The sequence below is a fragment of the Lewinella sp. 4G2 genome, assembly GCF_001625015.1.
Lineage (GTDB): Bacteria > Bacteroidota > Bacteroidia > Chitinophagales > Saprospiraceae > Neolewinella.
The window spans coordinates 230,687-346,029 of record NZ_LVWJ02000014.1; the positions used below are offsets into that span (position 1 = coordinate 230,687).

Sequence of the window (115,343 nt, forward strand, 5' to 3'; positions counted from 1 at the left end):
TGGTGGTCATCCTTTCCCGCGTCCAGGCTTTGCCAGGTTTCCAGGTAGCGATCGTCGCCCAGGCCCCAGGCGGCAAAAACCAGGAAATCATTTTGGTGGGGGTGGATCTCCGTTTCCAATTCCGTAAGGTAGGGCCAGGCCGCCGGGTCGTTCAAATAAGGAAGGGCGTAGGCCATTGCGTCGGCTAGGCTGACGGTCTTACCGGTAGTGGAGCCTTCCTTATCTGCGCCCGTCTCCTTTGAGAAAGCCGGCAGGGTGGTTTCCGTTTCGTAGGTCCAGAAGTTTTCCTTCTCGTCACTCAGCAATTCGGCGTAGGTCGCCCAGGCACGGAGGTTATAGTTGATGTAGTGGAAGGGTTTTGTCCGTCCCAACTCATCGGGCTGGCTGCCATCCACCGCAATCTGGATGGGTAGTTGCTCGCGAAATTGGGCCTCAGCAATCTCCGTCAAATCCGCTCGCTTAGCGACTCTGGCGAAAGCGGCAACCTGTGCACCCCACCAGGTGCTGTGGTTGTTGTTATTGGTCTTTTCGTCTTCTCCGTAGGGGTGGGTGGTGAGCCAGGTACCGAACTGAGAGAACCATTCCTCGGTAGCCGTCAGATCAGTGCCCTTGAGGAGCCCTTTTGCGCGTAGTAGCTCAACACTGAGCGCTACGTTGATCAGCCGCAGGGTATCGATAATGCCAATCCCCCGGCCCGTGGTGATGCCCCGAATGGCCTGCCCGTAAAGCAGATTGGGGTTCATCAGGGTTTCGGGAGTTACGAACCACGCCCTCACGTGGGCAATGGCCCGGTCGGCGTACTTCTCGTCACCGGTGATTGCGTAAGCTGCGGAAAGTGTAGTCACCAGTTCAGAAAACCGGGCCAGCGCGTTCTTATGCCCCCTAAAGTTTTCAGGGTTGGGCCGGCCATCTCTGCGGATGTAGGGGCCACCCGGGTTGTCTACGTCCGGCCACCAGTAAAGCCCTTCGGAGTAATAATCGTGGAGGCCACCCGCACTGCGCTCCGCTACAAAATCGGTAATGGTAACGATCTCCTCCTCCAACATCGCATCCGCCTCGGCGAGAATGGCCTGATGGTCCAGATTTAGGGAGTTGACCATCTCCGGACTGCTGTCATCCTGGCCGTCCGGGCTCGAACAGGTCTGAATGATCATCAGTAAAAAAACAAGCGGCAGTATCCGCATATCGATGTGATTATTTAGTTGGCAGCGATTCGGACCTGATTTAAAAACCCAGCCTCATCCTTAGTGCCACTCTGGTCGCGCTCCCACACGGCAATCAGGCGGTAGCTGACGCGTTGCGGTGCATTTTCGAAAACCATCAGGTGGCTAAGCGGGTCCGTTACCTGTTTAGGAGCGTAATCCGTATCAGCCACTATGGCCATGCCAAGTTGTTCCTTGTGGTAGCTCTGCTTACCCCAGTTCATCAGGTAACTGTAGTCACCGGCCTGCCCAAACGTAGCTTCGGGGAGATGGCTGACGATACCCGTCGCAAACTGCATCCCTTCGGGAAGTTCCTCTCCGCTGGGCAGGTACAATTCGATGGTGGAGTAATAATCGCCGGGCGCAATGCTCCAGTCCTGGACCAGGTCAAATTGTTCTCCTTCTACTTTTAGGCCTTTGAAGGTGGTCCGGATAAGGGAAAGATCTCCCCCACTCTCCACCACCTCGATCGTCTTCACTTCGCAATCAGACAGGGCGTACACCTCACCCCCGGTGTAGATGGCCGGGCTACCGAGGCCAAGGCTGTTGCCCACCTTGAGGATATCGGAACCCCAATCCATAATGTCGTGGTAATTCCAGCTGACCGTATCCATGACGAGGTCGCTTACGGATTTACCGTAGATATCAAAGCGGTGGCGGCTGTCCGCGTAATATCGAAAGGCGACCCGATCGTTCTCCAGCACCGGGCCCTCGAACATGATCCACTTGTTCTGGGGGCTGAGGTCGGATGGTACGGTCAGTTTCTCTTGCGAGACGTAGGCGCCCTCAACCCGGTTTGCGTCCGAAGCGTCAAAGGCAACCGGCTGCGTGAGCAACAGCGCCTGCGTGGTCGGTGATGAACGCACTTCCGAAACTGATTCATCCGCAGACTGCCCATCCGTCGGCGACGTAGGTTGGCAGGCCATGGCTACGCCGCAGAGAAATACGAAGAATATAGATTGGAGTCGAATGGTCATTAGAGCGGTAGTTACTTACGGGCGGTACTAAAATCAATGACAAGGTAGCTGCCTTTGAAGTCTTGGTTACGCGCTTCAATGATGGCCCGCCCGAATTCCGCCGGCGTAAGCTCAATGGCGGCGTAGCCATTGGCCATCTGGATGATGTTACTGCGCGTCGGCGTTCCGTAGTGCTTGAGTAATTCTCCTTGCCCATCCAGGGTAAAGTAGAGTTCCTGCTCGTAATCGTACACGCGCAGCCCGTTCTTATCCCGCATGGTGGCTTCTACCAGCAGGTTGCCATTGTCCAATGATTTGTGCTCCAGGTGGACGCGGTCCGGGTCCCCCGGTTGCTGGTAATCGTAGCTGACGGTCATCTCGTCCGTAGCGATCAAATTGCCGTCTTTATAAGCCCGGGCCACCAGTTTATTGGCGCCCTCCTTGAAGTTGACGTCCCAGTTCAGGCCACATGCAGGCGCTTGGGTGATGTCCCGCGTCTTGCGGCCCAACGCTTTTCCGTCGTGGAGCAGTTCTACCTCGTCGCAGTTGCTGAACACTGCGATATTTCTCAACTTCCCTTTTGGCCCCCGGCGGTGGGTCCAGGTGTGGGATTCGATGTAGGCAAACGGTTCCTTACCCCAGTAGCTCTTGTAGACGTAAAAGGCATCTTTCGGCTTACCGGCCCGATCCACCAAACCTTTTTGGTTCACGTAGGGTATGGCATTTTGCGGGCGCAGTGGGGTACCAAAGTCTTTAAAAGCCCACTGGGCGTTGCCGGCAAAACCCGGTAGGGTCTCACTTACGGAGAGGTGGTAATCAAACAGATCTACGATGTAGGTCTCCGTCCAGTCCCCCCCTTTGGCGATGTTTTTGACGTTGACTTGGTTAGCCACTTCCGCCCAGTCATCTTCGTTGACGGAACCCGTCCCGGTGATGGGGTTCTCCGTGTGGCGGCCTACGTGGCTGGAGCCCCCGTATTCCATGTGCAGGAACTGCTTGTACTTCTGCTGGTTCTTCTTTAGCGTATTTCCGTAATTGGTGTACACCCCGGCGTACCAACCCGACCAGATGGAAGGGGAAAAAACGTCCACCAGATCGGCGCCCGCGTAGTACTTACGGATGGCCGTCTGCCGGTAGGGGTCCATCGTATGCGCGATGGTATTCAGTTTGGTGAGGTAGGCGTTCATAGCGGACTCATCGTCGCCGCCCTCAAAGTCCGGCAGCCAGTAGATCTCGTTACCCAGCGACCAGAACAGGATACTGGGGTGGTTGATGTTTTGGTTGATCTGCTCGCGCAGTAAGCGCTCGGTATTGGCTTGCCATTCTGCTTCGCCGAGCCCACCGCGGCACCAGGGGAGTTCGTCCCAGACAATGATGCCCATTTCGTTACAGGCGCGGTACACTTCCGGGTCCTGAGGGTAATGGCCCAGACGGAGGAAATTGACGCCCATCTCCTTCATCAGTCGGATGTCCGCTACGTGCAGCGCGTTCGGCATGGCCGCGCCGTAGCCCGCGTGCTCTTCGTGGCGGTGGGTACCCCGCAGCAGCAGGCGCTCGCCGTTGAGGTAAAAAGCGCCGTAGGGTTCAAAACGGAACCATCGGTAACCGACGGTGCTGACTTGTTCGTCAACCACTTGCTCACCTTCCAGAAGTTGAGTCTTAAGGGTGTAGAGATTTGGGGAATCTGGAGACCACAAAGCGGGTTGCGTAATGGCGGGTAGTGTGATCAGCCCATCTTCGGGTAGTTTCCGTACCCGCATTTGCTCTTCTGCCACGACGCGGCCGGAAGCGTCCATCAATTGGCAGCGGACCTTGGCTTTCTTACCCCTCCCGTTTTTCTGGTTGAGTTGCACGCGTACTTCCGTCGTAGCGCGGTCAGCGGAAACTTCGGGGGTGGCAACGGCTACGTGCGCGATGTGGGTAACCGGGAGGACTTTCAGCCACAAGTCACGGGTAATGCCTCCGTAAATAAAGAAGTCTGCCTTCTGGGAAGGAATGACGTTCGGGTTATAACTGTTATCCACCCGAATGGTGACGGTGTTCTTTTCGGCGGGCTTCACCTGGTCCGTGATGTCCACTTCAAACCCGACGTAGCCACCAACGTGGCCGCCCGCACGCGTGCCGTTTACGTAAACGTCGGTGGTGATGTTAGCGCCCTCAAAGTAGAGGTGGTAACGCGCGCCGTCCGCCGCTTCGGGGACGGTAATATCTTTTTGGTACCAACTGGCGTCGCGCCGGTAGCCGGGGGCGGCATCCATGGCGTCCCACTGGTTCCAGGTGTGGGGAAGATCAATGGCCTCCCAGTGTGTTTCCTGGTTGATAGCGGCCAGGTCGGCCGTATTGTTTTCCGAATATTGCCAACCCTCATTCAGGTTGATCATCGTTCTCACCAGTGGCCCTTCCAACGCAGCCAGGCGGTTACTTTCTGTGGCCTGCAACACCAGGCAAGCAATTCCTAAACCAATGGTGGCTAATAACTTCATCGTAGGTTTTATTAAGTGCGCGGGGCTAACCTTATATGCATCGGAAGGTAGGGCGCGGCCGCAGGTGCCGGGTGATGGGGGGCGGAGCTGCCCCTACACGTAATTGGGTACCGTATACGGATTGAACCACTCCAAAATTGAAGGGTCTTCGGAGCGTAGCTTTTTGCTGTTCAGTGTTGAATACTCAGCTTAGGAAGGGATGGTTTGTCGTAGTAGCCCTTAGCCTGAGAACGTCTGCTCAGTAAAGACAGGGAAAAACTTAATCTTTGTACGTAGCAAAATTTGGGAGTGGAACCCGTTTTCTAACGGGCCCCACTCCCAAAATCAGTGAGCGGGATTAGCGCTTTACGATCCGCGTGTACATGTGGCCTTCCGGCGTGAACAGGTTTGCGAAGTACATACCGGCGGGCATGTTGGTCATCGCGTCCACGGTGATGGATTGCTCACCAGCCAGTTGCGTACCCGTGTAGAGGGTAGCTACCTGCTTACCGGTCGCGTCGTACAGCATTACGCTGACCGGGCCGGTTTCTGTAAGGTTGTAAGTAATGGTAACTTCCGTAGCCATGGGGTTCGGGTAAGCCTTCAGCGCCAGGGCAGCATTGTAGTTCAGTGGATTACGCAGGCTTACGGGCTCAGCGCCACAAGCAGTGCGGGCACCTACGCGGCCACCGTCAGTAGCAGCAGTTGCGGAAGCAGCATCGTCGCTGTAGCAGGGGTCAAAAGTGCTGAAGTCGAACAGGTAACCATTGTCAAACGGGGAGCCGGACCGGCTGATGGGTTCCACCATCATGTCCAATAGATCCGTGCTGGAACGGTCGTTAATGGCCTGCTTGGTGTAGTTCAGTACCCGCTCGCGGCCGGGTACGTTACCCAGGTCCACCACTTCAGTGAAGTAAGCTTCGGAGGAGTCACCGAGTACGGCGAGGAAGTTTGGGCCAAAGACCGGGCAACGGTCCACTGTATCCGTACTGTTGAAGTAATCCAGGACGTCGTCCGTGTAGAAGATGTTATTGTTCTTCATCTCGATGGAACCACCCTCGGGGATAGAATCAGAGGTGAAGAGGTAGGTAACCACTCCCTTGGAGCCCAACTGCTCATCGGAGATGGAAGGCGTGGTACCCATCATTTTCGGGTTGCTGAAGAGGTTGTTGTTGATCACGGCTTCGCGGGTGTTACTCAACTGGATCAAGCCGTGGCGGCCAACGTGGTTGTACACCGTGTTGCTGGAGAACTCGAAGTAGTTGTTGCTCCGCTGGCGGAAACCAATGTAGAGACGGTCCAGGATGTTGCCAATGACGCTGTTGCGGATAACCACCGAGTCCGCTGCCGTGCTACGAACGTCGATCAGACGGCCGTTACCCTGGAAGCGCTGGTAATCACCCATGTTTTGGATGAAGCAATTTTCGACGTAGGACTTGGAGCCATCCCCTTCAATCCGCGCAATTGCCTGGCGGCTCTTTTCGATCCAGCAATTACGGAAGATGTAACGCTTGTCGATACCGCGGGGGCGGATGGAAGAGTTTTCGAAGTTACCGGCGGTAGGTGATTCCTCACCCATGATGACGTGGCAGCCATCAATCGTGAAGTTGCCCGTTCCCTCGTACATCGGGGCCAGGTTAGTCGCACCAGCGTTGAAACGCTGGATGAGTGGCATCATCGGGTCCGTCAAACTGGTCGGGGCGGATTCGGCGACGAAAGCGACGTCAAATTCCCATTCCTTCTTGGAGTCGAAGTAGTAAAGGCCACCGCGTTCCAGTACGAATACCGTGTTGGTGGGGTTGGCGTCAACGAAGTTGCTCAAGTTGGTGGCGGGTACCGTTGGCGCGAGGGGGTCCAGGTTAGCCGGGACCTCGATGCGTTGGGCAGAAAGGCTGGCCGCAAAGCAGCAAGCACAGAGGAGTAAAAAGTATAGTTTCTTCATGGTAGCGATAGTGTATTGAGTTAAATGATCGAAAAGTATTGGAGGGCCCACTAACGGATTCGTACTGGACCCACCGGGTTAGGTAGCTGATGAAGACACCAGCCGGTTTATTGAAATTTGTACTCCACGCCGAAAGTGGCCGTCGGGCCGTAGCGCGTAACGGAAGTGACGAAGTCCCGTGTCTCCAGCGTCTCCCGGTCCAGCGAAGTGAAGAAGTTGATGTCCCGCTGGTCGGAGATATTATTGAGATTCAGGAAGAGGTTGACGCCATTCTTGAACTTCTTTTTTACCGCCGCGTCAAAGCGCCAGAACCCCCGGTTGGAGCGGTCCTTCGTGAAGCCCTGGCTGTAGCCCGAGATCTTATCCCCCTGGTAAGAAGCGGAGACCCGCAAGGAAAGTGAACGCTTCCAGTCATACCCAAGGGAAGCGTTGAAAATGTCCCGCGCCTGCCCCACCAGGGATACTTCCCGTTGGTCCGTACGTACCTCCCGGATGGGGATGAAGAGGATGGGGTCAAAGCTATTGGTAATGGCCCGCGAATTGATCGTCGTCTCCGAGTTCAGACGGGTATAGTTCAGATTCGCTACAAACCCGTTGAAAGGCTCGGGTAAAAAGTTCAGGTTACTCTGCAGCTCTACCTCAAAACCCTGGACGCTCGATGCAGGAGAGTTATCGTAGGTCGTCAGCAGCGCACCATCGATGTTATTGATGTCCTGTACGTCAAAGCGCTCCGCATCTTCGGGGGAAGTGATCTCCAGAAAGATGGGGTAGAAGGCATCCTTGATGTCCTTGTAAAAAACGCCACCGGAAAGCAGCCCCCACTTACCGTTAAAGGCCGTCACGAAGAAATCGTAGTTGGTGGATACCGATGGGTCCAGATTGGGGTTACCCCGGCTGATCGTAATGTCTCCGTTCAGGTTGACTTCCGTTGCGGGGACGATGTAATTGTAGTCCGGGCGCGCTAGCGTCGTAGAGTACGATGCGCGGAAATCCAACCAAGCCGCCGGCTTATATTTCAGGTGGAGGTGCGGCAGCGGAATACCGTAGTTAACGTCGCGCTCTTCGGGGGTAACGGAGCCGCCCTCCCCGAAGGCGCCGGAGAGAATGGCCCGGGTTCCCCGGTAGTTGTTGTCGGAGTACTCGTAACGGAAACCCGGGATGGCGGTGAATTTGTCCCCTACTTTCAGCTTAACCTGCAAGAAAGTAGCGTAGACGTTCTCCGTTAACCCGTAGTTATTATCGGAACCAAAGCGGCTGGATTGTGTGAGGTTCTCCCCGCAACGGTCCTGAAACTGACGGATCCGCTCCGGGTCAAGGTTAGAAAACTGGGAGATCGTCTGACCGTTCTCGCGGGTGAACTCCAGGCTCTCGTCCCGCTCAAAGTTGGACATCCCGTAGTAGAAATTACCCGTCGGGTCCACGGCGATGGCCGGGGCGTTGGTATCCAAACACTGCTCGAAGACGGTGTTCTCAATCAGGTAGTAAAGGCGGCCGAAGCGTTCCTGGAAGTTCCGGTCTTTTTCAATGGAAGTCACTTTGCCACCCGTTTTGATGGTAGCCCGCACATTCTCACCCAATTGGAGGGGAATCTCCACGTTGACGAAAGCACTGGCAATTCCCTCGCTATTACCACTCACGCTGGAAGTTGCCTGCTGCAAATAAGAACCTTCCGGGTTAGGCTGAGCAAAGTCGTAAAACTCCTCGGGGAAGTCCCGGCGATCCCGAATACCTGGGTCAAATGCCGGTTGCACTTCGTTGCGGAAGAGCAATTGGTAGCGGTTGGGCGTTTCACCCGTCACTTTTGAATAAGCCGCACCCCACTCCACGTTGAAACCATTCAGCTTGTGGCGGGTAGATACGGAACCGGAAAAAAGGTCGATTGAACTCTCCTGCAGGTCACCAGTAAATTGAAGGCGGTTATTATTAGGGTCGTAAGTCTCCTCCTGCTCAAAACGGTCGCGGGAAGTCCTGGAGAAAATACCGAGCACGGTAACGTCCGTCTTGCTACCCAACTCAAAGTCCAGCCCCAGGCTACCATTTTGGCGTTTCCGAATCTCCTCGATCTCCCGGAAGCGCAAATTGTTTCCCCGCTGAGCAAAGACGTTATTGACAGGGTCGAGGTTATCGACCAGGTCATCCCCCCAGCTTTGGTTGATGCGCTCACCACTTCGGTTAAAACGCTCCACGTTCGCCGTAGCCGTGATGCCCAGCTTACCCTTGAGCACCCGCTGCGAGAGGGAAGCCGTGGCCTTATAATCTTGTGCCGTACCAGTAATGTCGTTGTACCCACCCAGCACCTTGATGGATGCCTTCCGCTCTTTCGGCGCCTTGATGATATTAAGGTTGATGGAGCCACCAATCGCATCACCGTCCATATCCGCCGTGGGGGACTTGAACAGTTCGATACCCGACAGCAATTCCGGAGAGATCAGGGAAAGGTTGACCGAACGGTCCGTACCGGAAGTAGAAGGTAAGCGCACCCCGTTGATGGAGATGGCCGTGAACTTGGGGTCCAAACCCCGCACTACCACCGTCGAACCTTCACCACCACTCCGGTTGATGGCTACCCCCGGCAAGCGAGAGATGGCTTCCGCCGCATTGACGTCCGGTAACTCTTTGATCTTATCCGCAGATACGAAGTTGGCAATAGCGTCGGAATTCAACTGCTGGTTGATGGCCTTGGCCTGCCCTAATGCCTGGGCGGTAACGATGACGGTTTCCCCCGAATAGACTGCTGACGATAAGGTGGCGTTGGCCTCCGTATTTGCATCGGCCTTGACCTCTACGGTCAGGTCGTAATTCGCGTAACCAGTGTAGGAAACCGTAATCACCTGCGTACCGACGGGCACCTTGTTCAGGAGGTAGGCGCCATCAATATCCGTTGCCGCCCCTACCGAAGGGTTATTCTTTAGGTAGACACTCGCACCCGGCAGCGTGGTAGACCCATCGCTATCGAAGACGGTTCCACTAACGGAACCCGTCTGCGCGAACAGGGCACCTCCACCCAAAATGAGTAAACTGAGGACGAGCGGGAATACGCGGAGTAAGGTGTGTTGCATGTTGATTGATCGACAAAAAGAGAAAAGAACTGACAGGCCGGCCGCTACAAATGCAACCGGTTGCAAACCTACTCATCTACTTAGGTACGATCGTCCACAATTGGGGGGACAAACGTCCAACCCCGCATTCCACCTACGTTTTTTCCGCCTTTCCGTAGGTCGAAGGCAATTCATTGAATTGCGCCTTGAAGCAACGGCGGAAGTACTTCGGGTCCTTAAACCCAACCGCATAGGCGGCCTGGGAGACGTTCAACTGCCCGTCCGTCAACAACTGGGCGGCGCGCTTTAACCGGACGGTCTTGACGAAGTTATTCGGGGTCTGCCCCGTCAGCGCTTTGATCTTCGTGAAGAGCAGGGAGCGGCTCACGGCCAGCTTCCCGGCGAAGTCATCCACCTTGAAATTGGGGTTCTCCATTTCTGCCTCGACGACCTCCATGGCCTGTTGCAGGAAGTCTTCATCTAGGTTCGTAATGGTAACCGCTTTGGGGTCCAGGGAAAGTACACGAGCAAACTTATCACGGGCCTGCCGCCTGGACCGTACAATATTCTGCAGCCGCAATTGCAACTCCTCCGGGTGGAAAGGCTTGGTGATGTAATCATCCGCCCCCGTCCGCAAGCCCTCGATCCGGAAGGGTTCCGCGGTGCGCGCCGTGAGCAGTACCACTGGAATGTGACTGATGGATAGGTCAGTCTTCACCGCGTGGCAAAACTCGAGGCCGTCCATCTCGGGCATCATCACGTCGCTGAGGATAATGTCCGGTGCAAACGATTTAGCCGCAGCCAGCCCCGTGCGTCCGTTCTCCGCCGTGAGCACCCGATAACGGCTGGAGAAAATGCTCGTGACGTACTCGCGTATTTCAGGGTTGTCCTCCACCACGAGCAGGGTGACGGGGTCTGCCTCCGGTAAGTCTTGCGTGTTTACCACAGGCTCGGTGGCCAGCGGAACTTTAACGTCGGCGTCCCGCCGGTCTAATTGGGAGAGGCCCTCCAGGATCTGCTTCCGCGCTTCCTTCTCATCCGCAGTAAAGTGCTGGTGGCCGCGGCGTAGCTCCACGACGAACTCCGCACCGCCTTGTTCCGTAGGCTCAGCTACATAAATTTTCCCGTGGTGAAGTCCCACCATCTGCCGGGAGATAGCCAGGCCAATGCCGGAACTCTTGATCGTGGAAAATTGCCCCGCCGATTTCTCGTAGAAGCGTTTGAAGATGTCTTCCCGAATGTCGGCAGCCACCCCGGGGCCACTGTCCCTCACCCGTACGGTGATCCTGTCGTCGGTCTCCTCCAGTAATACCAAAATCTTTCCACCATCCGGCGTAAACTTGAAGGCGTTGGAAATCAGGTTGAAAAGGACCTTATCCATTTTATCCCGGTCCAACCAAACGGTCGTTTCCCCAGCGCGATTTTCCAGGCGGTATTCAATGTTCCGCAGGCGGGCCGTTTCGCGGAAGGAATCGTATACATCCTCCAGGAACGTCGCGGCGTCGTTCTCGGTAACCGTCACCGGTTCGTGGTCCGTCACCAGCTTACGGAAAGTAAGGACCTGGTTGACGAGGTCCAGCAAACGCTGGGCGTTGCGATTGATGAGGGAAAGTTGGCGGCTGACGTCCGGCGAATGGCTACCATCTTGCACCAGTTGCTTCAGTGGCGCCAGGATCAGTGTCAGCGGCGTCCTGAACTCGTGGGTGATGTTGGTAAAGAATCGCAGTTTGGTTTCCACCAGTTCCTGCTGCTGTTGTTCGGCGATCTGTTGCAACTGGATTTTGTGCCGCATCCGCAGGAAGTTGATCAACGCAAACAGTAAGGCGCCGGCCAGCAGTAGGTAGGATAAGTAGGCCCACCAAGTTCGCCAGGCGGGGGGCAGCACCGTGATTTTTAGTTCCCGCACCTCGTCATTCCACACACCGTCGCTATTGGCACCCCGGAGCTGAAAGGTATAGTCACCCTCGCGCTGGATGGTGTAGCTCGCGCGGCCGGCACCGGTGGCATAGTTCCAGCCACGGTCAAGACCCTCCATTCGGTAGGCGTAACGGTTATTCTCCGGGCTGAAGTAATCCAGCGCGGCAAATTCTAGCACGAAGGCCGCGTCGTCGTACGGAAAGGTGATGGAGGTCGTGCGGTCAATACTCTGCGGGAGGATGCCCTCCGGATCGACTACCTCTTCGTCGTTATTCCGCAGCAGCCGGGTGATGACTACCGGTGGGATGTAATTATTGGGTGTTAAGCCCTCGGGAGAAAAGCGGGTAAACCCATTCAGGCCACCGAACAGCATCTCCCCGTCCGCCATCCGGAAGGCGGCATTAAAGTTGTACTCCAGGTTGGCGAGGCCGTGTGAAGCGTCGAAATTGGTGAAGTTCCCCCGTGCGGGATCGAAACGGGAAAGGCCATTATCGGTACTCACCCACAGGATGCCCCCTTCCGCTTCAAGGATGCCAAATACCGTATTGCCCGCCAGACCGTCCGACTCATCGTAATGCTGAAAATCATTGGTACCCGGAGCGCGGCGGTAGAGACCATTGCTAAAAGTACCCACCCAGAAGTCACCATTTGCGGCACCGTGGAGGGCGTAGATCTTTTCGTCGCGTAACTCGGTACGGAAATTGATGGGGTAGCCGTCGGGCCCGGTCTCCGCAAAACTGAGCCCTTCTTCGGTGCCAATCCACATCCCCCCGTCGCCGGAGGGTAAGATGGCCCGCGTCAGATCCGAACAAAGGCGGCCCCTACGGTTACCGGCGCGGTGGTGGGTGATGGTGCCGTCCCGCAGGTTTAGAATGTCCAATCCACCACCAAAGGTGAGGACCCAGAGCAGATCGCCCTCCCGGTGGATGCCGTACACATTATCAGACGCCAGGGAGTTGGCATCTTCCGGCCGGTGGCGGAAGTGGGTGAACTTCCCCGTCTTGACGTTCAAACGGTTGAGGCCGCGGCGGTAGGTTCCGATCCACAGATCTTCCCCGTCGAGCAGTAGTTGTTTGACGTTGTTACCACTCAGGCCATTCTCTCCCGCAGCGGCTTCCTGGTAGTGGCGAAACGCGCCGGTGGACCGGTCCAGGTAGTTCAACCCCCCACCCTCGGTGCCGATCCAGAGGTTACCCTCCGGAGTGGCGGCGAAGGAACTGACGACTTTGCCACTCAGTGAATTTCGGTAAGCATCGTGGCGGTAATTCGTAAAGTAGTTATACCGCTCGTTCAATTGGTGCACGCCGGCGTAGTAGGTCCCCACCCACAGGCTCCCCGCCCGGCTGACGAGCAATGAGCGGATCGAATTGTCCCGTAAGGATCCCGGTTGACCCGATACGCTGAGGTAGCGGACGAAAGCGCCTTCTGCGGCTCGCAGCCGGTTCAGTCCCGCAAAAGTGCCTACCCACAGTTCACCGTTTGGTGCCCGCACGAGCGTCCGAACGTTGTTGTGCGACAAGGAATTCGGGTCGTTTTCGTCGTGGGCCAATGTGGTGACCGTACCCGTGCGGGCATCCCACTCCAACAAACCATCCTCGTAGGTTCCAATCCAGAATTTGCCGGCATCGCCCCGGGCAATGGAGGTCAACCGCCGTTGCCCGATGGCGTCTACCCTACTTAACCCGGCACCTGCGGCAGCGCCCAAACGGTACAAACCGGCACGCGTACCCACCAGTAGGCTGCCATCCTCGTCCTCGATCAGAAAGGAAATGTTGTTTGCGGGCAGGTCTACCTCCGGAGCGCCGGGGTAAAAGCGTTCGAAGTCGTCCGTCTGCGGCCGGTAGCGGTTGAGGCCGCGGGAAGAACCGACCCAAAAGTTGCCGTGGCTATCCCGTAGCATCGTCCGCACGGTGGCGGCAGTAAGGCTGTGCGGATCGTCAGCGTCATTATGGTAGCTCTTGAACGTATTGGTCGTGGCGTCGTAATGGCTCAGGCCAGCCAGGGTGCCCGCCCAGAGATCGTGCGTGACGGGGTCCACGTAAAGGGAACGCACGTCGTTTCCCGCCGGCCCCGCCACGGTATCCGGCCGGTGGGTGATGAATCGGTACCCATCGTACCTACTCAGCCCATCACGGGTGGCAAACCAGAGGAAGCCCGTGCTATCCTGCGCAACGGCGAAGACGCTGGACTGCGCCAAACCATCCCGCTTCCCCAGGTGCCGGAAGGACGCCGAAGCCTGATCCTGCGCCGGCAATACCGCCAGGCAAAATAGTAGCCAACCGCACAGGAAAGAGCGGATCAGCAGGGCCGGCAAAAGAGGAAAACGCTGTTGCAAAAGCTAGCAGGTGGTGAATAAAAGGATAGCAAAAGGTAGGGCAAAAGTCCGTGCGCCGCCCGTCAGCGCCCGACCGAAGCAAGAATTAAAGCGAAAGCGCTCCGGGCCGTCGAGTAGTAGGCGCTGCCGCAGGTACCAACTAAGGATAGGGTGCACAAATTGGGGACCCAAGCGCATAGCCTTACCCGGGACAGCTACTTGGTAAACGGTGCCGTAAACACCCACCCTGGCGCCCGCAGGATGACGAGGTAAGTGCCGGATGCGTAATTATCAGTGGCCAAACGGAACGGTTGATTTGCCTCCAGACGTACCTCCCGCAACGTAACTGACCGGCCCGTAACGTCCCGCACCTCCAACTCATAATTACCCGCAGCTAGCGCGGTGGGTAATTCTACGTTCAGGTAGTCCCGCACCGGAACGGGGAAGACCCGTAACTGACCGGTATCGATCGTATTCAGGGAAACCGTAGCCCGTTCGGACTCCGGTGCGGAAAGCGAAGTGGCCGTCGCGACCGAAGCGGAAGAATGAACGAGGACGAAACGGTCGATGGCGTGGCCAAATGAGCGGCCGGAGATCTGCACGGTGTAATCGCCCGGGGTATTGAAGGTCATAAAAATATCGTGGGGGTCATTATCGCTCGTGGATACCCGCCAGTTCCAGGCATCCGCCCGGTTTTGGTAGGCTTTGAACCAACCGTTGCTGCTGGAGCCTTCGGGGTTGGGCGTACGGCCGGTACCCCGGGGGTAGACCGTGCGGTTGCCTACGCGGGCAAAGAAATCGTCCGCGTCCGGGCAGCGTAACCAGGAGTCATTAAAGTCCGTCGTTTCCCCCGGCTCGGTGATGCGGCTGTGCCAGCGGAAAAGGTAGGTCCCAACGGTCGTGATCCGGACCTTGTAGTTCAGGGTAGAATTGCCCGGGGTATTGAAGAAGTTGGGCCCCCGAAACTCCAGGTAACTCCCCCCGATGGCGCCTGGTAGCGTATCGTGGACCTCCCACTGGCCCAGGTCACACGCGGTTGATTCCAAATCAACGCGGACGATACCGTCGCGCTCAAGAAACACTTCCTGAGCGGCGAGGAAGGGGCCGGCCAGCAGTAAAACGAAGATTAATGAACGCATAGGGCGGCGAATTTTGGGTAACTGTAAAAGGTATTTCATGCAAATCAACTGGTCTATAGCCCGGGTTCCAGAGGCTGGATCAAATTGTGGCTGCTGGTGAAATACCCTCACTAGGAAGTGAAGATCAACGGAGGAGCGGACAGCTTGAGTAAGTAGTTCTTCCTCCACCGTCCTATCTTACGCAAATATATACTGTGTACTTTAGACGCACTACCCATGTACCTGACTCGACGCTACCTTTTCTGTATCCTGGCCATCATTGGGGCTTTTAGCTCCCTGATGGCGCAATCCACGGGGGCGGAGCGGCCCAACGTGATCTTCATCCTGACGGACGATCAGCGGTTCGACGCGCTGGGTTACGCCGGCAACGAACTCATCCACACCCCGGAAATGGATCGTTTGGCGGAGGAGGGCACCTACTTCAGCCACGCGATGGTGACGACGCCGATCTGCGCGGCCAGCCGGGCCAGCATCCTTTCGGGCGTCTACGAACGGTCGCACCGCTTCAATTTCCAGACCGGGGACATTCAGGACGATTACCTGGGGCCGGCCTACCCTACCGTGCTGCGGGAAAATGGCTACCACACGGGCTTTTACGGGAAGTACGGCGTCCGCTACCCCCACCAGGACCGGATGTTCGACGAGTACGAGACCTACGACCGCAACAATGCCTACAACGACCGCCGGGGCTACTACTACAAGACGTTGGGTGGCGATACCGTCCACCTTACCCGTTACACTGGTCAGCAGGGGCTCGACTTCGTGGAGAAGAATGCGGGTGGGCCCAAACCCTTCTGCCTCCAGCTTTCCTTTTCGGCACCCCACGCGCACGACCGGGCCGAGGAACAATATTTCTGGCAGGAAATCACTGCCCCTTTGTTGGCTTCGACCAATATCCCCGCACCTGCGTTGAGCGCCCAAAAATACTTCGACCTGCTGCCAGAACCCGTCCGCAAAGGCTTCAACCGTAAGCGTTGGACGTGGCGCTACGATACCCCCGAGAAGTATCAGCACAGCGTGAAGGGCTACTACCGGATGCTCTCTGGCATCGACCTGGAGATCGGTAAACTGCGGGCCAAACTGGAAGAAAAAGGCATCGCCGACAATACCGTTATCATCCTCATGGGCGACAATGGCTACTTCCTCGGGGAACGTCAACTGGCCGGCAAGTGGCTGATGTACGATAACTCCGTGCGGGTGCCCCTCATCATTCACGACCCGCGCGCCGGCCAGCACGTGGAGAGCGACGAAATGGCGCTAAATATTGACGTGCCAGCTACCATCCTGGACCTGGCCGGGGTCGCGCCACCCCCCTCCTACCAGGGGCAGACCTTACTACCGGTCGTGCGCGGGCAAGCGGAACAACTGAGCGACCGGGAGGTCGTCCTGATCGAACACCTCTGGGATTTCGATGACATCCCCCCGAGTGAAGGCGTACGCACCAAAGACTGGAAATACCTCCGCTACGTGGATGATCACCGCCGGGAAGAACTGTACCATCTGAAGAAAGACCCTCTGGAATCTAATAACCTGGTGGACGAACCTAAACACCGGGGGCTCGTCACTATGCTCCGCAGGCAATGCAACGAATTGATCGACCGCTACAGCGATGACTATTCCGCCGCGCCACAGAATCTTTCCCTGGAATTCATCCGCGATCCGGCTACCGTCGTTCTTCGCGACCCCGAACCTGAGTTCGCCTGGGTGGTGCCCCACGGAACCGGGATGCAAACGGCCTACCAGATCCTCGTCGCCTCCTCTTCCACCAATCTGGAGAACAACCGCGGCGACGTCTGGGACAGTAAAAAGGTCCGGTCCAACCAAAACGTCGGGATTGAATACGCAGGCCCGGCCCTTCAAAAAGGCAGACAATACTGGTGGAAGGTTCGCGTGTGGGACGGTGCAAACCGCCTCAGTCGCTACGCGCAGGCCCAACAATTTAACGGTCCGGACCCCGTGACGGACAACCTCATTGCGCTCTCCAGCGACGGCGCGGCCACGAAGGGCGACGCCGGTGGCCGCTACCTCACCAGCGAAAACATCTTCCAACTCCACCGCGTGCAACCAGTGCTGGTCGAGCAGCGGGGCGACGTTACTTTCGTCGACTTCGGTAAGCACGGATTCGCCAACATGGAGCTCACCCACACCGCCCGCCGCGACGGGGAGTTAACCATTGAGATCGGCGAGAAGCTAAAGAACGGCAAGCTCGATCCGGAACCCGGGGGGCACATTCGTTACCAGAAGATGCAACTGCCCGTCCGCAAGGGTACCCACACGTACACCTTACCGATCGTCCCCGACGAACGGAATACGAAACCGCTGGCCGTCCACCTGCCCGACAGCATTCCCGTCCTGATGCCCTTCCGCTATTGCGCGGTCGCGGGTGCCGGGCAAGGACTGAGTAAAACGGACTTTACCCAACTAGTTTACACCAGCTTTTGGGATGAGGACGCCAGCTATTTCACTTCGGATAATTCGGTACTAAATCAGGTATGGGAACTCTGCCGTTACAGCATGAAGGCCACCTCCTTCGCCAACCTCTACGTGGACGGTGACCGGGAGCGGATTCCCTACGAAGCGGATGCCTACCTCCAGCAACTCAGCCATTATTCGACCGACCGGGAGTACGCCATCGGCCGACGCACCATTGAATACTTCATGGAGTACCCAACCTGGCCGACGGAGTGGCAGCAACACGTCCCGCTCATGTTCCACGCCGACTATATGTACACGGGCGATACCGAGCTGATTGAAAAGTATTACGACGACCTGAAGCACAAGGCCCTCCTTGAACTCGTCGGGGAGGACGACCTGGTGAGTTCTACCCGCGTCACCCCGGCCTTCATGAAAAAGCTGGGCTTCGGCGACCGGAAGGATAAGTTGAAGGACATCGTCGATTGGCCCCCACCCAACTGGCAGGGGAACCCGGACGTCCCCGGCGAACGGGATGGTTTTGTCTTCATGGATAATAACACGGTGATCAACGCCCTCTTTTACAAGAACATGCTGATCATGTCCGAATTCGCCGACCTGCTCGGGAAGACGGACGAGGCCCTGGAATTCAAGATCCGTGCCCTGAAGGTCAAACAGGCCGTCAACAATACCCTGCTCGACCGCGAACGGGGCCGCTACGTGGACGGGGAAGGGACGGACCACGCTTCCGTCCACGCCAACATGTTCCCCCTCGCATTCGGGATGGTGCCGGAGGCCTACCGGGAATCCGTCGGGGCCTACATCAAAAGCCGGGGCATGGCCTGTTCCGTCTACGGCTCCCAGTACCTCCTGGAGGCCCTCTACCAGGCGGGGATGGACGATTACGCCCTGGATCTCATGGCCGACACCACCGGCAAACGCAATTGGTACAATATGCTGAGGGAGGGCTCCACCGTCACGATGGAAGCCTGGGGCTACCAGTTCAAACCCAACCTGGATTGGAACCACGCCTGGGGCGGCACCCCGGCGAACATCATCCCCCGCCAATTATGGGGCATTCAGCCAAAAACGCCGGGCTACGGCGTGGCAACCATCCACCCCCAGTTGGGTGACCTGAAGTCGACGACCATCAAGGTGCCGACGTTGCGGGGGCCGATCCTGGGAGAGTATCGGTGGTATTCGCCGCGGCGGCAGGTGTACACGATCACGGTGCCGGGGAATATGGTGGCGGAGTTTGGCTTGGATAACTGGAACGCAGCTTCCTACACCCACAATGGGAAGCTGGTGCCCTCGGCATTTGGGGTGATCCAGTTACAACCGGGTGAACACCAAATTGAGGTACAGCGCAATGACTCCTAAATCTAAAACCTCAGCTCCTTTGAAGTATTTCTTCCTCATTGTTGCCCTTTTTCTTTGCTTGCTGACGTTACCCTCGTGCACGGGAGGCGAGACTATAAATATAGCGCGGCCGGAAGCGCCATCGGGGGAAGAACTCGCCCAAAATTTCCAATCTCCACCCGCCTCCGCCAAGCCCAAGACCTGGTTCCACGCCATGTCGGGCAATATGAGCAAGGAAGGCCTGACGAAGGACCTTGAAAGCCTCGCCGAAGTCGGCATCGGTGGCCTGTTGCTCTTCAACGTCAGCCAGGGCATCCCGGTGGGTGACGTGGTGTACAACTCCGGGGAGCACCACGAAATGCTGGCCCACGCCGCGGCCGAATCCGAGCGGCTGGGGCTGACCTTTGGCGTCCACAACTGTGATGGCTGGAGCAGCAGCGGTGGGCCGTGGGTGACGCCGGAGCAATCAATGAAAATGCTGGTGTACAGTGAAACGGTGATCAGCTACGCCGATACTGATACCGTATCGCTCAGCCAGCCGACTACCCGCGAAAATTACTACGAAGACATCGCCGTTGTTGCCTACCCAAGCCTGGGTAGTGAAGTAGAAGATTTTACCCGTAAGCCTACCATCACCGCTTCGGACGCCAGCTATCCCGTTGAATTGATAAGCGACGGCCGGATTGACGCGGATCATCGCTTGGGCGAGAAGGGCGCCACGCCGTGGTTGCAATTCTATTTCAAAAAACCAGCTCGCATTCGGTCGGCTGCGGCCACTTTTACCGACCGCAAGGTAACGGTAACGCTTCAGGCGTCCTGGGACGAAGGGCGGACCTGGCAAGACCAACGGGAATTACAGAAAGTCCGGACCGGAAAGGGAGAATGGGCGGTGAACGATCACTTCGACGTCATCGAGTCGCGCTATTTCCGGATGCAGTTCAGTGAAAGTGTACGTCTTCGGGAAGCATCGCTTTACCGCAATTATCTTGTCGATAATCCCCTCGGCCGCACCGCCATGGCGCGCACGGAGGACGCAAAATTTAACCCCATCGGGAACCCTGCGGCGATAACAAAAATAGATCCCGCTACCGTAGTCGACCTTACGGACCGTATGGATTCGAACGGATTGCTCACTTACAATTTCCCTCCCGGCCATTGGACGGTGCTCCGTTTCGGGCAGACCAGCACCGGCGCCTTCAACAACCCCGCCAGTTGGGAGGGCCGCGGGCTGGAGGTCGATAAAATGAGCCGCCCCGCCTTCAAGACCCACTACGACGCCTTCATCCGCCAGGTCGTTGATAATAGCGGGCCCGTCGCGCCAAACGCCTTGCAGTACGTCGAAATCGACAGTTACGAAGCCGGTGGCCAGAACTGGACGACCGGTTTTGATTCCATCTTCCGGGCGCGTAAAGGCTACGATCTTATTCCTTTCCTCCCCCTCTTAGCGGGTCGGTTCATGGGCGCTGACGCGGGTGCCAAGGTGAGGGGCAAGCAAAACGTGGCAGCCGCCGTCCTCTACGACTTCCGTGAGGTAGTGACCAATCTCATCACCGAAAACTACTACGAGTACTTTACCGAACTCTGCCACGCCGACGGTCTCCGAACTTACGTGGAACCCTACGGCTTCGGGCCACTCAACGACCTGGATATTGGCGGGACCTGCGACCTCCCGATGGGTGAGTTCTGGATGAACCGGGAAATGACGATGGTTGAAAGTGCCGTCTCCGCCGCTCACATCTACGGTAAGCCAATTGTTTCAGCGGAATCTTTCACTTCCCGGCCAGAGATCAACTGGAAGGGGAACCCCGCCATGGCGAAGGTCAGTGGGGATAAGGCCTGGGCGAGGGGCATTAACGAATTTATGTTCCACCGCTTCGCCCACCAGGCCAACCCGCACGTCACGCCGGGGATGACGATGAACCGCTGGGGCTTCCACTTCGACCGTACCCAGACCTGGTGGACCAACGCCGGTGCGGACTGGTTTCGGTACATCGCCCGGGGGAGTTACCTCCTCCGCCAGGGCCACCCCGTCGCCGACCTGATGATCTTCGTTGGGGACGGTACCCCTAATTCCTATTTCGACTGGGACGACTTCGACCCGGCCATCCCCAAATGGCTCAACTACGATAACGTGAACGCCGACGTACTCCTGAACCGAACTGGGTTGGAGGACGGCGCCATCACCCTCCCCGAAGGTGGGCGCTACCCCCTCCTCGCCCTCAAGAATTGTGACCACCTCAGCCTGGCGACCCTGCGGCGGCTCGTGGAGATCGCGGAAAGCGGGGTGACGGTCATTGGCGAAAAGCCAACCGACCTGGCTGGATACGGGCACAAAGAGGAGGATTACGAAGCGTTCCGCGACCTGGCCGATCAGCTCGAACGGCATCTCCAACCCGCCCGCGATTGGGAAGGCCTGATGACTAGCCGCAACCTCCAACCCGATTTAAAACTCACTTCCGCCGATAGCCTGATCTACGAACACCGCCGGGTGGGAGATACGGAGATCTACTTCTTAGTCAATACCAGTAAGGATTCCGTCAGCTACGCCCTCACTACCCGTACCATAGGCAAGCAACCGGAGCGCTGGGACCCGATGACCGGAAAGATCAGTGGCGTCGCCCGCTACCGGCACAACCCCACCACGACGGACCTCCGGCTGGACCTGGATGGTGAGGAATCCATCTTCCTCGTGTTTCGAGATGCCCCCGTCGCCGGGCCGGTCATCAGCCCGGATCAGCTGACGGAACCAGGCATTGAAGCCTTTTTACGCAACCCGAAGAACGGGAAAATTGCGGCCAAAATGACGGCGAACAAGATCTACGAGATTGAACTCAACGACGGTCAGCGCGTGGCCCTCGGCGCGGCGGGGATCGTTCCGGTGCGGACCCTGACCAGACCCTGGGAGGTCACCTTCCGGGAAGAGGATGGCTTTGGGTCGACGCTCCCCTTCGCGGAGCTTACCGACTGGAAGGACCACCCGGACGAACGCGTCCGGTATTACTCCGGCACGGCTACTTACCGGACAACTTTCTCCCTTGCCGCCGAACCCGCCACGGCCTGGGAGCTCGACCTGGGTGAGGTGGACAACGTAGCGCGTATCCGCCTCAACGGTCAGGACCTGGGGGTGCAGTGGATGAAGCCTTTCCGCGTAGACATTAGCCAGGCCCTGCGCCCCGGAGAGAACGAATTAGTGATCGAGGTGACCAATTTGTGGAGTAACCGCCTTATCGGGGAGGAGCGTTACCCCAAACAGGATGGTGGCTACCGCATGGCCAGTTACCACCCCAAGATCAAAATGCCCCGGTGGTACGTCGACAACGAACCGGTGCCACCCGGCCCCCGAACCACCTTCACTACCGCCGACTTTTACGATGCCAATGACCCGCTCGTTCCGTCCGGACTAAAGGGTCCGGTACGCATCATTCCGTATCAGGAACGAATCATTGCACCTGCGGCAGCGCCCGAATGAATTGACGGTATTTTGGACACTAATTAATATATCAGATAAATAGCCCTCCAGCATATTACCGATGGACGTCGCAGGCAAACCAATTAGCATGAAGCCTTATTTATTATTTATTCTGATATCGCTGCTTGCTGCCTGTGGGGAGGGCGATTCAATGGCGGATGACACCCCGGCCTACCGCAACCCCGAGCTGGAAGTGGAGGATCGGGTCAGTGATTTGCTCGCCAGAATGACCGTGGAGGAGAAGGTGGCTCAGATGCGCATCTTCCACGCTAATAAGGGAATTAAAATTGATAGCGCCGGCCAATTAAGCTTGGAGGGCGATACGGAAGAGCGCCTCCGCCTGGGGATTGCCGGCATTAAAAACCCGGGAGAACACAATGATCCGGTGGCTGCGGCGAAGGGGAATAATGCCCTGCAACGCTACATTATTGAGCATAACCGCTTGGGGATACCCGCGCTGTTCATCACGGAGAGTTATAATGGCGTCGATGCGGCGGGATGCACGAAATTTGGCCGGCCGATCACCTCGGCGGCGAGTTGGGACCCCGAACTGACTCGGCGGCAGTGGTCCGTGGTGGGCAACGAAGCCCGGTTGCGGGGGATGCACATGTGCCACAGCCCGGAGGCCGACGTCGTCCGCGACCCCCGGTTTGGCCGGATGAGTGAAGCCTTCGGTGAGGACACCTACCTGGTGACCCAAAACGTAGTGGCCGCGATCAAGGGCGTGCAGGGCGACTACGTTGGCCTGGGGGAAGGAACCCACATCGGTGCGGTTGCCAAGCATTTTGCCGGATACGGGCAGGTACTGGGTGGGACGAATTTTGCGGCTATTGAGATCAGCCCCCGGACCTTGATCGACGAGATCTTTCCGCCCTTCGAAGCCGCCGTGCGGGAGGCCCGTACCCTCGGCGTGATGGCCAGCCACGGCGACCTGAACGGGGTGGCCAGCCACGCCAACCCCTGGCTCCTCACCGAAGTGCTGCGCGACGAGTGGGGATTTACCGGCTATACCGTTTCGGATGCTAACGACATCGGCCGGCTCCACTACTTCATGGGCGTGGCCGAAACACCGGAAGACGCCGCCCTCCTGGCGCTGAAGGCGGGGATGGACGTAGACCTTTACGCGGACGACGCTTACGCTTTGCTACCGGAACTGGTTACCGCCAATCCGGAGTTGGAGGCATTCCTGGACCGGTCCGCCGGGCGCGTATTGCGTACGAAGTTCATCCTTGGTCTCTTTGACAACCCGTACGTCGACGTGGCGGAAACCGAGCGCCGAGTGCGCCAGGCCTCCAGCCTTGCTCTGGCCCGGGAGGCTGATGAGGCGTCGATCGTACTGTTGAAGAATGAGGATAAGGCCCTGCCATTAGCCGCTAACTTTCGTGGCCGGGTAGCCTTGCTGGGCCCCATTCTCCGGGAAACCACCCTGGAGCAATTTGAGCGCATCATGCCCGGGGTTGATTTCGTCGCCGAGCAAGGGTTCCCGCTTACGGATGAGCAGCGGGCAGTGCCAAAGATTAACCAGGATACGGAATTAGGCACGCGGAAACTCCTCAGCCTGGCGCGCGGTGCCGACGTCAATATTCTCTTTCTGGGGGGTGACGAACATACCGCTAAGGAAGGTTTCTTCAGAAATGCGTTGGGGGACCGGGCCAGTATTGACCCCGTGGGCCCGCAGGGAGAATTGCTCCGCCGCGTGAAAGCCCTCGGGAAGCCGACCATCGTAGTCTATACCCACCGGCGGACGCTTTCCATCAACGAATTTGACGAGCACGCGGATGCCATCCTGGACGGGTGGGACCTCAGTGAGTTTGGTGACGAAGCGATGGCGAAGATGATCTTTGGCCTGGCCGTCCCCAGCGGAAAATGCCCCGCTACCGTGCCGCGCACTATTGGTCAGCTTCCCTTTCACTATTCGGGCAAAAAGATCAATGAAAAGAAGGGGTACTTATTCATGGAGAACGGACCACTGTATCCCTTCGGCCACGGCTTGAGTTACGCCAACTTCGTGTACTCAAACGCAAGGGCTAATGGAACGGTGATGACTCCATCCGAATCTTTCTCCGTTAGTGTGGACGTGACGAACACCGGTAAAGTCGCCGGAAAGGAGGTTATTCAGCTGTACCTGACTGATCAGATTGGCAGCGTCACCCGCCCGGCGAAAGAGTTGAAAGGTTTTGAAAAGATCCTGCTCCAGCCCGGTGAAACGCGGACGGTTACTTTCGCTATTGACCCATCCATGCTAGAATTTACCCGGCTTGACATGACCAAGGGGCTAGAGACGGGAGATTATACCGTGCTGCTAGGCACTTCTTCGGTAGCAGGTGAGACTATTGAATTTCGCCTGGAGGTGGAGTAGACCGATCAGGCCTCTTAACCCGTTCTGCATCTTCTTTTGCTAGTTTGGCGCGTAGAAGAAGGGTACCCAGTGGGTGCGGCGTAGGTTGATGTGGCCCTTTTCGTCACCTTTGGTTGCTAACTTGAATTCTCGAAAGGCAACGCGGTGCATACCCGGCTCCAGGTCGTACAGCGGGAAGTAGGCAACCAATTCGGGCTGAGGGCTGCCTTCGTACTCGACGGAGAGGAGCACGTTGGCCGGGTCGACGCTGGTGCTGTCTAGACTTAAGTCCATCACGCGTAAAAAGCGGGCCACCAGTAGGCTGTCAGCGTTCGGCGGTAGGTTAGATTTTGGTAATTGGCCCGATAGCCACCGGCCCAGGTTTTCCCCCTGCTTATTATTGCGGGAACGGTAATTGGCTATCCGCTCTTCATTGGTAAGCTCTACTGCGGGGACGGAATCAGTGCCTGAAGTCGTGTCCTGCTCCGGGCGTGCGTTGAGCCTGCTTGAGGGTGCCGCAGATTTCGCTTTGACCTTTACGGTGTTTTCCAATTCGATCATGCGGTCGAGTTCTTCCGCGTAGTAACTACTCAGGGGAAGGTGAACGCGGAGGACGTTATCCGTGATCAGGTCGGATTCGAGGTAGATACCGACGGCAGTCCGCCGAAACCCTTCCGAATCTGCGTAGTGCCAATCTTTTTGGACGGACTTCATTTTTTCGTTACTCAAAAAATCTTCCCGGTCGATGTAAGGGATGGGATCCATCGTGAAGCGGGGGATGAGCACGATGAGTAGTATGTAGGGTACGATGGCCAGGATGAGCCGTTTTCCCCACCGGTTGCTAATGACGGCGTAGTACAGCGGACGGTAGAGCCGGGCCAGCGTCAGCCATCCCATTAAGCGGTAGATGCGGTAGTAAAAGGCATCGCCGCCCCTTTTGAAAGCCCCCGTAGTGAGGAAATCTGCTAGGTACACTATTCCTAAGAATAGGTATACAAAAAACAGCAGGGCTCCAATACCCGCACCATTATTACCGAATAATTCGGCCAAGGTCACGAAAATACCTGCGTAGACCAAAAGGTAGAAAATCACGCCGAACAGAATGGCTACCAGGAGAAAGGTAAATGCGAACACCAGGCTTGCCGCCTTGTCTAACCGGTTGATGTACTGATCAAAGTTCCCGTGCCTACGCTGAAGAAAGTTAGCGTATTTAGGCGCAAAATCATCGTTCAGGTAGGTTTCCTGATTCATCATGCCGCGCAGTGCGAGGCTACCGATCCAGAGGCATCGCAGCACCACGTTCATAAAGAAGTGGAAGATGGTAACGAAGTAAGTCAGGTTGATTCCCCAGAGGATGACGGCGGCTGGCAAGCCGATGTATTCGTACTGCCGCAGGAGATCACTAAGCACGAGTATTACGTCGTGGAACCTATCCGCCCCCGAAATCATGCTCGCCAGGGCGAAGCCGGTGATGATCAATTCGAGTTGCCAACTCTGGCGTTGCAGAAACTCAAGCTTGTTCTCCTGAGGAGTTTCGGGGATGCTGATCATTAGGGGGCAGTGTTAACCGGGGCCCTCCAAGATAGTTGCTGCACGCAGCCCATCCAAAAGTAGCAAGCAATAGGAGGATCTTCTACCCAGTTCTTTAGCTTCTTCACCTACCTATTGTTAATGGGCAGCACCCCGTCAGATCAAGTAAACGGTGGTGGAATTTGGACAAAGAACTCGCGGAGAAATCACTCATCTGCGTAAAAAAGACACACTTTCAAATTAGTCCGTATCTTCTCGCCCCCTTACGGGTCGATATTCACCGACTATTTCAATCCCGATTATGCGTTACGCCTCTTACTTGCTAGCCACCCTCCTTCCCATCTTCCTTTGCACCTGCGGCAGCGCCCCGAAAATGGCTAGCCCGAAAAAGGTCGAAACTAAAATGGTTGCCGCCCTAGAATGGCAGGAAGCCAACCCGATCTTTTCGAAGGACCCGACGGACTGGACGAACGGTGCCTACTACACCGGCGTAGCCCGCGCGTACGAAGCCACCAAGAATCCCATTTTCCTGGATGCCATCGAGGATATGGCCAACCGAACCAACTGGGAAACTTGGAACCGCCCCTACCACGCGGACGACGTCGCCATCAGCTATTCCTACCTCGTTGCGGATGAATACCGCCCCGGCATCATGGATAAGGAGCCAACGGCAGACTGGATCGAAAAGCACCTGTACGAGGACAACGCCTGGAAATCTAACACCGACCCCAAGCCGGAAAAATCCATCCTGTGGTGGTGGTGCGACGCCCTCTTTATGGCCCCACCGGTACTGGTGAAATGGTCCAACCTGAAGAACGACCGCCAGTACCTGGAAGACATGCACAAGTACTTCGTGGAGACCTACGACCTGCTTTACGACCAGGAAGAAAAACTCTTCGCCCGTGATACCCGCTTCGTCTGGACGGGCTCCCCCGAGGACCGCAAGGGCGGCAACGGCAAGAAGATCTTCTGGAGCCGCGGCAACGGCTGGGTAATGGGCGGCCTCGCCCTCATGCTCGAGGAAATGCCCCGGGACTGGGAGCATTACGGTTGGTACGAAGATCTGTTTAAGGAAATGTCCGCGCGGCTCGTCGAGATCCAACCCGCCGACGGCATGTGGCGCGTCAGCCTTCTCGAACCCGAGGCCTGGGACCACGGCGAAACCAGCGGCACCGGGTTCTACACTTTTGCTCTAGCCTGGGGCGTCAATAACGGCGTGCTGGATAAGGCGAAGTACGGCCCGGCCGTACGCAAAGCCTGGAAAGCGCTGGAGGAGATCCAGCAGGCCGACGGTAAAGTAACCTGGGTACAGAATATTGGTTACGACCCCAAACCAGCCTCCGCGGAGAGCTGGCAGAACTTCGGCACCGGCGCCTTTTTGATGGCGGGAAGTGAGGTGCTGAAGATGAAGTAATGATGCAGAGTGGTTCGCGCTCGAAGCCCATCCATCTACGTCGCTAGGTGGATGGGCTTTTTCGTGACTAAAGTTTTGTTGGCTGATTAATCATTATTGGCGAACCATTTATCTTCGCGGCTTCATTAGAGCACTAGCTAAACTTACTACGGTGAAACAGTTACTTCACGCCCTTTTTCTGTTTTTTATCTCGGGCACTGCCCTCCTCGCTCAGAGTGACACTACCTACACTTTACTAGAGGACGAACGTACGCCCCGGGTCCACTTTCTCCTTGGCCTCAACGCAGAATTTGGGGGAGAATCCATCATCGAATTGGAATTAGAGGATGGGAGCACCTCAGAAACGAATGCCGGGCAGGGAGGATCCCTCTTCGCCGGCGCACGGGTAGACCTACTGGATGGTTTATCCTTCGATGGCTCCCTGGGTATCAAGTACGTGACGACGCCGGTTGAGAACGTAGACTTCCGATTTTTACGCTTTCCCCTGCAGGGAATGCTGCGCTACGAAGCAGATTTTGGCGGATTCATCGCGAGTGGCTTCACGAAACATTTGGGGAGCAACCTTAAGATCAGCGAAGGCGGTGGCATTTTGCCGGAAGGGAAGATCGACTTTGAAAGTAACCTGGGTATCCGCATTGAAGCGGGCTGGAAGTACATTGGCTTATCCTATACCCTCCTCAAGTACCGTGGTGACAATGGTAATGGGCCGGATATTGATGCGAATGCCGTTGGTCTATCCATCCGTTACGCCTTTGGCGGTTAGCCTCCCGAGCGTTACTGCCCCTCGATGAATAGCGTCCGGTTTTTTCACTGCGCCTAGCATTCACCTTGTTATTCGGAAAGCTCCCGGAGGAGCGAAGGTTGGTCACGGTCTAAGCGACCGGATAATAATTGGGTAATCGCCACATAAATTGGTTCACCAATTTGCAGGCACCTCTTTTACCGTGTACATTTGACACAAATAAAAAGAGCCCCCATGATCACGCGCTACGGAGTCCATTTCGACCACTTTAAGACCTTCACTACCGACCAAACCCGTGATGAATTCCTGGCGGAAGGCGTGATGCAGGACGGTAAGATTGAGCTCGTTTACTCCCACTACGATCGCTTCATCTTCGGTGGTGCGGTACCCACCTCCAGCGCGCTGGAGCTCCCCAACGATGACGACCTGCGGGCCGAATACTTTTTGGAGCGCCGCGAACTGGGCGTCCTCAACCTCGGTGGAGCCGGTAAAGTAGTCGTCGACGGCACGACCTACGATCTTGCCCGGTTCGACTGCCTTTACGTTGGCCGCGGCAGTAAGTCCGTTACCTTCAGTAGTGATGCCGCCGGCGAACCCGCCAAATTCTACCTCAACTCCGCACCCGCGCACAAGGAATATCCCACTACCAAAGCTACCCAGGCGGAAGCCAATAAAGTGGAGCTGGGTGACGACGCCCACGCTAACAACCGCGTCCTCTTCCAGTACATCCACGAGGGCGGTATTCAGAGCTGCCAACTGGTGATGGGTTGGACGGAACTCCTCCCCGGCAACATCTGGAACACCTTCCCGCCCCACACCCACGAGCGGCGGATGGAGGTCTACCTCTACTTCGACATCCCCGGCGAAGAACTCGTCATGCACTTCATGGGCAAGCCCGACGAGACGCGCCACCTGGCCGTCCGCAACTTTGAGGCCGTCATCTCCCCACCGTGGAGCATCCACAGTGGAGCGGGGACGAGTGCCTACCGCTTCGTCTGGGGCATGGCCGGAGAAAACCAGGCCTTTACGGATATGGACGCTGCGCCGCTGAGTGAAGTGCGCTAAGCCCTTTCCTCTTATCTCTTATAAGGTTAACTCCCCCCAGCTATGATCCTTGACCAATTTGACCTTTCCGGCAAGACGGCACTCGTTACTGGCTGCAAGCGCGGCATTGGTTTTGCCATGGCCGTCGGTCTCGCGGAAGCGGGCGCGGACGTCATCGGTGTCTCCGCCAGCCTCGAGGCGAGTGGCTCCAAGATTGCTGAGGCCGTGGAAGAGCTGGGCCGCCAGTTCACAGCTTACCAGTGTGACTTCAGCGACCGGAAGGCCCTCTACGCCTTCATCGAGCGCGTAAAGTCGGACTACGGCACGCCAGACATACTGGTCAATAACGCTGGCACCATCCTGCGGGAGCCGGCCGCTACCCACCCGGATGAATACTGGGATAAGGTGATCGAGGTAAACCAGACCGCACAGTTCGTCCTCGCCCGCGAGTTTGGCCGCGACATGATTGAGCGCGGCAGTGGCAAGGTGATTTTCACCGCTTCCCTGCTGACCTTTCAGGGTGGCATCACCGTCCCTGGCTACGCCGCTTCCAAGGGGGCGATTGGGCAACTCACCATGGCACTCTCCAACGAATGGGCCGGTAAGGGCGTCCAGGTCAACGCCATCGCGCCGGGCTACATCGCTACCGATAATACCCAGGCGCTGCAAGACAACCAAGAACGCAGCTCCGCCATCCTCGGCCGCATCCCGACCGGGCGCTGGGGGCAACCGGAAGATTTCAAAGGCCCAACCGTATTCCTGGCCAGTAGCGCAGCCAATTACGTAAGCGGCGCCGTCCTCCTGGTAGACGGTGGCTGGATGGGCCGTTAACGGAGACAGATAATCCAAAGCAATCCCGACTACCCGACTACCCGACTACCCGATTAAAAAACTACAACGCGTGAATATCAAGCCCACTACCCTGGTCACCACCAAAAGCCAGGCCTTCGCCATCACGGCAGACTGCGCCATTTTCGGTTTCTCCGAAGGCGACTTACGGGTACTGCTCGTCCGCCGTGCCGTGGAGCCCTTTAGTGGCGAGTGGGTATTACCGGGTGGGGCAATGCAGGCGAAGGAAACCCTGGAAGAAACGGCTAACCGCGTTCTCCGGGATCTCGTCAACGTGGAGAACGTCCCCATGCAACAAGTGGCCACCTACAGTCAGGTGGGCCGCCACCCCGTCCGCCGGGTCATTACCTGTTCATTCTTTGCGCTCGTCAGCCCGGAAAGCCACGAACCCATTGCATTGAACTACCTCGATAAAGTAATGTGGTGCAAGCTCGACGAGCTACCCACCCTAGGCTTTGATCACCGCGAAATTCTGGACGACGCTCACGAAGCACTCAAAACAGAACTCCGGGCTCAGCCCCTCGCCTTCCACTTACTACCGGCCAACTTTACCCTTAAGGAGGCGCAGGAAGTGTACGAAAGCATCCTCGGTGAAGAACTGGACCGCCGCAACTTCCGGCGCAAGATCCTTTCCTACGACTTTCTCATCAATACGGAAGAAAAGAAACCCGGCGTCAAGGGCGGCCCGGAACTCTACCGGATCGACGATACCAAGCTCGAAGAGCATATGAACTAGCGCTCCAAGCTTTCATCATCACTAAAAACTACTGTAAAAAATCACCACTATGCCACGCATCGTAACCTTCGGCGAGATCATGCTTCGCCTCAGCCCTCCCGGCTGGAAACGCTTTTCCCAAGCCAGCTCCTTCGAAGTCATTTACGGCGGCGGCGAATCTAACGTAGCCGTCTCCCTGGCGAATTACGGAATGGACAGCCGCTTCGTCACTCGCCTCCCCAAGAACGACTTGGGTGACTGTGCCCTCAATTCCCTCCGCGGGCGCGGGGTGGATACGGACTTCGTCGTGCGCGGCGGCGACCGCCTGGGTATTTACTTTCTTGAAACCGGTGCCATGCAGCGCGGCTCCAAGGTGGTCTACGACCGTGACCATTCCGGCATGGCCACCATCGTACCCGGAGAAATTGACTGGGATGCCGTCTTCACCGACGTCGATTGGTTCCACTGGACGGGCATTACCCCCGCCCTCAGCCAGTCCGCCGCCGACGCCTGTCTCGAAGCCTGTAAAGTGGCCAGCGCGAAGGGGGTGACCATCTCCACCGACCTCAACTACCGCAAGAAACTGTGGAATTACGGCAAATCCCCCCAAGAGGTAATGCCCGCGCTCGTGGAACTTTGCGACGTCATCCTCGGCAACGAAGAAGACGCGGAGAAGCACTTCGACATTCACCCCGAATCCGTCGACGTGACCAAGGGAGATACGATGGACCCGGAAGCCTACCTCCCCGTCTGTAAGGCGCTGATGAAGCGCTTCCCCAAAGCCAAAAAGGTCATCACTACCCTCCGCGGTTCTATCTCCGCCAGCCACAATACCTGGTCCGGCGTCATGTGGGACGGCGAAAAGATGTACACCGCCCCAACCTACCAACTCAGCCACATCGTAGACCGCGTTGGCGGTGGCGACAGCTTCATGGGTGGCCTCATTTACAGCCTTCAGACCTGGCCGGACGATGACGATAAAGCCCTTCGGTTTGCCGTCGCCGCTTCCGCGCTCAAGCACTCCATCTTTGGGGACGCCAACCTGGCGACCGTCGACGAAGTCATGAGCCTCATGGGTGGCGACGGTTCTGGGCGGGTTAGCCGTTGAATTGACTGATTGCTACTACCTGGCTAGGTCCTTGGAGCGTCGCCAGCTCTGAAGCGCAGCGGAAGAGATGGCGTCCTCCAAGCGTCCGTTCAGACGAAAAAACTTCCGTGAGCTATTCGTTTGCTGCCTTATTACCGGACGCTTGGAGGAGCTGCGCACGCTCCAAGGACCTCATTACTTCGTGTTAGGTGCTTGGAGCATTTAAACAAAGCAAAAAAGAGAACAATGAATAGATTAGACGTTTACCGCACGGTAATGGATCAGGGCTTGGTCCCCCTAGCTTACCTGGCGGATATTGATAAAGCTAAAAAGGTAATTGACGCGGTGTACGCTGGTGGCGTCCGCAGTTTTGAATTCACCAACCGGGGCATTGGCGCCCACAAAGTTTTTGACGCCGTAGCTGAGCACTGCCGCGAGAATTATGCGGACCTCGCTCTTGGTGTAGGCTCCGTCGTTGACGCCCCCACGGCAGCCCTTTACATTGCGCTTGGCGCTGACTTCATGGTGAGCCCTATGCTCGTTGAGGAGTTGGCCCCACTGTGTAACCGCCGCAAAGTGGCTTGGATGCCCGGTTGCTTCACCCCCACTGAAATCGGCACCGCAGAGAGCCTGGGCGCAGAAATCGTAAAGATCTTCCCCGGTAACGCCGTGGCGAAAGGTTTTATCAAATCCCTGCTTGCCCCCTCCCCTAAGACCAACGTCATGGTAACGGGCGGCGTCGCCCCCAATGCGGAGAACCTGAGCCGTTGGTTCAAGGAAGGCGCCGTTGCCGTTGGGATGGGTTCCGGCCTACTACGTAGCGACCTGATAGCCAACAACGACTTCAAAGCGATGCAGGAGTTGGCTAAGACTTGCTTGGACTTGGTGGCGGAGGCGCGGATGTAGTTTTTAGTCTGTAGTTTTTAGTCTGTAGTCACACTAACCAGACTATAGACTACAGACTATAGACTTAAATTGGCGCTGCCGCAGGTGCGGTGAAAAAGGATAAATGGGTCACTTCCGAAGCAGGAGGTGACCCATTTTCTGGTTGACCAACCCCGTAGCAAGGGTGGTCATACCACTAACTAAGACGGAACGGTACGCTTCGCTCAAGTTAATGGTTTGCCGATTCCTAACGGATGAAGGGCAGCGGCTATTAGAAGAGATGTAGCGAAAATTCGCAAAATCTGCCGTATTTTGCCGTCCCCATGAAGGTAAAATCCGCAAACGAAAAGATCATTTTTGGTCTGAAGGTGAAACAGCTCCGCACGGCGCAGGGCCTTTCCTTTGCAGAACTATCAAAGACGGCGGGGATGTCCCTCTCTTACATCAACGAGATTGAGAAGGGGAAGAAATTCCCCAAGGCAGATAAGGTGCAAAACCTAGCCCGCGCCCTCGGCACGACGGTAGAGGAGCTTACGAACGACGACCTCGGGCGTAACCTCGCACCGGTCACCCAGTTGCTACAGTCCAACTTCCTCAACGAGCTGCCGCTGGAGCTTTTCGGCATTGAGCTGAGTAAGGTGGCCGAGATTATCGCCCAGGCGCCCGTTCAGGTGGGTGCCTTCATCTCCACCTTACTGGAGATCAGCCGGTCCTACGCGCTGCGGGAGGAGAGCTTCTACTTTGCGGCATTACGCTCCTACCTGGAGCTCAACGAAAACTTCTTTCCGGACCTGGAAGAAGCCGTCAATGCCTTCACCAAAAAGAATCAACTTCCCAGCATCCGGCCTATCCCACCCCGGCTACTCCGGGAACTTTTGGAAAAGGAATACAAATACACCATCGCCACTGGCCTGGAAGACCACCCGGATCTCTCCATGCTCCGCTCCGTCTACCAACCGGAGAAAAAGCGGCTCCTGCTGAACGGAGAACTTACCCCCAACCAACGAGGCTTTCAGTTCGGTAAGGAGTTGGCCTTCAACTACCTTAAACTGGCGGAGCGGGCCAACACGAGCAGCATCCTGCGCAGCCGCGTCTTCGAGGAGGTACTGAACCACAGCAAGGCAACCTACTTCAGCGTTGCCCTCCACATTCCATTGGATCCCTTCGTAAAGGCCGTCGGCGAATTCTTTGCCCTCCCCAAGTGGGACAGTAACGCTTTCCTCGGCCTGATGCAACGCTTCAACGCCACGCCGGAGATGTTCTTTCACCGGCTGACGAACGTCCTCCCCAAGTTCTTCGGTTTGCGGGAGCTCTTCTTCCTGCGCTTCCTGCACGACCCGAAGACGGATGAGTTCACCATCGATAAGGAACTCCACCTGGAGCGCCGCCACCACCCCCACGAGAACGGACTCTTCGAGCACTACTGTCGCCGCTGGGTCAGTACTAACCTGCTCCTGCAGATGTCGGACGCGGACGGGAGCGAACTGCGGGTGGAAGCCCAGGTCAGCCAGTACTTCGAGACGCCGGACCAGTACCTCTGCCTTACCCTTGCACGCACCGGCTACCCCAGCCCTGACCGCAACGTGAGCGTAACTCTCGGGCTGCTGGTTACCGACGAACTGAAGGAAACAATCGCCTGGGCTACGGACCCAAGCATCTCCCCTAGGATCGTAAATACAACCTGTGAGCGTTGTGAAATCACGGACTGTGAAGTCCGCGCCGCGCCGCCCGTCATCGTCGAAAAGCGGGCGAAGATCAAACGTGTGCGGGCCGCCCTGCGGGAATTGTAGTCCAACGGTTTAGTCCCAATTTTTGAGTACTTCCGGCAACTCTGTAATCCGATCCTGCGCCAGGGTTTTGGTCCGATTCCCCTTGCTTTCCACCTGCGCCAGCGCCAGATATTCCTGTTCCGTCTGCCCGGGTGTGGGGATGAGGACCAGCTTCCCGCCGTACTGCACCGCCGCCAGATCCATCAACGTACTGTAGCCGGAACGGCAGATGATAGTGTCGGCGCGGGCAATCAATTTGGACAACGTGGTGCGGTCAGCGAATGAAGTGATGTCAATGCCCTCGCGCTTTGGAGGGTCCGTCGTACCGGGCACGCCCCGTACCAGATGGTGCCGCCCGGGTAGCCTGGATAATTGGGTAAGCAGCGCCTGCTCCAACCGGCTACGCATGGGTTCCGGACCACTTAAAATGGATAGCGTGCGGAGCCGATCACCCTCGGCGGCCACCGATTCCAGCCGACTCAGCGGGCCGATGTAACGAACGTTCTCGTACCCGGTTGGTGCGGATAGTTCACCACTCAGTTGTTGATCACGGGTATCTGGCACCCAGAATTCACCGAACTTTTTCAGGTAGTGCCGGTAGAGCCAACTCACCGGCCGGGAGTGGGTGATGGGGTGCAATTGGTGGGTAAGAAATACCGAAGGAACGCCCGCTACGTGGCAACCGAAGCGATTATCCGAGACGATGCGGTTGATACGGTGTTCACGGACGAGCCGCCGGGTAGCTTGCCCTTCCCGCCGGGCCGTCCACCACCAACGCGGAAACTGTAGCGCCACGTTGAGGGGCATATTACCGGTTGGGTAACGCACGGCGTAAGCGGGCAATTCGAAAAGGGGAAGGTCGGGTCGCTCCCGGCGCAAAAACTGGGCCGCTGGGCCGCTGGACGCCAGGAAAACTTCGTCACCGGCCAGCAGTGAGTGATCCAGCAAAGCGAGGGAACGGCTGGCGTGGCCAAGCCCCCAGTCCAGGACGCAAACCAAGGTCCGCAAGCCCTAGTAGTTTTCCTTGTACCACTCCCGGTATTCTTCGGAGGAACGCTGCTTGAGGACCTCACGGTAGTTGCTCTGGGAAACGGAGTACAAATCGTAGCTGAACTTACCGGCGTTGAGGAACTCTTGCTCCTTACTCTTGGCGGCCTCGATGAATTTCATGGCCTCTTCGCCATTCTTGAAGCGGCGCAGAATCAGAACGGGCAGCTTGTTTTCCCCACCCAGGTAGACGTTGGTGATGCGGATGCGGTCCAACTTATGGTACTTGCTGTTGTATTCCGCCACGCTGATCTTGGCCTTGTTGAGGTCCGTGTCGGACTTGTCAAAAAGGATCAGCACGTAGTGTAACTCCTTGAAGCTTTCCTTGAAACCACGGGAACCGGCGGCGGACGTCGCTTGCCCCGGGCGGCGAGCACCAGAAGCACCGAGGAGGCGCAGGATCTCCTTAGCCCGCTTCTCTTCGTCCGTGCCGGGGAACTGGGCCACCACCTGCTGGAGGTTACTGATGTAGGCTTCCTTGCCTTCGACGTTGCCCGAGGTCATCGCCAGCAGCAACGCGTAACGGGCCCGGAGGGGGTGCTTTGCGGTCAGCGCATCCCGACCCGCCTTCGCCTGGGTGTGGGCCTGCTTGTAGTTACCCGCCTCGAATGCAGCCAGGGCCGCTTCGTAGGTGCGGTTCAACTCGTTGTCCGCGTTAAGCAATTTGGCTGCGTAAGTTGGGTCGTTGGCCAGCTTCTCGAACTTGGAGTTGTAATACTTCTTCTTGAGCTTACCGGCGTATTCAGCGGCCTGGCCGGTGCGGCCCATTTCTGTGTTGATGAGGTACTGGTAATACCAGGCCTCCGCTTCAAAATTGGAGCCGGGGAACTGGCTTTCGAGTTTACCAAAGGCTTCTAGGGCCTTTTCGTTATCGTCCAGCTTTTCCCGGTATTCACGGGCCAAGTTGAAGTAATTCTCGGAGAGTTGGAGACGGACCCGGGTTTGGTCCTGTTCGGATACCGGTACGTCCTTCAGCATGGCGTCGATCTCATCCTGGGTAGCCATTACGGGTTCGTTACTGGCGGCGAAGGACTGGTTGGCATCGCCATCACCAAAGTCGATGCTCGGCCCACCGCGGGAGGCGACGCGCCAGTTGTCCGTCAGCGGGCGGTCTCCCCAGCGGCGCTCGAAATCACGGCGGCTCCGCTTGAGGTTGGCGCTGTTGTAGGCGAAGAATTTACTGTCCGTCTGAATGGTATTGTTCCGGCCGGCAGTTGCGCTTCCGGGGCCGGGGCCGGTGTTGGCCGCGGCGATGGCGGCGCGCTGAGATTGGAAAAGATCCTGCGCAAACTTGGTCCGTTCCGCCTCTGGCATAGTACCGATCCGCAGCAGGGAGTCCCGCTCGTAGATCTGGGTCAGGTTATCGGCAACGCCGGCGAGTTGGTCGCGGCGGCCGGAGACACCGACGTAGCGCTCGTCGCTGCGGGGCATGGACATCAGCGTCGTATCATAAGCCAGTTTGGCGCCGAGGTAGTCCGATTCGTCGAAAGCGAGGTCACCTAAGAGATTGTAGGATTCCAGCCGTTGGTTTACGCCGGCCGAAGGGCTATCCAGGGCTTTGCGCAGGTACTTACTGCCGAGGGCCTTATTGCCGTCCCGCAACGCCACGGTAGCGGCCGAGAAGTAGATCTGGCTTTCGTATTCGAGGTTCTTCTCTTCCTTGGCCATTTTTTCGAGCTTGGCGATGGCGTCCGCTGCGGAACCGCTGCCACTCAGGAAACTATTCTGGGCGAGGTTGAGCCGGGCTCCGAGTTCGAGGTCGTAACTCGGGCGGGCGGCGATGGCCTGCTCGAAGGCGTTCACGGCCGGGCCGGGGTTCTGTAACTCCTGGTAGAGTTGCCCTACGATGTAGTAGTAGCGGGCGCGTTCGTTCCGGTCCTTCGCTACTTCGGCGGCTTCTTCGAGGAAGGGGATGGCTTCTTCGAGGCGTTCCTGCTCCAGGTAGTTGAAGGCTTGGACGGCCATCGCTTTGCGGCGCACGTCGGGGTAAGTTCCGCGGTCGGCCCGCAGGTCTTCGAGGATCACCTGAGCGCGTTCGAAGTTATCGCGTTTGATGAGCGTCCAGGCTAACCAGAGGCGGCCTTCCTGGTAGGCGGGGCGGTGCTTGACGACGTAGCTCCCGGACTTTTCTCCGTAACCTTCGGCCTTATCGGATTCGGAATTAGGACCGCCAAAGATGGAGATCATGCCCACCGGGCCGAGGTCCTGTTCTTCCTCCGGCACCTCCTCCGGCTCATTTTCGAGGCCCTGGTTGGCGCTGGTATCGCGCTGGATGGGCGCCAGTTTGATGCCCTTCTTCCGGGCTTTGATGCGGGCCTTGCGTTGGCGCTCGCGCTCTTTGGATTTCGCCTTGTTTTCTTTTTCCCGTTCCTTCTGCAGCTTCTTGCGCTCCTTCTGGGCCTCCTTGCGGGCGCGGATCCGGTTTTGGCGGGCGCGGTTGGGGTCTTCGTCTACTTCGCGGCGGCTGACGAATTCGTCTTCGTCACCCTCGTCTTCTTCGCCGTCTTTTCCCTTCTTTCGTTTGGCCTTTTTGCGCTTGGGGCGGGGGCGGAACTCGGTGGTGAGGAAGCGCAGGGTTTTCTCCGCGCTCTCGTAATCCTGCTTGATGAGTTGAGCCTGGCCGACGAGGAGGTAGCTATCGTCCACCCAGTTGCTATAGGGGTGTTTCTTCACGACAATGGCGACCTTTTCGATGGCCACATCCATATCGTCTCCCACGATCGTTGGGTTAGCGACTTCCAGGAAGGGAAACATGTCCAACCGCTGGGTGTAGTTGTCCACGTGCTGCTCCTCCAGGGTGAGGAGGGATTCATCCATCAACTCCCGGGCGTTGAAGTAGCCGTTGTAGTGGGAGTTCATGTTGTGCCAGAGCTTGCCCAGGGCGCTCTGTTCGTCCTTGCGTTTCTGGGAGGCGCAGGCCGTCAGCACGAAAGCGCCGAGGACGGCCAGGAAGAGAAATCGGGTAAGCTTAGAGACCATCAAATTGGAGGGGTATAACGGAGTAGCTATTGTCGTTGGGATCGAGACCTTTCGGTGCTTAAGCCCGTGGGCGCTGCCGCGGGTGCCAAGCAATGGGAAAGGGCGGGCAAAGGTAAGGGCTAGGCCATGACTTTCGCTCCGTAGGAGTTTTAGCCGAATGGTAGCCCATCAGGATTCGCTTCGCCAGTTTTTTAACGCAGGATATGATAGGCTAGTATCCAGTACCCGTAGGGTTAACGGGAGATGCAACGTCAGCCAGCTTGGTTGACCGATCTCTTCCAACAAAGCTTACTCCCGTACCCCAAACCGATAAATGGTCTGCGACTGGTAAACCTCCCCTGGCCGGAGGAGCGTAGAGGGAAAATCCGGCTGGTTGGGGGAGTCCGGGTAGTGCTGAGTCTCCAGACAGAGGCCGGTGCGGTACGCATAGGCCTTTCCGCCTTTACCGATGTCGGTCCCGTCCAGGAAGTTGCCACTGTAGAATTGGATGGCCGGCTCGGTGGTCTCCACCTCTACGGTACGGCCGGTCGTGGCTTCGTAGAGGGTGGCCGCCGGAGCCATGCCGTCCCCGTTGCGATCAAGAACGAAATTATGGTCGTAGCCCAGCCCGAGTTTGAGTTGTTCGTTCTCCGCCATAATATCCCGCCCGATGGGCTTGCCCTCCGTGAAGTCGAAGGGTGTCCCGGTAACTGGGCGAAGTTCGCCGGTGGGGATGAGCCCGCCATCCACCGGGGTGAAGGTGCTGGCATTGAGGGTGAGGACGTGGTCGAGGATCTCCCCCCCACCCTTCAGGTTGAAGTAGGTGTGGTTGGTTAGGTTGACGTGCGTGGGGGCATCCGTTTCCGCCCGGTAGCTCAGCATTAATTCGTTGTCGTTGTTGAGGGTATAGGTAACGGCTACGGAAAGATTCCCCGGGTAGCCCTGGTCGCCGTCCGGGCTGGTGCCCCGCATCGTCACCCCTACGGTGGAGTCGGTGCGGACCGTTTCGCCCGCGTAGTAGCGCTTATCAAAACCGACCTCGCCTCCGTGGAGGGTATTCTCCTTGTTATTGGTCGGGATCTGGTAGGTCTTCCCGTCGATGGTGAATTGCCCCTTCGCAATCCGGTTACCGTAGCGGCCGACCAGGGCCCCGAAGTAGGGGTAGACGCCCAAATAGCCATCCAACTCGTCGAAACCAAGGACGACGTCCCCCAGCTCCCCGGCCTGGTCCGGAACGATGATGTTGGTGATGATGCCGCCCCGGTTGATGACGCTCACCTCCATCCCGTTGCGATTCCGCAGAGTGTATTTGGTGACGGGGCCTGCGGGGGTACTACCGAAAGGAGTTTCGGAAATGGCGAGCCCGGAATCCTCCGTTACGGACGGTGGTTCTGGTTGCTCGGCAACATCGTTGGAGGTCTGGCAGGCCCCCAGTAGAAAGGTCAGCAACAGTAATAAGTAGGTCTGAGCGGTGATTTTCATAGCGGTGATAATGTAATCCTAATGTAGGCAAAGTGCCTGGTCCGTTGCTGACTTTATTATACCTGAACGAGGTGGTTTGGGAATTTTTTTAGCACGTAGGGGTAAGATAAATTCAGGTCTTCCGATACTCCTACGTAACCAACGGGCGCAGGCCCTTCCTACCATGAAAAATTTCGTCACCCTTCTCTTTTTGATGATCATGGTCGCCATTTCGGTGGCGATTTGAGGAAGGCATCAACTCCGTTGAATCACCCAAAGACTACTGAATTAGATAGAGCGACTAGCATGATTGAAGTGATTAGCACCCCTACCCTTCCCAGGGGCGGGGTGCCTTTTGTTTACCGATACACCTATTGAAGAAAGGACGTGCACTCCTATAGTGGACGACACGAAATTGAAAACAACACATTGAACGCATTCCAGAGGTAGTTGATTTTTTTGCGGGGGCCGGTGCGGAGTTTTCCGGCCGGCCCTTGTTTTTCCCCATTCGCTATGGTCAGTTCTCATGCTGAAGGTGTGATACTACTACTTGGCTCCCAACTCTTTTTGGGGGCCATCCTTATTCGCCCTTTGCCTGGCACCCGCGGCAGCGACCAGATGAATGGCTGGATGAGTACCTTCGGTTCTTCGGAGGCGCAAACGGTCCGCCATGTACATCAACCTTTATTCCGGGCTCTTACTCATCGGCTTTACCCAGGCCATCGTGGTGGCCGTGTTACTATTGCTACGGGCCCGGCGCGAAGGACGGCTGGCCGATACGCTAGCGGCGGGCATCCTGCTGTGTGGTGCCTTTTACGTCGCTCAGTGGATGCTCGGCTTTGGCAACTGGTACGATTCCCATGACTGGCGGACGACCCTGATGTTCTACGTAAAGTGGGCCAACCTGACCGCCATCGGCCCCCTGATCTGGTTCTATTTCCGGGCATTGGTGAACACGGATTTTACGTGGAAACGGCGGTATTGGTGGCACTTGCTGCCCGCGGCCCTCTTCCTGATGCCAAAACTATTCGTGATTACCTACGACTGGATCTACTGGCTGGGGATTGCCGGCGAAAGCTTCACCGACTTCTACGATACCCGCGGCCCCGCCGCCGAGTGGGAGAATAGTGGCGGAGATATTATCAGCGAGGTCGAGAACATCTTTTTCCGCATCCAGGTGATCGTTTACCTTATCCTGACACTGAAGACCTACCGCTCTTTCCGGGCCTTCCTGCAACGGGAGATGACCAACACCGCCCCCCTGGAAATGCGGGGCTTGCGGAATTTGGTCTACCTATTTCTCATCGGGATGAGCATGACGATTTTGCTCGATACGTCGGCGGAACTTTTCGGCGAAGCCACCTACGTAGCCGCCTGGCCCAAGTACCTCTCCATGTCCGTCCTGCTCTTCGTGGCGGGCCTCCAATTCTACGGGCTAACGCCGCAACTGACGACCGGCCTCCGCTTCGAACGGCCCGTTCCGGAAGTAGACGAAATGGATACCGCCGCCAGCCCACTGGTAGATTCCTCTCCTGACGCTCCGGACTTTGCCCCGCTGGCCGCCCAACTCGCCGAACAGCTAAGCACCGGACACGACTATCTGGACCCCAACCTCCGCCTCGGCGATCTCGCCGAAAAACTGGGGACCAATTCCTCCCTCCTTTCCAAGGCCATCAACCGGGAGGCGGGTAAGAACTTTAACGATTACATCAATGCGCTACGCTGCGAAGCCTTCCTGGAGCGCGTCCGCCGGGGCGACCACGAGCGCCACACTTTACTGAGCCTGGCCCTCGATTGCGGGTTCAACTCAAAGTCGACCTTCAACCGGGCCTTTCGGAAATACGCGGGCATGAGCCCGGCGGAAGCCACTAAAAAGGGGGCAGATCATGATCTGGGCCGTCCCAAAACCTGATTTGAAGCGCAGCGGTGGGGGCCGGCCACCACTTTTGTGGCTCACCAAAAACAAACCACCATGCGTAAGCTACTTTTCCTTTTTCTCTTTGCTGCTCTCCTCACTAATAATAGTTGCTCGCGCAGCACGGCGGGCCTCCAGCTGGCGGGCCAGCAACAATTCTTGTTAGGCGAATACATGGAAACGCCCTACACCGCCTCCATGCGTAACGATGGCCCGGAAGCCATCCTCATCACCACGGTCGATAAGCAAACCAAGGCCGAACGGCAGCGGGTTGAACTTGCCGTTGGGGAGAAGGCTGAACTGAGCGTGCCGCCCACCGAAGAAACCCGGCTCTACAACTTTGGCGATCGCGAATCGAGCATCTTCATCAACATGAACAAGACCGTTGAAGGTATGCGCATGCTGGACCTGGATGGCGACGAACTCCCCCCGACGGCCATGGCTTCCGCCAACGCCATCAATGACCGCGCCCTGTTCGAAGCTAAGAGTACGCGGGCGGCTACGGACAAACACGACGTTCAGATTCCCGGCGGCTACGAATTCGTCGTGGGCGAAAGCTCCGTTACCGGCTACTCCGCCAAGCTCATCAATTACGGAGGGAAGGACATCACGGTCAGCGTCCGGGACAAGGCAACCGGCGACCAGACGCAGGGCTTTGGGCTTGGCAAATACGGCAAGGTCAACATTAACCTAGGGCCGAATGAGCAACTCCACGTGGAGAACCGGGAAGGGCGGGAACGGCGGATCACGCTGCAGCTTTCAAAAGAAGTAGCGGGGGCGCGGACGATTCCGGTGCTCTAATATTCCCTGTATACAACCTGATTTCGGTGGCTGGCGAAAAAAGACGGAGCCAGCCACCGAAGTCACTTCACTTGCATGGAGCGGGTTATAGGTATACACCTTGTTATACCTTTGGGGATTCCCATCCAGGCTTCCCTCCACCGCCCATGACCGTCACTTTAACCGACCTTTTCGTTATTGCGAGCATCCTGCAGGGCTTGTTCGTCGGGTTGGCCATTTTACGGATTCCCTTCTTCCGCAGCCCGGCCAATCAGTACCTGGGGATGACCCTGATTCTTTTAAGCGGCATCCTGTTTCTGGGCTGGCAGGAATTCGACAGTAAGGTACTTGCCTATCTCTGGTCGATCATGTGGGAATACTTGCATATCGCCATGCTTATTTCCTACTTCCTCCGGGCGCTTGAACATCCTTTTTATAACAGCCCGTGGAGGAAGTGGTTTTACGCCCCCTTCGTCTTCAGTTTGGTCTTCTCGCTCGTTACGCAGGGGGACTTTATGCTCGGCCTTTACGATCTTCCCTTCGGGCCGGATAACGCGGTCTTCCAAACACTGAATGCGCTGGAGGACCCGCTTGCCCTCATTTTTAATGGCTTTGGTTTGCTGGCCGTATTCGTCATAACGTGGCGGGATCGATCCGCCCCTGCCGCCCGCCGGAGGTGGTTACTGCGGTTTTGTGCCGCAACCCTTGGCATCGTATTCCTCTGGGCCCTCGGAGACCTCACCGACTATTCGGGTCTCCTTGATAATGCCTACACCCCGGTCTGGGTGGCACTTAGTATCCTGTTCTGGTGGGTGGCCTACGCCGGCGTTTACAAGATGCGCATTCTGGATGAACAACGGGAACTACATGCAATCCTTGCCGGAACGCGGGTGGGGGCAGCAGCCCAACCTAATCCGATGGCGGCTTCTACGGGTTCTGTACCGAAAGAACCAGCTTCCACGGCCACCCCGAATGAAAAGTATACTTACGAGTTACGCCGCTTGATGGAAGAAGAAAAACTTTTTCGCGACCCCGACCTGAGCCGGGCGGTCGTGGCGGAAAAGCTGGGCATTAGTGAAAGCTACGTATCTCAGGTGATGACGGCCGGCGTTGGGGAATCCTTTTCCGAATACGTCACCCGGTACCGGATTGAGGATGCTACCGACCTCTTGAGCCGGCCGGCGTTTGATCGCTATTCCCTCGAAGCCATCGGGCTGGAAGCAGGCTTTAAATCCCGCAGCGCCTTCTACGGAGCCTTCAAAAAGGCGACGGGTACCACGCCGGGGGCGTCCAGAAAAGCACGAAAAACGTCCTGATTTCAAGGGTTCCGAGGATTCAGGACAGGTCCCTTTGCCGAAAATTTGGGGCGGGGACCGGTCCTCCCGCATGTTTGTGGAAACACCAACCACCATGCGATTCTGCTTGCTTCTTTTACTCGCCGTTAGCTTCGTGCCGGCCTCCATTTGCGCTCAGGAAGAGCTGAGGCCCATTATAAAAAACGAAGTTTCCCTGACCATTGGCCTTCACCGGGGCCACTTCAATGATGCCAATTACTCGCCCCTGCACCAAACGAGTACCGGGCCGCGCGTTGGCCTGGCCTACCGTCGGAATACCCGCTCCGGCGACCGTTACGAGTTGGGCCTGGGGGCTACCCTCGCCAAACTTCGTTCCAGCGTTACGGATGATACCCCGGCCAGCCGTTACCTCCTTGACCTTCAAGTAGGCTACCTGAAAGGCCTTGGCACCAACAATGAAGATCGCCGGGTGCACGTGGGTATCAATTACCGGTCCTACGTGGACATCTCGATCTACGATGACGCGGAGGCCGTGACCTGGTTTGGCCTGCACGCTTTCGAGGGCGCTGCCGCGGGTGCCTGGGAGTTAGGCAAGCAACACGGACTAAAGGCCTCAATCGCCGTACCCTTCTACGGGCTGTTATCCCGCCCCCCTTACTCCGGATGGGATAAGTTCGTCGTAGAGAACGAAGACAATATCCCCAAGATCATTACGCGGGGTCGGTGGACGTCCCTCAACGATTTCTTTGGTATCCGAGGTGGCTTGGGTTACCGCTACGCACTGAACGACCGGTGGGTTTTTGACGCAAACTACCAAGTCAGTTACTACGCCACCCAGCAATTAGATCGGTACCGGAGCATCAACAACGCATTTTCGGTATCGACTACCCACCGCTTTTAGTGCGACCCTTCCTGAACTTCAAAATCACCTTTCCTTAAAACTGTTTAGTATGAAATACTTCTTGATGATCAGCGCCGCTTTCCTCCTCTGCGGCTGCCAACAACTTATTCTGGGCGACGAGCCCGCCAACGACCCGGAAACAAATTTTGAGCTCTTCTGGCAGGACTTTGATCGCCACTACGGCTTGTTCGGGGTGCGGGGCCACGATTGGGATAGTATTTACGTCGCCTATCGCCCGCAGGTAACGGCGATGACCACCAAGGAAGAACTTTTTGAGATCAATCGCCAAATGGTGGAATACTTAGATGACAGCCACACTTTTATTTATTGGCCCCAACGCGCCTTCTACTCAGGCAACAGTGCAACGGACGAGCAGGCGGAAGCTGAATTTGATTTCTCGGTCATTCACGACAACTACCTGGAGGAGATCGACTCTTCGCGCGCGGAAGGTTACGCCATGGGCCAGCTCAGCGGGCGTAAGATCGGCTACCTCCACTTACCGGGGGTAGAGATGGAAGACCCCGCCTTTGGCGATCGCCTCCTGCGTAGACTGGGCCACAATGACGCGTTGATCATTGACTTGAGGAACAACTCCGGCGGCAGCGACGAAGTGAGTGCCAATCTTGCCGGCCGCTTTGCCGACCGGGAAGAACTGGTCTACACCATCCAGGAACGAAACGGCCCCGAACACACGGACTTTGCCGAAAAAAAGGAATACTACCTGCGCGCCCGTGGCGAAGAATCATTTACCAAACCCATAGTGGTGTTGACGGACAACATCACCGTAAGTGCCGCCGAGGTCATGTTGATCTACCTGAAGGCCCTCCCCCACGTCACCCAGATCGGAGATGCGACTTCCGGCGACTTTTCCGATACGAGTATGCGCCGCTTTCTACCCAATGGATTTCAGTATCAGTATTCCATCATGAAGTTCTTGCTGCCGGACGGCACCAGCCTCGATGGCGTAGGGCACGTTCCGGATATCTTCGCCGAGAATACAGCTGAAGAGCTAGCCGCTGGCAACGATCGGGTACTGGAGCGGGCCTTTCAGTTCCTATTTGAGGAGTATGGTATTGAGTAATTCGCTTGTCTAACCAACCACACCTAAGCTGAGGTGCTGAAAGGTGCTGATTAAATGATTATGTCCTTCCCCAAGATTAAAAATCCAGCTCATCCACCAAAAAGCCACGGACGTTGATATTCACCCTCGTGTCGCTGCTCTCGTTGAAAATACGGAAGCGATCCCCCGGCCGCATGATGATGATCGGATTGGTCTGGTCACCGATCAGGAATTTCGAATCACCGACCCTACCAACCAGGCGAACAGAATTAGCGAAACGAGTTGACGAGCCAGATACGGGAGCCGATATCGTGACGTCGTACAAATCATCCGCATTTGCTTGATTTGTGATACCGTTATCTTCGACCCAGAGCATGGTCACCAGAAAGTGCTTTCCCGATGGGACGGTAATAAAATTTGACGGGGCTCCTGATTGGACATTACCGGTTTGGTACAGTCGGCAGTCAGTAGGAATCACATTACCGTTGCTATCACGAAAAACTGAATTTACAGTCCGCCCCGTATAGGCGATCGGGTCCGACGGTGCACCGCTGCTTTTTTCGAGAGAGAGGATCTTCCACTCCGTCCCGTCGTAGCCCTCGAACTCATCGGTGGCATCGTTGAAACGGATGGTCCCCTTCTCGGCGGGGGTGTTATCGTCCGAAACCTGGATCTTACCGTTGACGTCGAGCGCCTGGGAAGGATTAGAGTTGTTGACGCCGACCTGAGCGCAAAGGCTGATAGAAACGGTCAGGAATAGGAAAGCGAAGAGGGTACGCAACATGGCAGTAGGTTTGAGTAATCGTTGTTTGTACTGCTCTATGTCCTCAAATTAGCGGCCGTTACTCATCGCTTAATAAACTTCACTATTTTTTCTCCCACCGTCAGGTAGTAGCTACCTGCTTCCAGTTGAGTTACGGATAAGCCGTCCGAAGACCAATTACCCGTGCGCAGCACCCTTCCTCCCTGGCTCCTCAGTACGTACTTCGCACCCGCGGCAGCGCCCAAAATTTTCACGCGGTCTACAGTGGGGTTGGGATAAACGCTCAGACCCTCCGTTCCACCAATCGTCACGTTGATGACGCGGGAATAGGTAAACGCACCGTCAGTATCCACCTGCCGCAAACGGTAGAGGTAAGTATCCGGCAGCAATTCCGGATCAGTAAAGGTGTACTTCCCTGCCTCACCCAGCGCGGCGACACGGCCGACCTCCGTGAAACTAGGAGTGGCTGAAGAAGCCCGCTCCACGGCGAAGTAGTCCGAGCCTTCCTCGGCGGCGGTACCCCAATCCAGGATAGCTGACTGCTTGGCGCTGCGACCGCTAAAGTGGGACCAGGTAACGGGCAGGAAAAACTCTGCCTGGGCGGAGACCATCGGTGGGCTATCGCGATTGTAGAGCACGGTATTCTGGGTATTGTACTCGAATACTTTGAAGTGGTAGATCTCATTTGGGGTCAGGTTGGTCACCGAGATGGTATCGAAATCACCGGCCGCAATGACGTAATTTCCACCTCCCAGGTCATCGCCGCTACCAAAGAAAGTATTGGGGGTATACCGTACGTTATCCACCGGTTCGGTGTCTACGGCGCTTCCCGCTTTGGCGACCAGCAGGCGATCGGTGCCCCCTCCTTTCGTCCAGGCCAGGGAAATACGGTTGGGAGTAGAACTGGTGACCCTCAGATTGGAAGCCTGGATTTCCGGCGGACCGAGCGTACGAAAGCTTGTCGTGACGCTATCTTGCTGGTAGGCCGGGCTTTCAAAGTAGCCATTGTAGGCCTGTACCTGGACGAAGTATTCCGTCCCCGTTTGCAGACGGGTCACGCTCACTTGCGTCTGCGGGCCGAAGAAAACTGGCTGCGCATCGCCAATCCAATTGGAAGTACCTCCGGCCGTATAGGTGGAGCTCGCCCGCACCCGGGTACCGGTAGCCACCACGGCGCCGACGGGGCTACCCTGGCGGATGAGCACTACTTCCCCATCGCCGTTACCGGTCGTCCAGGCAATCGTCGCGCTTTCGTTGAGCGTATCGTTGATCTGCAAGTTGATCGGCGCAATCGTCGGCTCCGCGGAAGTCATTACCGTCAGTGATTCTCCGGGGACGCGGTAGTAGGTATCCGTCCGGTTTGCCGTGACCTCGTAGGTCGTCAGGACGTATTCGGTATCGGGGTCTAAGCCCAGGATATTGAACGAGTGGCGATTGTTGGGGCGGAACAGATCTTCTTCGTTTACTACGAAGTTGCCGCCACCCAGATCGCTACCCATGCCGAAAACTTCGTTGGCGACGTAGACCTGGTTATCCATCGGTTGTACCTCCGCCGCCGTGGCGAGGCGGGCTACCGTAATCCGGCGCGCCCCATTACCGCGGAAGAACTGCAGCCGTAATTGCTCCGCCCCGACGTTGACGGCTTCCAGGCTGGTTGCGCCTTCCGTTGCGTAGGTTTCGGTAGTGAAACTGTACCGGGTAGCCTCCCGACTGTAGACGGGGAAGTTGCGGCCATTGAGCTCAAAGTAAGCCGCGTGGTAGGTCGTGTTAGCCAATAATTCGGTTACAGGAAACTGCGTGGAAGGAAGTGATTTATACCCCATGGCGTAGTTACCATTAGCGATCTCCTCCTCACCAAAGCGAATATTCGTGGTGTACCGCGTGAGGTTGGCTGGCTGCACGTCCACGGCACTCCCTTCCTTCATTACGAGGAAACTGCGTTCGCCCCCGCCGTCGTTTTCCGGCACGAAGGTGATGCTCACGGCATTCTCCTCCTGCGGGTTGAGGTCACTCACCAATACGGTGGGGATGGTCGCCGTAGATTGGCTTCCCGTGGCGGGGTCCGTCCGGCGGTAATAGGTATTTCCGTTGCCATCCTCGTTGTATTCGAAGAGGGCGAAATGGTAGGTGGTCGCAATCTCGAGGCCTTCGATGACGGGCTGGGTATTTCCCCCATTGAAGGTGCCGTCGAACACCACGAATTCGCCGGAACCGATGTCGGTACCCGCCCCAAACACCTGGTTGCCATCGTCGAGGCGCGCTCCGGCGTCCACGGGACTAGCCGTTACGGGTTGGCCTTCGCGGGCGACGAGTAGGCGGCGCTGGCCATTGCCGACGTCCCAACCTACGTCGAAGCGGTCACCTTCGATGGCGCGGAAATCCATGTTCGTCGCGGATTCCGAGGGCGTAAGGGCGGCTAGAAAATCTGACGTAGCTCCCGGAGTGAAGTAGACGCGCCCCGAGTTACCGTTATATTCAAAGATGGAGACGTAGTAACGTACGCCTGGGGTAAGATCCTGAATTGCTAGAAAGGGCTGATTAGCACTCGCCCACACCGCTCGGTTACCGTTGCCGAGGTCACCCCGCGACCCCACTACGGAGGTGGAAGTCGTATAGCTCGTGAGGTCCGTGGGTACGAAATCCACCGGGCTGCCGGGTTTGAAGACGACCAGTGCGGCGTCGCCATTCCCCCGGTCGTAGTTTATCTGAATGGAGTTACCCGTATTGTCGCTGAAGACGATGTCGCTAGCCTGCACCGTCGGCGCCCCGGCGGTGGTGAAAGTGATCGTAGCGGGGGCCACCGTTTGGTAGTTGATGAGCCCGTTGAAACCTTCGTCGTAGTCGTATTCGTAAATACCCATCGTATAGGTGGTGCCCGGCTGAAGGTTACGAATGGTGATTTGGGGAAGACCAGTCCCGTTCAGCGAGCGGCTTGGAAAATCGATCACCACGAAGGCACCGGGGGCAATCTCGTCGCCCGCACCGTATAGGGTATTGGCGGTGTACCGCGTCCCATCGGTAGGCGTCACCCCAGCCAAATCCGTACCTGGTTTAACGACGAAAATACGGCCACCACCGTCGCCCTGGGTGTAGCTGAAGCGGGCACGGTCCCCTTCCTGTGGGTTGGTTGTTTCGGTAAGGGAACCAGTTACCTCGGGGCGGTCCCGCGTATCAAACTGTCCGCTCTCGCCGGGCACGGCGTAGACCTTGCCGTTGCCGGTGCCATTGAATTCAAATACTTTGTAGAAGTAGGTCTTAGACGGCTCAAGTTGCTGAGCCACGAAAGAGTTACGGGGTCCCTGAGTCGTAAACATCACCCGATTTCCGGGAGTGATCTCATCGCCGGCGCGCCAACTACTACTCAGATTGCTGTACGTTTCTAAATCGATGGGGTTGGCCGACACCTCCGCGCCTTCGCGGAAGACCACGATTCGCCCGTCCCCGTTACCGTTCGTCCAGGTCATTTGCGCGCTGTTGCCGGTGATCTCATCGACCATCACGGCACTTACTTGCTGCGTAGGCTGGCCCAGGGTTGTAAAGGTGGTCGTTGTACCCGGCGTCAAGTATTCCGTCATCTGGTCCTGCCCGTTGTATTCAAAGACGCTGACGTAGTAGGTCGTAGCCGGCACGAAACCAGTGAAAACGTCGAAGTTGGGTAGGTTACCGTCAAACATCACGAACTCTCCGGGGACGATCTGGTCACCGTCGCCAAAGGTGAGGTCGGGGTTGTAGTCGATCATATCCTGGGGGCTACCCGTGATGGGTGCGTCGCTGATGACGACGATGCGCCGTTCCCCGTCACCACGGTCGATGGTGAGCTGCATGGACTGGCCCGTGATGTTACGCACCGACACGCTTGCGGCGGGTACGGTCGGCGGCTGGGCCGATAAAACTGCGGTGAAAAGCAACAAACAGGTAAGTAGGTAGCGGTGCAACATGGGTATGGGACTGGTAATGTTATTCAATGACCGCCCGCGACGGAGCGTTACGAAATTGCCGTACTAAATTTAGCAATCTAAAAAGTAAGGTGTCTCACCGCTTTTAATCAACTCACTACAACTCGATCCAAGAAGCTCCTCTTTCATGCCCCAAAAGCACCAGCCCTGGTACTATTTGCTGCTCCTCGTCCTGGCCGGTGAATCCGTTTTCGTTCTTCCGTTCGTACTTCCTCGGGTATTTCGCCCTACGGTCCTCGACTCCTTCGGCCTGGACAATACCCAACTTGGGCTTTGCTTCTCAGCCTACGGTGTGGTAGCCCTCTTGTCTTACCTCTTCGGTGGGCCGCTGGCCGACCGCTTTCCCCCGCGAAAGCTGATGGCCACTGCCCTATGGCTTACTGCAGCGGGCGGCATTTACATGGCCACTTTTCCCACTTACGCAGGTTTGCAAATTCTCTACGGTTACTGGGGGTTCACCACCATCTTCCTGTTCTGGGCAGCGATGATTAAGGCTACCCGTATCTGGGGAGGGCAGCACGCGCAAGGGAGGGCATTCGGTTTTCTCGATGGGGGCCGTGGCCTCGTCGGCGCGCTCTTTGGGCTGCTGGGCGTCGCTATCTTCTCTGGCTACATCGTCGGTGAAGGGCTGGCCCAAACGGAAAGTCAACTGGGGTACCGCCCCGTTTTATTCTCCGCCAGCTCCCTGGTGGCCCTGGTCGGTGTCCTGGTTTGGTTTTATTTAAAGACCGATCGTGACCTGGAACGGAGTGCGATTATTGACCGGATCACCTTGGCTCAGGTCCGGGAGGTGCTGGCTTTACCCGCCGTCCCCCTTTTGATGGTGATCATCCTCTGTGCCTACACGGGCTACAAGGTCACGGACGTCCTCTCGCTTTACGCACGCGAAGTTATGAAGTACGGGGAGGTAGATTCGGCGAGGGTAGGTACGTTGTTACTATTCGTGCGGCCCGTCGTCGGCGTCCTCATCGGTTTTTTGGCGGACCGGTCCCAAAGTACCCTTTGGCTCTTCATTAGTTTCATCTTGAGTGCTTTAGGCGGCTTGCTATTCGCCTCCGGTCTCATCGTTTCTTCGGCGGTCTGGTTATTTTTTCTCTCTACGCTCGTTATTGCTACCGGCGTATACGCGCTGCGTTCGCTCTACTTTGCCGTGATGCAGCAAGGTCACATTCCGCTGGCACTAACCGGTACGGCGGTTGGTCTTATCTCCCTCGTCGGCTATACCCCGGATATCTTCGCGGGCCCGATGATGGGGTATTTTCTCGATGGCTTCCCGGGCATGGAAGGGCAACGGGCGGTCTTCCTCCTGGTGGTAGGTTTCTCAGTGGTGGGCGCGGGGGCCGCCTGGATCTATCATCGTTTGGGCGCTGCCGCGGGTGCGGAGTAATTGAATGGGGGCGCGGAGTTTAGGGGGAGGAGAGTTGTCGACCTCGTCCGACGAATCAATTTGCCCAAGCGAAGCGACAGCAAATTTTCGTCTGACGAGTAAACTGAAAGTCACCTCGATCAATCGTCGGACGAGTAAACTAAAAGTCACTTCGATCACTCGTCGGACGAACCGCTTCGCGGAATTCGTCAGACGAGGCGGGTCTCTGGCCGACGCCATGATCTACCTGCGAAAATATAGAACACCCCCAACGGCCAGCAGCCCCAACAAACCACCTATTCCAAATTTCCAATACTCCGTACGCTTACTCAATTCTAACTTCCCCTCGTCGCCGTAAAGCGTAAGCGCTCCCCAGTAAAAGGGGTGGCCGTAAGCAGCTTGGCTTTTTAAGGATCGCTGCGCGTTATTGGTGGCAATCAAACGGGATTCCCCACTGGCTAATTCCCGGTAGAAATACTCCATCAATTCCCGGGTAGCCGCATCGTCTACCGACCAGAGGTTACTGACGACGCTGCGAGCGCCAGCGTTAATGAAGGCGCTGGCCATCGTCAGGGCGGATTCTCCGGGAGCGACCATCCCCATTCCCGTCTCGCAGGCACTGAGGACGACCAGGTCCGCATCCACTCCGTAGCTGGGGAGGTCATTGTAGTAGATCAGTTCCTCTTCTAAAAGGTCCGGAGTGGACTGGCTGAAGGCCACAAAACTATACTTGGGGTGGCGGGCACTCATCACGCCGTGGCTACTTAGGTGGAGGATGGAAGCATCCCCCAGTCGCTTCAGGAAAGATTCCCTATTAGCCGCGGGGCCGGTGATGGCCTCTCCCATTTCCAGTACTTCGGTGGTCATCTCAGCCTCAGGCCCATTGAAAGCCAGGGGCGTGAGGCCGGGAAGGCTGGCCGTATCGGATTTCACCATCGGTAGGCTACGCCGCGCGGCCAGCACGTCACTCGCCGACGCCGCCCCGGTAAACGTGGGTGCGTAGGCCAGTAGATTCGATGTTCGCTTATTGGAACCATTCGCTTTGAGGGCTGCTTGGTGCCGTAAGGAATACCCGTAACTGACATCATGTTCATCTACGAAGAAACGTAGGTCACCGTAACCGAACGGCGTTGCCAGCGAGTCCATCGGCAGCGCGGCAAAGGGCAGGAAATTGATCATTTGGTCGGGCACGATCAGTAGTTCCCGGGGTAGTGAATCAATGGATACGCCGGGAAATACGCGCCGGACTAAGTCCAATCCTTGCGCCAGGAAGGCGCCGTCCAAAGAATCCTGCACTGACGCTGGCCGGATCGACTTGGTCACGTAGCTAGACTCTTCGATCGTTTTCCGCCAGTCGATGATCGCCAGGTGGGTCCTGATTCCTTCTTCGATCCGGTACATACTTAGTTGGCCGTTACCATCAACGTAGAAGAGATGACTTTCGTCGTAGCCCGTAGCGTACTGAAGCATCCCTCCGGGGAGATCAGCCACCAATGCCTTGGCGTCGTCCGCCGTAAAGCGCCAGTGCCCCTGAGGAAGGGTACCCTCCGCCTCCAGGCGTTCAGATAGCTTCAATTCCAGTAACGCCAACTCCGGGGATACGGGAATACCCGGTGGTTGGGCGCGCTGCAGGCTGGCAATCTGCCGCTCGAGAGCCGCAGTTTCTTCCTGCTTTCCACGCCGGTCGCGGAGGGTAAGGCTGGCTAGTAACCCGTAAGCCTTCATTTGCTCACTAAGGGCGAGTGCTTCCCAGGCGTGTTCGGGGTCATCGTCGAGCAGTTCGTAATGAGCCTCAATGGCCTCACTCATAAATTCCATGATGATCCGGCTCTGACGCGTCTGGCTTGAGGCGACCACGTTATCATCCCGTTGCCGCCCGCGGAGGGTGATCAGGGATTCGTAATCCTTGAGCGCCAGGTCGGGCCGGTCCATTGCCCGGAATAGACGGGCCCGGTGGCTCAGCAAGGTCGTCGGGTCAAAGAAGGTTTCCAGTCCCTCCAGATTGAACTGGTTGTGCCCGTGTTCATCCCGTGGCGAAGATTCATCAAGCATTTCGGAGAGGGAAGCGATGGCGAGGTTGGCATTTTCTAAAGCACGGTCATAGTCATTTAGCTTCATCCACGCCTTCGCCCGTAGATCATATACTTGGTGGAGCTCATCTGCTTCCCCTGCCTGGTCAAACGTCCGTTGAGCTTCATTAAGTAAATCCAATCCAAGCTTAGCGTCTCCTCTCTCAATTAAGTCACGCCCCTGCTCCAGGTAGGTGAGCGCGAGGTAGTAATCCTCTTTGCTATCTGATGCCAATTGATTCATCCTTTGCAACGTCGCAGTCCGGTCGTCGTACCGGCGGGTTCCCCGTTGGAAACGGGCCATTTCGTACAAGCCATCAAGCTCCAAATCGACGTCTTCTGCCTCTTGAGCTACGTCAACAACTGACTGAGCGATACCGACACCATCCGGGTTGCGGCGGCTGATTTGGTAGGTAACCCGGGCGTTGGTTAGCCTACCGGAGCCGACTTCCCGTAACGTTGCCCCTTCATAGCGCTCCACCATATCGCTAAGGATCATGGCCGCATTCCTTGCGATGGAAAGGTTGCCCGCTTCGATGGCGGCGTAGGCCAGGTTTTCTGCCGCCTTCAGGTAAGCGGAGGTGTCGGGAATACCGGCTTCCGCCATTTCAAGCACTGCTTGGCGGGGTTCAGCAATCTGCTGTTGGCCATGCAGGGGTAAGCAAACGAAGAGAGCTACCACGGCGGCAGCGGTTTTCCAATAGAACATGCTACAATAATTGACTCACCGGACAACTCTTCCGGTGGGTAGGGGAAGCCCTACGTGTGTTGGTTGTTGTTGCTTAAAGTTAAGTATGCCAAGACTATTAACGCGACTATCCAAGTATCCGCCCCTTCATTTTGATTATGGCTTGGTCATGTACTCACCCTTTTATTCTGCACCTGCGGCAGCGCCCAACTCATTAAACTAAAATTGTGTACAACACGCAAAAAGCCCCTACCATCATCCGATAGTAGGGGCTTTTTGATTAAAGTATTTACGAGCCGCGGCTCGCAGTAGCATTACACTAGGGTAATGTGCTTGAAACCAGTAGCGGCGAGGCCCTTCTCAGTTTCGTTGAGGAACTGCTTGATGGACTTCTTGTTGTCCCGCACGTACATCTGGTTGACGAGCGTGTTCTCCTTGAAGAACTTGTTCAAGCGGCCCATGGCGATCTTATCGAGCATAGCCTCTGGCTTGCCTTCCTGGCGCGCGAGTTCTTTGGCGATGTCGATCTCCTTGTCCTGCGTAGCCTGGTCGATGTCTCCTTTGTCGAGAGCCAGTGGCTTCATCGCGGCTACCTGCATGGCAACACTACGGCCGGCAGCGTAAGCTTCGTCGGAAGAAGCGCTGAGGCCAACGAGAACACCAGCGCGGTTACCGCTGTGGATGTACTCGGCAACGAGGGGCGCACTGAGCTGCTCGTAAGCAGTCACGTTGATCTTTTCGTTGATCTTACCAACCATCTCCGTCACTTTGTCCTGGATGGTCAGGTCACCTTCCATGGGGAGGGCGAGCAGTGCGTTCAGGTCAGCGGGCTTGTTGGCCAGGGCGATGTCGGCCACTTTGTTGGCGAAGGATACAAAATCCTCATTCTTGGAAACGAAGTCCGTTTCGGAAGAGAGGCGGATGATTACGCCGTAGGTCTTGTCGTCGTTGATCTTGGCGATCACGGCACCTTCGTTGGCGTCACGGTCTCCACGCTTGGCGGCTACTTTTTCACCGCGCTTACGGAGGACCTCGATGGCTTTGTCAAAATCACCGTCTGCTTCCGCGAGGGCTTTTTTGCAGTCCATCATTCCGGAACCAGTCATGTCCCGTAGTTTCTTTACGTCTTTGGCGCTAATTGCCATAGTTTGAATTTCTTTTGGATTGGGGGGGGAAAATAGTCTGTAGTCTATAGTCTGTAGTCTATGGCCCGTCTCACGTTGCGGTGAACTACAGACTGTAGACTACAGACTAAAGACTAATTACGCCGTAGCTTCCTGCTTTTCACCGGAAGCGGCTTTCTGGTCCTTATCGGACTTACCTTCAGCAAGGCCCTGCTTGATGCACTCCGTCAGGTAGTCAATGACGACTTTGATGGACTTAGAAGCATCGTCGTTGCCGGGGATTGGGTAATCGACGCTCGTTGGGTCGGCGTTCGTATCGACGATACCGAACGTACGCATGTTGAGCTTCTTGGCTTCGGCCACGGCGAGGTGCTCGTGTACGATGTCCACAACGAAGATGGCGTTGGGGATACGGTTCATGTCCGCGATACCACCAAGTACCTTGTTCATTTTGGCGTGCTCACGCGTAAGCGTCAGTTTTTCCTTCTTGGTTACGCTCTCGAGCGTACCGTCGGCCAGCATGCGCTCGATATTCTGCATCTTACGGATGGAGCGGCGGATCGTGTTGAAGTTGGTCAACATACCACCCTGCCACCGATCGGTAACGTAAGGCATGTTCACTTCGGAAGCAGCGGCGGTGACGATGTCACGAGCCTGCTTCTTCGTAGCTACGAAGAGAATCTTCTTGCCCGCCTTTGCGATCTGGCGCATGGCGTTGCCGGCGCGGTCCAGACCCTGAAGGGTAGCGTTAAGATCGATAAGGTGAATGCCGTTCTTTTCACCGAAGATGTAGTTGGACATCTTGGGGTTCCACTTGCGGCGAAGGTGGCCGAAGTGGACACCGGCTTCGAGGAGTTGCTCCTGAGTTGGCTTGGTTGCCATTGTGAGTTTTTTATTGAACCCGATCGAAATATGCGTCGGTCAGGTTGATTGTTATTGAAATTGAGAAGTCGCGGACGTTGAGTTGCAAGTTGCGAGGTGCAAGTGAACCTACTTGCCACTTGAAACTCGCTACTCGAAACTGCACTATCGCTTGGAGAACTGGAAGCTCTTACGGGCCTTAGGCTTACCGTACTTCTTACGTTCTACGACACGAGCGTCACGCGTCAGCATCTTCTGAGATTTCAGCGGGCTGCGGAAGTCTTCGTTGAGCTTGACGAGGGCACGAGAGATACCCATCCGGATAGCTTCGGTCTGGCCCTTGATGCCGCCACCGGATACGTTGACTTTGATGTCGTAGATACCGTTGTCCACATCGATGATGCGGAATGGCTGGGTGATGCTGGGTTGGAGGTGGGTTTGGGGGATGTACTCTTTGTAATCCTTACCGTTAACGATGATGTTACCGGTGCCCTGAGTCAGGTAAACGCGCGCTACGGAAGCTTTGCGTCGCCCGATGGCATTGATCATTTCCATGTTATGGAGGTTAAGCAGTATTCAGTCGAACACCGCTGGTTGTTTAATTGGCGCAAGTTGGAGTTGCGAGTTGTAAGTTGCGAATCCCGAGTTTTACAACTCGAATCTCGAAACTCATAACTACTTCAGTTCCGTTGGCTTTTGCGCAGTGTGGGGGTGCTCAGCGCCTGCGTACAGGTGCAGTTTCTTGATTTGCGCACGACCGAGCTTGGTCTTGGGCAGCATGCCACGAACGGCAACTTCAAGAACGCGCTCCGGCTTACGGGCAAAAAGGTCACGTGGAGTAGCCGCACGCTGGCCACCGGGGTAGCCGGTGTGGCGGAGGTAGACCTTGTCGGTCAGCTTCTCACCGGTGAAACGGACCTTTTCGGCGTTCACGACGATGACGTGGTCACCGTTATCAAAATGAGGGGTAAAGTCGGGCTTGTGCTTGCCGCGAAGAACAGTAGCGATCTTGGAAGCCAAACGGCCTACGATCTCTCCTTCCGCGTCAATAACGTGCCACTTACGCTCTACCGTTGCGGCATTGGCCGACTTGGTTTTGTAGCTTAGTGTATTCACTGTAATGCTTGATTTTGTTTGCGTTATGCTCAGTCAGACACCCCATTTCTGGCGAGGACCAACTTAAGCGGCTGCAAAGGTAGCGGCAGGAAATACACTTACCAAGCATTTTACCAGGTATTTTCTCTTTCCGCGCTCATAACTCACTGAAAAACAGTGAAAAAATCGCACAACTTTTGAAGTGAGGTACGCGCAACCTTCAATTTTTGCGGCTCTCCGGTCGTTTTTCAGCATTTGGGTGTCGCCTCCCACCAATAATAAAAGCGGTCCCCTTCACTAAAGAAGAGAACCGCTTTTCTGAAAGGATTGCTCCGGGATCTTAATTCCCGGCAACAACCATTTTCAACGACTGAGCGAAGTCTCCCTTCGTCAGTGTGTAGGTATAAACGCCACCCGTACCGAGCTCAGCGCGAGTAAGCTTGATCTGATTCGATCCGGCAACACCATCAATGGTGCGAGTTGTAATCACTCGCCCGGCAACGTCCTGCACGGTCAGTACAGCCTCGCCAGCTTCTGCCAAGTCGAAGTTGACCGTCGTTTCCGTAGCTACTGGGTTAGGCGTGTTCTGGTACAACGCATTTTGCTGCGCTGACGCAGGTGCCGAGGTACGGACGAACGACAGACCCAACTGGCCCGGCGTACCGTACTCGTCAACCCCTTCCTGGTACACCAGGTCGTCCGTCAACTCGATCGCTTCGGACAACCGCACCGCGTTCACCGCGCGCACCGTCAGCGTGATCTCCCCCTGCGTACGCACCGCAAAGCCAATCAGGCCTTCCGTCTCGTAGTTCAGGTTCAGTCCACCCTGGCCCGTGACGCTTACGTCCAGTAGCTCCAGGTCGCGGCCGAGATCGAGCGTGCCCTGGAAGCCGTACAGATCTGCGTTCGTGAACGTCAGCTCGTGCGTCTGCCCGCTCTCCAACTGCGCGTCTTCCGTCTCCAGGTTCAGGCTCGTCCGCCCTTCAGCGTTCAGCACGTTACCCATCTCCACGGCTACGAAGTCCGCGTCCAGGATGTTCGCCGCCAGGTCGTTCACGTTGTACACCTCGGGGAAGGTGTTCATCCACGTGTCCGCCGTCATCGCGAAGTCCGCGTTAACGAAGCGCCAGCTCTCACCCGTACGGTACATGTCGTCCAGACCCAGGATCACCCGTTGGATGGCCACCATGTCCAGTACGTTGATCAGACCGTCCTGCGTTACGTCCGCCGCCACGTAGTCGTACGCGTTGTCGAACGGTGCAATACCCAGGATCATGCGCGAGATGCGCACCACGTCGGATACTTTCACCGACTGCAGGTCGATCGCCACGGCGTGCGCCGGCGTGACCGTGTAGTCCATGCCCGTCGGTACTTCCGCAAAGGCAAAGGCACCGTCGGCGTCCGTAGCCCGCATCACGTCCATGTCGTCGCCACCCGTCAGGGTCACTTCAACGTCGCTTACCGGCGCGGCGTCCTGCGTCAGGATCGTACCCGCTACCAGGTTGCCACCCGTTCCGCAGTCTACGTTGTCGCCCTCGTCCACCTGGATGAGCACCTGGCACGAAGCCGGCGCCACTTCACTGGCGTCGAGGTTGTCGCTGAACGCGTACACGTCCACCGAGACAAACTCACCGGCGTCGCTACAGAAGACCTTCAGGCCCGTCTGTTCCGCGGCCAGTTCGGCGCCGCCACCGGCCCGGACGATACCGTAGCTCGTCACTTCGTCGCCGAAGCAGTCCACCAGCGGGGAGTTCGTCAGGAAGTCCGTCGCCCACACTTCGGCCATGGCCATCGTGCCTTCGTCGTTCATCTGCAGCGTGGCTACCAGCGTCTGGATACACAGCGGTACCGGAGCTACGTCGCCACATACGCTCAATGGTACGATCACCGGAGTGGCGTTGCCGCAACCGTCGATGGCCGTGATCCGGATGGCGTGGTCGCCGGCCGGTACACCCGTGGCGTTGATCACGTAGTTGCCATTGTCGGCGTCCGTAGCGTCCAGCGTAATCACTACGCCGTCCACCGTGGCCGCTTCGAACGTACCCGTGAAGTTCGGATCGAGCTCCAGCTGGATGCGGGGAGCCAAACAACCGTCAGTGGCCGTGAACGGCAGGCTGACGTCCGCCGTACAACCGGGGATACAGGCCGTCGGTGCGGCTACGTCGACCACCGGTGAAGTCCGGTCGAAGACGTTGATCGTCTGTACGTAGGTGAACGATCCGCGGCCCGCGCTCGTCGCGTAGCCCGTCAGTTCGTTGTCGTCGTCATCGTTCGGCGTGAACTGCGCGTTGGCGCTGCCGCTCGTGAAGGCCAGGTCATCAGCCGTCGTTGCCGCGTTACCGCTCACTACGTTGAGGTAGAAGACCGACTCGTCGTCCACGTCCAGACCGTCGCGCGTGATGAGCGTCGTGCCGCCAAGCGCGGGGTCGTACTCACACGTGTTGATGATGGTGTAGGTCGTCACGATCTGGTAGCACTCCTCACCGGCAGTGTTGAACACTTCTTCCGTGACGCTCGAGACAACGGGTGCGTCGCAGGCACCACCGGTGATGCTCAGCTCCTCGGCTTCGAACTCGTCCATACAGTCGAACGTCGTGGCGTCGCCCGGCAGCGTGATCTGGTAGTCGTAGACACCCACGATCGTGATGAGCTGCGTACAGTTGTCGCCGCTCACGCCGCCCTGCGCGTCCGTGGCTACGTAGGACCGAACGGCCGTACCGATGCCACACTCGTTGAGGTTGTTGACCACGAAGGTGCTCGTCACCTCGGACTCACACGTCGAGACAATGCCCGGCGTGCCGAAGGCCGCGTCCAGCTCAGCGCTCGTCGCTTCCTCCAGGTTACCGCCCGGGATGGCCGCACCGAACTCGGAGCAGGTCAGCGTCACCGCGCTCGGCGCGATACAGGTCGGTACGTCGTTGGCTTTGAGTTCCACGAGGACCTCACCCCAACAGGTGTTGGAGTTGCCGGCCTCGTCCGTTACCTCGAGGGTTACGAACTGGACGCCGAGGTCGTCACACGTGAAGGTCACCTCGTCGAAGAACTCCGTAGGCATGTCCATCGTCGGAGCGAAGGCGATGCCGTAGGTCAGGTTCGTCGAACAGTCGTCCTGCGAGCCTTTGTCGAACTGGGCCGGCGTCAGCGTGGCCGTGCCGCCGGGGCGGGAGAGGCTTACGTTGAGGCCGTTCTCACAGAAGGCGGCCGGTCCGCTGCCGTCCACCACCGTGAACGGTACGGTGGTCACCGTCTGGTTACCACACGCGTCGGTAGCCGTGTAGACAAATGCGTAGTCACCCAGCGGCAGGGCATCGGATAGCTCCGGCGCGCCGTTGGTCAGTTCAACCGGGTAGGCACCGAACGGAGCCTGCGTGAGATCACCCTCGGGGTAGATGGCTACCATCAGCTGAACGGCACTGCCGTCACAGGCGTCGAGCGCAGCTACGCCCGGTCCGTCGAGGCGGACGAAGGCAGCACACTCTCCCCCCACGTTGGTGCGGTAGGTCAGTTCATCGTCGAGGTTACCCTCGCCGTCGATGGTCATGCTCGGGCCGGAGAAGTCCGGTCCGGTCGTATCGCCCACTTTGACGAACTGGCTGAAGGTGCGTACGTCCGTCGGGTTACACCAGTCAACGACCGTGTAGGTGCGCTGGAACTTGACCGTGTTGGGGCAAGTCTGGATGGGGTTGGGCGAGTTCTCGTACGTCACGGCGATCATCGAACACATCGCATCGGCCGAGCCGAGGGAGAAGGTCCGCTCACCGAGCGTGAGTACGGGGTAGTCGTCCTCTTCGGGGACGAACTCCAGCGGGGAATCCATATTGCCACAGGCTTCGATCTCGACGACGGGCTCGATGCTCATCGCATCGAGGCTATCGAGCGTCGGGCGGTCGAAGGCGATCGTGAAGCTGGTCACGAGTTCGTCGTCGCCAGTCTGCTCGTCGGCGTTGAGCGGAGCGCAGCCGTCGGCTTCGTTGGCGCGGAAGAAGCGCTCGATGACCGTCTGGCCACAGCCGTCGGCGGGGTGGGTGACGATATCGGAGACACACACTTCGATCTCGGAAGCACAGTTGTCGGTGAAGACCGGGATCATGGCCACGTCGGCGTCGGTGTTGTCAAACGGCGCGGGGCTGAGTACCGCCAGCAGTTGTGGGTCGATACTACCGTCGATGATCTGTCCGGCAGCGTCGACGCGGAAGCATTTGCTTACGTCCGGTCCGAGTTCGTTCACGTTGTTGGCATCTACGTCAGCGCACAGGAGACCTTCGGTGATGTTGTCGGGCGTCTCAACGAGTACCGGAGGCGTTTTGTCCTCGGCGGTCAACGTGCCCCAACAGCCGTCGAACGGACTGACGTTTGAGCCGTCAGCCAGCATGACTTTGTAGTCAAAGGTTCCGCAGCCATCAATGACAGCACCATTAGTGGTGTCGGAGTCCATTACGACGATGACGAAGTCTTCGTCTTCTGCCGTTCCAAAGTCTCCACGGAGTACCATACTTGGTACAACGGTGGCGGAACAGTCATCGTCCAGCGTCACGTTGATTCGGCTGATACAGGCGAGATCACTCGGCGCGAAGAACTCGGGCAGGGTGAATACGAGTACCGTAGTGTTGCCGCTAGCGTCTGTTGCCGTAGCAATGACGTCTACCGTACCGGGGCCACCGGCACCGGGCTCAACTACTTCGAGATCAACCGTCGGCGTGCCACAATTGTCGCTGGCTACCTGCTCTACCTCGATGTTGAGGCTGGCCGTGTTGCCAAAGCCAAGATCAATCTGATCGGCGGTAAGGGTGAATACCGGATTGAAGGTATCCTGTACGATCACCAGTACGGAGTCAACCACCGTATTGAACGAAAGGTCAGTTGCCTCCAGGTAAACCAGCGTACCACCACTTTCGAGGTCTTGGCAGCTGAAGTCTATGTCAACCATCATCAGGGCACTGGTCGTGAAGCCAGAGCCGTCGAAAGATTGGCTCGTAATTGTACCCGTCGTCAGTCCGTCAGGATTGTTTTCGAGCAGTTCTACTTCTACTGGTCCACAATTATCGGAGGTCGTGTAGTCGATATCTTCCAGCATCAGGGTGGCCATGCCATTCTCATCCAGGAATAGGAAGGAAGTATCCTCCGCGATCAGGATGGGCGGTGTGCTGTCGATCTGCGTAACGGTACGCGTACACGTAACCACCTGGCCACAGCTATCCGTAACCGTATAGTCGATCATGTAGATACCAAGTGGATCGCCAGCAGTGAATACCGGGTCGGCGATGTCAATGGAGACAACGCCACACTCAGACTCAACTTGTAGGTCTTCGGGGTTGATCGGCACCAGTGATTCGCTACAGAGAACCGTAGTATCAGCGGGGCAGGTCAGGACTGGCGGAGCACCGACATCGCCGATGGTAACCGTACCGAGTTCTACCGTTTGGCCAGGAATTGAACTATCCGTTACGATGGTATTAGTGTAATCACCCGGAGCGAGATCCGTGAGGAGTAGGTTACCATCTGTGTCGGCAACGACATCCGCCACTATACTGTCCACACCCTCGGGGGTGGTGAACGATACGGTGTAGGGGCCTACACCGTTCATGGTAGCGATGGTGATCGTACCATCGTTCGCGTCCGCCATAGTTACATCCGTAGACGTGACGGTCGCCGTAAAGGGTGAGGTAGGCTCGCCGATGGTCTGGTCAGCTACTGGTACTGCCTGCTGTGGGTCGCTGCTATCCGTTACCGAGATTTCGGTGTAGATACCCGGAGCAAGATCCGTCAGGATGATGTTACCATCAGCATCAGGCGTCAGCATATCGAGTGCAATAATGATTCCGTCCGGGTCGGTGTAACCAACCGTGAAAGGACCAGTGCCATTCATGATCGCCAACGTAATGGTACCATCGTTGGCCCCGTTAGCCGTTACGTCGGTACTCGTTGCCTCGGCTGCCAGCGTGTTATCAGGGCAGCTAGCCAACGTCGGGATTGGGTCACAAGGATCGTTATCGTTGGGGTCAACGTCAGCAAACGTTCCGTCACCGTCCTGGTCACAAGCACCATTGGTTGGGTCTGGATCACAGGGGTTCATCTCATCGGATGTTCCGTTCGGTACGGCGGGCGTACCCGGATCATCGACACCGGTAGTTTCCTCACAATCGCTGAGGCCATCCATATCAGTATCGAGCGTATTCGGGCAACCGAATCCAACGTTTGCGATGACGGTAGCGTCAGCACAGACAGCCGTCAGCAGGTTACAGACCTGGTAACCGATCTCTACTTCCGTGTCGAACTCATCGTCGGCCGCAACGTAAGTCAGCGTACCCGCGAGGGAGTCGAAGGTGATCTCACCGTTGGCGGTGCCTCCGGTGAAGAACAGTGAGATGTCCGGACCAGCGAGGTAATCATCGTTAGCGACAATGTCAATTACCGCCGGCTGGCCAGTCAGCACGTCCGTAGTATCGTTTTCAGCGACAGCTTCGGTTACGTTGGGGTCGGTGGAGTTCGGGTTACCGTCTCCATCACAATCACCCGTTGGTACGGCGAGTGGGTCGGGGTCACAGGCGTCATCCTCCAGCGTAATGCCATTTGGAACCGCCAGGGTAGAGGGATCATCGACACCAGTCGTTTCCTCACAATCGGTCAGTCCATCTCCATCCGTATCGACTGGACTTGGGCAGTTGGCTACGGTGATGTTGACGATGGCAACTGCACAGGCATTCGTCGGTACGAAACACACTTCGTAGTTCAACTCTACCGTAGTACCGGCCTCATCCGCAGTCGGCGTGTACTCAAGCGTACCGGCAACGGGATCGAAGGCTACCATTCCCATGGCGGTGCTGCCTTCGGAAGTATTCAACGAGAGGTCGCTGCTCGGCAGGAAGTCATCGTTATCGACGATCGCAAATACGATCGGGTTACCGGCGGATCCCGAAATCGTATCGTTGGCCGCTACGGGCTTATCTGGGTTCGGGTCGGTAGCCGTTGGGTTTCCGTCTTCGTCACAATCGTCGTCCGGAGCACCCTGGTTCAGATCCGGCGTACAGGCTTGATCATCTGCAGGGTCAAAGAGTTCATCGGTAGGATCTACATCGGGGAAGAAGCCATCACCGTCATCATCCGTACAACCTGAAGCATTTACCATGGCACCCGCCAGTGAGTTCGGACAAAGGTCATCTTCGTCCGCAACACCATCACCGTCACCGTCACAGGCTGCGGAAGTTGGATCGGGGTTACAGGGGTCTAAGTCATCTGGATCACCCTGTGGGTCACCCATTGGGTAGTTGGCGAAGAAACCGTCGCCATCCTCATCAATTGGCGTACAATTCGCAGAAGCGGGGACAGGAATACAAGCCTCCATGTCATTGGGGTCAAAGACGGGGCTCGTGGTGGCGATGTCGGGGAAGTAACCGTCCATGTCCTCATCCGTACAGCCAGCAGCATTTACTGATGCACCGGGTACGGAGTTGGGGCAGCTATCGTCTACGTCAGCAATACCATCCTGATCGGAGTCACAAGCTGCGCTGGTCGCATCGGGAATACAACCGTTGGCGTCATCCGGATCGTAGGTAGCCATGGTAGGCGCGACACCGGGGAAGAAGCCGTCACTATCGGCATCAGAACAGCCGTTAGCATCTACTTGGTTTCCAGCAGGGGTAAAGGGACACTGATCGATCGCATCGGCAACGCCGTCCATATCCGTATCACAGTTACCTACCGATGGGTCGGGGTTACAGGGATCGGCATCGTCCGGATCGCTCAGGGGATCGGTAGCCGGGTAGTTCGCGAAGTATCCATCACCATCGTCATCCACTCCAATACAGAGTACGGTTACTTCAGGTACACAGGGGTTATCGTCTTCTGGATCGAACTCAGGGGTACCAACTAGGGCATCCGGGAAGAAGCCGTCGCTATCAGCATCCGTACAACCAGCCGCATTCACGATTGCTCCGGGGGCGGAGTTCGGACAGCTATCGAGGCCATCAGCTACACCGTCACCATCCGAATCACAAGCGGCGGCCCTTGGGTCAGGATCGCAGGGGTCCATTTCGTTACTAGCAAGTTCAACCGTTTCCTCAAGGTCACAGAATCCGTCGCCGTCCGTATCGGTACCGTCGGGTACACAGATATTGTCGTCTTCGGGGTCGTAGTTGGCCATGGCTGGGTCGGCATCGGGGAAGAAGCCGTCCATATCATCATCCGTACAACCGGAAGCGTTCACCGTAGCACCAACCGCGGAGAACGGACAGGCATCATCGGCATCAGCTACACCGTCACCGTCCGTATCACAGGCTGCGCTGCTATTATCGGGGTTACAACCATCCATATCGTCGGGGTCGTAAGTCGGATCGTCAGTAGGTACGTTAGCGAAGAAGCCATCACCGTCGAGGTCAATTGGCGTACAGGCTGCGGAGGCCGGATTTGGCACACAACCGTTGTTGTCCTCGGGGTCGAAAGTGGCTGGTGGTCCGTCGGGGAAGAATCCATCACCATCGGCATCGATACAACCGGTCAGTGGGTCGAAGCCCATGGCGAGTGCGGCACCTGCTGGTGAATTCGGGCAGAGGTCATTGCCATCGGCAACGCCGTCACCATCCGAATCACAGAGGGCAATGGTGTTATCTGGGATACAAACCATGGCGTCATCGGGGTCAAACGCTGGGCCCATTGGCGCATCGGGGAAGAAGCCGTCACCGTCGAAGTCCGTACAACCGTTAACATTAACGGTGGCACCAGCTACGGAAGTAGGACAGAGGTCCTCACCGTCCGGAACACCGTCACCATCCGTATCACAGGCGGCTACGGTATCATCGGGGATACAAGGCATTGCGTCATCGGGGTCGTAGTCGGCTGCCGTATCGTCGTCGAGTGGGAAGAAACCATCAGCATCTTCATCGGGGCAGCCATCTGCGTTGACCATCAGACCGGCCATTGTACCGCTACACAGGTCATTGCCGTCGGCAACACCGTCACCGTCCGTATCACAAAGAGCAACCGTATTGTCGGGGATACACACCATGGTGTCGTCCGGGTCGAACAGTGGGTCGTCCATTGGGTAGTTGGCGAAATATCCATCACCATCCGCATCTACTGGTACACATAGTAGTTCCGAAGGCTCAGGGATACAAGCTTCCTGATCATCGGGGTCAAAAGCGGCGAGGCTTGGATCAAGATCGGGGAAGTAACCGTCACCGTCTTCGTCCGTACAACCCGCAGCATTTACTACCGCGCCGGCTGCACTAGTCGGACAAGAATCCATCGCATCCGGGACGCCATCACCATCCGTATCACAAACCGCAACTGAGGCATCCGGTACACAGGGCATCATATCATCCGGATCATACTGCGCTGACGCAGGTGCAATGTCGGGGAAGAAACCATCCATGTCTTCATCCGTACAACCCGTAGCGTTTACGGTCGCGCCTGCCAACGTGAATGGACACACGTCGTCACCGTCGGATACACCGTCACCATCCGTATCACAGGCGGCTACGGTATCATCGGGGATACAGGGCATATCATCCTCAGGGTCGTAGAGCGGATCGGTGGTGGGGTAATTAGCGAAGTAGCCGTCACCATCGTCATCAACGGGTACACAAGTACCGGCCGATGGATCTGGAATACAAGCTTCCATATCGTCGGGATCGAAAGTAGCGGAGGCCATGTCGGCATCGGGGAAGAAACCGTCCATGTCTTCATCCGTACAACCCGTAGCGTTTACCGTAGCTCCCGGTAGAGAGTTGGGGCATTCGTCCAGGTCGTCAATGATACCGTCGCCGTCCGTATCGACGCCCGCTTCACGGAAGTCCACTTCGGGTGTTCCTGGGAGGGCATCGTTGGAGAGATCAGCGAAGGTCTGGGTCGTGGGGAAGCCGTCGTCGAGGCCATCCATGTTGGCGTCCATACCGGTTGGGGTACCGAGGCCATTTTCGTCAATATCATCGATGCCGTCTCCGTCGGTGTCCGTGTCGACGTAGTCCGGAGTATCCGGATCATCAGCCTCATCCGTATCTACCGGATCGAGACCAGGAGCACCACCCCATTCGGGGGCGCCGGAGTCGAATGCATTATCAATACCGTCCATATCATCATCAGCGCCTACGGCTACGATGAGTGGTGCGGCATCGGTGAGTTGTGCTTCGAGGTTGTCCAAGATTCCATCATCATCGCTATCGATGTCGATGTAGTTGGGGAATTCATCGTCATCGCTGTTAGGCAATGTAGCGGGCGTACCCGTGCCCGCCGTAGCGGCCAGATCGTCGATGGGGTCAACGATGTCCGCGAGACCATCAAGGTCGCTATCCGGTACGGAGTTGCCCGTACCCGAGTCAACGAGACCGTTGCCATCGCCATCGTCTACACCAGCTTCAATAACGTCGAAGATGCCGTCATCATCACTATCCAGGTCGAGGTAGTTGGGGTTAGCATCGTCGTCGGAGTTCGGAATCTCAAGTGGAGTACCACTATCGGCAGAGAAATCGGTATTGTCGATGGGGTCAACGCTGTCGGCCAGACCGTCTGAATCGGAATCATTTTCGATACCGGGGCCCTGTACACCATCGCCGTTCTCATCCGTACCGCCACCTTCGATGGCATCAGTGATACCGTCGTTATCGGAGTCGAGGTCAAGGTAATCGGGGATATCGTCGCCGTCGGTGTCAATTGGAGTGAGTACTACGGGAGCACCTCCATCGAGAGGAGCGCCTTCAGTGACACCAGGGTTGGCGGGGTCTACTGCAGTTGGCGTACCCACTACGGTCGTTCCGGGAATACCGTCGCCGTCGGGGTCATCACCACCGGCTTCCGTTACGTCGGGGATGCCGTCACCGTCGGAATCGAGGTCACGCGTGTCGGGGCTACCGTCACCGTCGGTATCCACGTTGGAGCCCGTTGGGTCTTCGACCAGGTCAGGGATACCGTCATTGTCATCATCGGTATCGACAGCATCGGCGATGCCATCGTTGTCGTTGTCACCGGAGTCACGCCAGTCGCGTTCGCCGCCGGGCGTACCGGGCTGGTCGAATGGGGTCTGACCGTTGGTGGCGTTGTTGTTAGATTGAGTTCCCGCGCCGAATCCACCTGCTTCCAGGTCGAAGATATCGGCAAGTCCATCACCGTCAGCATCGTCGAAGCCGCCGCTAATGTCAAGAAGACCATCAGCCGTCACGGGTTCCGTAGCGCCGTTGGGCACGTGGTTCTCTTCGATATCGAAGGGATCAACGCCCGTACCATCCTCGGTGTCGGAGTTGCTATCCGCGTAGTCGGGGGCGCTACCACCATCGGAGTTGGTGTAGCCAATTGCCGTACCACCTACAGAAACGTCGTACTGGTCATCGAGACCGTTACCGTTAGCATCCGAACCAAGGGGTGGGAGGTAGCCGAAGGTAGGCTGACCCTCAATGTTATCTACGATACCATCGTTATCGATGTCAATATCCAGGTGGTTGAGGATACCGTCCATATCGCGATCCTGGAGGAAGCCGAAGCTACCCAGCACGTTACCGGCGAAGTCGGGATCATTGGTATCGGCGATACCGTCCATGTCTTCATCCGGCGCGATGCCGATACCTACCAGACCATCGTTGTCACCGTCGACGACTTCGAAGTTGCCCTCAAAAGTGTCGGGGAGGCCGTCGGCGTCGGAGTCAAGGTCTAAGTGGTTAGGGACGCCATCCAGGTCGGTATCAACCGGGGTGCCGTAGGTAATGGCGAGCGAGCCATCGGGGTTAACGGCGAGGGAAGTGCCGTCGCCATTAGCGAGGGTGCCGCTGTTGGTTTGGTCACCGAAGGCGGAACCAGTGTAGGCTTCCGCGGCATCAGTAATACCATCGTTGTCGCTATCGCCGTCTTCGGAGTCAGGGATTCCGTCACCATCGGTGTCGAGGTTTCCGTCACCTTCATCCGCATCGAGGATGCCGTCATTGTCGTCATCGACGTCCATATCGTTTAGCACCATGTCGCCATCCGCGTCACAGACCGTGAAGTCAACAACTACGGTATCAGCTGCCGTGGGGCAATTGACGCCGAAGACTGACCATACCAGTTCGTAAGAGCCGGCAACCGTAGCCGTAGCTTCCGCGGCGGGGTCTTCAACATTCGAGAAGGATACTGCACCGGGGCCACTAGCCTGGGACCAAATACCGGAGCTGACTGCGCCAGTAGCGCCCAGCGTAGTTACCAGTCCACATACTTCGTCGTCCTCAGTTTGGTCGGTGCCTGCATCCGCAATCGGCTCCTCTTCAAAGGTGATGGATACCGTGCTCGTGGCGGGGGTACAGGTGCCTTCCGTGACGGTCCAGGTGTACTCGTAGGTACCCTCTTCGGAGGCGATTACGTTGGTAGTATTAGAGGTATTGTCGCCGAAAGTAGAAGTACCCGGGCCGGCGGTTTGGGACCAAACGCCCGAGCCGACCATGACTGTGGCGGCTTCCAGATCGGCTTCGAGGCCACAAACGGATTGGTCCACTCCAGCGTCACTCGTGACTGCAGCGGGGTCCATAAGTTCAATACCGGCTGCCGTTGCCTCACAGCCGTCACCGTCGGTGATAACTACGTCGTAGGTACCGGCGGCGAGGTCCATAATGGTAGCGCCCGTGCCGGAGCCGGTGGCCGTTCCGGTGTAGGTGTAGCTGGCTACGGTGCCAGAGCTAGCCGTCAGGGCGATAGAGCCGGTAGCTTCACCGTTACAGGCTGGGTCCGTAGGCGTGGCGGTGGCCGTGATGGCTGGCGTTGCCGGAACGATGACCGCTACGGTTGCCGTACATCCTGCTTCGTCCGTCACTTCAATGGAGTACGATCCCGCAGCAAGGTCCGGGATGCTTGTTCCTGACCCGGCACCTGCGGCAGCGCCCGTGTAAGTATAACTGATCATGCCAGTTTCGTCGGCGGGGGTGATTTCAATGCTACCGTCCGTGCCACCGTTACAGGTTGGAGGAGTAGCGACACCAGCGGCGCTCAGGTTACAGCTGGGGTCAGCGATGGTGATCATGGCCGTTTCTTCACAACCGTTAGCGTCGGTGACGGTAACGTTGTAGGAGCCGGCGGCAAGACCAGTTTCGGAGATCGTGGTTACGCCGGTACCCGAATTGGTGCCGTCGTCGTAATCGTAGGGGCTGGTACCACCCGCAATGCTGATGGAGTAGCTACCGTCCGTCGCACCAACCGCTGATGCGTCAGTGCTAGTCGGGGTAAGAACGAGCGCGTCCGCTTCAGTTAAGGTAGTCGTTGTCGTAGCGGTACAGCCGTCCTGATCAGTGGTAGTGATCTCGAACGTGCCAGCGCCAACACCAGTGATGGTAGAGCCGGTGCCGTTGACCGCCGCGCCACCATCCTGTGTGAAGGAGTAGCTAGCAATCGTACCCGAAGACAGGCTAAGCGCGATGCTACCGGTTGTTTCCCCATTACAGGCGGGGTCGACATTCTCGGTAGAGAGGGTTACTGCGGTTGGTGCCGAAACGGTAGCGGAAGTTGATGCCGTACAGCCATTGGCTCCGGTCACCTCGATGGAGTAGGTGCCCGCAGCGAGATCCGCAATGGAGGTACCCGTACCACTGCCCGTTGCTGCACCACTGTAGGTGTAGCTAATTGGAGCGGTCAGGTTTTCTACCGTCAGGCTGGCGGCCCCTAGGTCATCCGCACACACTGGGTCGGAGACGATGGCTACGACCGTAGCGGGGGCGGGGTCCAGAATAGTGAAGCTGGCCATGCCGGTACAACCATTTGCGTCCGTAACCGTGACCGTGCCCGAACCTGCGGACTGGTTGGCAACGGTAAAGTTGGCGGGTTGGTTAGCGCCCGTGGCCGTACCATCATCGTAGGAGAATGGGCCGGTGCCGCCGGTTACGGTAACGGTGTAGCTTCCGTTCATGCCGCCGGCACAGTCCGGAGAACTGCCGATGGCGGTGAGCGTAAGTCCTTCGTTGACCACTACATCCGTGGTAGCGGTAGCGGTACAATTGTCTGTATCCGTAACCGTTACGGTGTAGGTGCCGGACATAGCGACCATTGTTGCAGTAAGCGTTGGATTTTGATCCGTGCTGGTGTAGCCGCCGGGGCCAGACCAGGCGTAGGAAGTACCTCCGGATGCCATGAGGGCGATATCCTCACCTTCACAGGCGGGGCCATTATTGGATGCCGTAGCAATTACTGCGGCGTGGACGATGATGTCCTCCATATCAGCACAGCCACCAGCGGTGTAAGTAATGGTTTCGGTAATGTCCGCCCCGGTGGTGTTGATACCCAAAGTGAGTTCACCGGTACTGGGGTTGATTGAGGAACCGATGGTGGAGGCGATGGTCCACACACCGCCCGTGGGCGTGCCGGTAGCGGTGAGCACTTCTTCGCTACAGCCGTCGAGGCCTACGCTGGTGATGTCGGTGGGGCAGCCACAGACGTCAAAAGCAGTATCGTCCAGGTAATCGGCGTTCGGTGCGTAGTTAATTATGCCGCTTTCGGGGGAGGTTTCGAGCGCGTCCAGGAGACCATTATCACCGACTGGGCCGGTCACACGGCCATCGCCGTCGACGGGTTGGCCATGTTGTGCTTCTTCGGCATCCGAACACCCGTCGCCGTCTGAATCAAGGTCGACCTGGTCAGCGAGGCCGTCCATATCCGTATCGGGACAAGCGAATACCTGTACTTCAGCCATATTTAGGAAGCCATCATCGATGGCATCTCTGCCGGTTCCGGCGGAGAGCTGAATTTGTACGTACCGCCCAGCAGTCCCTTCGGGGAGATCAATGGGGATTTGGGATACACCATCCGCATTACCAATCTGGAATTGGAAGGAAGCCGAGGCTTGACCGATTACTAGACTGTTGCCATTAGCTGCATTAAACGGCACATCACTTACAAAGACAAATGCATTGGATAGGCGTGCCTTACAACAAGTAACACGATTGAAAATTACAATCTGGTTAAGCTTGGAAGTAGCGCCTAAGTCTACTTGCCACCATTCGTGTGGGAAAGGATTACTGGTGTGTTGGAAGTTGAAAGCATTATCGGTGATGCCATCAATCGCTAGATCAGCGGTATAGATTGAGTTTAGATCGGAACTCTGCGTGGCGGTGCCAGCCGTAGCGATATTCACCAGGCCGGAACACTCCACACTATTCGGAATACCATCATTGTCTAAATCCTCATCACAGATGTCATCGACGCCGTCCATGTCGGTGTCTACGGATGCTCCGGTGGTTTCATCCACGGTGCCGTCACCATCATCATCGATTCCGTTACAGGAGATCTCAACACAGTCACCATTTACGGTGAAGTTCTGCATGAGGGTGTAGTTAATGACACCGGAATCGTCTGATGTTTCCAGGCTATTTACTAAGCCGTTGGTCCCCACGTCGCCGGCGACCATGGTTTCAGAAGACAAAGAGACTCCACCGTGGCCTGCTTCAAAGGCGTCGGAACAGCCATCATCATCGGAGTCCAATTCGAGGAAGTCAGCAATATCATCCATATCGGAGTCCTGCGATTCGCAAGCTGTAGCGAAAATGATGTCGTCAATAAATAGGACGGGGAAGTTGGTAGGCGCAACTAGTGAAACGGTAGTTGAGGTGCTGGTGGCGGTAAAGGTATTTTCCGTTCTCAACCAGGTATTGTCCGTTCCGAAGCCAATATTATTGGCCTGCTCCTGTACGCCGTCGAGGAAAAGATTTACATCCGCGCTACTACGGGAGTTCTTCCAGATCCAGAAGGAGACTTTGTACTCTTCGCCGACAACCAGGCCGTCTACGTCGAAGGAGTAGAGCGTAAAGGGCCGGCCGGCGCTTCCTACGCGGAACTCGGCATAACCAGAACCGGGTAGCTCAGCCGCACCGGGAGCTGGCAGAGTGGATGTAGGCTCCATCAGTAACGTACCGTCTACCGCACTGGGGTCATTAAAGTCTTCGGTGAAGATCATTCCACGCAGGTCGGCGCAGGCACCTTCGTCAGCGTTAGTAATGCCGTCACCGTCAATATCAATGTCCACGTAGTTCAGAATACCATCCATGTCGTTGTCTCCACACTGGAAGGCGGAGCCGGTAGTGGTGATGTCAACGTCAATGGTCTGGGTACAGGTAGTACTTGACGCATCCGTAATCACGATCGTGTGGCTACCGACGGCAAGGTCATTTACTTGCAGGGGAGATGTTGCGGGGCCCTGATCGACTCCATCGACGCTGAAGGTGTAGGGAGGATTGAGCGAGCTGAATGAAAGGGATACGCTACCTGTCCCATCACTACAGATCGGGTTGATGATGGTGGTGTCGGTTACAGTGAACATACACACGCCTCCGCAGTCGGCCAGCTCGACGTCCACGCTACTCATTACGCTGCAGGTTGCGTTGGCAGCAACAACTGTGTAAGTGTAGGTGCCGGGAGCCGTGGGAAGTGCGCCTCCGGTTACGGTTGGGTTTTGCTCGGTGGAGGTAAAGCCGTTCGGCCCTGACCACATCCATGATGTGGCGGCACCACCCGATTCGGTGAGTTCAAGTGGATCTCCTACGCAGAGTGGCTCTGCCGCGGATACCGAAAATGTGGCATAAATAAAGGGATTGCTGGAAAAGTTATCAGCGTCCCCTTCACCCCAAGCTGCTACCTCATTGCCGTCCGGATCTAACAACTGAAAGGTTGTTTCTCCGGGGTAACTGTCATTTCCGAAATCATAGACTACGTTGTAGTCTCCCGCAGCGAGGTTGGCGACAAACGAGAGGATCTCTCCCGCGCCGGCAGAGGCATCCACGCGGTAGCTGCCTACGACCATTCCAGCGGTAGTTTCTATTCTTACTTCACCGGTGGTTCCCCAACCGTCACCATAGGTATCACTTATATTAACGGTATAGGCATTTCCGCTACCGACTACACCAGCAATTACCGGGATGACAACCGGGGTAGCTTCAGCCATGCCTGGGTTTGCGGTACAGCCCCCTACAACGGCCTGCCATGTTCCGGGCGATGAAACATCGATGGGGTTTCCGGTAACCATTTCTCCATTTGGCCCCGTCCAATCCACTTCGGTGCCCGCAAAATTTGTTACGGTCAGCGTAGAATTGCAATCGGCGTCTACTACGTCGATCACCGGAGTCTGCACGATGGGAGCAAGCTGTTGCGTATTGACGAAGCGACGGCAGTTGAGGTTGAGACCTGGGACTACAATTTCGACGCTCACAATATTGAGTGAATTAGTACTTCCAGGCGCGCCCGTAGCGTTGTTGTTGATCGCCCCCGGGAAGAATACTTCCTTTTCGGTCTGGGTGCCATCGAGCGTGACGTCGACGATCTGATTAAGTAAGCTGTTGACGCCAAAGAAATCATAGTCCAGTCGGTAGGTTCCGGCAGGATAGGGTTCTCCGTTGGTTTGAGCAAATCCGATATTCGCGGTGATACCACCGTCGCCGAGACATACGGGTGCTGGTTCGATCTTAGTTATATCCCATTCTTTACAGTCACCCTGTACGCCGATGGCATCCACGTAGAAGTACTCGTTGGCATCCGCCGTGGAGGTGAACCGCAGCTGGATGGTGGAAGTATTGTAGCTAGCCGGAATCTCCAGTTCGTTGTTCCAGTAACCGTAGCGCTGAAAGCCACCACCGGGGAATACTCTTTGAGGCCTAAGTGCGCCACCGAGATTATCGGTGCCCGTAGTTGCATTTTCCACCACGAACGTACCATCAAGCACGTTGTAGGAAAGGCGACCATTACCCTGAATACCGTCAATCGGCCACTGGCTGTTGGTTCCAATGCCGGGAAGCACCAGTCCACCAGCGCTTGCACCGTTGATGATCACCTCGACTTCCAGTTCATCGTCGCTATCCGGGCCGTTGTGAACGCCACCAATCAGATCACCGGTAGCGCCCGCGTCGAAGCGCACCTTTAGGTTGGTGAAGTATTGTAGGCCTCCCACCTCATCCATGGTTAGCGTAGAGTTCTGCAGGCTAACGCCGGCAAAAGATCGATTAGCGGGGGAGCGCTGACCCCAAAACAGACCTTCTTCGAGAGCGGACTGATCGTAAAACCCTAATCCCTCATTAATGACTTGAGGTGCCGGAGGGGTGTTTTCACCAAAAATAATACCCGTGGGAATCACCCCGGTCACAACGCCCGTATTCGCTCCAGTGGCAATGTTGCCGGAGAAAGGCCATTCTGTGGAGCCCGACCAGACACCTCCTTCAAAGTCGTTGAACCAGACGTAGAACTGGGCGAAGTTGTTATCCCTGTCGGTGTCGTTCGTACCGGGCACTCGCTGTGCGGAGACGACCGTGGAAAGCAACAGCAGCGAAACTGCCAAACAAGTTTTAAAAAGTGTTAGAACGCGTGAATTGGGAAAGGTCGTTAACATGAGAAACGATTAAGACTCCCCTTAAGCGGTTTCCAAATCCTTTCAATCGCCAGTGGCAGGTTGAAAAAAGATGAGGTCAGCAAGTAAACTGAAAATTCGTCGCTAAATCAGCGGCCGCTAAAGGCAAGATCATGAGAGATTATACGGGCCCCCAAAGGATGGACCCTTGGAAACTCATCAAATATATACAACTATGGGAGCTAAGATACGTAGGAAGCTTTACCAAATACGTTCATCCCCCATTTTCAGCAGCTTACAAGAATAAACTAACGTACTGTCTGCAAAATTTTTAAAAAAATTTATTGCCCCTACCCCTATAATTTATCGACGCTTGGAACCTAACATATTCTAGATAAGCTGAGCATCTAAGTCAACTACGATGGAGAAACAAAACCCTTGCTAAGGACAATTGCAGTCTCAAATTGCCACCGTAAACCGAAACAAACTGCCCACGCCTTCCTCACTCTCCACCGCGAGCTCCCCTCCCAGCGCCTTGACGAGTTCACTTACGATGCTCAGACCCACCCCGTGGCTGTTCGTCTGTCCGTCCTCCTCAATAGCCGTGGTATAGAACAGACTAAAGATGGCTTCCCGCTGCGCCGGGGGGATTCCAGGTCCATTATCCTGCACCGAAAAGCGGTAGAATCTACCCGCCAACTCACAGCCGATCGTGATTACAGCTTCCTCCTTGTCGCAAAATTTAATGGCATTCCCCACCAGGTTCTGGAGGATCTGGCGCAGCGCGATCAAGGGTGCGTTGATGACCTGAGCCGGGCCAACGTACTCAAGCCGGTAGGGTGTCTCCCCCTTGAACATGGTACCGAAGTTGGCAATCAATTCAGCCAGATTGATCTCGTCGCGCTGAGCACCAATCTGGTGAAGGCTCGTGCTATACTTCAGGACGCCCTGAATAAGACGGTTCGCATCCAGGGAAGCACTGGTCAGCATATCCAAAAGTTGGATACCATCCGCGGGAAGCAAATCCCGGTAGTCTTCCACCACGATTTCCACCAGTTGGCGAATGTTCCGAATGGGGGCCTTCAGATCGTGGGCAATGACGTGGTTAAAATCCAGCATTCGCTTTCTCAGGAGCGTCATCTGCGCGATGGTATCCTCACTACGGCGGCGGGCCAGCCGGAGCTCGAAAAGTTTGGTTACCTGGCGGCCTAGCGCGCGCAGGGCTTTGAGCTGGACTTCCGTCAGCTCGCGGGGTACGGTATCAATAACGCAAAGGCTACCCAGCGCAAAACCATTCTCCGTAACCAGGGGCATCCCCGCGTAGAAGGCAATGTTCGGGCTTCCGGTGACGAGGCTGTTATCCGCAAATCGCTCATCCTTACGTGCATCCGGAACAATCAGGACATTATCCGGATCGAGGATGTTGTGGGCGCAAAAGGCCACGTCCCGCGAAGTTTCCGTGACGCCCCCCAGGCCGTAATTGGCTTTGAACCACTGCCGGTCGTCGTCCACCAGGCTGATCAGTGAAATGGGCGTACCGCAGATCTCCGCCGCGATGGTGACGAGGTCGTCGTATTCATCGTTCGGCAGACTATCGAGGAGGGCGTAACTGTTCAGGGACAGTAAGCGCTCCCGTTCATTCGCTGGCAGGGGGGCTTTCACCCCCTAAAGGTAAGGGATGAACCAGGCCTTGCTAACAAAATGCTTGCAAAGCAGTCCGAAAATCGGAACCTGATTTTTTGCCCGCGCGGAACCCAGAATATCGCACTGGTTTGCAAGGGTGACTGACCGAAGGAGAACCAATGATGCCAGATCACGCTCGAGAGTTCCAACCAGGGCCATTCTATAGTATAAGGTCAACACCTAGCGAATCACCACCCGTTCCACGTACTCCTCTCCACCGTGACGGACAGCTAAATAATATAGGCCGGCCGGATAGCCCGACCAGTCCGCTTCCAACGGTTGGGCCCGGACCAGCCTACCCGACCCATCGTACAGCCGGGCGATCAACCCGGCCGGGGCACCGGGGAAATCTACGCGGAAATTGTCCCGAGCCGGATTGGGGTACACGCTCAGGTTTCCGCCCCCTACCCTGTTGATCGATACTACTTTACTCACCGCATCGCTTCCGTCGAGATCGATACTGCGAAGGCGGTAAAATCCTTCGTTCAGGGGGGATTCATCGCGGAAGGAGTAGTCCCGTTCCCTTTGCACCGCACCCGCGGCAGCGCCCATAACCTTTCCCAGTTCGGACCAATTGGAGAAGCCATTCGGAGAACGCTCCACGGCGTAGTGGCTGAAGTTTTCCTCGCTGGCGACGACCCACTGCAGGACGTTGGCCTTCGCGGTGGCCGCCCCCGTGAAGGAGGTTAGCTCAACGGGCAACAGCAATGGCTCGGTCTTGATGCTGAGGTCGAACGTGATCTGATTATTCCCGTTTTGCGACTGCACGCTGATGAAGTACTCCTCCCCTACCGTCAGGTTACTGAAGAGCACCTCGTCGGTGTCGGACCGGGGGAAACCACAGTCAAGTTCATCTCCGCTCGCGCAACTCTGGCCGCCGGGGTAGAGGCGGATGATGGCGTTCGTATCGTCAGAAAAACCGGCGAATGACACCGCCGTAAGATTAAGCAAGGATACGCGGTGCTCTTCGGCAATGGCCGTGAAGCGGTACCACACGTCGTCATCATTGGCCACCCGGCTACACCCGGTTTCGCTCGATTGAATGTCGAAGGATCTGGTCGCCCCGAAAGAAGTGCCACCGATGGTCAGCGTATTGGATAAATTGGGATTCACCGGAGCCACGAAGGCGCCAGTGCATTCATCGTTGGGCGGCGGCGTACCTACGCAGAGATCAAAATTGACGATGGTGGAAGGGCGGCGCGTCCAGATACGGATATGGTATTCCTCGCCCACCGTGAGATCGGGCGCTTCGACCACGAAGGTGCTGGTCAGTGGCCCGCAGGCCAGGACGTTCAGGTTGGCCGGGTCGCAGCCACCGTCGGAGAGCTCGTAGTAAAGGTCGGCCCTCGTCCCACCGTTGGCTTCGGCCAGATTGAAGGCCCGGATCAGGTGTTTTTCCGCCGTGGCGGTGAATGTGTACCAGACATCTCCGTTGTTAGTCGCGATGCCACAAGTCCCGCCGGATACCGTGGACCCGAGAGTGGAAGCCCCCAAAAACTGGTCGCAATCGACGGTAGAGTTGACCGGCACGGTGAAGGCCCCGGCGCACTCATCGTTAGCCGGTGGCGAGGCGAGGCAGATATTGAAATTGACCTGAGCGGGGGAGCGCGCGGTGTAAATCCTGAGTAGGTAGTCCGTCCCCGCAGTGAGCCCCGTCAGCGTGGCCGGTGGGTCATTGAAGGAGGAGAACCGACTGCAAACGACGGAAGTGAGGGTGCCACAGGCGCCGGAAAATACTTCATACTGGAGGTCACGCCCGAAGGTGCCGCTGACGTTCTCCACCTCGGTGAGGTACAGCAAATGATTCGGGCCGGTGGCGGTAAAGGAGAACCAGACGTCGTCATCGGGCTCCCCTCCGCAATTGGCCGGCAGCGACTGATTTGCCCCCTGAGTAGTCGCCGCCGTGGGGTTTCCGCAGGTCGTCGCAGCGCTGACCGGTAGAGGTACCGCGTCCGCGCAATCATCATTGTCAGGTGGTGCGACCTGGTCTTGGATACAGATAGAGTACCCATTCCCCTGTTCAAATCCGAAACTGCCAAGGACGCGCAGATAATAGGTAGCGCCCGGCGTGAGATTCGTTGGCCGCTCGGAGCAGCCAACACTGGTTAGGCTATTGCAGTCACCTGAGAATACCTCGAACAGCCGGCCGCCGCCTTCGCCAGAGGGGTCGTTGTCCACGATGGAAATCAGTACCGAAGTGGTGGCGGGCACGAAAGTGTACCAGAGGTCGGTCACGGTTGGGTCGGAGCAAACTGCCGCCGTGGGGTTACTGGCCGTACCCGTTGCGTCGAAGTATTCCGTGTCAAAATCACAGAAGTCACCCAGCGGTTCCAGCGGCAGGGCGATGGCGTTGGCGCACTCGTCGTTGGCCGGGGGCGGGCCCAGCGTCATGACCGTTACCGGCCCTACCGTCAGGCTTTCGTCGTTGCCGGCGTTGCCGTCGCAGTCCGCCCGGACGTAAAAGTCGTAGGCGGTATCCTCCGATAAGCCGCTGAAGGTGTAAGGAGAGAGTACGTCCTCGAAAGTGGGCGCCGCGGGCAAGGGGTCGCCGGCGGGGACGAGCCACACGTCGTACCCAATTTCGTTGCCGTTCCAATCGAAGGTCAGGGAGGTGCTGGTGGTTTCGGTAGCGCCTACGTTTTGGGGTGCCGGGCAGGTAGCGGGCGGGTCGCAACGGGTGGTCGCTTCGAACCCGGCTTCGGTGACTGAGCCGTCGCTTTCAAAGGTTACCGTCAGGCAGCCGTCCGCCGCCGTAGAGGTATACAGGTTGCCCGGGCTGGTTGGGCTGTCGATGAAATCGGTCGTCCCAATACCATTATATACGGTCACGGCGTCGCAGCAAAATTCCAGTTCCAGGAAGGGGAAGCTGACGGAGGCCACCTCACCGTTCACGGTGGGGCAGATCTGGTAGGTTTCGAAGGCGTCGTCGGGGTAATTCCCGTTTGCGCCACCCGGGTCAAAGAATCCATCGCCACAATTGATGATGGTTTGGGCGCTGGCGCTGGTGCAGAGCGAAAGAACGAGCAACAAAAGGAAGATCAGGGTAGAAAGGCGCATGATTACGAGCGGTTGGTGACGTTCTGCAAACTTCGCCGCTGGTGGGGGTGGGGTGCGCTACCCTGATGGGTGGTTTTGGGGGGGATTGCTTATTTCTATTTGGGCAAAATGGACTATTTCCATGGCCAGGCAGGCTTCAAAAAAGCTGGGCGCTGCTGCGGGTGCGTCATGAAGGGTTCAGGAGCGGCAGGCAATCGTGTGGTGAGGGAACGAACTCACCGGTAAAAACTGAGAACACCCAGCGTGTCGGTTACCACCTTACCGGATTTAAAATCATTGCCCATCTCGCGGTGCAGGGCCTGTTGCTCCACCCTGATTAAATGGCGCCCCCGTGCGAGCGCGAACGTGGGGATTTGCAGGACCAGCCCCGGTTGGTGGCGAAAGGGGTGGTGGTAGAAATACAGATCGTTACTCGGTAGTTCTCGACCGTCCAGGAAGACTTTAGTATCCTTCCGGTAAGTGATGATGGCCTTTTCACCGAGGTCGAACTCGTCTTTTTCGGGCCGCAGAATGATATTGCCATTGTACCAGTATTCCCGCTTATCGTAGCGCTGCTTTTGCCGAAGGTGATCCGTGTAGTGCCGCCGGTAGGGGATGAAAAGTTCGAGGTAATCCTCCCGCGCAAAGCGGCTGGCGAGGGAGGGGGCACCTAACTCCACTTCTCGCGGGTTGGCCGCTTCGTCGAGGTACACTCCGGTGATGTCCTTATGCTTTACCAGTTCGGGGACCGCAACGTCACTACCCCCGAAACCCTGGTAACCGGGGAACCAGTGGTAGGGAGTAAGGGCGAACGGGCGGGTGAGGACCGCGATCACGGCCAATGCCAGTAGGTATCTCTTGATGATCCGGCGGCTGAAGGGATCGTCCGCGACGTTATAGTAGATTGGCCGGTAGAAGTTGGCGAGTGTAACCCAACCAAAGAACCGGTAGATGGGCCAGTACAGCTTCCCGAGAAGCCGGCTGCGTTTGAGGGCTCCAAAGCTCAGGAAATCAATAAAGTACAGTGCCCCGCCAACGAAGTAGAGCGCAATCAGAACGATTCCCAACCAACCCAAGGGCTTTACCAGGGCAGATACACTTCCCGCAAATAGGAAAATCACGTAAGCGAATGTGAGGAACCCCGCAACGAATACGGTACAGAAAAGCACCAGACTGATGATGGAGAGAAAGATCAGAAAGGCCAGCGCAAAGGTCAGGCTCGATAGCTTCTCCAATGTATCCACGTAGCGGTCGAACGGCCGGAGGCGGCGCGCTAAGTACGAGGCGTATCGTTTCTTATACCGTAGCGCACCCAATTCGTAGCCACCGCTGACGGAGCGCAAGCCGATGGCCCCGATCCAAAAGCCCCGCAGGGCCAGGTGAGCGATGAAGATGATGACGAGCACAACGTAGGCGTAGAAGAGCCCATTCGCTAGTAAGCGCAAGGCGATTACGGTCAGGTTATCGGCGTAGCGTAAGGTTTCGATTTCAAAGAGCCAATCGCGCAATGGGTTATAGGCTTGCAATAACAGCAGCACGATGATTCCGCTCACGAGCAACTCCAGGTTCCAGGATTTGTCCTGCAGTTGATCCAGAAAGGACTTGAGTTTAGTGCTTTTGGGCTGGGGACGGTCCTTACGGCGGGGGCGGTAGTGGTTGCGCATGGGAATTTGGGGGTTCAACGGGCGACCGGGTGCTTAAAGATCGAGCCGCCACAAAGTGCAATTAAGGCGATTATGCCACCATTGCCAAAAATTTCCCGTACGCTCTAGAGCGTAATTTTAAGGTATACCCGGGCTGTCTATTTTGCTCCTTGCCACTCTTTGCGCTTCCTATTTTTTAGCACCTGCGGCAGCGCCTGCGCTACGGCAACTGAGCGGCTGGCAAAATACATATGGTTATTTATAATTATTTGAATATACCTTTATGTCAGACATTTATGGCTATATCATTTCACTATTTCGGAAACTAATGCAGGTCCGTACTTCGAAGATGAATACTTCATTTAATGGTCGTATTGCACTGGCTAAAGTACTTTCTGAGCGTGCCGCAAGCGAAGTTTGGAGCAACCCCAGTTATTTGTGCACGCTTATGTGGCAGGGTATATTTGACACGGTCAAAACAACACACTCCAGTCATGAATAGAATTGTAATCCTACTCTTTTTAGCCTTCGCCTTTAATATTTCGGACGCCAGTGCGCAGTCGCGTAGAGAAAAGAAAGCGCAAGCCGCCATCGATGAATTGATGAAACAGCCCTTCATCAAAGCATACAGAAACAATAAGCGTAAAGTAGAACAAATCGCTTACGAATTTAAGGCTCGAGAAAGCGAATTTAAGCCGGCGGACGTAGACATCATTCGGTACAACTACCGCGTCGCCTGCGAGGAGTTCGATGCCGTACTCATTGACATCCGCAATAAGATGTTAGACAAGCGCGAACGAAAGCGGCTGACGACTAAGGAAGGTAGCGAGGAATACGCCCGCCAGGTCACCAACGACCTGAACCTAGCCATGGCGGACTACGAACAGAACGTGGTACAGAAGATCAACGAACTCACGGGGGAAAAAGCCCACGGCATCGGAATAGCGGACATTAAACTACTCGTTGACCTGATGACCGACGTTTGGGCGACCATCAAGGGGATCGACCGCGAACTTGAGCGCATGGAAAAGGACTACATGGACGAGAAATTCACCAACGTACTCATGGTGACCGACTACGAAAATCTCGGGAAAACTACCGTATCCCGCTCAATGCGGTGATCCGATAAGTTTGAATTTATTGCTTTAGCTGGCGAGATAAGTCTCGCCATTTCCTTCCACGAACACAGCAAAATTACTCACCTGTTTTCACTTGGCGTTGCGCCAGGTGCGGCATTTTAATGCCTATCATTTTATATCCTCGAAAATATCGAATCATGAATGCTTTTAACTTTGGGCGGCTAGGGCTTTTGCTTGGTCTGATAATTTTGGGAAGTGGGGTAGTTTTGGGGCAAAGTTGTGATGATGGTCGTGAATTAGTCCTTATGCCAGTCTTTACCCAATGTTTTGGGGGGGAGACAATTATTTTAGACCCTGGCCCAGGATTCGACCAATATGAATGGTCTACTGGTGAAACCACCTTTCCAGATGATAGGACAATTGAGGTAACAGAAATAGGTGCTTACGAGGTCTTTGGAATAAAATTTGTGCCCAACGATGATATTATTGAGTGCATAGACACAGCCCTAGCACAGGTGATTCTAGACAATACGACTCCTATTTATATCTGTCCCGAAAGTACAATAGCATTTGCTGACCCTATAGATTGTAGCGCACCCGTCGACGTTCAGCGACCCATTTTTATTGACAACTGCTCTTTCCCGGCATTTTCAAACGACTATAACTTCACGGATGATGCGGGTGACATTTATCCTATCGGAGAAACACTAGTAGAGTATCGGGTTGACTATTTTACAAATAACGTTCCTGAAGCCTCTACTTGCCTATTCACCGTAACGGTCTATGATACTATAAGACCAAGTGTTCTCTGCCCTGGAGATATCAGTGTTGCCGTAACCCCAGGCGCATGCGAAGAAAACATTACGATTACGGGTTTCGACGTCAGTGACAATTGCAGCGAAAACCTGACACTTTCTAACGACATCAACGGGACGGATGATCCGAGTGGACTATACCCGGTAGGCACAACTCAAGTAACGCTTACGGTGACGGATGAAGAGGCTACCTTCAATACCTCTTCCTCCTGCACCTTCCTGGTCACCGTGAGGGATAACGCTCCGCGCATCGAATGCCCGGCAAACATCACCCGCACCGTCGATGCGGATGAATGTGGGGCTGAAGTAGCAGTTGATCCATTCGTAGTAATCAACAATTGTAGCGACGATGCGGTAGTCAGCGATGACTTTAATTTTACTGGGGACCCCAGCGGCTTTTATCCGGTTGGGACGACCGTGGTCATACTTACGGTGACCGACCAAGAAAACCCGGGGCTTTCCTCTTCCTGTTCATTCGTGGTGACCGTATCCGATAATGCCCCAGGAATCACCTGCCCGGATGATGTGATCCGCGCCGCCAATCCAGAGGCATGCGGGGCTGACATTACCTTCGATGCGTTGGACGTTGAAGACAATTGTAGCGATAACGCAGCGGTCACTAATAATATTAATAGTATCAGCGACCCCAGCGGTTTCTATTCAGTTGGTACGACCGTGGTCATCCTCACGGTGACGGATCAGACCAACCCGGGGCTCAATTCGACTTGCTCCTTTTCGGTGACCGTTAATGATGAAACACCTCCGGCTATCGTTAGCTGCCCCGGCAATTTGAGTATTGTGGCCAGTACGGGTGAATGTGAGGGAGTAGCCGCCTTCCCCCTCCCGGAATTCTCCGATAACTGTGGCGAGGTCAGCGTTGAGGGCAATGTGGATACTAGTGATCTTCTTCCTCTCGGATTGACACAAGTAGTATACGTTGCCGAAGACGACGCCGGGAACGAAAGTGAGTGCCAATTTACCATCGAAGTCCTCCCCGCCGACGTGGATGCGATGATCAGTGGCCCAACGGAATTTTGCCCCGACGAACCCGCCACCTTAACGGCGTCTGGTGGTGAATCTTACCTGTGGTCAACGATGGAGACCGGCCCGACGATCCCGATAACTTCGCCCGGCACCTACAGCGTTACCGTGACCGGACCGAGCGGCTGCACCGCCACGGCCAGCCAGACGGTGACCGCTGACTGTGGGGAGCTCAGCGCCAATTTTACCGCTAATCAGGATACGGCCTGCGTCGGATTTCTGGCCAACTTTCAGGACAACTCGACGGGTAATATCACGGGGCGGCTTTGGGATTTTGGGAACGGCAATTTCAGTGAGGAGACTAACCCTTTCGCCGTGTTTCCCGATGTGGGGTCTTACACCGTCAGCCTGACCGTGAGCAATGGGGCCTCCACGAATACTTTTTCCCAGGTAGTAGAGATCTACCCCGCCATCGAAACCGACTTCAGTGTGGCGTTCGCCAATGGTTGTGACCAGCGGGAGGCGCGGTTCACCTCCACTACCGAAAGCACCTACCCCGTCGACTACGCCTGGAACTTTGGTGACGGGACCACCTCCAGCCTCGTAAACCCACGGCATTATTTTGCCACCTTCGACACCGCTAACGTGGACCTGGTGGTTACGGATCGCTTCGGCTGCTCCGCCCAGTCAAGTATGGACATCTTCATTGAAGACAACCTGGCCACCCCACCCACCACCGTCGTGGATTCCATCCTTTGCGCGGGTGGCAGCGTGACCGTTGGCAACACGGTATTTAATGAAGGGAACCCGAGTGGAGAGGTCACACTTTCCACCGCCGAAGGTTGTGACTCGCTCGTGCGCGTCCGGCTTCGTTTTGCCGATGCGGAGACGGCTTCGTTGGCTGCTGACGCGGGAGCAGATCGAAATCTTTGCGGCAACGTAAGCAGCCTCACCCTCCGGGGCAACCTGCCCCCCGGCCTCACCGGAAATTGGCAAGCTGTGGATGGTGGAGTGATTACCGATGCCTCCAGCCGGGCCACCAACGTAAACGAAATACCGGAAGGTGCGAGCCGCTTCGTTTGGGAACTATCCACCGTCGCCTGTGGTGCCTTTAGCCGGGATACCGTGACCATCACCCGGGAAGCCCCCCGCCCCGAAGTGGCGGATGCGGGCCCCGACCGAGGTTTCTGTAACGACGCCACCGAGATCAGCCTCCGTGCCCAAGCATCGGGCTCGGATGTAGTCCTGGGCCGTTGGGAACAATCAACGGAACAGCAAGCCTCTGGGGTCACCATTGATGATATCGACAACCCCAATACTACGATAAGCGGCGCCGTTGCAGACCAGATATACACTTTCACCTGGACCATTAGCACGAACCGGTGTGGCGAGTTCGACCGGGACACCGTCCGGCTAGCCCTTTCCAACGATGCACTGACGCCAGCACGGATCAGCGGCGAAGACATCTCTTGTGGCGGCGTCCCGGTACTCATCACCGGGAATGTGCCGGAGGGGACGACCGAGGCCATCTTCGAAACCCTCCCGGGTGAGAACGTCCCTACCCTTACCATGCTGGATGCGGATACCGTTCTCGTCGGTGACCTCTCACCCGGAATCAACACAGTCATCTACACCCTGAGCGCGGACAATTGCCCGGACTATTCCTCCGACACCTTCCGCATTATCACCACCGACACTGTCTGTGCGAAGGCTGACCTTTTCTTCAAGCAGAGAGAAGAGCTCATTACCATTGACGTACTGGATAACGACACTATCGTCAATCGTGAGGAGGTCGACTTCCAACTTCTTTCCCGCCCCGAGGTCGGGAAATTGATTGCCGGCGACCGACCGGGGGTATTCACTTATATGTTCGAAAAGGCCAATACCGAACCGATCAGTTTCGCTTACCGCATTTGTGTGCGGGGTTGCCCGGAGTCCTGTAGGCAGGCCAGCGTGAACATCTCCCGCCAGCCCGCCCTGGAAGCGCCCAGGAACGTCATTACTCCCAATGGTGATCATATTGGGAATGCCTTCATCGTACCCAATGCCGAAGACTACGCGGGCGGCGTAGCCCTCACCATTTTTGACCGCTGGGGAGACGTGCAGTTCGAAGCGAAAAACTACCAGAATGATTGGACGGGAGGAGATCTTCCCGTAGGGACCTACTTCTATTTGATCCGCGCTGGCTTCGAAAAAGAATTCGAAATGACCGGCTCCGTAACCATCATTCGCTAACTGGAAGACTACCCCAATCATGAGATCATCAGCTAACCACGGGCTAGTGCACTTGCGTAATTTCTTCGCGCTAGCATTTTTACTATTGGCCGCAGCGAGTCTTTCCGCGCAGCAATTACCCCCGTTGACGCAGTACACCGAGCAACTCTCGATCATCAACCCCGCATCCCTTTCGACGGAGTTCATGACGTATAATCTGAAGCAATCGGCGGCCGTCTCCTACCGCCATCAGCTCACGGGGATCGAAGATGCACCCCGCACGGGATACGCGCGTTACGATCGGATCATTGAATCGAACAGCCTGATGGCCTTTGGCGCCCAGTTGACTTACGATCGTGTTGGCCCCACTAGCCAGACGGCCTTCCACGCGCGCTACGCCTACCTCATTAACCCGGGCGGAAGCTATTTCTACGTAGGTGGAGGGCTCAAACTTGGCCTGGTACAGTTTTCTATTGCAGCCAATGACTTGGAGTTTGCGGATGGCGACCCCGCCGCGGGCGATTTTGGTGGAAAAATTTTGCTGGATGCTCATTTCGGTTTCAGTGTAGCCTACCTACCTAAGCGAGGGTTAAAGTGGTACGCCGGTGCGTCCGTTCCCCAGGCCCTGGGTAATACCATTGAATACGAAAGAGAAAATGAGAAGGGGGAAGCAGTCATCCTCAACTTCAAACGCTTACGGTACGCCACCCTGCACGGTGGATTGCTCATTCCCGTAGGAGAGAAGGGTTACCTGGAGCCGACCTTTTGGTTGCGCCAGGCGAAGGATTTACCCATTACGGTCGACTTTAATCTCCGCCAGCAGTACGCCAATAAGCTGTGGGTGGGGGCTGGCTACTCCACCGCCAGGATTCTGCACTTCGAGGGTGGCCTCATTCTGCAGGAACAGTTGAGAATGCAGACCGGCGCCATCCGAATCGGCTACGGATTTGACTACAGCACGGCGGCTATTTCCCCGTTTTTCGGGACTACTCACGAGTTGAATATTACCTATATGTGGGATAAGAACCGCAGGCTAAAACGAAGTAAGGATTCACCCCGGTAAATCATTTTCACCTTCCACTCAACTTCAGTCCCGTCTTGTCTATGCGATTGTTTCCTTCATTAAGATTATTGTCCTTACTGCTAATCCTCCCTGGATGGCTAAGTGCTCAGCAAACCTTCAATACGGGTCTGGTGGAGGACGACGAAGCCTTTGCGCGCGAAGTGGAGACGTTAGCGAATTTTAGTAACGACGGGCAACGGGCGGGGGACCTGCCGCGGCGTTTCTCCCTGCGCCCATTCACCCCATTACCTCAGGACCAGGGACCGATCAACTCCTGCGTTGGGTGGGCGATGGGCTACGGAGCGCTGACTACCCAGTGGGCGTATCAGCAAGGCATTACGGACAAGCGTAAGATCACCGACCAGGCATTTTCGGCGCTCTACATCTACGGCAGCATCCGGATGGGAGGTTGCCAGGGAGGTGCTTCTCTGCGTGGCGCCGCTACCTTTCTGGAAAACTCCGGTGACTGCCGTAGCAGCGTATTCGATTATCCCTACCACGATTGCGAACGGGAACCGAGTGAAGAGCTCCAGCAAGCTTCTTTGGAAAATTCCATTAAGGGTTTTGCCGCCATTTTTAATAAAGACTCACGGGTTCGGGAAAAATTTCTAAAAATCAAGCGCAGCATTGCGGAAGGAAAACCAGTCGTGACCGGCATCGATTTGCGTGAAAGTATTAAAACGCTGGACCGCTCCAATGCCCTTTACGCACCGCAAGCCGAAGGGGACCCGGAATTAGACATGAGCCACGCCGTCTGCGTGATTGGCTACAACGATTCCCTGAGTCTCTTCGAGATCATGAATAGCTGGGGTAGCGACTTTGGGGACGGTGGATACTTCTACATGAGCTACCGGGATTTCAACGAGGCCTCCACCAACGGTTTACAGTTGGTCCTCGCCCCCCAGACGCTGTCGGCGGACCAGCGCGCAGTCGTAGCTAGCGGTTTGGAAGCCGCGGAGGCTAAAGTCCTGGCTTCCAAGGCTCGCTATCAAGAGGCCGTCCGCCGGCGAGAAGCTGCCAACCAAAGTAACCTTAGCCCCGCCGCTGAGGCGGAAACGCTAGCCGGGCAGGAACTTACTTCCGCCCTCGAAGCCCGGGATAGTATTGATCTCCAACTCGCAGACCTAGCCGGCAACTTTAAGTTGCGGCTTGCGGTGACCGATGAATACGGCACCCCAATGACGGACGAGGACGGAGCCTACCTCTGGGAAAATCTGGACGTTAAACTAAATGGCTCAGTCTATAACGTAAAGAAAACGGACTGGTACGAAGGTGACCAATTTCAGATCATTGCCAATAACATCAAAAAGGATAGTTACGTCTACGTTTTCAGCCTTGATGGGGAGAACAAACTTGAAGTCCACTGGCCACGCAACCTGCGAGCGGAGGAAAATCTAAAGGCCTTCGAAACCGTAGGCCGGGGAACGAGCGCATTGGTCACTTATACTGGCGCTGAAATCGTCATCCCTTACAGCGATGGCGTACTGACCAGGGAGAATCTTGAGGATGACCACCAGGTAATCCTTTACTCCAAGTACAAGATTGAAGACTTCCGCGCACGCCTCAATCGCTTACGTGACGATACCGAAGGTGACTTTACCGATCGCCTACGCGTAGCTTTCGGGGACTTGCTCGCCCAACCCGCTGAGGTGACTTACGCCGAAGACCGCATCTGGGCCCGCGCGGCCACACTGGCCAATGCCATCGCCATTCCGCTCATCGTTCGCATTGCCAATGAATAAGCTCCCATGAAGTACCTACTTTGCTTTCTCATTTGCCTGCCCTGTTGTCTATCGGCTCAGACCCCACCTACGGCGGCCTGGACAAAAGTCTTTGGTGGTAAAAAGCAGGACCATGCCGTCGACGTGGTCACCACCCATGATGGTAACGTAGCCATCCTTGGTTACGGCCGGTCCGCACCCGCCCAGGGGCAAGATGCTACCCTTCAAGTTCGCGATCCTGGTGGCGAGGTTAAATGGACAAAACACTTCGGTGGCTCCAAAGAAGATCAGTTGAATGCGGTGGTCCAAACTGCCGATGGAGGATTCGCCCTGGCTGGTTACCGAACCAACCCCACCACTAACCAACGGGAAGCCTGGATCCTAAGGACGAACGAACGGGGAGATACTCTGTGGAACAAACATCTGGCCGGTGAGAAGGACCAACGCTTCTACGACATCATCGAAACAGCCAACGGAGAATTACTCGCTACGGGCTACACCTTCCGGGAAGGGCAACAAAAAATGTGGCTCTACCGCTGCTACTCGGGTGGGGCCTTTAAAAAGGAATACCTATTTGGCGACGAGGGCAAGAACGAGGGGCTACGTCTCCGCCAGGGCCTGAATGGTCACATTGGCATTGCGGGGATGACCACCTCCGGAAAGGGCAACCGCAATATCCGGTTTCTCGTACTGGACGAGCGGTTTAAACCCGTCACTCACCACATCTTTGGTAGCCGGCAATGGGAAGAATTGAACGACCTGGCCGTCCATTCTAATGGCGGTTTTTTACTCGCCGGGGTCACCCAGAGTACGCCCCGCAATAATGGAAATGGTGGAAATGATTTCTGGCTGATCCACACCAATGCGGCCGGTGAACTGGTTTGGGAACGAACCTTTGGAGAAAACGGCGACGACGAAGGTTTCGGCGTCGTCGAAGATCCCTTGGGTAACATTCTCCTACTGGGGCAAACCTACTCTCACGCCATGGGCGCCAACACTTCCAAGGCTTTAGTTTACCGAATCGCACCGGATGGCACCCAAATAGGGGAAAGCGTCTACTTTGGTGGAAGGGGCAACGATCGCCTGACCGCCGCCAGCTGCCTTCCGGACGGAAGTATCATCGCGGTCGGCACCACCAGCAGTAAACAGGAAAACGCACAACGGGAAGACGGGTGGGTCATCCGCCTAAATTCAGTCGTGGACTATAGTCGCCTTCCCGTGAGTCAGCTTTCCTTAGCTGATCTTCGGCTGCAGGAGACGGCGCGCGATGGTTTCTTGGAAGCAGGGGAAGAGGCCTACCTCCAACTTACCATCCACAACAATGCGGCGGAGGATGCCTTTGACCTGATCCTGGACGGATCCGAAACATCCCAACTGGCGGGTATCGAACTGAGGCGCCGGACGCGCATTCCCTACCTCCGGGCGGGGGCCAGCCAAAACGTACGGGTGCCCGTCAGCTACACCGCAAACGTGGACCCAACCGACGCTACTTTTCAGTTTACGGTATCGGACGTCAGTAGGAACCGTTCTGAACCCGTGCGCCTGGACGTCCCCGTGGTGCCCCTCAACGTACCGTCCAATTACCTGGACGTGAGTTGGCAACTCGCGGGGGTGAACCGGGATTCCGTGATCAAAGTGTACGAACCCACCTTCCCGCTTTCAGCAAGGGCTCGGTGTGACCAACGCTTATTTCGGCGCAACTTTACCGTAGAGCTGAATAAGCAACCGTACCGGAAAGGCAGTAAATCCGGAGAAACCGGCCTATCATCCAAAACCTCCGCCGGGGTATGGGACCATGACTATACCAATTTGATCGAACTCAGCCCCGGCATGAATGAGATTCGCATTACGGTAGATAATGGCGACCGTAAAGAAACCTCCCGGATCTTACAGGTGATCTACAGCGACAAGCCGAACCTGCACGTGTTGGCCATCGGCATCGACCACGGAGACCTGAAGTATACGCGTAAGGACGCCGAAGATTTCGCCGCCACCTTTGCCGCGCAACGGGGGGACCTTTTCGACCAGGTATACCGAACAACTTTAGTGAGCAACGCGCGCACGCCAGCGGGCCGCTTTCAGACGAACGGGGAGGTGATCAAATCCACCTTCGCTACCCTACGCGAGAGCTATCAGTACAACATCTACGAGCAGGACCTGCTGGTGGTATTCATCAGTTCGCACGGGCAAACCATTAATAATCGGTTCAAGATTGTGCCTTCTGATGGGTTCGCCGGTGAGGAGAACTACGTGGATTACGCCGAGGACATTCTGGAACCCCTGGAAGCGCTGGCCTGCCAAAAGTTGCTCTTCGTTGATGCCTGCCACAGTGGAAGCGGATCTTCAGTTGAAGGCGGCGATGAAAAGACTACGAGACCTAACGACGGGCGCGCCAAAGCGCTCACAAACTTGACGTCAGCCCTCCGGTCCACCAATACCATCGCAAGTTGCCAGGCCGAGGAGTCTAGTTGGGAGGATGAGGCCTGGGAGAACGGAGCCTTCACCGAAGCACTGATTGGGGCCTTCCGCAACGAAGCATTTGAGGATGAGGCGGGTACCTTCCGCCCGAGCCAAGGTGACGACATCGTCACGATAGCTGAATTGTATACCTACCTGACGCGGCGCGTCCCGGCCATGGTCCAACAATTGAAAAAATCGGGCACCCAACGGCCCTACCTCGCGCAGGATCAGTTGGAACGAGCGGGACACCTTCCCGTTTTCGGCTACTAGTGCTTGAGGGTCTGGCTTTGCCGGTCCTATCTCGTCGCACCCGCGTCAGCGACACGCAGTGATTCCCGCACTTAGTCGGGGCGCCCAAATACCGAAAAGCGATACCGACAGCGTGGCACGATTACGCTATTCAGCGTATTGCGACGGCGGGCGGCATGGGGCATATTTGTTCCATTATTTACGCAGACCCAAATTTCGTAGCACTAAGTCAAATTCAACGCATTAGCTACTAAAAGCACACCGTTACCCTTACTGAATGCAACTGGGGCTTAACCACATTAATTTTGCAGCAGCCACCGCCGAATGACGAGGCCCCCACACCGCTATCTAATGTTGTCAAGGCTCGGCTGAAGCGCCAGCGTGAATTCGCGGCCGTAAACCGCGATCGGTTCAACACACTATCCGGTCGAGAACGAGAAGTGCTGACGCTGATCGCGCAGGGCCATTCCAACAAGGCCATTTCCGAGACGCTGGCCATCTCCATACACACCGTGCGGACGCACCGAAACAACATCTGGAAGCAGTTGAATATCTCTTCGATTGTGGACGCCGTATGGTGGGGAGAATGCTTTGAGCTGATCTAAAAATACCGCCCAATCAACTCGTGCCCCACGATCGCCCGGCGCAACTCCAGAAAATCAACCTCCGCCTGGTGGCGGTACACCACCTCCCCACCCGGGGCCACCATGATGGTGTAGGGAATGGCGCCATTCCAATCGGGGTCAATGGCTTCGATGAGGTCGTAAACGTCGTCCCCCACGTAATGGTAGTTGGCTACGGAGGAATGGGACTGCTCCAAAAACTTCAAAGCTCGGTCCCCCATTCCGGGCTTGTCGGTACTGATGGAGACGAACTCGAAATTGCGGCCACCGTACATGCGTTGCAGGACGAGGAAGTCCGGGTACTCCGCCACGCAGGGGCCGCACCAGGTGGCCCAGAGGTTAATGAGGCGGAGGTTTTCGGAGTCGTTCTGCAGTAATTCCTGGACGCCATCCAGCTTGAGCTCGTTGAGCTCGACGGGGAGGGCTTCCCAGTTCGCCTGGTCCTTGGCCTTGTAGTCCGACTTCCACGCCCATTTCGTGGAACAGCCAAAGGTTTTGGTTTCCGGTTGGGATACGGGCTGGCCGGCGAGTAGTTCATCCACGGCCCGGCGGAGGTCATCCGCGTTGAGGGTGCCGGGCTTTTCGACCTTATCCAGGCGACCGACGTAGCGCAGTTTTCGGTCGGCATCGAAAACAAAGGTGTGCGGAGTTGCCACGGGCCCGTACTGCAGGCTGGCCGCGTGGTCGTCGCCATCGTACAGATAGGGGTAGTTGTAGTTGGCATCCCGTGCGCGGATGACCATGTCCGCGTAGGTATCATCAAGGTCGGAATAGCCCAGTTCATTGTACATCACCCCCAGTGGGCTATTAGGAGAAATGGCGACGACCTGGACGCCCTTGCCGGCGTAGTCGCTGGTAAAATTCCGCATCCGCTCTTCGTAGGCCTGGGCCGTGGGGCAGTGGTTGCAGGTGAAGATGACTACAAGGACTTCAGCGTCGTCATAATCCGCTAGCGTATGGAAGTCCCCGTCGACGCCAATCAATTTGAAGTCGGGGGCGGCTTCGCCGATGGTCAGGGTACGGACTTCCTGCTCGGGCACGACTACGGGATCAGCGGTAAATCCATCCCCGGTAGTTGTGGCCTCCGTGTTCGTGGCGGACTCATCCGACGCAGCTTTATCTTCCGTTTGGCAGGCAAATAGAAAGAGTAAACTGAGGGCGAGTAAGTACTGTGAGAAGCGCATGCGAGTAGGTATTATTTACCCGTAAGGTAAAGAGTCCCTCCTGTTTGATGGTAGCTTATCCAGAAGGTATAAATGTCGGTACGGGCCAAATACCAATGCCCTTACTCTACTTTTTACACCCTACTTCCGCTTCACGTACTCCGTCAGGATAACGATCTGTTGGGTCTCCACCCGGCCTTCGATCTGGCCGGCGTTGTCGGGGACGAGGCGGATATTACGGACGGCCGTGCCCCGTTTCGCCGTAAAGCCACCGCCCTTCACCTTGAGGTCCTTGATCAACACCACCGTATCGCCGGCGGAGAGGACGTGGCCGTTGGCATCCTGGTGGACCACGGCGTTCTCGTCGGGTAAGTCCTCTTTGGCCCACTTCAGGACGTCGTCCTCCAGGTACATCATGTCCAGCAAATCGTTGGGCCAGCCTTCTTCCTTCAGCTGGTGGAGCATCCGGTAGCTGACGACCTTGACGGCGTCGGACTCACTCCAGATGGCGTCGTTGAGGCAGCGCCAGTCGTTGGGGTTGACCTCCGCGTCGCCGGTAAGTTGGTCGTGCAGGGTCTGGGTGAGGGTGATGTCCACGGCGGCGCGGCCAGGGGCGTCGGGGCCGACGGCGTAGGTCGTCAAAGAATCCGTGGCACCGGAGAGTTGGCAGGTTGCTTCCATGGCGGCGAAGGTAGGTTGTGGGAGGCCTATTCTTCTTAGTTAGTGTCCGGTCCAGCCGTTGGCAGCTCGGTCCCTTTCCTATTTCTTTGCACCTGCGGCAGCGCCCTAGCGCTTGTAAACTTTCGCTACGTACTCCTGCTCATCACCTAGCAAGTGCAGGAAGTAAAGCCCCGCCGGGTAGCCCGCGAGGGAAAGTTCCCGCCCGTTGAGCTGGCCCGTAGCGACGATCCGGCCAGTGGCATCCGCCAAACGATAGGCCACGTTGGGTGCTACTTCGGTGACGGTGAGCCGATCGTAGACTGGGTTGGGAAAGACCTTTACGGACCCCACGATGGGGAACGCACGGGTAGGCACCAAATCATCGCCACCAAAGGTGATTTCGGAGCAATCCGCCGTGAAGCAGCCGGACGGGTTGAGGCGGAAGAGCCAGGATTCGGCTTCCACGCCATTGTCCGCAGAAAATAGGGACAGATTACCTACACCCACCAGGTCACCATTGGACGCGACGTCCAGGTTATCAATGCTGGCGCTGGTGAATTCCGTCGCGTCATTATCCGCTGAAGTAGGCAAGAGGTGCAAGGTTTGGCCGGAGGGCCAGCCACTGGGTTTGAAGAGAACACCCTGGCTGGCGAGCACGTCCGTCTCGTCGTAGGTGGTGCCGTAAACGATGACCTCGCCGGATGCATTGACGTCCATGCCCAGCGTCAGAAACTTCAGGTCGTAGACTTCGGGTGCCAACTCCCGGTCGCGATAAACGTAGAGCTTTCCAAAGGTGGTGCCGGTGGGTGGGCAGGACCCGGCGCAGGCAATATCGTTGCTACCGTTGCCTTCCAGGACGGCGACGCCGCCGTTTGGCAACTCCCGCACGTCCAGGTAGCCACTGGTAAAATCTGTTTCCGGGGCGGGAATATCGAGCGTCCATTGTTCCCGGCCGGAGAGGAAGCTGAGGCGAACCTGGTAGGACACTTCACTCGTACTCATGTTTGTACGCCGGTAAGCACTGAGCAGGCCGCTGGGCCCGAAGTGGCTGGCTTCATACTCCAAATCAAAATCTTGCTGAGAAAAGGAATAGAAATCACCGCTGGCGAAAGAAGGGTTGAGCACACCAACATCAATCCGCGACTGTCCGGTTACTAGGTTAACATCGGTGGCGGTAAACAGGACGTTCCGGCTTCCGACGGCAAAAAGGTCCCCACCCCGCGAGAAAAAGGCGCGGCCGGGGGTGTCGGTCCGTAGCACTTCGCCCGCTTTACTGAAACGGGTAATGCGCTCGTTTTCGCCACGTTCGCAGTTGGACGTACAGAAACTGAGCTGGGTGGCGGTGGAATCCGTCTGTACCGCGTAGACTAAGCCCGACCATTCATTTTGGTTATCGGGCAGGCCGAGGCTGCGGAAGTCTTGCGTCCAGGTGACGCTACCGTCGGGGGCCACCAGACTGAGGACGTTTCGAAAGCGGGCGGGGCCGAACTCCGCCGTCGTATGGCGGATGAGGTAATCGCCCGACCACGGCTGGACGCTCAGACCATCCAGGCTTTCCTGGGGCAGCGCCGTGACGACCGAAAAAGTGGTTTGAGCCGTGCCGACAGTGCACAGGAATACCAGGGAGAGGAGTGTTAATAGGTTTCTCATTGTTGTTTGTTAATAGGTACCCTCCAATTTACGCACTGGCCACGACTTTAACGGGGTGCCTGGATTCTTTAGGGAGCAACAACACTGAATGCACGCCCCGGGCAATACTGTGGCGGGAATTATCTTTACTAACGAGGCCACGCGGCGGCGCGCCGGGGTGTCTACCACCCAAAGCCGACCGCTAGCCCATGCTGAGCATGAAAGAAAAAGAGTTGATCGAAGGTGCCCTCCGGGGTGATGAACGGGCGTCCCGCCTGCTCTTCGAACGCTACGCCCCCGCCCTGATGGGGGTGTGCCAACGCTATTGCCGTACCCAGGCCGAGGCCGAGGACGTCCTGCAGGATGCCTTCATCCGCCTCTTTGAGAAACTACCGAAATACGGTTTCCAGGGCAGTTTTGCCGGCTGGGCCCGCCGCCTGACGGTCAACGTAGCGCTGAAAACCTACCAGCGCAAACGCTTCCAGATGGAGCAATCCGGCCTCGAGAACATCGCCGAACGGGGTGGTTCGCCCACCGCCTACGCCGATCTTGGGGAGCAGGAATTGCTTGCCCTCGTCCAGAATTTGCCGGACGGTTACCGGGTTGTCTTTAACCTTTACGCCATCGAGGGCTACAGCCATAAGGAGATCGGGAAAATGCTCGGCATCCAGGAAGCCAGCTCGCGCAGCCAATTACTCAAAGCACGAAAAGTCCTGCAGGCCGAGATCGAGCGCCGCCAAAAAGTAGCCATATGAAGCACATCGACGATCTTTTTCGGGATGGCCTCGCGGGCCGCAAAGGTGAAGTCCCCACCGATCTGTGGAAAAAAATTCAGGCAGCCAAGCCCGCCGCGCCCACCGGGGAAGCCTTTGACGGCCTCTTCGCCGATGCCCTGCGCGACCGGGAAGCCCCCGTGCCCATCGGGATGTGGGACCGTATCGCCGCCGCCCGTGCCTTGCCGCGCCGCCGGGCATTTTACGCTGCCGCAGCTCTGGCGCTGCTGCTCCTCCTTTCCGCTGGCTTGTACCTCCTGGGTGATGACGTGAATACTCAGCCTGAGGACAACAAGATTGAAGAATCAGAAATACCAGCCATCCCGAGTGATGAAGGCGTAGTGGCAACAACCGACGATGCCGATATCGCTCGGTCGAATAACGTAGTTCCGCCGGCCACCGCAAGTGCAGCTAGCGTTACGACACCGTCCACCACCAACGAAGCTTCCAATTTTGGGGCGCTCAACGCAGGGGCGGAGAAATGGGAAGGGGGCAACGCGGATACGCAAGTATCCAACCCAATCGCAACGGACTTGACGGACGGCACCGCCGCCACCCCAACGGAAATTAAAAGCACGGCAGGCGCTGCCACCGATGAAGTGATCCTGACTGGCGAAAGGACGACGTCCACCCTCGCCGCGGCAGCCATGATCCCCACCCGCAACGCCGGAGCCGTCAGCCAGCTTAACGAAGCAACTACCATCCTCCCGGACTTCACAAAAGGAAAGTACCGCCAGCAACGCAGCACCGCCCCCTCCTTCAGCCGGGCGCCCCGCCACCGGACGCAGACCGAAATGCTTTTTGGCGCCGCCTACGCTAACCAGAACCTCAGCGCGACGGATGCCAGCGACCGCCAGTTGCTTTCCGCGCGGGAAAACTCAGAATTTCCGGAGATCAGCTTCCAGGTCACCCTCCGCCAGAGCTACAAACTGACGGACCGGGTAACGCTGACCGGCGGCCTGACCTACGTTGACATCCGCAACCAATTCGATTTTGAGGAGGTCGTCAACGGCACGCTGCAACTGACGAAGAAAAACAACCACATCCGGATGCTCGAGGTACCGTTGCTGGCTGGATTAACCCTACCGGGTAAGCGCTTCAACGTATCCCTCAACGCCGGCCCGGTCTTCAACCTGACGACGGCCGTACAGGGCAATTTCCTCGACCCGGACTCCCCGGAGCCTCTTTCCCTGAGCGACGACGGGAACTACCGCAGTTACACCGGCGTAGGTTACATGACTTCCCTGACGACGACTTACGCCATTGGCAAGAAGGATCCGTTCGTACTGGTGTTGGAACCCTTCTTTAAGCACTACCCGGGCAGCTTCACCCGCCCCGGTGCGCGGATTTCGGAAAGTTACTGGTTGGCTGGGTTGCAGTTGGGGGTTCGGAAAGGATTGTAGGATTCTCGAGTCTCGAGTCTCGATAAGTGAGGACTGATTTGCTGCCGCTATTACTCTCGCTTTGCTCGGCTACCGCTCATAGGAGATTGCTGCGTTTCTGGTTATTTTGAAATACAGGGGCGTTACCGTCGCCAGTAAGCCAAATCTGGGTTTGGGCTAACCTCGTCGCAATGTTTTGCGTTAGGATAGCGTAAATACAAACCATGAAAGGTATCCAGATCATCTTCCTATCCTTAGCGTTGGCACTGAGCCTGACCGCTTGCGACTCCTCCAAGTCCGCTACTACGAATAAAGGAACCACCACCGAAACCAGCACCACCGCCACCAACCGCAGCAGCCAACCCGAACTGGCCGGCGACTTCACCATTGAGGAGCTCGACGCGAAGTACCCTGGCATGGAGAAAGCTTACCTCGCCGGTGGCTGTTTCTGGTGTACCGAAGCCAGCCTGGACCGCATCCAGGGCGTTGCGGACGTCTGGAGTGGCTACGCGGGTGGGCCCGAAACCAATCCTACCTACCGGCAAGTGGCTTCCGGCCAAACGGAGCAGGCGGAAGCCATCGTGGTCTACTATGACCCGGCGGTGATTGATTATTCCACCATCCTGGACGTCTTCTTCGTCGCCCACGACCCTACGCAACTCAATCGCCAGGGGCCGGATGTAGGGACGCAGTACCGCAGCGCCATCTTCCCCCTGAACGATACCCAGCGCCAACTGGCCGAAGCCAAGATCAAGGCCCTCAACGAAAGTGGCAAGTTCGACAAGCCGATTGCGACCACGATTGAGGACCCCATCAAATTCTGGGTAGCCGAAGGGTACCACCAGGATTACTACGAGGATGATTCCAACCCGAACTGGGGTTACGTGACTAACGTCAGTAAGCCTAAGGTGGAGAAGGTGAAAAAGGTGTTTCGTGATATTTTGAAGCCGGAGTTTCGGTAGGTCGTATCTGATATTTGGCGGATTGACATGCGTTGAGCTTTGTCGAAATTTTGCCTAATGCCGACCTTCCTTTGCCCTTCGGCCGGGATCTTTCCTTGGCCTTCGGCCAAGTCTGATCCCGGTCTATCTTGGTGATCCCTACCGGGATCGGGAGACACGCGTTGAGATGTGGGGTGGGCAACATCAACCAGGCAGAGACCGTTACTTTGCTACACACTTCTCCCCAGCCTGAGCTTTTGATCCCACGAACAACAACTTGATATGCGTTTTTTCTTCATCCTGGCTATCCTGGCCACCAGCGCTGCGTCCTTTGCACAGGACCCCGCGGACATCTTCCACAAAACCATCGATCTCGACTCCATCAACCAGGTGAGTTTGGACGTGTACGCTAATGACAACTTCGAGGTCAAGACCTGGCCCGGCGATGACATTCTCATCGAAACCAGCGTCAAACTGATCGGTGGCAAGCCCTTCATCCTCAAATTTTTCAAGGAGAAGCAACGCTACGACCTGGAGCCGAAGCAAACCGGTGACCGGCTCGCCCTCGTCAGCCGAGACAAGGAACGCCGGCAGGTCAATGGCGATGGCGCTCAGACCACCGAGAACGTCATCATCGTCCTCTATATGCCCGAAGATTTCGCGGATGCTGGCAACAACACCTACCGCCGCAAATCGAAGTAACTCATTGTTCGCTGCAGAATAAGCGTCCCGAAGGGCCGCCTTGAGTAGCCAGGGCCAGCTGAAGAGTTGGCGCAGCCAACCTGAAGATGCCCCTGGCGAAAACACCTACCGCCGCAAATCAAAGTAGCCCCAAGTCGTCGGACGATTTCAGCAAACGGCTGCGCCTTATTGCTGGTGAATCGTTCGACGACTGTATCTCCGGCGGGGTCCTCCCTATCTTTGCCCCATGCCCCTCCAAACCGTAGAAGTAAAGCTTCCCCCACCCGATCTCCACGATGAGGTGGCCCTCCGCCGCGCCATCAGCCAACAGACGCCACTGCGGGCGGAACAAATCGGAACCGTGGAAGTGGACCGCCGGAGCATCGATGCACGGGGCCGCCGCCCCGTCTTTCGCCTCCGGGTCAACGTACTGGCCCCCGGCGAGGAGACCACACCGGAATCCCCCTACTCCGCCAACTTTCGGGACGTGGCCGACCAGCCCGCCGTCACCATCATCGGTTGCGGGCCGGCCGGGATGTTTGCGGCGCTGGAACTCATCGAGCGGGGACTCAAGCCCATTATCATTGAGCGGGGGAAGGACGTTCAGGCACGCCGGCGCTCCCTCCGGGCCATCCAGCAATTTGGGGAAGTCGATCCTGATTCCAACTACTGTTTCGGGGAAGGCGGGGCCGGCACCTATTCCGACGGCAAACTGTACACCCGTAGCCTCAAGCGGGGGAACTACCTCAAGGCCCTCCACCTCCTCGCCGAACACGGGGCCCAGTCGGACATCCTCATCGACGCCCACCCGCACATCGGCTCCAACAAGCTACCCAAGGTGGTCGCCAATATGCGGCAGACCATTCTTGACCGCGGTGGAGAGATCCGCTTCGGCCACAAATTGGTCGACATTGAGCGGACGGATACCGACCTGCAAGCCCTTTCCATCCAGGACGAGCACGGGGAGACCTACCGCCTGGAAACCGACGCCTACATCCTCGCCACCGGCCATTCGGCGCGAGACGTTTACGATTTGCTCCACCGCCACGCCATCCGCCTGGAGGCGAAGCCCTTTGCACTGGGCGTCCGGATCGAGCACCCCCAACCTCTGATCGACCAGATCCAGTACGGGCAGCGGGAGCGGGAGGAGAACTTACCGGCCAGCAGTTACAAGCTGGTCACCCAGGTCAAGGAAAGGGGCGTCTTCAGCTTTTGCATGTGCCCCGGCGGTTTGGTCGTCCCCGCCGCTACGGCTCCGGGGGAGTTGGTCGTGAACGGGATGAGCCTTTCCCGTCGGGATAGCCCCTACGCCAATTCCGGCACGGTGGTGGCTGTTGAGCTGGAAGACCTTCAGCCTTTCAAAGAGCACGGCGTCTTTGCCGGGCTGGCCCTCCAGCAACACGTGGAGCAGACGATGTTCAACGCCGGTTCGGGCGACCAGGCGGCCCCCGCCGCACGGTTGACGGATTTCGTGAACGGTAAAGTCTCCAGCACCCTGCCGGATACGAGCTACATCCCCGGTCTCCACGCTGCGAAGATGGATGAGCTGTTGCCCAAAAGCATCTACTCCCGCCTCCAGCAGGGCGTCAAGGATTTTGGCCGTAAGATGAAAGGCTACTATACTGAGGAAGCCAACGTCATTGGTACGGAAAGCCGAACGTCCAGCCCCGTCCGCATTCCCCGCGACCGGAAAAGCTTTCACCACCCGGACCTGCCCGCGCTTTATCCCTGTGGGGAAGGAGCCGGTTTTGCTGGTGGCATCCTGAGTGCAGCGATGGACGGGCAAAACGTAGCGGCGGCGGTGGCGAAACAGGTTTACGGCAAGTAAGCCATTGGGAATAGCCACTAACTTGCCACCCCGTGAAAAAGATCCTCCCTCCCCTGTTGCTATCCCTTGGTATTCTGTACCTGGGTTTTGGGGTGGACCGGACCAACTTCTACGAGCTCATCACCGCCTTCACGGTCGCATTCGCCGGGTACGCCGCGCTGGTGAAGTACGCGGAGGAAAAGACTTTGCGGTTGGCCATTATTTTAGGGATTGGCCTGCGCCTCGCGCTCGTCTTTGCCTTTCCGCTGCTGAGTGATGATGTCTACCGCTTCATTTGGGACGGGCTGTTGATCAACGACGGCCAGAACCCCTTCGCGAAAATCCCCGCTTTCTACCTGGAGGCGGGCAACGAGGTACCCGGCCTTACGCCGGAGCTGTACGGGAAATTGAATTCTCCGGAATACTTCACCATTTACCCGCCGGTAGCCCAGGCCATCTTCACCCTGGCGACCTGGATCAGCCCCGGTAGTCACTACTGGGCGGCGGTGGTGATGAAGTTGTTCCTCTTCGCTTGTGAGCTGGGAAGTTTATGGGTACTCCACCGCCTATTCCGCACTACTTTTTCAGGGTTCCCGATCACCAACCTGCTGTTTTACTGGCTCAATCCGCTCATTATCATTGAGATCACCGGCAACCTGCACTTTGAGGGGGCGATGGTCTTTTTTCTGCTGCTCGCCCTCTACTGTCTGACGCAACGCAGGTGGGTTCGGGCCGGACTGGCCATGGCGGCTTCGGTGGCGAGCAAGCTGCTACCCCTGCTGCTCCTGCCCTACCTCATCCGCCGACTTTGGGGTAGACCTTTCTGGGTCTTTTCCATCGTTTTCGGGGCCGCGTTATTACTCCTCTTCGCTCCATTGCTGGCGGCTGGTTTCCTGGATGGCTTCGGTAGCAGCTTGGATCTGTATTTCCGAAAATTCGAGTTCAACGCCAGTATTTACTACCTCGCCCGGGAAATCGGTTACGGCGTCGTTGGCTGGAACCTCATCAGCACGATCGGGCCGGCGCTTGCCAAATTTGCCGCCGTCGCCATCCTCGTCCTCGCCCTGCTGGACGGCCGGTCTTCGTGGAAGGATCTCCCCGTCGGTTGGCTCTGGGCCTTCACCATTTACCTCCTGTGCGCCACGACCGTTCACCCCTGGTACCTAAGCGTTCCCATTGCACTCTGTTGTTTCACCCGTTGGCGCTTCCCCCTGGTCTGGAGTTTCCTCATCACCTTCACCTACGTGAGCTACACGACGGTCCCCTACCGCGAATTACTCTGGGTCGTGGCGGTGGAGTATGTTTTGGTGCTAGGCTTCCTGATTTGGGAGCGCAAACGACCAACACCGCCAGTCCCGGAGGGGCGTCTACCGTAGCGAGGGGATGCTTCCCCTCGTTTTCGTTGTGATTATCCCATTCCCTCAATCAAAATTCACATACCCAAACTCCCCCCGCCCAGTCACCACCCGGTAGAATTTCCCCGTCACCGCCAGCGCCGTCACCGGTTCGCCGTTGTTGAGTTGTCGGAGGACGGTGCCCTTGCGTTCCGGGCTTTCGCGGAGGTAATGGTTGCCGCTCAGGGGTACGCGTTTGGAGGATTGCCCGGGTTCCAGGTCGTAGATCGGGCCGGGGGGTAGCGGATCGTCGCGTTGCAGCAGCGAATAGGGATCGTAGGGGCCATCCGCGTACACGCCGAAGTGGAGGTGGGGCGGCGTCGTCCGGGCGTTGCCGGTGTTGCCCACTGTACCCAGGCTATCCCCCCGCTGCACGTACTGCCCGCGGCGGACCCACTGTTCGTCGAGGTGGGCGTAGTAGTAGCTCTGTTCGCGTTCGTTGTCGTAGAGCCACACGGTTTTACCGCCCAGGCCGCCATTCGCCACCTTGAAGATGCGGCCATCGGCTACGGCGAGGAGGGGGGTTCCCTTATCCGCAAAAATATCGTTGCCCTTATGGCTGCGGCGGCCACCGTCGCGCGAGGCACCCCAGAAACTCTTGATCGCCGTCTCGTCCTTCCCCGCCACCGGGAAGAGCAGGGCCGCTTCCGAGGCCAGACTAACTTGGGCGCTGACGCGGGTGCCAAGGGAGGACTGAAGCAAAAAGACGAGGTTCTCGGACCGCCCCCACGGTTCGTATTCCAACTTGAGCCGGTCGGGCTTCCAGGTGGCGATGGGGCGACCGTAGCGACGGCCGGATGGATCAGTTTTGTACAGCTCTCCGAAGACGGTACCGCCCTCCGCCGTCCCTTCGATGCGGAGGATGCGGCCGGCCTTCAAAGTAAAGTGCAGTGCCTGGGCGGAGTAGTCCACCGTCGTATCCAGCTGGAAGATCTCCCGGTGAGGGAGCTGGATCTTTAGCCGTTGGGTATCGGCGTTCGCGTAGGCCCGTTCCCACCCCACTAACTTCGCACCTGCGTCAGCGCCCAACTCCTTCGCGTAGCGCTCCCGGGCCGTTTTCGGGCCAATGGTCTTCTCGAAAAACGTACCGACCTTTCGCAAACCGGACCGCCAGTCGCAGCCCGCATAACCGGAAACGAGGACGGCCAGCACGAGGAGCACGAGCGTGAAACGAAAGCGGGAAGCGCGGGCCATTAAACGAGTTTGGGGTTGAGAACCAACACATTAACGCGTGGGCCCGCCCCGGGTTACGTCGGGAGTCAGTTTTAATGAATGACCTGGATTTGGGTTAACGGCTAGCGCATGAATTCCCAGGCCGTCTGATAACGTCCGTGCTTTTCGACATAGTTGAGGAAGCCAGAAAAGAAGGCGTCGTTGCCGACCGTGGCGCTGTCGCCAATAACGATCAGGTACTTTTTGGCCCGCGTGAGGGCCACGTTCATCCGCCGGTAATCGCTGAGAAAACCGATCTCGCTACGGCCGTTGGACCGGACGAGGCTGACGTAAACGACGTCCCGCTCCCGCCCCTGGAAACCGTCAACGGTGTTGATCGTGATGCTGAAATCGCGTAGCCGCCCCTCCCCGGCGACCATCTCATCGGCCCGGACGACCTGCTCGCGGTAGGGGCTGATGATGGCAACGGTGGGCAGCGGCACGTCGTAGGGGATCTCCTGGCGGAGGTCGAGCAGGTGCTCGATGAGGATGTTGAGTTCGCCGTCGTTGTACCGGCTTTTGAACTGCGGGTGGAGCTTTTCCTCAAACCCCGTACCCGCCGTGTCGATAAATACCACCGCCTCGGCGAGGGGAACGCTTGGCAGGGTGCGGCGCGCGACGAGGTCCGCAGCTTTAAGCTGGCCACCGTAGAAGTATTCGTTGGAGTAGCCCATGATGGGCTCGTTCATACGGTACTGCACCTCGAGCAGAACGTTTTCAAGGTCTTCCGCCCGGTTGCACTCCGGAGGGAGACCAGCCTTTGCGGCGATATCCGCCACGAGGCACTTTTCGAGGAGCGTGACGCTGAATCCTTCCTTATCCGCCCGTTTATTCTTGACGGTTGGCGGCAGCTGAAATGGATCCCCCGCCAGAATGACGCGGCTGGCCTTCAGGATGGGAATCCACGTCGCCGGCTCGAGGGCCTGGGCGGCTTCGTCGACGATACACGTCCTGAATTTATGGCCGCTGAGGATGGACGCCGCCGAACCGACGAGGGTACAGACGACGACCTGGGTAGTCTCGAGGGTGTGGTCGAGCGTCCGGTCTTCCAGTTGCTTGGCCCAACCGTTGAGACGGCCGGCGTCGCGGTAGTAGATACCTTTTTCGCGGCCCTTTGCCTTGCCGGCTTTCTTGCGGAGGTCGGCGGCTTCCTTGCGCAGTTTCTTTACCTGGCCGGTATCCGGGTGCTCGGCGATCTGGACGTCGAGGGTGTGGCGCATCACCTCCTCCTCCACCCGGCTGATGTTGCCGGTGCGGACGACGCGGAGGCCCCGATCCGCCAGGCGCATCGTGACCAGATCGGCGGCGGAATTGCTCGGGGTACAGAAAAGGACGCGGTCTTCCGTCTTGACGAGCTCTTCCACGACGGCGACGAGGGTCGTCGTTTTGCCCGTCCCCGGTGGCCCGTGGATGAGGCCCAGGTGTTCGGCGCCGAGGGCGTGGGCGACGGCGGCGCGCTGGCTATCGTTAAGGGCGGTGAGGTGGCCCGCATCGGCGAGGGTGATGGGACGGTATTCGGGGGTTCGGGCGCCCATGATGACGTCGCGTAGTTCCTTCACCCGCCCGTTTTCGGCTTGTTCTAGGGTTTGGAGGGCGCGGTCCATTTCCACGTAGGTCCGCTCGTCGAACATCAGGTCCACCCCGACGCCGCCGGCCCCGAGCCAGTCGGGTAGGTCTTCGCCACCGAGGATGATCTTCATCCGGTTCTTCTTCACGTACTTGATGACGCCGGCGCGCTGCGGCCCGTTCGCCAGCGGCTGGGTGGTGAACAGGTTGACGCTGGTGCCGGCGCGAAATTGGTGGCTCTCCTCCCCCTCCCGCGTGAGGGTGACGGTGGGCCGGCCGCCGATCCCGTAACCACTTTCGCTGATTTGCAGCGGGTACCAACTGTACCCCTTCTGCACCCGCTTCACGAGCGGCATCGCCTGGATGACTTCGAGGTGGAGCTTCCGCTCTTCTTCCCGTTCCAATTGGACGAGGTGGCGCAGGTGGGTGAGTTCGGTTTTTTGGTGGTCGGTCAAAAGGGGCGGGGAGGTTCGTGGCGCTGCCGCGGGTGCGGGGGGAGTGGGCTAGCGAAGGTAATAAGGTGGAGTGGGGTATTTGGTTTAGGTTAGAGTATGGGTACTCACTGGCCAAACATCTCTTCCACCTCAACGCGGTTGTACGCCAAAATCCAATCGTTGAATTTCTCGTACGTTGGGCGAAGGATATCAAGATCATCAGCCCATACGTCGCAGCCTCGGTCATCGTACACCAGCATTCCGGTTTGTTTTTCCGGTGAATAGAAATAAATACGTTGAGTGATATAAGGCACCCCGCCCATCTCTGTCGCTATAATGCCACGAATAATTTTGCTAGCAGACTCCAGAGGTAGTTGAACCCGACCGAGAGACAAATCGCATTTCAGCCCGTCCTTTTCCAGACGCTCAATCTTATTCCCGGCTTGGTCCTGTTCGTAATAGGTTTGGTCAAAGGGCCCCTCGAAGCGTTTTAGCCGTTGATGATCTAGTACATTGATTAGATTGAGTTGATGATTGTCTTTCCCGCTTTTCAGCCAGGATGAATCCCATTCCTCAATCAGTAAAATGACTGATTCTCCATGGAGGGCATGGGTATATATAGCCATTGCCCGGGCGGTCGCTTGCTCAATTCTGATTCTACTATCCGTGTTTTCCGCACCGCCCAACTCAAATCTCATTGAGTATCTGCCAAAAATCGTACTTGAAGTTGTCTCCGGAGCAATCCTACCGAGTTCTTTAGCCAGAAGTTTTTTCATAATGCGCCCAAACTAATGAGAATAGTAGCCCTATTTATCAGGCCTACCCTGAATTATCACTCCCCCAAACGCTTACTAATCGCCCCAAACAAACTACGCCAACCCCCATCCCACTTGCGGCCCTGGCGGACGATGACCACGTTCGTCTTGGGGTCCACGTAGATGTACTGAGATAGGATGCCCATGGCGAAAAAGGCTTCCCCCGGGCGTTCGAGGTAATACTGGCCAGGGTACCGGACGGAAGCCAACACTTTGGCACCAGCCAATTCCGGCTCCGCGACGAGGGCCGAAGCCGCCGCCGTGGAGTCCGCAAAGTAGCGGGTATTTCCATCAGCTGTCTTGATCGTCTCCGAGAAACCGTACCACTGAAACTGGTAGGCATCATTACTCAGGTCTGGCGTGACGGATTTTCTGACCCAGTCTTCTGAAATGATCCGCCGTCCGTGCCAGGTACCGCCGTTGAGATAGAGTTGGCCAATCTTTGCGAGGTCCCGCGCCGTAGTGTTGAGGCCGGAATAGGATTTGGCGGACCGGTGGCGTTTGTCGTCCAAACTCCAGGTGGCGGGGAATTCCATCCCCATTGGCTGCCACACCTTTTGCTCGAGGTATTTGCCCAGAGGCACGCCGGTAGCCCGCTCAATGATGATCCCGATGATGGCCGTCGTACCGGATTGGTACTGGTGGTACGTACCCGGCGGGTGGGCGAATTTCAGTTTGGTCAGTTGCTTCAGTTGGTTGGTCCCGTAGTAAAGGTGGGCCATATCGGCGAAGGGGCTGCTGTAAGATTCCTTGTACTTCAGCCCAGAACGCATATCTAGCAGGTGGCGGATCGTCAATTGCTGGAATAGGGGGTCACCTTCCAAAAATTCCGGGACGTACTTTGTTACGGGGTCATTGATGTCTTCGATGGCGCCTTCGTCCACCGCAATGCCGGTCAGCAACGAGGTTACCGATTTGGAAACGGAGAAGACGGTGGATATATCCTGGGGCTCGTAGCCCTCAAAGTATTCTTCGTAGACGATGCTGTCGTGCTGAATGACGATGAAGGACACCGTTGAGGTACTCTCGTCGAGGTATTCCGTGAGGTTACGATTTACGCCCTTCTGGGTAATGGTGAGCGAATCCAGCAGCCCCTCACGTTGGCTTACGGGGAAGGGCATGGTTTGCTCCCCAGTCTCCACCTCGGTGTAGGGGAAGATCTTATGATCGGTGATATTGGCAAAGTTGCGGGTGGCGAAGCGCGTAACGTGGCAGGAAGACAGGGCCACCGCTACCAGGAGGTAGGCAAGAAATCTTAGCATGAAATTCTGAGTGCGTGTGTTAATAAGGTAGCCTCAAGATAATGCACCCCCGCCAATCAATGGCCTGACACTGAATCCACTTGCAGTTCCAGCTGGGTCCTACTTCAAGGCTCTGGCTATCGCCTTGTCGATCACCTTGCCAATTTTGGCAAAACCACCCGTGAAGTTGAGTTCGTAGTTCCCTTCCCGGTCGATGACCATGTTCGTTGGAAAGCCTTCCACGCCAAACTGCTGGCAGACCGCTCGCCCATCCGCTACTACCGGATACTGAATGTTGTACTTAGTGCGATTCTTCGTGATCTTGGCAGCACTATCCGTTCCGATGGATGCGAAAATGACGTCCGGGTTATCCCGGTAGGATTCGTACACCGCGTTGATCTCCGGGATCTCCTCCAGGCAGGGTTTGCAGCCGATGAACCAGAAGTTCAGGACGACCACTTTGCCCCTGGTGTTCTCGGAGGAGACGACGTTACCGTCCATGTCCACCAGCTCAAAGGCAAGCGCATCGCCCTCCACGCTGGCTTCATTAGTGCTTTGCGCGGTCAGGTTAAGGGTGGCGATGAATAGGAGGAGCAATAGGGTATATTTCTTCATTGTTGATAGGTGTTTTGTGGTGAAAAGTCAGGTGTGCCTGGAAGATACGCTATTTCTCCGGGCCCCTTTAACTCCTGATCCAATCTCAATACGAATGGCCACCCCCAAAGGAGATGGCCATTCCAAGCTATAAATTTCGGGAGCCTTGGCTAAAACGTCACCGCTACCCCACCCCCAACTTGTACCCCTTTGAAGCCCGTCCGCGCCGTCACGATCGGTACGTCGTAGGGCTGGGTGAGGCTTTGCTCGAAGCGGCCCTCCACGAAAAAGGTGAGGTTTTCACCGGCTTTCGCCTTCACCCCGACGCCGCCCATCGCAGCCACGTGGAAACGTTCGTAGTTGATGGCATCGAGGTTGATGTCCGTCGTCATCAGGTTGAATTCTACCAGGGCGGTGGCGGTCGTCCGGATATTGCCGGCGGTCGCGTAGCCTAAGCTGGCACCACCGAAAGCGTAGGGGGTTACGGCACTATTCGTGGGGAGATGCACTTGCGCCAAAACCGGTACGTCCACGTAAGTAAAGCGGGTCTTTGCCCGGGCGCCAAATCCTACGTTCATCCCAAAAATCTCGGCATCCTGCGTCAGCGCCAAAGAAGTTCCCCGGCGATTGATCTCTACCCCGGAGCGCAGGCTGAAGACCTCGGTAAAAGCATGCTCCACGTAAAGCCCGGCGGAGAGTGTGGACGTGTTATCCAACTGATCGCTGATGAGGTCGAGGTCGCTATCCGTACGCAGCGAGGAAGTGCCGTAGGCGCCGCGTATACCGACGCTCGTTTGGGCGGAAACCGCCACCGTGAAGCACAAAAAGGCGAGGAGGGAGAAGAGGGTACGCATGGGTCGTTCATTTTATGGCGGAATGGCAAAACCACGGAGCCGTTAGTGAATGTGCCCTTGTAACGAAGCCGCAGGGAAGAAGGCTCTTGTGGAAGCGTTAAGACGGGCGTTAGCGGAGTGATAAAATGTGCGCTCAATCAATGCCATTTCCTTCGTCCCGAGGGGGTAAACACGTGGGTGAATTATTTCAACTTACGCAAACACCTTACCCCACGCATAAGCACTAGCCTCCCTGAAAGATCAAGCCCCTGCAGCCGTTTGGGAGCGCTACCTAACAGTAGCTACGCCCGAACAGTAGTAGTAAAATCGTAGTTGCTTTTGGTACGGTCCATTTTTATGGCCCTGGGACTTTTGCTCCGCTTTCCGTGTTCCTTACCCAGCATTCGACACAAACTATCCATGAAAATTGCCATTCTCGGGAACTACCCGCCCAAGGCGTGCGGCATCGCCACGTTTACCAACAGCCTGGCCCGGGCGATCTTGAGTAATCTCACCACCGAAGAGATTGCGGATTACGCTGAAATCATCGCCATCGAAGACGCCGGCCAGCACCACCACTACCCAAAAGAAGTAGGCACCATCTTGCCCCGCGACGAAAGAGCCGCTTACGGTCACGTCGCCGACTACCTCAACACGGGCGGCTTTGACCTCCTGATCGTGCAGCACGAATACGGCATTTTCGGTGGCCCTGATGGTAACTACTTGTTGGATCTGGTCGATCGCCTCCGCATTCCCCTCATGGTCACTTGCCATACGGTGCTCAAGAACCCCAGCGAGGGGCAGTGCTCCGTCATGCGCCGCCTCTGCGTACGGGCCGGGGTGATGGTCGTCATGTCCCGGATGGCCAAGACGTTTTTAATCGACGTCTGTTCCTGCCCCGCCAACCGGATCCAGGTCATCGAGCACGGCGTCCCCGTTATCGAAACGGCACCCCGGGAAGAACTGCGCGAGCGCTTCGGTTGGGCCCGCCGCCGCGTACTCTTCACTTTCGGGCTGCTGGGCCGGGGCAAGGGTATTGAGACGGTTATCCGCTCCCTGCCGGCCATCGTCGCTGAGCATCCCGAGACACTTTACGTCGTGCTGGGCAAAACCCACCCCAACGTGGTGCGTGAGCACGGGGAGGAATACCGCGAGTGGCTCCACGAACTGGCCGACGAACTGGGCGTGAAGGACAACCTCCACATGATCAGCGAATTTGCGTCCGAACAGTACCTCTTCGAATGCCTGCGGGCGACCGATCTCTACGTCATCCCTTACCCCAACGAAGCACAAATTTGCAGCGGCACGTTAGCCTATGCCGTTGGCGCGGGTGCGGCGGTGGTGAGTACGCCGTTCTGGCACGCGACCGAACTTCTAGCCGATGGGCGGGGGAGACTCTTCCCGTTCCACGATTCAGACGCGTTGGCGTGCGAAGTAAAGGAGTTGTTGGGCAAGCCCGATGTATTGCAGGATATTCGAGCCAAGGCCCTGGCCTACGGAGACCGGTTGTTCTGGCCCAAGATCGGTGCCGAGTACATCAAAGCCTTCGCCGACGCCCAGATGGCCTACGAACGCTCATCACGCAACCGCTCCACCAGCCTCGTACCGAAAATCAAATTGGATCACCTTCTACGGATGACCGACGACTGCGGCATTATCCAACACGCTAAGTACGCGACCCCCAACCGCCACGAAGGGTACTGCCTGGACGACAACGGACGCGCCCTACTCTTCACTTCGATGGCCCTCTCCACGGGCCGCTTCCCGAAAGCGGAACGGAAAATACTGACTGAGCTCTCCGAGACTTACCTAAGCTATATCTTCCACGCCCAGCACGAGGATGGCACGTTCAGCAACTTCATGTCCTACGGCCGCGAGTTCCTCGACGATCAGGGAAGTGAAGACAGCTACGGCCGCGCCCTCTGGGGATTGGCTGCTTGCATTACCGCCAACATCCGCGAAGACCTGACCGCCCTGGCGCAGGAGTGTTTCATCCGCGCCATTGGCCACTTAGACCGGCGGACGAGCCCCCGCACCCTCAGCTACGGCATCATTGCTCTGAGCGAATACCTGGGCGAGCACGATGACGAGAACCTGCGGAACCTGCTCGACCGCAGCGTCAATCGCCTGCTCGATCACCACCGTGACAGCCGCTACGATGACTGGGATTGGTTCGAACCCTACCTCACTTACGATAATGGCCTAATGCCATTGGCGCTTTACCGGTCGCTGCGGATTTTGCCGAAGAACGCCGTCCAGTCCGTAGCTGAATCCACTACGGACTTCCTCGTGCAGCGGACGATCCTGGGTAACATCCCCCGGCCCGTGGGTTGCCACGCCGTTTGTCACCGGGGGGAAGCACCGCAGCAATTCGACCAACAGCCACTGGAGGTGATGGCCGACACGCTGCTTTACCTGGATGCCTACGCTCAAGGGCGTATGGATAAGGACGAAAAGTTGGCCCGCACCGTCTACGGCTGGTTCCACGGCAACAACGATCTGGCGGTGAAAATGTATTGCTCCAAAACGGGGGGCTGTTACGATGGCCTTACCGCAACGGGGCCAAACAAAAACCAGGGGGCGGAGAGCCTCTTGGCCTACCTCATTGCTACGTTGGCGATACAGCAACTACCTATTCCGCGGCCAACGTTCAGCAAATCGAAACGAGGGACGCTCAAGAAGATGCTCAACGGTTTTGCTCCGGCTTGGGTGGAAAGCATTCCGTCCGCACCGAAGAAAACGCAGTACGATGCACCGACGCTGGTTTCGGCCACGGCCGCTCGCCAGTACGATGGTTTTGGCGATGAGGGATTCGATGATTCCGTCATGCGTGACCATCCGTTTCTGAGTCGGTAACAAGATTAAAGTCAGTACTTTTCTACAAGAAAAATTCACCTTACCACTTACGACCTGAACCGTTAGTAACCTATGCAAGTAGCCGTCGACCGCAAAGACCTTCGCCTCTACGGCGACCCCACCCGAGTGATTGGCCGCTTCTTCTGGGCCGACGAACACCGCGCCCGACAACTGATGACTCGCGTCCTGGAAATGGATGAGGCCACCGTACACGACCAATTGATGAAGACGCTCCGGGGTTTCGCCGGTCGCCACCGGAACATCAACGAGATTTTCCGCCGCCATGTGGAGGCTGCCCTTGAGCGCGTCCCCGAAAAGCGCGAGGAAGTCATGGCTGCCAGTGATGAATGTAAGGCGCTCATCGGAGCCTTTTTCACCCACGAATACAGCATCGAATCCGCCGCATTTTTCAACCCCAGCGTCGTACGTGCTCGGGACCAAACTGATCTCCAATCTGGGGAGCTCCGCATGGTCATGAGTATGCGGGCGGTGGGGGAAGGCCACGTTTCCAGCGTAGTGTTTCGCAACATTATTCTGGGCCCGGATAACGAGCCACGGGCGGAGGCCACCAGCCGCTTTGTTGGTCTCGCCAAACAGGTACAGTACTGCACGTACGAGAAGAGTGACTTTGCGGAGAAGACCCGCCGTGATGCCAACGTCGGCGAAGAAATGCTCGGCAAACTGATGGACGGCCTGCCCGACAACTTCAACCACCGGGAACTCTACGAACACTACTGGAAACTCTGGAACGAATTTCCCGAAGACAGCGCCGACCGCGACGAATTGACCCTCTTAATGACCGTCGCCGACGCGTACTACGAAGTCCGCTTCAGTCTGGATACGGACCTCAGCGAACGCGTCCTCTACCCCATGATCGACTTCGAAATGCGGGGAATGGAAGACGCCCGCTTCACGGAATTCACCCGCGACGATGGTTCCATGTGCTACTACGGCACCTACACGGCGTACAACGGAAGCCAGATCCGCCCCATGCTCATTGAGACGGAGGATTTCTATGACTTCATCATCCGACCTATCTACGGGGAGGCGGCGGTGAATAAGAACCACGCCATCTTCCCCCGGAAGATCCATGGCAAATACTACGCTCTCTGCCGTATTGATGGCATTAATAACTACATCATCCAAAGCGACAAGCTACAAGTTTGGGATGATGCTCAGTTGCTCACCAAACCCATCCACGACTGGCAACTCTACCAGATCGGCAACTGTGGTTCCCCCATTGAAACCGACGAAGGGTGGTTGGTCGTCACCCACGGCGTCGGCCCCATGCGGCGGTACTGCCTGGGGGCCATGCTCCTTGATCTGGATGACCCCACCATCGTCCTGCGTCGCCTAGCCGAGCCATTGCTATCTCCGGCCGAAGACGAGCGGGAGGGCTACGTCCCCAACGTAGTGTACTCCTGTGGCAGCCTGATCCATAATGATGAGCTTGTGATTCCCTACGGCATCTCCGACGAAGCCGCCCGCTTCGCTACCATCCCGGTAGATAAGTTACTTAAGGCCATGGAGCCGGTGAAGAACGACTGAGCGTCTTCGCACCAATCCGGCATAATTTGCTAACGAGCCATCAGTAACTTCCGCCCCCAC

Annotated in this window: 63 protein-coding genes (2 of these 63 running past the window's edge); 31 read left to right on the top strand and 32 right to left on the bottom strand. The window is 56.8% G+C overall.

All coding sequences use genetic code 11. From position 1 onward, the window contains the following. The 7 genes from A3850_RS02805 to A3850_RS02835 form a co-directional block, all read right to left on the bottom strand. Positions 1-1,184 carry the 5' portion of an alginate lyase family protein gene (locus tag A3850_RS02805; protein ID WP_068213987.1) on the bottom strand. 43 nt of this gene lie to the left of the window's left edge, so 1,184 of the gene's 1,227 nt are visible here — the first part of the coding sequence; its start codon is at positions 1,182-1,184; the stop codon falls past the left edge of the window. 14 nt (positions 1,185-1,198) lie between these two features. Then, positions 1,199-2,179 carry a DUF4861 family protein gene (locus A3850_RS02810; protein WP_082921579.1) on the bottom strand — a complete coding sequence of 327 codons (981 nt, stop codon included), beginning with the start codon at positions 2,177-2,179 and terminating at the stop codon, positions 1,199-1,201. An 11-nt stretch (positions 2,180-2,190) separates the two neighbouring features. Next, the gene (locus tag A3850_RS02815) at positions 2,191-4,641 is read right to left on the bottom strand and encodes a glycoside hydrolase family 2 TIM barrel-domain containing protein (protein WP_068213990.1); all 2,451 of its coding nucleotides are present in this window, start codon (positions 4,639-4,641) and stop codon (positions 2,191-2,193) included. A gap of 337 nt (positions 4,642-4,978) precedes the next feature. Next, complete coding sequence (locus tag A3850_RS02820; protein WP_068213992.1) at positions 4,979-6,562, bottom strand: T9SS type A sorting domain-containing protein; 1,584 nt, start codon at positions 6,560-6,562, stop codon at positions 4,979-4,981. A 107-nt stretch (positions 6,563-6,669) separates the two neighbouring features. Beyond that, on the bottom strand, positions 6,670-9,621 hold the full coding sequence (locus A3850_RS02825; protein WP_068213994.1) for a TonB-dependent receptor: 2,952 nt from the start codon (positions 9,619-9,621) through the stop codon (positions 6,670-6,672). Positions 9,622-9,754: 133 nt separating this feature from the next. Beyond that, positions 9,755-13,852, bottom strand: coding sequence for a hybrid sensor histidine kinase/response regulator transcription factor (locus A3850_RS02830; RefSeq protein WP_157500846.1), 4,098 nt, complete (start codon positions 13,850-13,852; stop codon positions 9,755-9,757). A gap of 194 nt (positions 13,853-14,046) precedes the next feature. Continuing rightward, a complete protein-coding gene (locus A3850_RS02835; protein WP_068213998.1) occupies positions 14,047-14,970 on the bottom strand; it encodes a T9SS type A sorting domain-containing protein in 924 nt (307 codons plus the stop codon). Positions 14,971-15,186: 216 nt separating this feature from the next. Between A3850_RS02835 and A3850_RS02840 the strand changes: the two genes are divergently transcribed. The 3 genes from A3850_RS02840 to A3850_RS02850 all read left to right on the top strand — a co-directional run bounded on the left by A3850_RS02840 (position 15,187) and on the right by A3850_RS02850 (position 24,569). Continuing rightward, on the top strand, positions 15,187-18,762 hold the full coding sequence (locus tag A3850_RS02840; RefSeq protein WP_068213999.1) for a sulfatase-like hydrolase/transferase: 3,576 nt from the start codon (positions 15,187-15,189) through the stop codon (positions 18,760-18,762). A 19-nt stretch (positions 18,763-18,781) separates the two neighbouring features. Continuing rightward, positions 18,782-22,210, top strand: coding sequence for a glycosyl hydrolase (locus tag A3850_RS02845; RefSeq protein WP_197493972.1), 3,429 nt, complete (start codon positions 18,782-18,784; stop codon positions 22,208-22,210). An 88-nt stretch (positions 22,211-22,298) separates the two neighbouring features. Continuing rightward, positions 22,299-24,569, top strand: coding sequence for a glycoside hydrolase family 3 N-terminal domain-containing protein (locus A3850_RS02850; protein WP_082921893.1), 2,271 nt, complete (start codon positions 22,299-22,301; stop codon positions 24,567-24,569). 39 nt (positions 24,570-24,608) lie between these two features. On the opposite strand, the gene A3850_RS02855 is transcribed toward A3850_RS02850, so the two are convergent. Then, complete coding sequence (locus A3850_RS02855; RefSeq protein WP_068214006.1) at positions 24,609-26,099, bottom strand: hypothetical protein; 1,491 nt, start codon at positions 26,097-26,099, stop codon at positions 24,609-24,611. A gap of 280 nt (positions 26,100-26,379) precedes the next feature. Here A3850_RS02855 and A3850_RS02860 point away from each other — a divergent pair, with 280 nt between their 5' ends. The 8 genes from A3850_RS02860 (at position 26,380) to A3850_RS02895 (ending at position 34,604) form a co-directional block, all read left to right on the top strand. Further along, on the top strand, positions 26,380-27,492 hold the full coding sequence (locus A3850_RS02860; RefSeq protein ID WP_068214007.1) for a glycoside hydrolase family 105 protein: 1,113 nt from the start codon (positions 26,380-26,382) through the stop codon (positions 27,490-27,492). Positions 27,493-27,643: 151 nt separating this feature from the next. Continuing rightward, the gene (locus A3850_RS02865) at positions 27,644-28,255 is read left to right on the top strand and encodes a hypothetical protein (RefSeq protein WP_068214009.1); all 612 of its coding nucleotides are present in this window, start codon (positions 27,644-27,646) and stop codon (positions 28,253-28,255) included. A gap of 213 nt (positions 28,256-28,468) precedes the next feature. After that, positions 28,469-29,299: a 5-dehydro-4-deoxy-D-glucuronate isomerase gene (gene kduI, locus A3850_RS02870; protein ID WP_068214010.1), complete on the top strand. Its 831-nt coding sequence runs from the start codon at positions 28,469-28,471 to the stop codon at positions 29,297-29,299. A gap of 45 nt (positions 29,300-29,344) precedes the next feature. Then, the gene (locus A3850_RS02875; protein ID WP_197494084.1) at positions 29,345-30,109 is read left to right on the top strand and encodes an SDR family NAD(P)-dependent oxidoreductase; all 765 of its coding nucleotides are present in this window, start codon (positions 29,345-29,347) and stop codon (positions 30,107-30,109) included. Between the two features lie 70 nt (positions 30,110-30,179). Further along, complete coding sequence (locus A3850_RS02880; protein WP_197493973.1) at positions 30,180-30,863, top strand: NUDIX domain-containing protein; 684 nt, start codon at positions 30,180-30,182, stop codon at positions 30,861-30,863. 49 nt (positions 30,864-30,912) lie between these two features. Next, a complete protein-coding gene (locus A3850_RS02885) occupies positions 30,913-31,950 on the top strand; it encodes a sugar kinase (protein WP_068214014.1) in 1,038 nt (345 codons plus the stop codon). Between the two features lie 225 nt (positions 31,951-32,175). Then, positions 32,176-32,835, top strand: a complete 660-nt coding sequence (locus tag A3850_RS02890; RefSeq protein WP_068214016.1) for a bifunctional 4-hydroxy-2-oxoglutarate aldolase/2-dehydro-3-deoxy-phosphogluconate aldolase — start codon at positions 32,176-32,178, stop codon at positions 32,833-32,835. Between the two features lie 302 nt (positions 32,836-33,137). Then, positions 33,138-34,604 carry a helix-turn-helix domain-containing protein gene (locus tag A3850_RS02895; RefSeq protein WP_068214019.1) on the top strand — a complete coding sequence of 489 codons (1,467 nt, stop codon included), beginning with the start codon at positions 33,138-33,140 and terminating at the stop codon, positions 34,602-34,604. Between the two features lie 9 nt (positions 34,605-34,613). On the opposite strand, the gene A3850_RS02900 is transcribed toward A3850_RS02895, so the two are convergent. The 3 genes from A3850_RS02900 to A3850_RS02910 form a co-directional block, all read right to left on the bottom strand. Further along, a complete protein-coding gene (locus A3850_RS02900; protein WP_068214021.1) occupies positions 34,614-35,591 on the bottom strand; it encodes a glycosyltransferase in 978 nt (325 codons plus the stop codon). 3 nt (positions 35,592-35,594) lie between these two features. Continuing rightward, complete coding sequence (locus A3850_RS02905) at positions 35,595-38,609, bottom strand: tetratricopeptide repeat protein (protein WP_068214024.1); 3,015 nt, start codon at positions 38,607-38,609, stop codon at positions 35,595-35,597. Between the two features lie 288 nt (positions 38,610-38,897). After that, positions 38,898-40,070, bottom strand: coding sequence for an aldose epimerase family protein (locus A3850_RS02910; protein ID WP_068214026.1), 1,173 nt, complete (start codon positions 40,068-40,070; stop codon positions 38,898-38,900). A gap of 649 nt (positions 40,071-40,719) precedes the next feature. On the opposite strand from A3850_RS02910, the gene A3850_RS02915 reads away from it, so the two are divergent. The 5 genes from A3850_RS02915 (at position 40,720) to A3850_RS02935 (ending at position 46,021) form a co-directional block, all read left to right on the top strand. Continuing rightward, the gene (locus A3850_RS02915; protein WP_068214029.1) at positions 40,720-41,961 is read left to right on the top strand and encodes an AraC family transcriptional regulator; all 1,242 of its coding nucleotides are present in this window, start codon (positions 40,720-40,722) and stop codon (positions 41,959-41,961) included. 60 nt (positions 41,962-42,021) lie between these two features. After that, positions 42,022-42,765 carry a hypothetical protein gene (locus A3850_RS02920; RefSeq protein WP_068214030.1) on the top strand — a complete coding sequence of 248 codons (744 nt, stop codon included), beginning with the start codon at positions 42,022-42,024 and terminating at the stop codon, positions 42,763-42,765. 146 nt (positions 42,766-42,911) lie between these two features. Further along, positions 42,912-44,060, top strand: coding sequence for an AraC family transcriptional regulator (locus tag A3850_RS02925; RefSeq protein WP_068214032.1), 1,149 nt, complete (start codon positions 42,912-42,914; stop codon positions 44,058-44,060). Between the two features lie 94 nt (positions 44,061-44,154). After that, positions 44,155-44,940, top strand: coding sequence for an outer membrane beta-barrel protein (locus tag A3850_RS02930; protein WP_157500848.1), 786 nt, complete (start codon positions 44,155-44,157; stop codon positions 44,938-44,940). Between the two features lie 49 nt (positions 44,941-44,989). Beyond that, positions 44,990-46,021 carry a S41 family peptidase gene (locus A3850_RS02935; RefSeq protein WP_068214036.1) on the top strand — a complete coding sequence of 344 codons (1,032 nt, stop codon included), beginning with the start codon at positions 44,990-44,992 and terminating at the stop codon, positions 46,019-46,021. A gap of 76 nt (positions 46,022-46,097) precedes the next feature. Here the strand turns inward: A3850_RS02935 and A3850_RS02940 are convergent, their stop codons facing one another. Together A3850_RS02940 and A3850_RS02945 are read right to left on the bottom strand one after the other, a co-directional pair. Next, positions 46,098-46,784: a hypothetical protein gene (locus tag A3850_RS02940; protein WP_068214039.1), complete on the bottom strand. Its 687-nt coding sequence runs from the start codon at positions 46,782-46,784 to the stop codon at positions 46,098-46,100. A gap of 62 nt (positions 46,785-46,846) precedes the next feature. After that, entirely contained in the window at positions 46,847-50,701 is a 3,855-nt protein-coding gene (locus tag A3850_RS02945; protein WP_068214041.1) for a hypothetical protein, read from the bottom strand. A 145-nt stretch (positions 50,702-50,846) separates the two neighbouring features. Between A3850_RS02945 and A3850_RS02950 the strand changes: the two genes are divergently transcribed. Then, positions 50,847-52,106 (top strand): nitrate/nitrite transporter, encoded by a 1,260-nt coding sequence (locus tag A3850_RS02950; protein WP_068214043.1) that lies wholly within the window; start codon positions 50,847-50,849, stop codon positions 52,104-52,106. 222 nt (positions 52,107-52,328) lie between these two features. Here A3850_RS02950 and A3850_RS02955 read toward each other — a convergent pair whose 3' ends face one another. The 9 genes from A3850_RS02955 to A3850_RS02995 all read right to left on the bottom strand — a co-directional run bounded on the left by A3850_RS02955 (position 52,329) and on the right by A3850_RS02995 (position 82,570). Beyond that, positions 52,329-54,863, bottom strand: a complete 2,535-nt coding sequence (locus A3850_RS02955; protein WP_068214045.1) for a CHAT domain-containing protein — start codon at positions 54,861-54,863, stop codon at positions 52,329-52,331. A gap of 293 nt (positions 54,864-55,156) precedes the next feature. Continuing rightward, a complete protein-coding gene (gene tsf, locus A3850_RS02960; RefSeq protein ID WP_068214047.1) occupies positions 55,157-55,987 on the bottom strand; it encodes a translation elongation factor Ts in 831 nt (276 codons plus the stop codon). A gap of 117 nt (positions 55,988-56,104) precedes the next feature. Beyond that, a complete protein-coding gene (rpsB, locus tag A3850_RS02965; protein ID WP_068214049.1) occupies positions 56,105-56,848 on the bottom strand; it encodes a 30S ribosomal protein S2 in 744 nt (247 codons plus the stop codon). Between the two features lie 144 nt (positions 56,849-56,992). After that, on the bottom strand, positions 56,993-57,382 hold the full coding sequence (gene rpsI / locus A3850_RS02970) for a 30S ribosomal protein S9 (protein ID WP_068214051.1): 390 nt from the start codon (positions 57,380-57,382) through the stop codon (positions 56,993-56,995). A gap of 120 nt (positions 57,383-57,502) precedes the next feature. Next, positions 57,503-57,943, bottom strand: a complete 441-nt coding sequence (gene rplM, locus A3850_RS02975; RefSeq protein ID WP_068214053.1) for a 50S ribosomal protein L13 — start codon at positions 57,941-57,943, stop codon at positions 57,503-57,505. A gap of 319 nt (positions 57,944-58,262) precedes the next feature. After that, positions 58,263-76,178, bottom strand: a complete 17,916-nt coding sequence (locus A3850_RS02980) for a discoidin domain-containing protein (protein WP_197493974.1) — start codon at positions 76,176-76,178, stop codon at positions 58,263-58,265. A 468-nt stretch (positions 76,179-76,646) separates the two neighbouring features. Then, complete coding sequence (locus tag A3850_RS02985) at positions 76,647-77,849, bottom strand: ATP-binding protein (RefSeq protein WP_068214057.1); 1,203 nt, start codon at positions 77,847-77,849, stop codon at positions 76,647-76,649. Between the two features lie 201 nt (positions 77,850-78,050). After that, complete coding sequence (locus A3850_RS02990) at positions 78,051-80,927, bottom strand: fibronectin type III domain-containing protein (protein ID WP_068214058.1); 2,877 nt, start codon at positions 80,925-80,927, stop codon at positions 78,051-78,053. A 215-nt stretch (positions 80,928-81,142) separates the two neighbouring features. After that, entirely contained in the window at positions 81,143-82,570 is a 1,428-nt protein-coding gene (locus A3850_RS02995; protein ID WP_157500850.1) for a hypothetical protein, read from the bottom strand. A gap of 473 nt (positions 82,571-83,043) precedes the next feature. Between A3850_RS02995 and A3850_RS03000 the strand changes: the two genes are divergently transcribed. The 6 genes from A3850_RS03000 to A3850_RS03025 all read left to right on the top strand — a co-directional run bounded on the left by A3850_RS03000 (position 83,044) and on the right by A3850_RS03025 (position 93,736). Then, complete coding sequence (locus A3850_RS03000; RefSeq protein ID WP_068214061.1) at positions 83,044-83,670, top strand: hypothetical protein; 627 nt, start codon at positions 83,044-83,046, stop codon at positions 83,668-83,670. A gap of 473 nt (positions 83,671-84,143) precedes the next feature. Then, the gene (locus A3850_RS03005) at positions 84,144-87,659 is read left to right on the top strand and encodes an HYR domain-containing protein (protein WP_076639916.1); all 3,516 of its coding nucleotides are present in this window, start codon (positions 84,144-84,146) and stop codon (positions 87,657-87,659) included. 52 nt (positions 87,660-87,711) lie between these two features. Continuing rightward, positions 87,712-88,701 carry a PorP/SprF family type IX secretion system membrane protein gene (locus tag A3850_RS03010; RefSeq protein ID WP_076639917.1) on the top strand — a complete coding sequence of 330 codons (990 nt, stop codon included), beginning with the start codon at positions 87,712-87,714 and terminating at the stop codon, positions 88,699-88,701. Positions 88,702-88,769: 68 nt separating this feature from the next. Beyond that, entirely contained in the window at positions 88,770-90,443 is a 1,674-nt protein-coding gene (locus A3850_RS03015) for a C1 family peptidase (RefSeq protein ID WP_197493975.1), read from the top strand. A 6-nt stretch (positions 90,444-90,449) separates the two neighbouring features. Continuing rightward, positions 90,450-93,152, top strand: a complete 2,703-nt coding sequence (locus tag A3850_RS03020) for a caspase family protein (RefSeq protein ID WP_068214069.1) — start codon at positions 90,450-90,452, stop codon at positions 93,150-93,152. A 284-nt stretch (positions 93,153-93,436) separates the two neighbouring features. Next, positions 93,437-93,736, top strand: a complete 300-nt coding sequence (locus A3850_RS03025) for a helix-turn-helix transcriptional regulator (protein WP_068214071.1) — start codon at positions 93,437-93,439, stop codon at positions 93,734-93,736. Here the strand turns inward: A3850_RS03025 and A3850_RS03030 are convergent. From A3850_RS03030 to A3850_RS03040, 3 genes are all read right to left on the bottom strand, one after another. Then, the gene (locus A3850_RS03030; protein WP_068214074.1) at positions 93,733-94,938 is read right to left on the bottom strand and encodes a redoxin domain-containing protein; all 1,206 of its coding nucleotides are present in this window, start codon (positions 94,936-94,938) and stop codon (positions 93,733-93,735) included. The two genes, A3850_RS03025 and A3850_RS03030, sit on opposite strands and share 4 nt — an antisense overlap. Positions 94,939-95,058: 120 nt before the next feature. Beyond that, positions 95,059-95,598 carry an alkylphosphonate utilization protein gene (locus tag A3850_RS03035; RefSeq protein ID WP_068214076.1) on the bottom strand — a complete coding sequence of 180 codons (540 nt, stop codon included), beginning with the start codon at positions 95,596-95,598 and terminating at the stop codon, positions 95,059-95,061. A 105-nt stretch (positions 95,599-95,703) separates the two neighbouring features. Next, complete coding sequence (locus A3850_RS03040; protein ID WP_068214077.1) at positions 95,704-97,227, bottom strand: T9SS type A sorting domain-containing protein; 1,524 nt, start codon at positions 97,225-97,227, stop codon at positions 95,704-95,706. Between the two features lie 197 nt (positions 97,228-97,424). Here A3850_RS03040 and A3850_RS03045 point away from each other — a divergent pair, with 197 nt between their 5' ends. From A3850_RS03045 to A3850_RS03070, 6 genes are all read left to right on the top strand, one after another. Beyond that, positions 97,425-97,961 (top strand): RNA polymerase sigma factor, encoded by a 537-nt coding sequence (locus tag A3850_RS03045; RefSeq protein WP_068219360.1) that lies wholly within the window; start codon positions 97,425-97,427, stop codon positions 97,959-97,961. Beyond that, positions 97,958-99,382 (top strand): hypothetical protein, encoded by a 1,425-nt coding sequence (locus tag A3850_RS03050; RefSeq protein WP_068214079.1) that lies wholly within the window; start codon positions 97,958-97,960, stop codon positions 99,380-99,382. The genes A3850_RS03045 and A3850_RS03050 overlap by 4 nt, the downstream gene beginning before the upstream one ends. Positions 99,383-99,585: 203 nt before the next feature. Then, a complete protein-coding gene (gene msrA, locus A3850_RS03055; protein ID WP_068214082.1) occupies positions 99,586-100,323 on the top strand; it encodes a peptide-methionine (S)-S-oxide reductase MsrA in 738 nt (245 codons plus the stop codon). Positions 100,324-100,584: 261 nt separating this feature from the next. Beyond that, positions 100,585-101,004 carry a hypothetical protein gene (locus A3850_RS03060; protein WP_068214084.1) on the top strand — a complete coding sequence of 140 codons (420 nt, stop codon included), beginning with the start codon at positions 100,585-100,587 and terminating at the stop codon, positions 101,002-101,004. Between the two features lie 226 nt (positions 101,005-101,230). Next, on the top strand, positions 101,231-102,811 hold the full coding sequence (locus A3850_RS03065; protein ID WP_068214087.1) for an NAD(P)/FAD-dependent oxidoreductase: 1,581 nt from the start codon (positions 101,231-101,233) through the stop codon (positions 102,809-102,811). 32 nt (positions 102,812-102,843) lie between these two features. After that, positions 102,844-104,166, top strand: coding sequence for a glycosyltransferase 87 family protein (locus A3850_RS03070; RefSeq protein ID WP_068214088.1), 1,323 nt, complete (start codon positions 102,844-102,846; stop codon positions 104,164-104,166). A gap of 45 nt (positions 104,167-104,211) precedes the next feature. Here A3850_RS03070 and A3850_RS03075 read toward each other — a convergent pair whose 3' ends face one another. The 6 genes from A3850_RS03075 to A3850_RS03100 form a co-directional block, all read right to left on the bottom strand. Next, on the bottom strand, positions 104,212-105,378 hold the full coding sequence (locus A3850_RS03075) for a M23 family metallopeptidase (protein ID WP_068214090.1): 1,167 nt from the start codon (positions 105,376-105,378) through the stop codon (positions 104,212-104,214). Between the two features lie 101 nt (positions 105,379-105,479). Then, on the bottom strand, positions 105,480-107,417 hold the full coding sequence (locus tag A3850_RS03080; RefSeq protein ID WP_068214091.1) for an AAA domain-containing protein: 1,938 nt from the start codon (positions 107,415-107,417) through the stop codon (positions 105,480-105,482). A gap of 104 nt (positions 107,418-107,521) precedes the next feature. Continuing rightward, entirely contained in the window at positions 107,522-108,172 is a 651-nt protein-coding gene (locus tag A3850_RS03085) for a DUF3885 domain-containing protein (RefSeq protein WP_068214093.1), read from the bottom strand. Between the two features lie 56 nt (positions 108,173-108,228). Continuing rightward, positions 108,229-109,473: a serine hydrolase gene (locus A3850_RS03090; protein WP_068214095.1), complete on the bottom strand. Its 1,245-nt coding sequence runs from the start codon at positions 109,471-109,473 to the stop codon at positions 108,229-108,231. 99 nt (positions 109,474-109,572) lie between these two features. Then, positions 109,573-110,067, bottom strand: a complete 495-nt coding sequence (locus tag A3850_RS03095) for a peroxiredoxin (protein ID WP_068214097.1) — start codon at positions 110,065-110,067, stop codon at positions 109,573-109,575. A 149-nt stretch (positions 110,068-110,216) separates the two neighbouring features. After that, positions 110,217-110,900, bottom strand: coding sequence for a porin family protein (locus A3850_RS03100; RefSeq protein ID WP_068214099.1), 684 nt, complete (start codon positions 110,898-110,900; stop codon positions 110,217-110,219). 399 nt (positions 110,901-111,299) lie between these two features. On the opposite strand from A3850_RS03100, the gene A3850_RS03105 reads away from it, so the two are divergent. Beyond that, a complete protein-coding gene (locus tag A3850_RS03105; RefSeq protein ID WP_068214101.1) occupies positions 111,300-113,735 on the top strand; it encodes a glycosyltransferase in 2,436 nt (811 codons plus the stop codon). A 72-nt stretch (positions 113,736-113,807) separates the two neighbouring features. Continuing rightward, entirely contained in the window at positions 113,808-115,283 is a 1,476-nt protein-coding gene (locus A3850_RS03110; protein ID WP_068214104.1) for a glycoside hydrolase family 130 protein, read from the top strand. 29 nt (positions 115,284-115,312) lie between these two features. Here the strand turns inward: A3850_RS03110 and A3850_RS03115 are convergent, their stop codons facing one another. Continuing rightward, a protein-coding gene (locus A3850_RS03115; protein WP_068214106.1) for a hypothetical protein crosses the window boundary here: on the bottom strand, positions 115,313-115,343 show its end. 710 nt of this gene lie beyond the right edge of the window; the window shows 31 of its 741 coding nt (coding positions 711-741); the start codon falls outside the window, past its right edge; its stop codon occupies positions 115,313-115,315.

Coding starts and splice junctions, on each gene's coding strand:
- A3850_RS02810 (WP_082921579.1), bottom strand. CDS start 2,179: ATGACCATTCGACTCCAATCTATATTCTTCGTATTTCTCTGCGGCGTA.
- A3850_RS02815 (WP_068213990.1), bottom strand. CDS start 4,641: ATGAAGTTATTAGCCACCATTGGTTTAGGAATTGCTTGCCTGGTGTTG.
- A3850_RS02820 (WP_068213992.1), bottom strand. CDS start 6,562: ATGAAGAAACTATACTTTTTACTCCTCTGTGCTTGCTGCTTTGCGGCC.
- A3850_RS02825 (WP_068213994.1), bottom strand. CDS start 9,621: ATGCAACACACCTTACTCCGCGTATTCCCGCTCGTCCTCAGTTTACTC.
- A3850_RS02835 (WP_068213998.1), bottom strand. CDS start 14,970: ATGCGTTCATTAATCTTCGTTTTACTGCTGGCCGGCCCCTTCCTCGCC.
- A3850_RS02840 (WP_068213999.1), top strand. CDS start 15,187: ATGTACCTGACTCGACGCTACCTTTTCTGTATCCTGGCCATCATTGGG.
- A3850_RS02850 (WP_082921893.1), top strand. CDS start 22,299: ATGAAGCCTTATTTATTATTTATTCTGATATCGCTGCTTGCTGCCTGT.
- A3850_RS02855 (WP_068214006.1), bottom strand. CDS start 26,099: ATGATCAGCATCCCCGAAACTCCTCAGGAGAACAAGCTTGAGTTTCTG.
- A3850_RS02860 (WP_068214007.1), top strand. CDS start 26,380: ATGCGTTACGCCTCTTACTTGCTAGCCACCCTCCTTCCCATCTTCCTT.
- kduI (WP_068214010.1), top strand. CDS start 28,469: ATGATCACGCGCTACGGAGTCCATTTCGACCACTTTAAGACCTTCACT.
- A3850_RS02885 (WP_068214014.1), top strand. CDS start 30,913: ATGCCACGCATCGTAACCTTCGGCGAGATCATGCTTCGCCTCAGCCCT.
- A3850_RS02890 (WP_068214016.1), top strand. CDS start 32,176: ATGAATAGATTAGACGTTTACCGCACGGTAATGGATCAGGGCTTGGTC.
- A3850_RS02895 (WP_068214019.1), top strand. CDS start 33,138: ATGAAGGTAAAATCCGCAAACGAAAAGATCATTTTTGGTCTGAAGGTG.
- A3850_RS02905 (WP_068214024.1), bottom strand. CDS start 38,609: ATGGTCTCTAAGCTTACCCGATTTCTCTTCCTGGCCGTCCTCGGCGCT.
- A3850_RS02910 (WP_068214026.1), bottom strand. CDS start 40,070: ATGAAAATCACCGCTCAGACCTACTTATTACTGTTGCTGACCTTTCTA.
- A3850_RS02915 (WP_068214029.1), top strand. CDS start 40,720: ATGTACATCAACCTTTATTCCGGGCTCTTACTCATCGGCTTTACCCAG.
- A3850_RS02920 (WP_068214030.1), top strand. CDS start 42,022: ATGCGTAAGCTACTTTTCCTTTTTCTCTTTGCTGCTCTCCTCACTAAT.
- A3850_RS02925 (WP_068214032.1), top strand. CDS start 42,912: ATGACCGTCACTTTAACCGACCTTTTCGTTATTGCGAGCATCCTGCAG.
- A3850_RS02930 (WP_157500848.1), top strand. CDS start 44,155: ATGCGATTCTGCTTGCTTCTTTTACTCGCCGTTAGCTTCGTGCCGGCC.
- A3850_RS02935 (WP_068214036.1), top strand. CDS start 44,990: ATGAAATACTTCTTGATGATCAGCGCCGCTTTCCTCCTCTGCGGCTGC.
- A3850_RS02940 (WP_068214039.1), bottom strand. CDS start 46,784: ATGTTGCGTACCCTCTTCGCTTTCCTATTCCTGACCGTTTCTATCAGC.
- A3850_RS02945 (WP_068214041.1), bottom strand. CDS start 50,701: ATGTTGCACCGCTACCTACTTACCTGTTTGTTGCTTTTCACCGCAGTT.
- A3850_RS02950 (WP_068214043.1), top strand. CDS start 50,847: ATGCCCCAAAAGCACCAGCCCTGGTACTATTTGCTGCTCCTCGTCCTG.
- A3850_RS02955 (WP_068214045.1), bottom strand. CDS start 54,863: ATGTTCTATTGGAAAACCGCTGCCGCCGTGGTAGCTCTCTTCGTTTGC.
- tsf (WP_068214047.1), bottom strand. CDS start 55,987: ATGGCAATTAGCGCCAAAGACGTAAAGAAACTACGGGACATGACTGGT.
- rpsB (WP_068214049.1), bottom strand. CDS start 56,848: ATGGCAACCAAGCCAACTCAGGAGCAACTCCTCGAAGCCGGTGTCCAC.
- rpsI (WP_068214051.1), bottom strand. CDS start 57,382: ATGGAAATGATCAATGCCATCGGGCGACGCAAAGCTTCCGTAGCGCGC.
- A3850_RS02990 (WP_068214058.1), bottom strand. CDS start 80,927: ATGCGCCTTTCTACCCTGATCTTCCTTTTGTTGCTCGTTCTTTCGCTC.
- A3850_RS02995 (WP_157500850.1), bottom strand. CDS start 82,570: ATGCGCAACCACTACCGCCCCCGCCGTAAGGACCGTCCCCAGCCCAAA.
- A3850_RS03000 (WP_068214061.1), top strand. CDS start 83,044: ATGAATAGAATTGTAATCCTACTCTTTTTAGCCTTCGCCTTTAATATT.
- A3850_RS03020 (WP_068214069.1), top strand. CDS start 90,450: ATGAAGTACCTACTTTGCTTTCTCATTTGCCTGCCCTGTTGTCTATCG.
- A3850_RS03030 (WP_068214074.1), bottom strand. CDS start 94,938: ATGCGCTTCTCACAGTACTTACTCGCCCTCAGTTTACTCTTTCTATTT.
- A3850_RS03035 (WP_068214076.1), bottom strand. CDS start 95,598: ATGGAAGCAACCTGCCAACTCTCCGGTGCCACGGATTCTTTGACGACC.
- A3850_RS03040 (WP_068214077.1), bottom strand. CDS start 97,227: ATGAGAAACCTATTAACACTCCTCTCCCTGGTATTCCTGTGCACTGTC.
- A3850_RS03045 (WP_068219360.1), top strand. CDS start 97,425: ATGAAAGAAAAAGAGTTGATCGAAGGTGCCCTCCGGGGTGATGAACGG.
- A3850_RS03050 (WP_068214079.1), top strand. CDS start 97,958: ATGAAGCACATCGACGATCTTTTTCGGGATGGCCTCGCGGGCCGCAAA.
- msrA (WP_068214082.1), top strand. CDS start 99,586: ATGAAAGGTATCCAGATCATCTTCCTATCCTTAGCGTTGGCACTGAGC.
- A3850_RS03060 (WP_068214084.1), top strand. CDS start 100,585: ATGCGTTTTTTCTTCATCCTGGCTATCCTGGCCACCAGCGCTGCGTCC.
- A3850_RS03065 (WP_068214087.1), top strand. CDS start 101,231: ATGCCCCTCCAAACCGTAGAAGTAAAGCTTCCCCCACCCGATCTCCAC.
- A3850_RS03075 (WP_068214090.1), bottom strand. CDS start 105,378: ATGGCCCGCGCTTCCCGCTTTCGTTTCACGCTCGTGCTCCTCGTGCTG.
- A3850_RS03085 (WP_068214093.1), bottom strand. CDS start 108,172: ATGAAAAAACTTCTGGCTAAAGAACTCGGTAGGATTGCTCCGGAGACA.
- A3850_RS03090 (WP_068214095.1), bottom strand. CDS start 109,473: ATGCTAAGATTTCTTGCCTACCTCCTGGTAGCGGTGGCCCTGTCTTCC.
- A3850_RS03095 (WP_068214097.1), bottom strand. CDS start 110,067: ATGAAGAAATATACCCTATTGCTCCTCCTATTCATCGCCACCCTTAAC.
- A3850_RS03100 (WP_068214099.1), bottom strand. CDS start 110,900: ATGCGTACCCTCTTCTCCCTCCTCGCCTTTTTGTGCTTCACGGTGGCG.
- A3850_RS03105 (WP_068214101.1), top strand. CDS start 111,300: ATGAAAATTGCCATTCTCGGGAACTACCCGCCCAAGGCGTGCGGCATC.
- A3850_RS03110 (WP_068214104.1), top strand. CDS start 113,808: ATGCAAGTAGCCGTCGACCGCAAAGACCTTCGCCTCTACGGCGACCCC.